Raw genomic sequence first — 97,972 nt, 5'->3', positions numbered from 1 at the left:
GTTGTAGTAGACATAGACAATAGTGATGAAATAATCGATTGCTGCTCTGTGTGACCGCAATTCACAAAATAATCTTTAAAATCTTCTGGGATCATAGCTGAAATTTAATAGTTCAAAGATAACACATATTTATTTTAGAACTTAGCCAAACAATTCAATTCAGTTAACGGTAAAATCATTTAAGAACTGGTATAAAATTCAAAAAGTGCAGCCTATTTATAAAATTAGTTTTTAATCTCATCAAATAGATTGCACGTACTTTTTTAAACTAAATTTAAAAAATATCCTATTCTCACAATTTGAGCCAAGGTATTCACTTCCATCTTTTTATAGATGTTTTTTTTATGTTGTTCTATCGTTCTGGTAGATCTTATTAAACTAGATGCTACTTCTTTAACAGAAAAACCCCTAATTAGAAAAGTAAATACTTCTTTCTCTCTTTTTGTTAAGGTTATATAACTATTAATGTACTTTTTGGTTTCATATTTTGTGTTTAAAGCATTACATATTTTCTTGGTAAAAACAGGTAACTGGTCCGTAGTATTACTCATACTGATAAACGCTTGTTGGGCTAAATCTAACTTTACACTTGTAATCACCAGAATATACCCTTCTTCACCTTCTTTTCTAAACTTAAGTCTGTGAAAATAGGTAAGTATTTCTGTTTCATTTTGTTTCTCTGCAAAATCAAAAAGTAATTTTCTTACTCTTTTTACATCATCTGGATGAGTGACGCTTTCCTGAAATTTGGCACCTATAGCTCTAATATCTTCCAAACTAGCATCAAATTCTTTACAAATTTCCTCATCAAAATAAATTACTGAATAATCCTTTATGCTGTGTATATGATAAAACCCAGGGTATTTTGGGTCTGAATATCCTATTCTTCTACCAAACAATTCTTGTGCTTGCGACGCATTAGGTACAAAATCGAGTATTTTGGCACTTACTTCTGTATATTCTAATTCCATAGATTTATTTTAATTAGTAATATCAAAAGCAGAAGCATACTCATGTAATTGATGAAATGTATGTATATCTAATTTTTTATAAATTTTCTTTTTATATGTTTTAACTGTTTGTTCTGTTAATCCTAATTTTTGAGCTATTTCTGTATTAGAAAAGTCCTGTATCCAAAACCTAATAAAACTTCTCTCTTTAACCGTTAATGCCCCAAATTTTATAAATCTTTTTTTTATAAACTCTGTTTCATAAATAATCTGATCCAATCCTTTCTCTTGTACCTCATGTCCTCCCAAATCCACACTAAAACTAACTAACCCCCCTAATTCTTCCATCAATAGAGTTGTAACAAAAATAGAGCGATACTCTTCTTCATTAAATTTAACACGCTGTACAAAACTAAATGTGCTAAACTCCTCGACGTGTTCTAAATAGTGAAGGCAGGAAGCTTTGCCCACCTCGAGGTCATCTGGATGCAAATGTATACGGGATAAAAACGTTTTATTTAATTCTTTTGTATCCGTAATTCCTAGTTTTTCTCTTGTATATGGGTCTAAGTATAGTACTCTGAAATCTTTAATTTCATTAATATGAAGTATACAAGGTATTTTTTTGGCAAAGCTATCCAGGTCATGCTTAGACCTTAATAATTCAGTAATCAAATCCATGGTTTAGTAGCATTTTAATACACACCCTTTATTTTTTGAGAGTGTAAAAACATTATTATTTACATTGAAAAAATGTAGTATAGCTGTATCTATAACTACAAATTTTTGGGATAGTATGTACTACACAGAAGGGTACTCTATGCATTACAAAATTGATTACGTAAGTTTTTAATAGGGGACGTAAATTTAAAAAAAATATCTTTTTACCATAAAAAAAATCAAGCATAAACTTATTGTTAAAACGATTGTTTTTTTATAGTTATCAATACTCTTACTTTCTCATTTTTGAATGTTCTCCTTCGGAGCCAAGGCTTTACACTACCATCCACATATAACACATTATTATAAACATCGTTGGTAGAATGACTTACTTGGGATGATTTAAAAAAGCTATTCCTTAAAGATAATTCATTTTGTGATTTAAGATTAACTGTTGTACGTAACTATACCCCTTTAGGCTAACAAGATTAAACGTTTTTTAACTTCTTCTTATACGCCCCATGAATGCTATCATCAAGATACCTTGAAAATACGAATCGCTTTAATAAAATATAAATCATTTATATACAAATAATTAAAAACAAAAAAGCAAAAAATACCAAATTAGGGGACTTGCTTGCACTGATTATATAGACTTAAATTTACCTCAGAATTTATTAAATCATAAATCTTATCTAATTATTAGATAAGATACGAATTGTGTTAAATATTCAATAAGTAAGGGACTCTTTAAGGTATCATTTGTAATCCAAATATTGAGTAAAAGGATATAAAAACACCATTTAAAGACTATGCATATCTCTAATATATATCAAGATTCCTAAAGAGGAAAAGAATGTTTACAATTTTGAATAGTAAAATCAAAATGCTCTGAAAAATAGATATAGTTGTTTTTAAAGATGACAATCTGGTTTCCAAAAGATATCAATTAAGTAAGATAAACAGATGATTAAAGATATTGATTGAATTAATCAATTGCGTAAACATATTATAAAGAATGATAAAAAATAAATACGGAATAGTCATTAATTCAATAGGTAAGGCTAATCCAGTACAGCTAAAACCTATTGCTGAAAAATTTGAAATTCCCTTCGAGGTGGTATTGAAGTTGATTTATAATGCTCCTATGATTTTTGCAAGAAACCTAACAAAGGATATTGCAGAAAAAGTGTTAACACTGCTAATTAAAATTGGGGTTGAAGCTTCTGTAGAGCAGGGTGAAATATTACAAAAAATTGAAGCCCCTATCACTTTTGATGTATGTGTATACATTAGAGAAACAGAAGACTTATCTAATACTATTGAGGCATTATCTATTTTTTTAGGAACTCATGAGCAAAAAACGCTGGAATTACTCAATAGTTATCCGTGTGTTATTTTAGGGGGTGTTTCTGAAGCTACAGTTACAGCACTTAAGAACAGGGTACCTAAAAATGTAGAAGTAAATTTTGCAAATCCATCCACATCTTTATACTGTCTAGAGCTTATTAACGATGATCAAATGGCACATCATCAAGTGCGACAATATTTGAAAACGATCTCTCGAAAAGAAAATAATAACGCTTCAAATAGTTATAGAAACCTTTCTTATAAAGATAGTCAAGTAATTTGGAGACAATTTCAGAGTACAGGAGCTATAAGACTTACCAATCAGTCTTTTGAGCGGTATGAAATTATATTAGAAAAACTCAATGAGGATACCCCATTAAATTCAATAAAGGAAGCGCTACACAATACTATAGATATGCCATATGAAATTATGGATGAAGTATTAGCGATACTCCCTGTTCAATTAGAAGATTCTATTAACGCCAGTGACGTCGAAAGTCGTATTGCAGCATACGAAAGTAACGGACTTATTTGTGATAAAAAGAAAGTTTCTAATGGATTTCGAAAATTGGTGATCGATGAAGTCGAAGATCAAAAAGAAACCTTAGAGCTATTGAGCCATTTTATCCCTAAAGAAAACGTTGCTTCACAAATTCAAATACCATGGTACGCACCAGTACCTCTTTCAGACTTAATGACCAGATATGCAATAGCAAAATTAGAATCTATAGGATGCGATGCATCTTTTGAAGAAATTGAACAATTCGTATGAAACAAACACCAAAGAAAAAACAATTACTACATGTAGGAATTGCAGAAAAAGGAAAGTTATACGCTTTAGAAGGAGAACATAAAAAAGCGCTCAAACATTACAGAGAAGCGTTAAGAATGGCACAGGTAAATAATGATCCAGAATTGTTTTCACAGCACTATATGCAATGTGTTGTAGAAAGTTTAGAAATTTCTGGTAACCACGATGAGGTAATCTCTTATGGGCTTCATGTAATTGAAATAATTGATAAACAAGAAGAGAAAACATTGTTTGTTAAGAAGAAATTAGTTTCAGAGTTAGAGCGATTAGCGATTCAGTATCTCTACAAAGGACAATTAGAAAAAGCTAAAGAAACATTAATTCGTATAAAAAAAACCTTACCTCAAAACCAACTACCTATGGCAAGAAAACTACTAGACTGGGTGTACAGAGGTTATGTGATATCGCCAAAACAACTTAGAGAATTACAAAATCAATATGAATACTTTATTGTTAGAAATGAGAATGTAAGAAAAGATTTAGCCATAGATATAGATCACATCTTACCAGAAGTATCATTTTAAACATTACAAAAATTACACTTAAATGAGCACAGAAAAATTATTAGAAGCTGCTACAGTATTACAAGAGGTAGATGTATCACAAATTATGTCTTCTATGGCATTAAGTATTGCCGATGCACAACAAAGATTAGACGATAATTCAGTAAACCAATTAATTACGCTAGCAGATGCAACCAATGGTATTAACGGAAAATCATTATTAGAACTAGGCTTTTCTCCAACTTTTTATCACTTTCAGCATGCAGATATTTCTGCTTCTATCTCCTTAAAAATGAAAGTAGCAGAATCAACAGAATTAGGAGTATCAGCAAGTTTAGAGTATAGTAGTAATGTTGAAAAAAACGATCAAATAAAATCATTCTTTGATCAAAAAGATGAGTTAGCAGAAACAGGAGAATATAAAGGACATAGAAAGTTTATTAAGTATGTTAATGCAACTTCTACTACTACTATTGGAAAAAAATCTGTAAAGATAGATCAAAGCAAAGAAATTTATACCAAAATAAATGACTTAACTCAACAAATAAGAGAAAGTGAACAAGTAGATAGATTAAAATTAAAAACTAAAGGAAAAAAGATCGATCTATCAATAAAAGCTAGCGATAATAATGCTTTTGAAAAGATAACTGAAGATGGTTTTTCTACGATTTATATTCCTAACACAGTAATAGGAGGAGAAGGAATTCTTAAAATAACAAATTATGTCGATAAGACGAATGTAACCTACGATAATAACAAGGATACAGATTTTGAAGTAACTTCTAATTTTTCTGATACTTTTAATGCCGCTGTAAATAGTGCTAGAACCAAAACTAGAGATGTAAAAATTACAGGCTTCACAAACGATACTGATCTCCGAAAAGGAATTAAAGTATATACACAAGGAGGTCCAATATTAGAAGTGAAGCACTACTTCGATTACGATTTAAATACTGTTTTGTTTAACTATGTAAGTGGTTCATATTCTAATCGAGGGACATTGCAATACTTTGAACTTTTAAGTAAAATTTTAAAAGAAGATTCTACTGCTTACATAGAAATTATAGGAACCACAGATAAGAGTGGAGGAAATGCTACAAATCTTAATTTATCTAATAGAAGAGCAGAAGCCATGAAGACTTGGTTTGAAAGAACGGGAGTACCATCAGGCCAAATAGCTATTTCAGGAAAAGGAGAGACTTGGGCTTCTGGACCAAACGGGGTAAGAAATCAAGAATTTCGTTATGTTATTGTTCGTTTTCATTCGAAAAATGGAAGTAAAATAAGTGATTACATTCACTTTTTAGGAAAAGATTTTGTCAACGATAAATGTAGTCCAACAAAAACATCTTCAGAACCTAATTTATTTATCTATCACACAGGAAATGGTAATGGAAAAACAGGAAAGCTTACTTTAGTTATTGGAAAACAAGAACAAACATTCGAAAGTGCAGGTTCTGCTAAAGATATGGCATTGAATATTTCAGGAAATGCCAAAATAAACAGCAGTAAAATAGCTACAGAATATGAAAATGCACTTTTATATATGTTGCATGAAGAATCACATTTAGAGTTTGATGTGTATTCAAAGGATGAAAGTAACATTGAAATAGATACTTCAAATACAACTAATATTTCGGAAGATACGAAAGATACTTATATCAAAAAAGTAGATAAGAATAAGGTTTTATCAAACCTTAAAGAGAGTTCCAAAAACAGAAATAGTCAACGCTATTTTGCGATTGGTGGAACTTTTGATTATAGAACGGCAAAAAAACATGAAATAGATGTAGAAGGAAATGCATCGATGTCGGTACGTTTGGTATCACTTCCTGCTCCTGCAGAATTATTAAATGAAGTAAAAAAAGCCTTATCTAAAGATTCATAAACATGTCTTCTAACACAACAAAAGTGGTAAACTCGTTACTAAATGCGCCTTTACCACAAATTGTAGAGCGATTAGGGTTTGCAATTGCCAATGCTCAAGCCGAATTAGACAAAAATTCTGCTGCGTTAATAGAAACGCTAGTTGACACTACAGTAAATTTAGATGGTGAAGATTATAGTCTGATTGCATTAGGTTTTACACCCACATTTTATGCATTTACTGAAGCCGTGATTGAAGCTAAAATGGATTTTTCTATAAAAGAAGAAACTAAATTCGAGGGTGAAGTGACTGCAGGAGTAAATCTCGCAATTTTTTCTGCATCTGTTACAGCTACTTATGCCAGAAAGTTTGGTATAGAGGCTAGTGGATCATCAGCAATTACTACCAAACTAGTTTCCTTACCACCTCCAGATGCTTTGAATAAGATTGTTAATGGAATTATTACTAAAAAATATAATGCAAGTGGAAAGGTTAAACCTTCAAAAGACCTTAAATAAAAAAAATAAAGAGATAAACCCAATAGATAAAATAAAAAAATGAGTTATAACACGCAAATAGGCCAAGATTTACTAAATGTTCCAATGGGAAAAATGATTAAAGACATGGCATTTGCCATTGCCGAAGCACAAACCCGATTGGATGAAAATTCCATTACTGTAGCGGAAATGATGGGAGGTTTAAAAACTATTTATAATAAAGAAGGGGAAACTACATTTGAAGATAGCCGTGTTTTTTTCGGTAGAGACCAAGTTCCTCTTAGTGTAGCAAAAGTACTTTATAGTAGTAGTGCAAATAAAGATGGAGAAAAATCATTAATTATTAATGAAATTAACAGGACTTCTTCCAAAGTTACAGTGAAATCTGATGCTTCAGGTAACAAACTTATAGTTGATTCAACTAATTCTACATTAGAACCAGGTGAAGACCCTTTGGTGTTTGTACCTGCTCGTTTATCGATGTTAGAGTTGGGTTTTACACCTAATTTCTATCAATTTGTAGATACAATAATTGAAGTGAAAATTAGCATTTCTTATAAAAAGGAAGATACACGTATAGATACGAGAAGAAATTCGTCATCACATGAAAATAAAAGTTTTGGAGGTTACTCCAATTGGTGGTATCGTAATTATCACTATAATCAAGGTAAAAGTGTTTCCGTATCTCAAGTTAATGCTAGTTATGCTACTAAATACAATTATTCGGCAGAAGGTGCTAGTTTGTTACGTACGAAATTAAGCCCTGTACCACCTCCGGCAATTTTAGAAGAACGTATTAGAAATATGATGCTTATCGAAAGAGAATTATTACAACAAGAGGTTGAGAAAAATGAAGGCCCTAAGTCTCTTAAAAAGAAATAATTATGAGTAGAAGTGTAGGAGCCGAATTATTAAACGCACCTTTCCCAGAATTTGTAGTACAATTAGGGAAAGGTATTGCAGAAGCACAGTACGAACTTGATAAAGTGTCTTTACGTATTACTCAGTTAATGGCTGGGTATGCAAATAATGCTACCGAAAATGACACCAGTGACGTTTTCAGTTTAAACAGTACAGACACAACAAATCCAAATGCGAATAAAGATCTTATTACATTAGATGACACAGGTAAAAGTTATACTCTCTTAGAGTTAGGTTTTACACCTACTTTCTATCAGTTTGTAGACACTGTATTAGAACTAAAAATGGCTGTTAGTATGTCGCAACAGTCTGTGTCTACTCGAAGTTCGAGTGAGAAAAAACTTAACTTTCGATTGTTTAGGGGGGCTAAAGTAGCATCCGTAAATGCCTCTTATTCTCAAAAATACCAATATTCTGTAGAAGGTAGCTCATTAATGAGAACAAAAATTGTAACAGTTCCACCACCAGCAAGACTGGAAGAAATTATTAGAGAAGTTGTTGCTTCAGAAGATCAAAATACTTCCACTTAAAACAAATAATAATGTTCCGTTTTAATTTATTTCGTTTACAAAGTATTAGTATGTGTAGAAGGTTGAAAAATAGTTAACAAAATACCATTTGTAATGGCCAAAAGTTGGAAAAAAATAGCCAGGCAAAAAGCAAAACAAGAAGAAAAGTTACCAAAGAATTCTTTGAACACGAATATCGATAAGGATAATGAAGAGGTAGCTACTATTCTAGATTCGCCTGCTACAACTCCAAAAGTAGATCCCTTAGCGTTAATGCAAGAGGTGTTACCTGAAAATGAGAAACTTCAACATTTATTAGAAGAAAGGAAATTATTAGAGCAAAAAATGATACAGCTCACACAGGGAGGAGGAAATGTTTTTGAAGGGTTGAGTAATCCAACAGTACCGTTACATAAAAACCAACGATATACAGGAGAGATTCCAAGCCATAATGAAAAGAAAAAACGGGAGCGTGTATGGGAATTGAAAAAAACAAAAGCTGTAGAAAAAAACAAAGAAAAAAAGAAAGCTCAACCTATAAATAAAGCTGTTAAACAGCATAAAAGGTTGCCTTTATCTATGCCAGAAAATATAGCTATAGATAAATCTTTATTTGATGTTTCGGCAGGAAAACCTACTTTAAATAAGAAGGTTTTAAATCCATTACAACTTATTAAGAAAGAAAAAGAAATGGTGGTAGAGTCCAACGAGAAAAGAAAGGCGGTTCCTAAAAAAGAAAAAGAAGAAGAGAAGAAAAAAATAAAATCAAAAAAATCGATAACGACCAAAGTTAAAAATAGAGAGATAGTACAAAAACCTTCACCAAAAAAAGAAGAATTTGTTACCAAGAAGATAGATAGATTTAGAGGTATAGGTACTGGGAAAACAGATGTTTCTAAGAAATTTAACGAACTGGTAAAGAAAAAGCTAAGAGTAGATGCGGGTAGTTTAGACGAATTGGAGAAGAAACAAGAACAATTACGAAAAATACTCAAGTTTAAACGATTAGAGAATATCAAAGAAGAACAGAAAGACGAAGCTAAAAGAAATAGGCTTCAGGAGAAAAGACGATCACAACGAAAAGATAACCGATTATTATGAGTAATACGATTTCAGAAAAAAATGCTTTTGCTCTAAAAGATATTTTAGTATCACTTGCCGACGGATTAAGTGATGCACAAGAAGAATTAAATAACCAGGCTCCCTTTGATGACTTAGGAAGACCTAATACCATCTATCAATTACCTTATTTAGATTTTAAATTGCAGGTAGTTACAGAGTTTGAACAAGAAGAGGTTATAGCAACAGAAAAAACGATGAAAGGAGCTTTACGTTTCACACCAGCGAAATCGATAAGCAATGATAGTGACAGAATAGGAATCTTTAGTACGATTTCAGGAAGATTTGTAGCTACCGTTCCTAACGAAGGGTTGCCAAAAACAGAATTAGAAGTAGATGTATCAGAAATTACCGGCACCGTGAATGGATTGTATTCTGTAAATGTAATTACAACTCTTCAAAATGCGGTTGGAGAACGTATAAGTAATAAAACAGTTTCTTTTAATGTAGATGAAACAGCAACACAGGAAATTAACGGAGATAAATTAGAAGCGATTTCTGAATTTTATTTTGATCCTGCTGAGATTAAAACCGATAAACAAGGAAATGCCAGCACAACCATAAAATTTTCTTTGGCACCAAAAACAGGAGTAGCAAATAACGATGATACAACTCAACCAGATAACTCTGACGATCCAACATCTAATGAGCAACCAAGTAATTCTTCTGATACGGCAGATACAAACAATATAACAGATAGTGCGTTAAGCGCACCACCAATACCAGTAACAAAACCATTACCTCAAAATGATAACGATGATACTTCTGAAATAGTTCCAATAAATGATACATTTGGAGCAAATTTTAGTAATGATAATTTAGATGAATTAATACTCCCAGAAGAAGATACTGATCATATCAATGTTTCAGAAAATGTAGTTCCTTTTTCAAGTACACCTGAATACGTTTTTATAGTATTCGAAGTAAGTTCTGATTTAGAATATAAAACCATTTCATTACAAATTCCCTTAACATAAAACGGTACAATAAGTATGAAACAAATTCATTTTAAGGGCAGTATCAGAAACCTTCAAAATCAGTTGATAAATTTAGAAGGTATAGCAATCGATTTTTTCGATAGTACTAAAAATAAATGGCTCCCAATTATAAAAGAAATTACTGTTACTAAAGGAGAAATAGAAGTCATATATAATATTTCTAAGAGAAGAACAGTCGATAAGAAAATTATAGAAGTCATAGAAAAAGGGCCTTTCCCTTCTTTTAGACTTTCATGGAATAAAAAACAAAAATTAACAAAAGTTTTTTGCGTTGGAGGAGCTGTAGAAATTAATTCAGAAAATGAAGCTACAGTTTATTTTGGAGAACTGTATCTTGTTGAGATACCTGGAAAACAAAAAAGTACTTCGGGAATAGATTTTCAGCAAGTAGCGATTCCAAAACTTGCAGCGTATGATGTTTTTTTCAAAGAGTTGATTTCCAAAACCAATACATCTGAAAGAGCACTAAATGTAAGACCTATTGAAGATGATAGTACAGATAACTTTGAAAGAAGATCTACAAGTTCAATCGGAGCTATACTTCCAGGTGGTGGTATTGGAGTTCCTGTTGACGATATAGGAGATGGCTCAGGAGGCGGAGGAGGAAATATTACAACGATTAATGCTTTAAATAAAATTATTGATGATTTAAGAAAGCAATTAAACACTAAGGATTTAGAAATAGGACGATTAAAACAAGATAATATAACGCTAAACAATCAAAATGATGCATTAGTTACTGAAAGGAATAACTTAGTTACACAGGGCACCCATTTAAGAAATGAGAAAATAAAGTTAGAGGCAGATGTTAAAAGATTGTATGAAGAGATAGCAAGAGTAGATAAAGTAATAGCGAAACTTAATGGAGAAATAAGTTCTAAAGATAGTCATATAAATAATCTTAATATTGAGATAAACAGTTTAAAAACGCAGATAGCTTCTAAAGATGTTCATATTGATAATCTTGATATTGAGATAGACAATTTAAACACACAGATAGCTTCTAAAGATATTCATATTGATAATCTTGATAAAGAAATTTTAGATCTCAAAAATGAAATCAAAACACTAGGTACAGAAAATAATGATTTAGAGCAAAAAACAGCCAACCTATCTCAGGAAAAAAATACTTTGATTATAGAAAAAGGAGTGTTAGAATCAGAACTAACTATCAAAGAACAGGAAATAGTAGTTTTAACTACAGAGAAGAATGAGCTGGAGTTAGAAATTGAACAATTAAATATCAGCCATCCAGGAGAAAGTAAAGCATTTAAAATAAATGATATTTATAGGCAGCTTGTAGAAGATGTAAATTTAGCATCTCTAGAATTAAAAGATGTTGGAAATTATCAATTAGGAAATGTTACGATAGACTTAAAAACACATATCCAAAACGACGATAAAGGATTAAAAGTCCAAACATTAGATAAAGATAGTGCGAAAGCTATCAATGAAGGAGCAGTAAGTAATGTAAAAATCAATATTGAGTCTACAAAAGCAATTCAAAACGTAGAGAAAGTATCTGTACCAGATTTTAGTGGATTAACAGAAAAGGCAGTGAAGAAAAAAGCATTACAATTTAATGTAAAGATTACCCCAATATATCAATACAATCAAACAGAGAGAATTGGAAGCGCTTTTATGCAGTTACCTAAACCAGGTGTAAGAGTATTACCATTAACCAAAGTGAAAGTATTTTTTGCTAAAAATTAAAAATAAATGTCCGATATAAAAACAAATTCAGATGTAAAAGAGCTCTTATCAGCTCCATTGGGAGAACTTATTTCTTCTATTGGACAAGGTGTTGCAGAAGCACAAAAAGCATTAGATGCAGCTTCACTATCACAAACTTTAGCGCTATATGATGAAGATAACCCTAATGAAGTATTAAAACAACTAAGAGAAATAGGGTATCAACCTACATTTTATACCATACCAGAAACAGAAGTTGAAGCAAAAGTTTCACTAGCGTTGTCCTCACAAAAAATCGATTATGAAAGTAGTAAAAATCATAATTCGTCACGTATGTATGCTACTCCAGTAAATGCTTCTTCCAGTAATAAATATAACATCAATGGTGTAGCAAGCGCTACACTTAAATTTAAAATCGTTCCTGTACCCCCCAATAGTGCGATCGAAGACTTAAGAGTAATACCTAATCTTATAGATAAACCTGCCCAGGAAGTATTAGAAATACTTAAACGACTGGATATTGCTTATAGAATTACCAATGATATTTCTGAAGAAAATTTAGATGGGTTTTTAGTAAAAAAACAAGATCCGATTCCTGGGTCGATCTCAAAAAAGTATGATATGGTTGATTTAGAGCTGTATAAATAAACAATACTAGTTCTTACTTAACTCGTGATAACTATTAAATGATAAAAGTCATCGAATTAAGTGATTTTTCCGAATGGAATAAAATAAAAATTGTGTTAAAATTATACTTTTAAGGACATTACCGACACCTCCCCTGCGCTAAAGTGCAGGGGGGTCTTTTAACAGGGACAATAGTCCATAAATCTATTGTTAAAACGCTACTCAAATCGCCAGGCAACAAATCTACTTTGTTTATTACCCCGTGCCATTTCAATAGTTTTATGTATCGCTTTTAACTTATCTAATTGTTTATAAATTTTGGTCAAATTTTCTTTTTTAGACACCAAAGAAGTAAACCAACCTACCTGACTCCTAAAAGCCACACTTTGCTTAATCATTCGTTTAATGAATAATGCTTCTCCCCCATTACACCATAATTCATTGGCCTGACCACCAAAATTAAGCTCTAATGATTCTGAAAGTTGAAGGTTTTTAAGTTTCCGCATAGTACCTTTAGAAGCAATTTCTTTTGAAGCATGAAACGGTGGATTACACATGGTAAAATTATAGTATTCTTGAGGAGTAATGATACCTTCAAAAATATTGGCATTATTCTTTTGTTCTCGAATCTCTATCTTAGTTTGTAAACTCTTTGTGGCTTTTACATTTGCTCGTGCAGAAGTAACCGCAGTGTTATTGATATCTGCTCCAACCATATCCCAACCATAAATTTGAGCCCCCAGGATTGGATAGATACAATTGGCACCTACCCCAATGTCTATACCTCGTATTTGGGAAGTATCTTTACTATTAATTAAATCGGCAATATGATGGATATAATCTGCCCGACCCGGAATTGGAGGGCATAAGTACCCTTTCGGAATATTCCAATCTTCCAATTTATAATGATACTTTAAAATTGCCTTATTTAATTGTAATACCGCATCTGTATTTGCAAAATCAATACTTTTTCTACCAATTGAGTTCTCTGTAACATACGTTGCCAATTCTGGATGGGTACTACTTAAAGCTTCAAAATTGTAAGGAGTATTATGAGTATTATTTGGATGCAAAATATAATCTAATTAGGTAATTCGATGGTAAAGATAAAGACACTTTTTGAGTTAACAATTCTTGAAAAGGTTTTCACCATACATTTGATGAATTTAAAGAAACATGAGTACGATCATGGTCTACTTTTCAAAGTTTAACGATCTATCAAAAAAGACCTCCTTTTCTAATTGTAAAAAAACCTGTTTATGAGAAATCGTTTTAAGGATTTTGATAGCTTAAAAAGTGTTATTTTTTTTCAAAAAAAAACCACTCTTAACAGATAAATCACAACTCATAACCTATTTAAAAATAAAACATTACCTCTTTACTCAATAGTTCTTCTTTTACTATATTACAAGTATTATTAGAAGTATTTAACATTTATTTATCACTAGGTACAAACATCTGATTCATAAATATTTTGTTACTTTTGTCTACTTTATCTGAACTATGAATTAGTGGTCATTTTATGAAGGGATAAAATACCATATAGATATACGTACTATGGGATATATAAAGGATTCTTCTTTTTACAAAGACGCCATACATGAATTAAACTATCCGTGTGGTAATTTTTATCTATTCGAATCTTTTGTCATAGGAGAGATTAACGAAGGAGTAGTGTATTCTTGGGATGATCACGCTAAGGAAATGGCAGAAGAAATATCGCATTTATACGATTATAATGGCGAAAATATTATGTACATATCTAACCGCGTAAATTCTTATTCTGTAAAACCTCTGGATTGGATTAAGTTTTTTAAAAACAATTACAAACTCAAAGGGTATTCTATTGTTAGTTACTCTCAAAAAGGACTTCTTACGTCTTTGGTTGAAAAACTCTTTTTTAAAGATAATTTTCAGAGTTTTGATAACCTGGAAGATGCTATTGCCTGGGCAAAATGGCTTGCAAAAGAAATTGACATCGATCAGGAAGAATTAGAAAACGTTTAGTTTCTGATTATAACCTCATCATCAGTATACAAATCCCTCTTTAGAAACTCTTTCTGATTCATCATTACATTTATATTTAGAATTTGGTCAACCCTCTTCGAATATATTGAAGTTAGAGAGTTATACAGTCCTAAGTAGCTCTAATTACATCATAAATTAGTTTAAGAAAGTATTTAATGGTCATGACCAATTTCTATAAACAGGCTTAGCACCGCGAGCTTAATCAAATGTATGTTTTCTAAAGAGGGATACTTAAAATCTTGTTTCACAAATAATTAACATTGACATCAATCTTTGTTACGCTGAAAAATGGTAGTCACAGTAGCAGATAAAAAAGCCAAGAATGCACCAAGAACAATATTAAATGATTGAGATGCCAGTCGTTGCATCTCATCTGCTTCGGCCTCTGCCTCATTAATCAAATCATTAATCGTAGCTCTAAGAATGTCTTCGTACAATACAACATCAACTCTATTCCCATATTTGTCAATTATTTTAAAATATTTTTCTACCGTTTGTTCAGGGTCATTAAAAGCCATAGGCCAAAAAGCAATATAACCGATATAACTAAATACCATAGTATATACAATCATGACAACAAACCATACCTTATAATTCCTAAATGTTCTTCTGTCATTTCTATCATTTACCCCGGCAGATCCCTTATCATGAATATCCCGATGCTCATGTTTATTAATTTCTTCTTGCATAACTACCTCAATATTGATAAATATTACAGTCTGTTTATCTTATAAAGTATAGACAACCTATAAAACTTGTTTAGTTACAATTGGTACTCTTCTACCAGAATTATGAAACAAATTAAAGTCACCCATATCATTGTCATAATCATATTTGCTAATCTTTGGTTTATTGTTCTGGAGTCTTTTCTTGATCCTCTTGTTGCGTGCCTTCCAATGTTTCTTGCTGAGCATCCTCGTTTTCTTCTTCCTGAGGCTCGTTTTCTTCTGTCAATACATCTTTATTTGGCTCTTCTTCTTTTTCCAGAGATTCTATTTTTGCGTTCTCTTCTGCATCCGGCTTCTGGTTTTGTTCTTGGGAGACTTCTTCACTAGGTTTCTCCGTTTCCACTACTTCTGAAGTTGCTACCTGAGTCCTTTCTTTTTCTTCTTTAGAATCCGCTTTCGCTATTGGTTTAGATATTTCCTCAGGAACCTCTTCTACTTCTAATGTTTTTAAGTAAAATATACCTAATAAGCTATGGGTTCTTTCTCGATTCGTTCCATACTGAAGGGCAAACAAAAATGTATTATGTTCGGCAGTAAAAACACCTTCTGTAGCAGTAATATTTCTCAAAGAAATAGTTCCTTCTACAAAACTTCCTGAACTATGAAGAAATTCTATGGTGCATTTTTCTTCATTAAAGGGATACACAGGGCTTTCTTTATCCGATTCACCTGTTTCCGAATTTACTACAACAATGCAACTAATATCTTTTTGGTCAACAATGGTAAACTCGAGTGCAAATAAATGTTTTTTCTCATCTGCTATTCCAGATGCTGTGAGGTACAATACTCTTTTTTCTTTTTTCATTATTCTTGGTTGTTTTGTTAATAATTCTGCTACTTGATAATTATTAGAATAAGGAAGTCAACCGCTTCCTTATTCCTCTAAATTAAGTTACCTTTTTATGCACTGTATCTATGGTTGACAGCATCAAAAGGGGAAAGAAAATCAGGGGCTTTGCCACTAAAAACCTTTAATGAGTTCGCACATCATATTCTATTCGTAAACAACATTTTCTAACGAAAACTGAAATTTGGTAGCATTTACTCCTGTACCTCCTCCTGTCATTACGATATCTGCCGATTTAAGGCCTAATAATCCTAATTCGGTATTAATATCAGACATTACCGCAGAATTCATGATCTCTCCTTCTTCTATTTGGGAAACTACACCAACCCACAGTGTAGGCTTAAATTGAAAAACAGCTTTCTGACTTGGAGACACTCCTGTTTTTACTGCTAATAATTTACCTGATTTGTAAATTTTGGCATCGATCGAACCTTTTATCAAATCGTTTCTAAGTTGTACTTCTTTTCTACTGGTCCCTGGAGAATCATACGATAATTGATTTCCAGATTGATCTTCATACACATGAAATAATTGACCATTATTGGCAACAATTGGTTTGCTAATTTCGTTACCCCATGAATCACTAGCCGACACCTTCATTTCCATAGGATATTCGAACGGATGATGCCAACCGGTAGCACAATTTTTAATCACTTTCCAGGCCACTGATAACTCATCAAAATTGGTACCTACATTTTTTTGAAAAAATACAACTTCAGAGTTGTTCAAATCATTCGATTCATTGATGAAATTTAATTTTATGCTCGACATAATCTTTTATTATTTAATGTTTTCCTACTCTATTAAAGGCTTTTCGGTTTTCGCCATACTAAGGATAAATACACTTACCGAATTATGAATCGTTCTATATCTGATCAACACAATTTCAGATTAGAAACCTGATATCGCTATGTTATTTTACGACCATCGATCAGCAAGTTTATCCCTCTTATACATATACAATATTGTCTAAGTGAAATTGAAATTTGGATGCAGAAGTTCCTATTCCACCACCTGTCATTACAATATCAGCAGAGGCCACTCCTAAAAGCCCTAACTCTGTATTTACATCAGACATTATTGCAGAATTCATAATTTCTCCTTCTTCTATTTGAGAAACCACTCCTACCCAAAGCGTTGGCTTGATCTGAAAAACTGCTTTTTGACTTGGTGATACGCCTGTCTTTAAGGCTAGAAGCTTTCCTGATTTATAGATTTTCGCATCTATAGATCCCGACAACAAATCATTACGTAACTGCACTTCTGTTCTGCTGGTACCAGGAGACATATAGGCCAACTCATCTCCAGAAGGACCTTTGGTTACATGATATAGTTGACCATTACTGGCATCTAATGGGTTAATAATTTCATTTCCCCATGAATCGCTAGCACTTAATTGCATTTGCATAGGTAAAGTGAATTCATGATGCCAACCTGTGGCACAGTTTTTTATCACTTTCCAAGCCACAGACAATTCATCAAAATTGGTTCCCACATTCTTTTGAAAAAACACCACTTCAGAGTTATTCTGATCATTGGATTCGTTTACAAAGTTTAATTTTACATCGGTTGTCATATTTAATTTGCTTTTTAAATAATGTTTATATTTTTCTTACTCTGTTTCAGGCTTTTCAGATTCCGCCTTAGAATGATTCCTTTGTTAATAAAGAGAGATCAGATTAGCACAGAAAACCTCTGTAGGGTTAAGTCTCTATTATAAATCAAGGATTCATTTTTATTTAAAAGAAAACAATACGTGTCCATGACCAAATACCTTATTAGGTATCTAATCTATCCACAAATTGATATTTACTTATTGAAATTTGGTTACCTCGAAATGGGTAAAATGATTCTCAAAAGAAAGTTGTTGGCTTAGGTTCGTCTTCTAAAGAATTATGATAATTGATAATCTTTTGTTATAGGTTTTAAGTGCACTATTGTATCACCTATGTAAAGACTTGGCCATCGCTACGATATCAGTTCCTAAATCCCATAGCTTTGCAAATTGCATATTATCTTGAGCAGCTTTTTCTAAGGTTTGCGTTAAATCGTTCAACTCTGAGTCTGATATAAAGGTTTCTTCTGGTAATCCCATGTGTTTTGGCATCTCCAAATTAAATGGGTTCGAAATGTCATCATTAAGCTCTTTTGCTGCTCTAAGCAGTTGCGTAAAAGCTTCTATATATTTTTGCTGTGGTGTTTTATCATTCATAATACAATTACAGTTTATTTGTTGTATTACCTTTTTTGGCAATTATATTCTTAGGTGAAGCTTTTTTTAAAGGAATTAAGGCATTAGTTTTTAATACTTCTCTATATAACCTTTTTTGAGCTTGATTAAGCTCTAATAATGATTTACTCATATTATAATTAGTGGCGCTTAGCTCCTTTAGTTTCTTCCAGTTTTTGGTATCGCTATAACGATCAATTAGGGATACTCGAATTTTGTCTATTATTTTTATAGCGCTATCAAATTGTGTTTCGATACGAATAAAATCTTCTTTTTTTAGCACTTGTATTGTATCCTTCGAATTAGTGAGTGTTCTAGCTGCCTTATTTATTTCGATCTCTTTGATATAGGTTAACTTTTCTAATCGCTCTGCGTGCCAGTTGCTTACCAACTCATTAACACTGCGTTGATGTCTTTTATGTAAAAAATCAATTCCCTCTTTCTCTTTTTCTATGGCTATTAAAAATTCTGTAGGAATCGTAGCACAACTTGTTACTGCAAGCAGGCTTATGGTTATTAGTTTTAGTTTCATACTTTTTGTTGTTAATTTCAATCCCAAATTATTTGGGTTATTGTTATGTCAAATAAGATGATTTATTAGTTATTTGTTTAAAGAGATTTTTAAGGTTTTCAAAATTATTTTTTATTCCTTCTTTTGTCTGTTTGAAATTATCATTAACCATAATATTTTTTTTTAATATCCAACTACAAATCAAATATATAAGCCTAACACTCTTGTTTCTTTACGTACTACTTGTACACCAAATTTCTATTGCATCGCAACATTACCCGCCCAATCTTCTCTTCTGGATATGGAGCATTTTGTATTGTATAGTGTTTGGACATCCGAACAATTTTCTACACAGGTATAACATACATCATCTATATCGACATGGTTGCAGGTTATAATGTTTTGACCTGTTACCAAATTCTTATAAAAACACACATTTGTTTGCTGTGGTTCATTGTCCTACTGCCCTATTCTTCTTCTTTAAGTATATTAGATTATCTTCTTTTATTACTTGTTCAATCAATTAATACTAGACCACCAGGCCTACCCTCCTGGTGGTCTTTGTTACTATACCCAACCCATGACAACTTGATATAGTAACGTCATTCATCACCCATTACTCATCTTTATTAAATTTCTGAGTATCCTGGTCCAGGGTCATTTGATAACTGATCAGCTTGATTGCTCATGCCTAATAAGTTTTGTGTTACAGGTGTTGGCCCCTCATAGTTTTGTGGCAAGCTATTATTGATATACTCTAGTGATCGTGCCAAGGCATCCTGATTAAATTGCTGGGAAACACCATGATCATGAGCTGAATATTGACGCTTGTACCTCTTTGACCAGTTGATTGCTCCATATGTAATTGTTACTCTACACCACATAGTTCTTAGTTTAAAATGGTTACTAATTATGACAAACATGTTTATATTGTTTATCACCAGCTGCTAAACCTTTTAGCAGTTTTTTTTATGAAATCACTATCAACATTTGATAGCTGTTGTTTTTTTTAATTAGTGAAGTCTTTTGTTACCAGGAAAGAGCGGAAATTTCTTTTTATGCTTTTTGTAGCGTTCCATTAATTGCTGAGCTTTTGCCCCCATCATATCAGCTTCAGCTTCCAATTCAATATCATCATTTATATGAAACTTTCCGTTAAGAATAAACAACGGAGCTACCCTTCCTTGCTTCTGTTGTACAATATGCCAGGCTTCATGAGGAAGGTATCTTTCTTGCCCCGGTGCCAGATATATTTCTGTACCTTGTGCATAGGCATGAGCCTGAATCAAAGCAGGTTTATCAGAATTATAATGTACGGTTACATCGTGCATGGACATTCCCGAAAGCTTTTCTATGCTTAACCTAAGTTCTCTTGGCAAACCTTTACTATCCGTTTTTCCTAACCATCTTTTTAGTTTGGCTCTGGAATCACTAACTATTTTTAGAATGCTACTTTTAATCTTCATATGCTTATTATTCTTTTACTAATTGTAATATTTTTCGATCATCAGGTTGCAATGCTATTGCCGATACATTAGTTAATTGGCCTCTTTTTAATCCGTACTCTAACCAAAAAACATTATCGGTATCAGGGTTTGCAGATGATAATAGGATATGATCAATTTTTGTGTTTTGTACCATCAGGATAAAAGCATCCATGAGAAGATTACCTAGTCCATTTTTGGTATAAGGTGGCAGTATGCTATTTTTGACCGTGATTACAGAACTATGTGTACCATCTAGTCTTTTTAAAGCAGCAAATTCATAGGTCAATGTACTGTTGATACTCTTATCTTTTATGTTACACAGGCTTATTGAGTTTTTATTGATCGCAAAACAATATCCAGACACTCCAATGGTAACTCCAGGAGTAATTACAGCTTTAAGAATATCCTCTTTACTAATTACAATTTCATATACCATTTCTGGTACCCGTTGGATAACCCAATGCGGCTCAAACTTTTTGAGAGTAGTTTTCTTACTCATTTTAATTTTTTCTTTTTTTATAAGCATTTGTAATCTTATTAAGTTGATTTATTAAATACACTACCTCATATTCAGGGGGCTAACAAAAACCGAACAACTACCTGTTTTTGAAATCATTAACATTGTTATCTGTAAAATCTGTTTCTTCTAATAGGGTGTAGGTAAAATTTTTGTAGCCCGATCTTTTACAGATAAGCATTAGAAAACTAAAATCTGATACCCTTTTAAATACCTGGCAACCTGCCGACCACTTTTCTACTATCGATGACTCTGTACGGGCATTACTACGATGAATATTAATTCCAAAAATTCCCTCGTATACCTTTCCTTCCTTATCCAATATGGTATCCCTTGTGTTATCTCTCCATACTTTTACCGGTTTGTGCTGTTTTAAAGCCTCATACTTACCCCGGTGCAATCCTATTCGATATGCATCCTTATATTGTCCTGGTACCAATATTGCAGTACCATTAATATTTGATGGGTTTTTTAGCCAGTAGGCGCCTGGATCTGTAGTAATAGGAAATTCATGAACCTCAGTATTTTGATTTTCATCCTTATAGATTAGGTATAACCAATCATCAAAAGAATTAGCAATTTCGTTAGTGCTTCGGATACCAATTATGTTTACAGCCCTATCATCATCCAAATACTGGTATTCTTTTTTTGCTAAAACGTCTCGTATCTGTTGTAATGTAAATTTCATTTATAGCCTTTATTTACTTGGTTTGTTGATCCAAATGTAGGCTAGGGTATACACGAAAATTGATAGAAATGACATAAGAAGCCTTATTGATGTCATAAGGCGTTATTTTGAGGTCATAAAGAATTGACAAAATCCATTAATGGTTCTCAAAAATTAATAATTCAAGTTTCCAACGTGTCAAAAAATGACAGTTATGAAAAAATAAAAGAATCCTTGTTTTTTATCCAAACCATTATATTTTCAATAATAAACATAACCAAATACATAATGTTAAATAATTACAAACGGGGAATTATACGCATGAATTCCCGTAATTATTTTCCTATTTTTGAGTAAGGAGTACTCGTACTACGATCAAAACCAACTTAAAAAAACGTAAAACACGACTAATAAATAACACTATTGAACAACTTTCCTGAAATCATATAAAGATTAAACTTCCTGCTAGTATTTGTTACTTGCCTTGTATTTAAATACTTAAACTTTGTTTAGAGCAATACTCTAAAAAAGTATAACACACTTATGGCAAGAAGGATAGAATGCATTATTGATTAATCATTCTACAAATTTTTGTAACTATCATATAATCATTGCAGATAAATTAAATAACCATGAAAATAAAACTCGACTTATAAAATGAGTAGTAAAAGATCTACTAGTAGAAAAACCAAAAGAAAACAAGAACATAAACGGAAGTGACCCCGGACAATAGTTCTTAGTCATATTCCATATAAAGTTAAAATGTGAGATTGTTTGGTATATGCATTTTTCACATTTTAAAGCTCTCATTTATAGAAAAATTAGGGTGCTCGAATACACTAGTATTCACCATCATATTTTTCTCTTTCATAACCATAGTAAACTTAATTTATCTACTCAACTTGTTAAAAAAAAATAAAACACTAACCAAAAAAAACAAACACCTACTGCAATCGAATCATACCAAAAATGAATTGCTGGCCATCGTTGCTCATGATCTTAGAACTCCTATGTATACTCTTAAAACCTTACATGAAGAACTCATCGAAACATTCTCTAAGGGGTATTTACAAAAATTGCAAAACCAACTTACAGGCGGTCTTTCAATTACTAGTAACACCTATCATTTTGTAAATAATTTACTGCATTGGGCATTGGCGCAAAATGATCAGTTTTTTTATACTTTAGAAAGCATTCATTTAAAATCTATTATTGATCAGGTAACCTACAATTTTGATGCTGCAACTCGGTTTAAAAACCTTACTCTTATCAATACTATACCCAAAGAAATTTTTGTAAAAGCCGACTTAAATACGCTTAAAATAATCTTTCACAATCTAATAGACAACGGTATAAAATACTCTCATACTATGGGAACAATAGATATTGCAGCTTTAATAAACAAAACATCCAACACTTGCGAACTAACGATAAAAGATCATGGAGTGGGTATGGATCAAGAAACCATACAGACAATTTTAAGTAGCGATAAAGTCGTAAAAGGAACACATAACAAAAAAAATAGTACCGGATTAGGATTACAGCTTTGTAAAAAGCTACTAGTCAAAAACAATGCTCAACTAACTATAGAAAGTAAAAAAAATCAAGGAACAATCATAAAAATTCACTTACCTATATACACCAATTAATATGTCAAAAATTCAAGTTTTAGTTATAGAAGATAATCACAACGAGGCTCAAAAAATAAAAACGTGTTTGGAAACAAACAACTTTGAAGTAACTGCGATTGCGCAGACCCTAAAAGAAGCTTTAGGGATCTATTATTCACAAAATATAGATATAGTAATCATTGATATTTTTTTGAATAATGTTCCCGATGGGATTGTATTCGCAGAAACAATTGTAAAGAATAAAACAACGCTTAGGCCTTTTCTTTTTCTTACTAGTTCGACCTCAAGAATTATTTTTGAGAATGCAAAAATTACAAATCCATACAGCTATCTGTTAAAACCATATAATGAGCTAGAGCTAAAATACGCCTTAGAGTTAGCTATAGAAAAATTTGCTGGCGAAGTAAATACTTTTGTAAAAGATGAGTATCCTTTTATTCACTATAATAAAAGCTTCTTTATCAAAAAAAACAATGTACTTGTTAAAGTTGAAGAAAGTGATATATTCTATATAACGGTAGAAGGAAGGTATTGTAATATTCATATCCAAAACGAAAATTTTACAGTACAGCTGTCTTTAAAACAAATGATGACAAAGATTTCATCTGCTAACTTCATAAGAGTACACAGAAATCATATTGTAAATCTTAAAAAAATACAACGCGTCTTTCTATCTGACAATCTTATTTTATTAGAAAACAACAAACATGTCAATATCAGTAAATCATATAAACAAGACCTTATAAATAATTATGAGATTTTGATCTAGGAATAGATATTCTAGAAGATAGCTATCAAAAAAACAGTTGCTACTATTTTAGCAAACAACTTTTAGTTCATCGTACATTGGGTCTTTTTCGATCATACTCAGTAATTGCCTTTTGGCTTCATACTTCTTTTTTCTTGCATAGTCTTCAGAATACCCTGTGATTTCTGAAATTTCTCTCATCGACCTTCCTTCAAAAAAAAGACCTAATATTCTTCTATTATTGGCACTAAGTTTCAGAAAATACTTTCGGTATAAGTGCTCTCGTTCCTGATTTTCGATCGTATTGATAACAGAATCATTGGCCTCTTCTTCAAAACGATGTTCTTTATCATCTAACAACAAATTTTTCTTTTTTCTTAATCGATTTCTCCAAAGATTTTTACAAATCCCATAAAAATACGTCCTTATCGGTACTCTTAGTTCTAAAATACCAGCTCTTAGTTTTTGATACAATACCACCAAAGCATCTTGAAAAATGTCTTCTACATCTTCTGAATTTCCATAATTACGAAGAATATACCCCTGTATATAACGTATGTTTTCCCTGTAAAAACAGGTTAGTATTCTTTCGTCTCCGTCAATGATTCCAGTTATGATGGTTTGATCGTCATGTATCATCTTAGCTCGCTAGTTAGTTTGTACCCTGTTCGTTTAATTTTTCGGTACAAACATATGCTGACTAAAACACATGTCCTTACAGATTTCTGTAATGAGCCTCTTTTTTTTCAAAAAAAATGTTAATCTCCCTCTTTTTACAGGAGTTATAGGATGAAATTATTTAAAAATAATGTTGAATTTACTAGTGAAAATAAATATTTGCAACACTATAATATCCCCAGGTCTTTTACGATGGCTACCAGATGTGTTGTATTTTTTGCCTTAAAACTATCAAAAAGCTTACTCACTCTTTTATCGATAGAGCTCTCACTGTTAGGCGTTATTTTTTGCTTTTTAAGTTTAGAACAAATTTCTTTTTTGGTAAACCCTTGCGCCAGTTCTTCTAACAAGATCATATCCAGATCGTCTAAATGGACCATCAAATTATCTGCCGAGGTATTGGTTAATTCTGGTGGGAAAACAGTATTGTTATTATACACCCCTTCTACACAAGCTATTAATTCTTTAACCGCATTCTGACCTTTACAGACATACCCATCTATTTTATGTTTGTCAAACAACATATTAATTTTATCGGGGCGGTTCTCTTGAGAATATACAATTACCTTGATATCTGTTTGTGTTTTTCTAACATCCTCTATCAATTCAATACCCGAAGTTCTGGTTTGCACTTTGTGATCTTCTCTAAAAGAAAGATCTGTTATTAATAATTGAAATGGCTGTTGCTCATTATATGCTTTTCTAAATTTTAAGTAAGCATCGTCACAATATTTTGCTTCATGAATGGTAGCTATACCTATCTCGTCGTTTAATATTCTGATAATACCTTGATTGGCAATTTCATAATCTTCTGCCACCAATACTTTCGTAAACATTTTACTAATTTTTTAATTAGGAATTTGTATCTCGGCTTTAAAACCTTTGTCTTTTTCTGCGTCAAAGATAAGGGTTCCTTCTATTGCCTGAATACGCTTTTCTGTATTGCGTAGTCCATTTTTTGATGTTATATGCTCCTTGACCATTCCTACCCCATTATCAGAATAGGTTATTTTTAAGGTATCTACTGCGTTCGAAAATACCAATTTTACCAAGCTAGCCTTGCTGTGTTTCTGCATATTGGTCATTAATTCTTGCAATACCCGATACACTGTAATTTTTACTGTTTTATCAAAATGGCTCCATGGTATATTCTTAAATCCAATTACGATTAATCGAATCCCATTTTTCGCATAATTTTCTAGCATATTATGCAGTTCTTCTGCATAAGTTTCTTCGGTATCAAACTCATTATTTTCTCGAGAAATGTCTCGTGCTTTGTTATAGGTACTATTTAGTTTTTCCTTAATATTTGGATCATGAGGATCATTTTGGTATTGCAACATTACCTGAAAAATGTCATTCCCTAATTCATCGTGCAAACGTTTAGAGATACGTGTTTCTGTTTCATAACTGGCCTGAAACTGTACTATTTTATTTTGCTGACTCAAATATTTGGTACGTTGTCTAAAAAAGTATACTGCAAAGCCAATACTAATAAGCAAGAGGAGTATCCCTAATAAGAAGATGGTATTTTGGTTACGTACTTTGGCAATTTTCCTGTTTTTTTCTTCGTTTTCTTTAAGCAGGTTTTCATTCTCGAAACGAGTGGGGGCATAAATCTCACGGGTCTTTTCTCTAAGTTGTATGAGTTTAAGACTCGCATCTTTAAAACATTGGTGATGCTCTAGAGATTCTGGGTCCAGTGCAGTGATATGGGTCAAGATCTCGATCAACGCCTCATAATCCCCCGAACCTTTTACATATTCATACGCTTCATAGGCGTGGTAGCGTGCTTTCTCAATATCTTTATATTTATAATAGCGAGAAATATCTACATTGGTTCGATAAATCCCAAACTCGTCTTCCTCCTCTTCACGAATGCGAAGCGCTTCTAAAAACATGTTTTCACTTTCTGGATTATCAGGGTTCTCTAGAAACTTGATATAGGCCAGATTACTAAGAATCATTGGATATCTTCTAGTATCTTCGGCAAATTCTTTATCGCTTAACACTGTTTTCAAGATAGCAATACTCTCTTGATACTTTTTTTGCTCTGATAAAATAGTTGCCCTGGTATTTTTAAAAATAGGAATGTTGGTAAGTCGAATATCATTTCTTGCAACAGAATCATTTAAAAGATGCATAATTTTATCATTCCACACCAACGCTTCTTTATAATTCTTAAGCTCATAAAAGGCAATAGAAATGTTTTGATATAAACCCGATATTAATCGATATTCTGATGAATTTTCGATATAGGTTAACCCATCGGTAGCGGTCGTTTTACTGGCGTTATAATCGCCTAAGATTCTTTGTACATTCGACATTGCCATCAAAGATTTGCCTGCATTGATGCTGTCTTTTATATTTCTACGAATTTTAAAAGACTGGTTTAAAAAATCAAATCCTTCTAAGGACTTATCTAAGCTTTTATTATAAATTCCCAACTTATAATATGCCCTACCTATAAGGATACTATCCTTATTTTTTGTAGCAATCTTCAATAAGATATTTGATTGTTCTATCGCTTTTTCTGTATCTCCATATTTATTGAGGAGTTTGGTTTGTAATATTAGCCCCTTGTATTGTAACGAATCTAAGCCCAACTCTTCAGAACCTTTTATAAATCTAGAAAGAGCTTCTAGTTTTTCCTCACTACCATTCGATTTATTAGAGGCAACATCATAATAAGTATTTAAAGAATCAAGGTGTTTTTGATGTTGTATAGAAAGATCATGACCATTATTATTTGTATCACAGGATACATAGATCAATAATATTATGAAAAGAGAGAGGGATGTAACAGTCCATTGTTTCATCCCTCAAAAGTACTAAATTAAACAGTTACTTTAGTCATCATCATCACCAACTCCATCCTGACCACCTCTACCAGCATGAATTTCGGTAGTAGGAGGGTCTGCGTCGGTAATATCATCGGGAGTACAAGCCGTGAAGTTGACAGATAAGAGTAGAACTAGTGCGAATATATATTTTAAGTTTTTCATTGTTGAATTGATTTTTTTGTTTTCCTTATTTGGGGTATGCCCATAGGTATCTAACCCCAGATCAGTATGTATCTACATACCAAGCACCTACGGGAAATGGTCCTTCAGTTTTTGGGAAAGTGTTATCCTATACAGTTTGTACTACCTTACTTTCCCCTTTGGGGTAGTGGCAAACTGTTGTTTGGATATATGGGATCGGTCTCCATATTTTCTACGCGAAGTCAGGTCAGTACCAACACTAGTAATTGGCACGAACGTATCCGGATTGTTGACCTATAGACTTCCTAGATTTCAAGAAAAAACACTCTTAAAAACCAAGTAGTTACCAAAAAGGCAGCTATCGATATAGAAAATATGAACTAGAGATGACCGTAATCATGTGATACCATTTATAATTTGAATTTATTGCAACAAAACACCCCTTTTTCCTTTCTATTTCATTATAAAATGAAACCGTAGCAAAGGCTATGCTTTAATTTTCGAATTCATATAAAGAAAAAAATCATCGCTTTCTTTTTAACAAATTCAAACAATAACTGGTATTACGATATCATAAAGGATTGTTAGATAGCGTAGTCTATCGTATATTCTTTGGTGTTTCTCTGATTTGTAGTATTACAAATTAGAATTTACGTATGCCCCAAGATATACAGTATAGTACCTTGCTATTTTACAGATCTAGCCCAAGAGCCAAACCTTGATCCTTTACGATCACTCTTCTAAAGCTTACGACATGCAAGACTTATGAACAGTGTGATCGAATTTAATTACAACATCAGTGGGCTTTTTAAAAATGAAACGAACCATCGGTTCAAGCTTTTTACGGCTTATAGTATTCGTTATCATTTTTGGGAGAGGGTTAACAACAAAAGTGTATAATCCCATACCAAGGATGCTTCCGAATAAATCGGCTAGCAGATCCCCTTTGGTCTCCTGCTCCTTGTTATATAAATTATAGTACTTCATTGTTAGTTTTTTTTGATTGTTAATTATGGTACAAATATGCGAATTTTTTCTGAATTACGCAAGTATTTTTTAATAATAATTTATTGATAATCAAATAGTTAAGTTAAAAATTAAGCATAGAAATCCCTGTCCGTTTTACTACGGATTTTGGGCATTTTGGCAATCAACTATTGCTCATATACTTAGCTTTCAAACTCTACCATTTTATGTACTTTAAACTTCTACTCATTTGATTAAAAAATTTTATATTTTTTTTCAGATTAACTGATTATACCTTTTCAATTTTGATGCTTTTTATAACAATTTATGATTTATACCATTTACACTTTAAATCTACCGGAATAAAATGTTCTTTTTTTACCTCAGTTTCATAATAAAAATAAACCGTAGCCCTGCTATGCTTGATTTTTCTTCTTCACTGAAACAAAAAAATCTTAATTTTCTTTTCCAGTAAATTCAAAATATAAATGGTATTACCATTACACTTTTTCGATTCATTTTTTATACTTATATAAGTAATGACCAAAAAAAAGCGTCCAATTTCTTGGACGCTCGCTTTATATCTTTGTTTCTAATTTTATCATTTCAAAAAATGATCAAAATAGTCACACAGCGCCCTTTTATGCATTACTAATTCAGTAATCCATCTATAATCGCACAGACCAAACAGTTGTGCTGGGGTGATATGTATACTATTGGGTTTCATTTTCTCTACAAATATTACTAATTTTAGTTATCATTTCCTAAAAAAATGATCAAATTCGTTATTAAATAGATTTAGTCTGAATAATATGGTCAGTTTTGACTAAAAACTATGCTATAAGGCCTTATTCAAGGGTTTGTATAATGCTTCCACACCTCAGCATGGCATCTCCATAATAGGGGTTACGTATTTCTTTTTTTGTACTTAACCAAACCGCTCCTTTATTATTATTTGCCATTGGGCATTGCTGAATGTAAATTTTACTTTTTAATGATCTTATATTAGATACAATAGCCACTATATTTTGATTAAATAGTACAAATTGTTCACGTTTTTGTGCAATATCACTGGTATTTGATATATTTTCTAGCAGCGTAATGGATTTTGTAATATAATCTACTTCTATTGTACCCAAACCGGTATGATCTATTTCTTTGAGTTGGTTTACTATATTTTTTGCTTTTTGAGCAACTAATACCGATGCTCCCGCAACAAAGGCATCTTTCATATCATAATAGGTTAGTAACATTTTTTCGAAATCGTTCTTAAAAACGGTAGTTAGTGTAGAGTTCTTCTCATGCTCTAATATCGCAGTGCTTTGAGTATGTTGCATTTTCATACTATTCTCATCATCCCTTCTTGTCATTGTGTCTGACATACTCATCATACTCTTTTTTCCCTGTAATTGTGCTGCAGCATCTACCGTAAAAGTACCATTTGTTACTATTTCTTCTCCCGGATTCAATCCAGAATGAATACCAATCATTTTACCTTTCCTATCACCTAATACCACTTCACGCATTTCAAAAATGGGTGCCGAAGCATTTATTTTGACATATACCAAAGAACGCTTACCGGTCCATAACACAGCGCTTTCTGGAACGACTAATTGTTCTTGTGTCATTATCTTATGATCGACGTCTATTTTTGCAGCAACAAACATTCCTGGTTTAAAAAGGTTTTGCTGATTGTTTAATGTAGCGCGTATTTCTACAATACGTTTGGTATCATTAAGAACTGGGTTAATAAATGAAATAACCGATGGAAACGTTTTATTGGGATAGGCATTGGTAGTAATGCTTAGTTTTTGTCCTTTTTTAAACTGAGACAATTGATTTTCGTAGGCATCAAACACAGCCCACACCGTTTTTAAATTACCTAGTTTTGCAATGGGTTGTCCTTTTTTTACATAATTGCCTTCGGCAGTCATTACTTCAGAAACGGTTCCCGAAACTGTTGCATACACCGGAAAATTTTCTGTAATTTTTCCTGAGTTTTCTATCGCACTTATTTGTTTTTCAGACAGTTTCCAAAGCTTTAATTTGGTACGTACGGCTTGATACAATTGTAGTTGTGATGTTTTTAAGGATGCAGCAGTTAGTAATTCTTGTTGCGCCGCTACCAATTCTGGTGAATAGATCGTTGCTATTAATTGTCCTTTTTGTATTTCTTGCCCCTGATAATTTACATTTAAGCGTTCTATACGTCCTTCAAAATAACTGGCTTGTACTGTCATTGCTTCTTGATTGGCAGTAATTTTACCTGAAAGAGAAATCTTATTTTCTAAATCTTTACCCATAGTACCTACCACGGTAGTTTGGATATTTGCCAATGCCATAGCATTTTCTGTCATTTTGAACTGTTTTGGAGATACCCCTTCTGTTATGGTTTCGGCAGGAATTAGATCCATACCACAAATAGGACAATCTCCAGATTCAGATTGCATAATCTGCGGATGCATTGAACAAGTCCATTTTTCATTCTCCACATCTCGAGAATGCTCATGAGTTACTGCTCCATCTGTATGATTAGTATTTTGCCCAAAGATCAAATATCCTATTAAGAGCCCTCCCAGAGCCGCAACAACGGTATAAATGCTATTTTTTTTCATCTGTTTGAATTTTTAATATTTTTCTTCCCGAATCGTTTCTTCATTTTTATCATAGAAGGAGAAGAAATGTACCATAATACAAAACCGCTTAACACGGTTATCAAACCTAAGAGCGAAAAGGCTCTTAAAATCGTGGTATTAAAATCATCACGAGTATTATAATCCATGGTATGAGTCATCCATAAAAAATCAAACCAACGCCAATTGCGATGTCGTACGGTTTGAAAAGCACCGTTTGCTATAGCCACATAAGCCTTTACATTTTCGTTGGTTGTATAACTTATTTCATAAGCGGGTAAGGGTCTGCCTCTATACTCATGATGATCTCCTACACTATCAATCTGCTTTATATGTTCTACCTTAAGTTCTGGCAACATATAACGAGCGGCCACCCCCAAAGCTTCTTCTTTAGAAATACCTGGTTTTCTTTTTCCTGTTTTAGCATTAAACAACTCGGTATCATTTATCCAATAATAAGGTTGCGTAGCAATTTCTAACAATTGTAAAGATGATATAGGTTCTTGTAACATAAGACTGTCTGTACCCAAAAGGTTAGAGAATTTTGCCTTAGACACTTCAGTTTTTTTGAAATGATCTCCATGAATTTCATCAATATCTGTCCAACTAAAATATAATCCGCTAACGGTCCACATTATAAATTGAATTCCTAGAAATACTCCTAAATACCGATGTGATTTTCTAATCCATTTTGCTGTATGTCTGTTTACCATTTTCTATTTTTTAAAAGTTTAGAAACATTACGATAGCCATTACTATCATAATTGCATTTTCTATAAATGTAGCTTCTGTCATAGGTAATTTTAACGCAGTCCCTAAACAGGCACATTGCATTGGTTTTTTATCTAATAATACTCTCACAACTCCAAAAGTAGTCGCTCCTAGTATAAAGAGGGTAATTATCAATGCAATCTGGATTTTAAATCGCATCAAAAACATCAATCCCAATGCTATTTCTATAAAAGGATATATCCATGCATATACAGGAACTACTCCAGCCAAAGGATCATACATTCTAAAACTCTTCGGAAACCCTTTTAAATCCAATAACTTAAAGAAACTAAAGACAATATAGAATAGTCCCATAAAATCCAACATCATTTCTGAAACATCAAAATCGTCCTTATGTAGTAAAATGCTTGCAACCGTTATATAAAACAGAATTAATGATAATGGTTTAAGCTGTTGTAATTTGGATTTTTGAGTCTCTGATTTTACCTTTTCGTATTGTCTTTTTTCTGTGATTCTATATTTATCGGATATAGCTTCTTGTAATGTCATTACAGGAATATGCCTTTCCATTTCGATAATAGCCTCTTCTTTTAATAAATCTACAGAAATACTCTTTACATTACTTAGTTTTGACAATGTATCTTCTACATGACTTCGACAACCATTACAGGTCATTCCCTGGATATGATATGTATGTTTCATCTCTTTTACTTTACTATGTTATCCTTTTATTTTAAACCTCTTTATACAATAGAAAATCCATTTTGGTTGGTATATAGCATACCTTCAGAATAAAATTCTAATCTACAAATAGAAATATCTAATATATCCGATTAGTGTTGGTGTTCATCTTTTATATAATCTTTATTAATTACATAGGTCATTTCACATTTGGGACATGTTCCTTCATGTTCACTACCACTACCTTGACAATGCATTGGACATACATAAGCAGAAGAATATTCTTTTCCTTGCTTTTTTACCGTTTCTGTCTGTTGGTTAGTATTATGCGTTTCTTTGTCTTTACAAGATATCACTAGTAATAGAGTTCCCATAAAGGCTATTGCTACTAAAGTTTTGATTTTTGTGTTCATTGATTTAAGTTTTACTTATTTATGATATAATTAATCATCGCAGATTGCATGTGGTATAGCTGCACTGATTGAATTTGATTAAGTTCAAATTTTAATTGTAATTCCTGAATGTCCAGCACATCATTAAAATCAATGGTGCCTGTTTCATAATTTTTAATTAGAATTTGTTCTGCATCTTTTGCTTGCTTTAAATTTTTTGTTTGAGAATTAAAAGTAATACGAGCTTTGTTGCGTTGCGAAACGGCTTTTGCAAGAGCAGATTTTAATCCATTGAGTCGCTCTTGCTTTTGTAAGTTTATTTCCTGTTTGCGAAGCTCATTTTGTTTGGTTCTAGAATTATATCTTTTGTTGAAAAGAGGAATCGAAAGCGAGACCATGGGCATTACAACATCTTTACCATTATCAGCAACGTTAGAATGATGTTGATGTTCTTGTTGAGAATGTGCTTGAACAGGTATATAATCCAATCCGACACCAAATACTGGTGCACTCTCTTTTTGGTTGAGTAACTCTGCTTGTATCACCGATTCATACATCTTATCATAACGAAGTAACTCTGGATTAAGTTGAAGACTATCCATAGTAATAAGGTCTGCGTTGGGCAACTCCATTTTTGGTATTTTAGGCAAGCTCAAATTAGTATCTCGATTTAATAAACTATTAAAATTAGCTTGCTCTGCTATGAACTGTTCTTGCAGTATTTCTTTTTGCTGTAGTAACTCATTTTGACGTATTTGCAGCCGCAATACATCTATGGCACTTGCTTTGGCTACTTCTATCGATTGTAATGCCAACTTTTCATAGGTCTTAAGTAATTGGATATTCTTATCCACTATGTTTTGTTTTTCCTGTAAACTGTGTAGCTTATAATAGGATTGTGCTACTATAAGGCCAAGCTTTCGTTTGGCAACCACATAATCTACATACTCAGTTTGAGCCATTGCTGTAGCATACTTTTGTCTTGCTGAAACGGTTCCAAACCAAGGTAACATCTGCTTTACCGAAAAACGTGCTACCTGTGCTCCCGTTCTTGTTTCGGGTTCACTTATAAAATATCCAACCCCAAACTCTGTATTAGGTATCCGATTACCTTCGCTTATCTTTTCCTGAGCAATATCATAGCGTAATTCATACGCCTTAATCTTCGGATTATTTGACTGGGCTTCCTGAATATAGGACTGTAGTTGTTGTCCTTTTGCAAAAAAAGAAACCAACAAAAAACCAATCATAATTTTTATATTCTTCACGTTTTCTATTTTTTTTAAAGACCGTTTCATTGGCTTACTTTTTTAAGTTGCACTTCTTTTTGCCACGCAAACAACACCGGTACTACAAATAAGGTAATCAGTGCGACAAGCATTCCTCCAAAACTTGGGATGGCCATCGGGATCATAATATCACTACCCCGACCTGTAGCAGTCAAAATTGGCAACAACGCCAAAATTGTGGTTGCTGTGGTCATCAAACAAGGGCGAATACGTTTTTCTCCTGCCTGAATCACAGCTTCACGAATTGCTTTTAAATCTGACGGTTTATTTCTATCAAAAGCCTGATTTAGGTAGGTTGCCATTACCACACCATCGTCTGTAGCAATCCCAAAAAGCGCTATAAAACCAACCCAAACGGCTACACTCAAATTGATCGTATGTATTTGAAATAAGTTTCTTAGGTTTTCACCAAAAAAATTGAAATTTAGAAACCAGTCCTGTCCATATAACCAAATCATTATAAAACCTCCCGCAAAAGCAACAGCTATTCCTGTAAATACCATAAGTGAGGTAGCCACACTTCTAAATTGAAAATACAGGATCAAAAAGATAATGATTAGCACCAGAGGGACTACTATAGATAAGGTTTTGTCTGCTCGTAATTGATTTTCATACGTTCCGGTAAAGGTATAATTAACCCCTTTGGGAACTACCAGTTCGCCACTATGCATCTTAGCTTCAATGACCGCCTGTGCATTTTCTACAACATCTACTTCTGCAAAACCATCTAACTTGTCAAACAATACATATCCTACCAGAAAAGTGTCTTCACTTTTAATGACTTGTGGGCCTTGTTCATAGCGAATATTCACCAATTCACTAAGTGGTACCTGGTTTCCTTTGGATACAGGTATATACATGTTTTTTAAATCATCTGGATTGTTCCTAAGTTCTCTTGGGTAGCGCACTCTAACTGCATATCGCTCACGACCTTCTATTGTTTGGGTTAATGGCATTCCGCCCACGGCAATAGCAATGACCTGCTGCACATCTTTAATCGTAATCCCGTAACGTGCTAGTTTTTCTCGATCGATATCGATTAACAAATATGGTTTCCCTACAATACGATCTGCAAAAACAGCCTGCTCTTTTACACCTTCTACAGTTTTTAAAACATTTTCTAGTTGCTTACCAAAGGCTTCTATTTCCTGAAGATTTTGCCCCTTTACTTTTATACCCATTGGAGCGCGCATTCCTGTTTGCAACATCACAAGACGAGTCTCTATGGGTTGTAATTTTGGTGCAGATGTTACTCCTGGTAACTTGGTAGCGCTTACAATTTCGTTCCAAATATCATCTGCAGATTGTATCTCGGGGCGCCAATTTCTAAAATAAACTCCATCTTCATCTTCAATTAATTGATTTCGATCTACACGATACGGGTCAAAAACACGTTTCTCTGCATAGTTGTTTTCATTTCTAAAATCGATATTGGGATTGGCAACCACTTTTCCGTTTTTCAATTCGAAAAAACCATCATCATTGATACGAAAACGTTGAGGTTTGCCACTAACTCCCAACTGGTATTCTGATCTGTATTGTATCACATTTTCATACATTGATAATGGTGCCGGGTCCAATGCCGATTCGGTTCTTCCAGCTTTTCCCACTACGGTTTCAACTTCTGGGATACTGGCGACGGCCATGTCCAATTGTTGCAATACACGTTTGTTTTCTTCTACCCCAGCATGAGGCATCGATGTCGGCATTAAAAGAAAGGAACCTTCATTAAGAGAGGGCATAAACTCTTTACCCGTATTGCGTAAAATAAGTATACCGCAAAAAATAATAATGGTAGGAATCGAGAGAAATAGCATCTTGTTTTGTAGTGCCCATCGCAAAATTTGGATATAGTACATTCTAAATCCCCAAAAAGTGCCTAAAAGTCCAAAGCAGATGATTCCCACAAAAGAGAGATTCATCAAAATATTACGATCAAAACCTAATGGCCTCCAATATATGGCCAGCAGAAAGACTATTGTGATAGTAGAAATCACGATGGCTGCGAGGTTGTATTCCTTTTGTAAAAGTGAGTCTCTTAATCGAAGGATGGCCAAAAAACCAAAACCAACTAGTACTAACCCCAGCCAATATCCTGTTATCACAGCCAAAAAACCTAAGATTATCAAGGCTACATTGATAACATATCTATATACCTTCTTTATATTTTGTTTTTTAAACAAGAAGGCAGCAAAGGGAGGTATCAAAAATAGAGCTACAATTATAGAAGCTGTAAGTGCCATTGTTTTGGTAAATGCCAACGGACGAAATAATTTTCCTTCGGCACCTATCATTGTAAAAACAGGTATAAAGCTAATAATCGTAGTAAGTACGGCGGTTAGTATCGCTCCAGAAACTTCGGTAGTAGCATGATATACGACATTATTAATAGGCAATTGTTTTTTGTTTTCATCCAAATGCCGAATAATATTCTCAGACAAAATCACTCCTACATCTACCATAGTACCTATAGCAATGGCAATACCAGATAACGCAACAATATTGGCATCAACCCCAAATAATTTCATAGCAATAAATACCATTAATACTGCTACAGGCAATAATCCAGAAATCAATATTGATGCTCGTAGATTGAATAACATGACAATAATAACCAATATGGTGATCAATATTTCGAGTGTAAGCGCTTCGTTAAGTGTCCCTAAGGTTTCTTGTATCAGCTCTGTTCGATCATAAAAAGGCACAATAGTAACTTTCGAAATACGACCATCTGCCAGTTGTTTTGTAGGCAGGCCAGATGAAAGTGCTGTTATCTGGTCTTTAACATTATTGATAACTTCTAAAGGATTTGCTCCATATCTGGCTACTACCACTCCTCCTACTACTTCTGCCCCTTCTTTATCCAGTATACCACGACGTGTAGCGGGTCCCAGACGCACACGAGCAACGTCTTTGATTCGAATAGCAGTATACTCTTCTGCCCTGACCACTGCGTTTTCTATATCAGCAATAGATTTTATATACCCCAGCCCTCTTACCAGGTATTCTGCCTGATTGATTTCTAAGGTCTGTGCTCCTATGTCCTGATTGGATTGCTTTACAGCTGTTACAATATCGCGCAAACTAATATTGTATTGTCGTATTAGTTCTGGATCGACATCAATTTGATATTCTTGTACATAACCTCCAATAGAGGCCACTTCTGAAACACCAGAGGCCGAAGAAAGTGTATACTTTACGTAATAATCTTGTATACTTCTTAGTTCGTGTAAGTCCCACCCCCCGGTAACGTTACCATTTTCATCACGTCCTTCTAATGTATACCAAAATATTTGTCCCAATCCTGTTGCATCAGGGCCAAGTGATGGGTTTACTCCCTGCGGAAGTAACCCTGTCGGAAGAGAATTTAACTTTTCTAAAATTCGGCTTCTTGACCAGTAGAATTCTACCCCTTCTTCAAAAATGATGTAAATACTAGAAAAGCCAAACATCGAAGAACTTCGAATGGTACGAACTCCCGAAATACCTAATAAAGAAGTTGTAAGTGGGTATGTAATTTGATCCTCGATATCCTGTGGGCTACGTCCTTCCCATTTTGTAAAAACAATTTGTTGGTTCTCACCAATATCAGGAATCGCATCTACGGCAACAGGATTTCTGGGCAATCCTCCTATTTCCCAATTAAATGGTGCATGAATGGTCCCCCATACTACAAAAAGCATTAGTAGTAGCATTGCTACCAACTTATTTTCTATCAGAAATTTTATTACTCTATTTATCACTTTGATCTGATTATTAAATAATTACAATAGTTAATACTCAAATTGAGTATAACATACCTTTCCCATGACAGCAAGCTGTTGGGTATTTGTACTATTTAAAAAATCAAATAAGAAAAGTCTCGTAAAGTACCTGAAAGTCTTTATCAGGTATGGGCGGTGAATGCCCAATAAATGAAGTTATCGAAGAAATTACATCGGGTGCAATATTTTGGTAAGTATATATATAACTTGTGGCAAAAACCTCTTGATCCAAGGTAAGCTTGGTAACTGTATCTTTTAAATCGTCTTGACCTTCAATTACAACTTGCTTGTCCTTGCAGCAAGATTTCTTTTTTACGGTATCTCCACAAGAAAGGAGCTTTTGCATTTGCTCCATCCCACAAGATTTAGCTTCTTTAAACAAAGCCACATCTACCAATCTTGATCCACAATAATGCATATCTACAGTAAATGACAATGTAGAAAACAACACTAAAGTCGCTAATAAAACCGATGCTATTTTATGAAATACCTTTTTCATACTTGATACAAAGGTATGGAATTTTAACAAATAAGGATTTTGTTTAACAGGAGTTTACATTTTTTAACCCATTTTTTGCAACCAAAACAGCTTCTGGATTGCCACCCCTCGAAGCGAGAAAATAGTCACTATTTTCTTCTCAAACAATATACGGTACGTCAACGTAAAAAACATAGAAGAAAAAACCTCTATAAACAAAAATAACCACTTCATAATGAAGTGGTTATCCTAGTATCGGGAACAGGACTCGAACCTGTGACCTTCGGGTTATGAGTCTAAAAAACCTCCCTACTACACCTCTATTTATTAGGGTTTTATGATTTTTGACGTACGCAAACACCGACAAATAGCGGCATTTCAGTACTTAAAAACAGTACGTCTGGTTGACGTACTGTTTTGTGGTTTTAAAGCCTTGGATCAACTGGTTCACTTTCCATTGCTAGAACTCAAAAACACATTCGTGAGTATCCCTTAATGGGGCTTTATTTACAAATCTATCGAGAGCTTCAAGACCCAAACTAAATTCTAGTATTGCCATAGAACGCTTTTTAGACAATCCTCTGTTACGAAGGTTTTTTAAATTTAACTCTGTATCATAATCTGTTCCATAAATGATTCGTAAGTATGAAGACGCCTAATGAACAGGAAGCAAATGAAAATAGCTGAGATTTTCTATTTATAATCTTTACCTAAGCATAGAAGGAAATCACTTACAATTCAGATATTCAATTCAAACCATAGAACTAGTAAAAATCCCTCTTTACTTTTTATAACAAATCTCATTACATCGTTTTAATCAACTTATACTAAATGATTTACATTGTGTTTTCCTAAATTATACTATTGATCAAATTTAAGAAAATCCTGTTTTTTAAGAATGTAATAAAATGTTTTACTTTGATTTTTTAAAAGTAATGTATCTCCTGGTATTCTTCTCATTAAAAGAGCGTCTTTTTGCCTTTCTGAATCTTGATTTTTAATTTGAAAATCGTCATTCTGCTTGAACTTTTTAAATTTTAAAAATGAATTAGTTGATGTAACAGAGGTATTACTAGAATTTTCAGAAGTTATACTATTTAAAACCTCGGTATGAACTATTTCTGGAATTTCAGCCTCATAGTATAATTCTTCTATATTTGTCAATTCAATAAAACTAGGGTCTATAAAATTAGGATCATTATTATTTGAAAGTAATGATATTTCCAAAGTACCACCAAAACTAGCATATAAATCAATTGTATTTTTATTGAAATATATAGGTATCTTTGGTTGTAATTTCATTTTTGGATTAATTACTATGCTTTCATCAGAAATAGTTGTAGTAAAATCAGATCTTAATTCATCTAACTGTTTCTTAACACTCCAAGAGCTACTTTTTTTTAATTCTTTTATTAAATATTTCTTAAGAGGCTTAAAATTAGCTAAGTTAAGTATCGGAGTATTTTTAATAAATAAATCGGGATCAATTAGTTTTACGGTATCATTAGCAAAGCCAAGTTTTGCAGTGATGTACGTTTTCCCTTTGACTGGTTTTTTCTTACCCTTCTTATTAACTCTGTACAATTTGAATTCAAACGCTAATCTTTCTCCATTCGGATATAATCTAGTCTTTTCGATAAAATATTTATTACCGGTAAGATTAGGTATTTGAGGGTCTTCGTTATAATAGTCTTTAAGTGAATTGTTTAAATCTTCAGTTAATCCAACACTAACGGTTTTGTAATTTAATCGAGCTATACTTTGAATCTTAAATTCATCCTTGAAATCACCATTCAGAAGAATTTCCGGTATTTTAAAATCTAAATCTGGTAAATCTGTTCCGTAATAAATTTCTGGTTGAATTTTAACATTCATTCTAAAAATAAGATTGTTGTTTTTAGCTTTGAGTTGATCGAGCTTAATACTTTCCAATTTGGTAGGTAAGATCCAAGTGTGTTTTTCTTTTTTGCCTAGTGGAATAGCTTTCAAGTTATCTTTAACAAGCTGTGTAAGTTCTTTTTGAAGGTCCAGTTCATTTACTTCTTCCGCAAGGCTTTCTTCAATAGTTTCATCTAGTTTATCTTCGATTAATTTGGAAATAGCAACGTCTAATACTTCAAAAGTTGGAATCAACATGGGTTGATAATCAAAAGAAGCAAATGGTAGATTCGAACAAGCATCTAAAAAAGTAATTTTAGCTTCATCATGAGATGCCTCAAGTTGAATATCTGAATTTAATTTAAAAGCCCCTTTAGATTCAATTTTTACTTTAATATTATCACAATTCAATAATCCCTTTATCTTAATATTCCCGGCAAGATCATCTAAAAAGGACTGTTTTACATCAACTTTCAAATTCATATTAACAATAGTTGTCACGGTAAAACCCACTCCATCTGAGGTTGAATTGAAATCTATATTTAACTTTTGCATTTGCCCTTTTACTCTAACTTTACCAGAAACTCCAAAGGTTTTGTCTATTAACTGAAGGACTTCCCTTGGCACATTTTCTTTTATAGGCTCAACCCATATTGTTGTTGGTACCAGAATGGTAACCCATTCCTTTTTAAGACACTTCCCCCACTTCCACGGACTCAATAAGCATCTGACAGTTCTTTCAACCTTTTTTCGAACTCTTTTCATTTCTGTTGTCCAATAACCAGGTCTTACTATTCGTTCCACAATTTCAGTAACAGTATTTGATTCTTCTGCTAATAATTGAAGATTTATATCAGGAGATACATAATCAATTATATCCCCAGATAAATCCTTTCGTAACTTATCGGTAAGGCTATATGTATCTAATTCTGCCCGTATAGTAATAGATGATGGTTCTAGTGGATTAATGGTAGGTGGAGCCACAAACTCTTCCGGAGCTCTACACGAAATGATACAAAAAAGTACTAAGCTTGGAATAAAGTATTTAATGAAATTCATTGTTTTTTTTTGGCAAAGTACTAACGCCCAATCAATATAAAAATACCCAATACCAGGTAAAATATTACTTGGTGAATCCTTATTGCGTCTAAAAAATTTGAAAAGTGAGGAAATTTTAAATTCTTTTATTTTCGGTTTCTGGTTTGAAATTCCTGGAGATGGCTTTGATGCTAATTTAGCAGTCTTACAACTTATAAAAATTAAAACAACTAAGCTCAAGTAAATAATCCCTTTCATGATAATAGTATTAATTGTTTATGATTAATCAAAACTATCTTTTAAAAGAGAGCAAAGAAATACCCAATCTTGAGTAAATATTAATTTCAAAAAACAATAAATAGCATCAAAATTCATAGCGTTTCTGGAGGCCATATCGAAGAAGCTCACCAGAACCACTTAATCCTAGTTTTCTAACCATATTTTTTCTATGGGTTTCAACTGTAGTTCTCTCAATAAATAAGATTTCTGCAATTTCAGGGTTCGATTTACCTTCTACAATGAGTTTAAGAATTTCCATTTGACGATTCGTTAGTTTACCCTTTAACTTATTTGTCTTTGGCTTTTCGGATAACACATTAGGGTCATAGAAGTTTTCTCCTTTATGAACGATTCTAATAGCAGAAAGAAGAACAGAAAGACTAGAATTTTTTAAAATGTATCCACTAACACCAGCATTTAACATTTCCGAAACCGCACCATCTTGATCAAACATTGTAAATGCAATTATTCTCATTTTAGGATATTCTGAAATAATCTTTTTTGCCACCTCAACTCCATCCATAATAGGCATTCTAATATCAGTAATTACTACATTAGGAGATTTTTTTCTTACAATATCAAGAAGCTCTCTTCCATTGTTCGCAATGCCCACAATAGTAATATCATCTTCGAACTCCAAAAATAGTTCGATGCCTTCAATAAATGAATTATGATCTTCTGCAATGGCTAATCGTATCATTCTAATGGAATATCTATTATGATTGTTGTTCCTTTTCCTGCATTCGTATCAATATTTAAACTCCCTTTAAGGTTCTCTATTCTCTTATTAATAGAAGACAATCCCATGCCTTTTTTCAATTTCATAGCTTTCATATCAAATCCACTTCCATCATCTTCAACCACGATATTTATAGAATCTTGATGATTAGTTATATCAATTGTTATTTCTTTAGCATTGGCATGTTTAATAACATTTGTAATCAATTCTTGTATAATTCTAAAAATTGTAATCTCCATAGAATTATTTAATCGTTGTTCCATACCATAATCTGAAACTTCTACAATAAGGCTATTTGATGCAGATATCTTAATAGCATAATTTTGAATAGTTGGAACTAAACCTTCAGAAGTAAGAACTCCAGCATTACGAGTTTGAGCTATGGAACGAACTTTTTGATATGCCTCCTCCAGTACTTCATCCGTATTTTTGATAATTAGATCATATTGTTCGTTTATCGCACTCTTTTTTACTTTTAAGTTCTGCACATATAGTTTAAGAGTTGCTAATAATCCTCCTAAATTATCGTGTAATTCATTTGCTATACGTTGTCGTTCTTTTTCTTGACCTTCAACCATAGCATCAATACTTGATAATTCTTGGTCTTTCAGTAATTTTTCAGCCTTTTGTTTTTGAATTTCTCTTTCACTCTCTATCAATTTTTGTTTTCTTTTCATATTTCTATAAATGAGTACAGATATTATAAGGAGAGCAGAAATTGAAATTAGAAGTATAACATAAATATTCTTATTAATAATTCGTTTCTTATCGGTTTCAAGTTGTTGTTTTTCTAAATCCAGTTTATCCTTTTGTAAAGATGCATTATTGAATTTTTCTGTTATTTCTTTAATAGCTATTGCTTGTTTTGTTTTAGCAAAAATATCTTTCAAAGAATCTTTTTTTAATAAGTATTGATAAGCCAGTTTCCGTTTGTCTGTTTTATCATAAAGTTTTGTAAAGCCATCAACAATTGCAATGTCATTATAAATTCGATCTTTTGCAGATTCTATTCGATAAGCTTCTTTTAGGTATAACTCAGCTTTCTGGAAATTTTCTTTTTTCAGATAAACTCTAGCTATATTACTTAATGTTCCTTTTTTATACTGAAGTAAATAATCAAAAGATTGATTCTGATTTATTAAACGAAGAGCTCTGTTATTATAAATGAGAGCACTATCTAGTTCCTCTTCTAATATGTTATAAGCAACAGCTATTCTTTGATAGTTTTGTATTAAACAAAAATCACAGTTCGAATCTTTAATTAATTCTAATTGATATTGAATAGAATCATTTTTTTCTAATGATTGAGAAAGGATATTTTTAAAGTAAAATGAGAAGTAATTGTAATAATACTTTTCTGTTTCATTATAGGCGTATCTTTTATACAACCGAATATAATTTTGGCTTTCTTTACTGTAATCTGATAATTTCGTTTTTGTAATCAGTAGATCATTTAGGGTATTACAAATTGTGAGTGAATCTTTAGTGGCAATAGCCTGCTCAACATTTTGTAGTAAATGTTCATGTGCCTCTTTCCATAAATTATTAAAAAGATAGTACTTTCCTAAATGAGAATTCTGCAATATCGAATCTTTAACTGAACTAAGAGAGTGTTTTTTTATTAACTTATGTAATATTGTATCATTTACACCTTTTTTAAGTACAATATATTCCCACTTCAGAACCTTAAACTCTAAAGAGTTTTCGTGTTTATTGAAGAATTTCTCCAAGGATTCAATATTTCTCTTTCTAAGTTGCTCATTTTCCTTTTTATATTGAAAATAATCTTCCGACTGTGCAAAAGAAGTATAGGCAAATAATGCAAAAAAAATTATATGTAGAATTTTATGTATCAATTTTTAGTATGAACACATTTTATATTACAAATACTACCTCCTTGATTTAAAGGAAATCCCCCACAATTTTCGTTGCAGATACATTCTGTGAGTTTTATTCTAAATTGATGAAAAGGACCATAGTTTGCTTTAGTATATATGTCAAAGGGTTCTTTTGAAGGCGCATTTATTATGTCCTGAATTCCTTGAGGTATACAACTTTTTGGAATGTTTTTTTTTGTAGGGCTAAAAAAACTAAGGTTAAAATAAAATTCTATCCCGTCTTCAGTTATTGATGGTATCATTTTGGATATACCGTGTGTTAACAATCCTGAATATTTGAGAACTTCAAATTCGATACTTTGAATTTCACTTTTTTCATTGAAACAAAATTTGGCATTTATTGATTCCGTAATTCCGTTTTGTTTTGTAATATAAATAGGTTGAAATTCATCATGGCTAAGATTAACTGTTAAATCTAGATTGCTTGAACAAGTTAAATGAAGTGGTGAATAAAAATTCCCAAGAACAGATATAGCAATTAAAGTATATAAGACCGAGCCAGGAATTGTTTGGTCAAAGGAATAGTAAGAAGTTAGTGGAATCGAAAAAACCCCAATAACAATTAGGAGTTTTATAATTATCACTTTAAAGTTGATTGTCTTTTTCATAATCATTAGGTTTTATATCTGATTTCAAAACTATTTATTTCTTCGATGGTATAACATACCCTAACTTGGGTATATAATAGATTTAAGTAATCTGTTTTAAACTTTTTTATTTATTATTTGATATTATTAATATAGTATTTAACTCGATTTAATAAATAACCCCTAACCTTGAATGCAAAGTTCAGGGTTAGGGGTTATGTATTTACTTTTTAAAGTTAATATTTATTACTGGATATAAAAAATGATATCTTAAACTCCCTATTTATAGTTATTAAAAAAGTCAATCAAATCTAATTTCGTTAACAAATCATTTTTTTGGGTAGAAAATATGCAGAGTGTAATCCATTTAAAAGTAATCACCCCATAAAACAATTACATTAATGAGTCCCTGTCAATACCTTTAAAAAGTTCATCATCTTTCTCTATAAGTGGGTCATACCAATCTGCTTTATCCTTCATCCATTGAAAATTCTTTTTAATCTCGTCGGTTAAAAGCCCTTTTTCAAAAGCATTTTTTTCTAATACTTCGATATAATTTTTGAGGTAAATAGATTTTTGCCATCTACTTGAACGGTTCAGTAAAGATCTGAAGGTGTCTAATTCTTTATTTTTCCTCCTGTTTATCTCTATTTCAATTTTTCTTTTACGTTCATTTTCTTGTTGTCTAATATTACTTTCAATCCTTTCTTTTTTTTCTCTTTGAGACCTTAGCTCTAAATAAGCAAGAATATCAGGTAATTTTTGTTCTATTTTTTTATTTACACCATCTTTCCATTCGTACGTATTAAAATTATCAATCTTCAACACTAATTTACCAGTAGGATAATATCTAGCTTCCATCCAATCATATTTATGGTGCTTTTCCATTACTCTTTTGTCAATCTCTCTTATTCTAATACTATAATATTCCCCATTGACTATAAGTTTTGTGCCATTATAGTTTGCATATTTATGATTAGTTATAACTACTGCTTTATGTCCTCTTTTCTCGAAAAGTTTAATTAATGAATTTGCAAATATTAAAGCTCTCCTTTCAAGAGCTTTTGAAACACTTATGCTAAAAACTCCATCATCAGGAACTTTTGTAATTCTAGGGTAACTATCCTTTTTTTTATTCTTAAAATAATCTCTGGTTCGAACTATTATTTTATCTGGTTTAGAAAGTTTTTCAGGAACCTCTATAGGTAAACTTTTATCATTCCTTATTTCCCTAATAAGTAGATTCAATTCTGATAATTTCTCCAAATTAATTTCGCCTTCTATTCGATACGGTAGTTTGATATTTTCATATACTTTTTTACGCAGCGATAAAGGTGTTTGAAATACTACCTTGTCAAACTTCAACTTTTGCCAATACCCTCTTTTTGGTAAAGGAATATCGTAATTCCTGCATATTTTTTTGAATGCCGAATTTGTCAAAGCATAATCTTGAATAACTTTTGAAATTGGTTTTGACCAAATTAACGTATAAAGCTCTTGCCTTGTATATTCCTTAAACGTTTTATCTTCTTTTAAACTCATTTTATAATTGTAAAATATTATCTATTAAAATATTTCAAAATCTATTAATATATTTTAACTTGTAAGGTCAATTTAAACAACTAACCAAAATTGACTAGTATTCACAACTATAACGTAGGAAATTTAGGCGTAGACAACGAAAAAAATAGCAATTAAAACTATTAAAGGTCCGTTGCTTATTATTATAGGTCCTAAAGGCTAGACCAGCTGAAACATAACCCACTGTTTATAAAATCTTTACATTTTACAGGGTATGCAAATCCACACATTTTAGTGCTTAAAATGATACCTCTTATTTAGGATTTATGTTTGCTTTTGATAGGGTTTTGTTTGACTTTGCATTTTCTAAATCTATTAATTCTGAAACCAATTTAGGAGATTCTGTTTTTAATAAATCTATTATATCTATTGCTCTTCTTATTTCTTTATTAGAAAAATCAGATTGTTTATCTATTTTTCGAGCAACCTTCCAAATGAAGTTAGATTGTAAAACATCCAGTTTGCCAGTAGATTTTCCCCAATTATTTATTTTAAGCCATCCATCTTCAGTTAGCTCAGTTATTTGTTTAACAAATTTTGATCTTTGATCTTCACTCATTTCTGTACTCTGAGAATATCTGTCTAATAAGTCTGATGGACTATATAGTTCAGAATCAATAACTGATAAGTCAATATCTAGAGTTTTAGTTTTTAGTTTTTTCCAGCATTCTTCTTTCTTAGCCCATTCTCCAATCAATCCACCAGGAGCAGTTTTCCTCATAAAAACGTCAACCTTTCTTAATGCAACATATAAAATAGTTTCTAAATCATCTGACATTACTTGATTTTTCCATATTTTAACTAGATTGATCTGACTATTAGTTACAAGATTTAACCATGCAACAGTATAGGGAACTACCATATACCTCAAATCCCCTATTGCTTTTGCTCCTCTACCATATAACCTCTCAGCTGTTCTAAAAACTATTGCTTTAGCAATCAAATCTTCATAAAATATAGAATCGGTATTTAAATTATCTACAAATTTCATAAACTCAACAAAATTTCTTTGCCTACCCTTAACCACCCACCATGGTTGTTGTTCCCAAGAATTATGAAATCTTGCCAAATCTTCTTTAGCAAACTTTTGATTTTTAGGATTTCTATCTGTCCATTTTTTTCTTTGACTTCTAGTATCCATCTTATATAATTCATCATTGTATTGACCTCTGGCTCTTTCGTAAAACCATCTTGTCTGTGTTTTTCCGGGAAGGGATGATGCCCATATTTTTCTAGATAATGCTTCTATATCGATATGAAATGGATGATTGGAAGTAAGATCAGCATCCGAAACTTTATTTTGAGTATTAGCATATTGCGAAATTCTAGAGACTATATCAGCTTTTTTTATTTGATCATGTATTACAGTTAGTTTTAGTTGAACAGATACTTTTTCAAGATTTGTTTCTTTGTGTTTCTTTCGTGTTTGAAAAATAGAAGCAGTAGTTTGTCCTCCATTAACTATCTGAAAATCTTTTATAGAGATTATTTCATTACCTCCTTTACTCATTGTAACGGATTCAGCTGTAGCTGCTATACCATTATTATAAGCCATAAACATATGCGGTTCTTTTAGAATAGTATCTCTAATTCCTTTATTAATTTTACCTCTAAATTGTAAAAATGTTCTAACATTTTGTTCCAGTAACCTTGAACCATAATCTCTATAAATATTTGCTAATATCTGTGCAGGGATAACTGCTAAATATGAATCATAATCTTGATTTTTTGTTGGAGTAGAAATACAAGGTAATTTTTGCTCAAAAGAATCTTCAAAATCTATTGTAATAGGTTCTTTCCCAGATCCAGAGGCATGAATTCTGTACAAATATTCTATATCCCGAATATGATAAAGAACAGGAATATCGTTTATATCCATTTTGTTAGGAGCTTCTATGGGTATTATAAAGTCTGAAAGAATATATACATTGATTCTAACAATATCCTTCTTTAATTTATTAATCGTATGTATAAAATCAAATACAGGAGCTGTCTCTTCAATTATACCCATTTTTTCATTTAGCAAATTTTGTATAAAACGAGTTGAAAGACTTAAACTACTTTTCAGTTCATCTGCATAAATACGTTTGAGTTCTGTATTACCTTTGAAATTTGTTATAAATATATCTATTGTTTCATAGCCTTCACTTAACGCATATCCGTTTATTTTATGTATTCTATTACCTATACTGTTTTCTCTAATCTCTCTACAGGATCTTGCTCCTTCTGTTTCACCAGATTCTTCAAGATACTCCAAAGCTATTTCAGTAAATTTCTCTTCTTTTATACCACCACTTTCATCTGCTCTTATATTATCAACAATATCTTGAAGCAATTCGGTGCGAAAACGGATTAAATCTATATTAGAATTCATTATCAAATATTATTAATTGCTTCAGATAATTTTGTCCCATCATCAAGGGTAAAGTCTGAATAAAGATCTTCAGATGCATCTGTTTTTAAAAAATGACATATCTTCTTATATAGAATATCGACTTTACCTGATTGACTCATTAAGCGAGGGGTATCAGCAATATCTAAAATTAAGGGAAGTAGTTCAAGTTTTGTTAAGTATCTACTATTATTAAATTCAATATGCTTTACAGCTGTAGCTACTTCAAACTCATACTTGTGTAAAACTCCAGTATCCTTGTGATTTTTCTCCAAAAAAACTCTTGTTCCAGTTTCCATTATTACTTTAGTTTTTAAAGTTTTAAGTAATTCAATCATTTTAAAAGAAACATCAAGTTCACGTCTAAAAATTTGACTATCAATATCATCATGTGAAAATGGATTAAAAACAACTCTCATACAAATTGGAAGGTCCTTTATAGGAGAAGTATCAATACCTACTTCCTTTAAATATTTAAATAACATGTCTGTCAATTCCCCGAGTTGATCACGTAATTTGATATCTCCATTGCTATCTAATTTATACTTTAAATTTTCAGGTAAAAAATCTTTAATTATTCGTTCACAAACTTTTCGTTGGTGGTTAGCACATGCAGGGTATTGTTTCGTTTTAAAATAATGTATAGCCTTCTTATAATTATCTTCTCCGGGTAATATTGCCGGTTGGTCAAACCCTTTAGAGTGTCTATCAATGAAGATTTCTTCATATGCCCAATTGCTTTGCCCTAAATAGTTTCTGGCGAGTTCATACCACTGACGATCATATGTTGTCAGAATTATTTGATGATTACTAAAGGTGTCAGTAGTTCCGGCAATTACATCCACAGTTAAAATTTCAAGTAGAGGCATCCGATTTGATGTATCTAAACCTGTAAAAATATCATCCAAAAATAATATAGTATAATTCTGTTGAGGAACCGATAAATGGGCTGCTAGAAAAATACAAATTGCTAGTGCGCTTAATCTAGCTTCATTTAGAAAATGATGGTATTCTTCTGTGTCATCATTTAACTCAATACCATAATAACTAACGATCATTTTAAGTTTGGGTTTTCCACTTTCTATCGTCTCTTTTGATAGAGAATCAAACCTTATCTCTAATGAATCATCAAAGTATTTAAAAAGAGCGTTTAATGACTGACTCACATCAGTTAGTATCTGGTTTACCCCATTACAAAAATCACTAACATTAGTTTCGTCAGGTTTGGAGTCAACATTATTCCATAAATCCTTCATTTTAAGATTTGTCTCAGTTTGAGAAGGCGATGGATTCGGAATTTCACCTAATAAAGAATCTTCTCCAGCGAATAAGAAATTAAATAAATTTACCTCAGGGTCTTCAACAAAATGAATTCGAAGTAAATCCCTATATGTCATAAAATTACGTGTTCGTGCTATTGCCTTTAAAAAAGTCTCATCTGTATTTGTTTTAGCTGGATCGGAAGAAAATCGATAAGATTTAGTTTCATCATCTGCCTTAAATAATAATTCTACAAATGGTTGGTCATCTAATTCTTCGTTTTTAGAAAAAACGTTTTCTATAAAACTAATATCAGGTTTTATTGAAGAGGTAAAAACATCTTTGACTCCCTTAAAAAGAGAGCTTTTACCACTTCCATTTTCGCCATAAATCAATAAGTTTTTTTTATTAGAAAAATCAATATGATATTTACTCGATTCTTCCCCTTTTTCATTATAAAACGCCCGATAATTATTTAATATAATCTCTGAAATCTTCATTCCTAGTTACTTTGTGTGAACACCGATTTTATTTTACTTACCAAATTATGATCGTCTAAATAGAAAAGAACTTTTCGAACAATATTTGATTTATCATACAGCTCGTTAAAAATATCTTTTGCTAGTTGCTTTCTTTCAATTTGTTTCGGTAACTCTTGTGGTATAATTTTATAAAGTTCAGAATGAAGTTTTTGGTTATCTGTTTTCAATGTATCATTAAAATAAATTGAAAAAATTAAGGCATCTAAAATGTTTGCATAATATGACTGCATTGTGCCACTCTTGATGTTATTCGTACAAACTAATAGATCATGAAGATTTTCAAACAACCATAAATCCTTTTCTAATGGCTCATGAATAGGAAAACTTTTAATTACCTTTTCCGTAATAAAATAAGAATCCTTTTTCTGTTGACCATTAACACGTACCCAAGCTCCGAATAAAGTGGAATTAAATAAAGAAACCATATACTTGGTATTATATCTTTTAGAGTTTAGAATCCATAATGCATCGGAAAATAAAGCTTTATTGTTATTATAACTAAAAATTACATATCTAGATTTTTTCATTCCAATAATGTATTCGCCACTAACAATATCATTTTCATAAGGATTTAATACAATATTTTCTGATTCTTCCTTCAAAAAATAGCGCTGTATCTCATTCTCTGAAAAATAAGGAATCGAATTAAAGTTCTTGTTGTATTTTTCAGTTCTTGATAATACAACATTAGATGAAGTTCTCAAATCTGTAATATCAGAATCTGCTTTATAGTAATTTGGAACTATTCCTGAGTGAAATTCGGTATCATCCAAATAAGAAGCTAAACTATTATCAGCTTCAATTAGATCTATGAAAGTATCATTGCTTAAATTCCTGAAAATGGAACCAGTGTTTTTGGAGTCATCAGCTTCATCTTCAATAAAATCTTCAGTATCGTACTCATCTGGATAATCGTATAATTCTTTTTGAAACACTTCATTAATTGCGTACACAACTTTTTCATCTTTATTGATATAAGGAAAACTTATTGCTAACCCAATAATTGGTACATTACTAAACGGTGATTCACTTTTTTCAGGATTTGGATCTAGAGGATATATAAGAAGAAGACCATTAGTATCTGGTCTATTTATTCTTATTCTTAAAGGACTTGGATGTATCACTTTATCTGGGTCTTTACCCTCGGACTCTTTATCAAGCTTAGTTTGTTCAAATGCTTTATATAATTGATCGTCTGTTAAGTCAATATACTCATGAAAATTTCCGATAATATGAGATTTAACTAATGCATAATTTCCAGAGATGTTTTCTGTATCATTTTTCCTAAATGACAAACCGACATCTAGGTTACCATAACCTTTGACTATTTTATCAGTTCTTGAATTGTTGATTAAAGCGATAGTCCAATTTATAAGTTTTTTCTTCTTAACTTGATTATTGATATAATCAATTAATAATCCAGTATGAAAAGATTGTTGCGTTGTTTTATATCTGTCCAAATAATTAATAACTGTTTGAAAGTTATTATCTCCTTGCCAAACAAAATTTTGTGTTCTCAAATGAGAGCTATTATTTTTAGGCCCTGTAGGTTCTCCTAAACTTTCAATTAAACTTTGAGTTAACAAATGATTGTCTTTGAACATATGTCTTCTCTTTTTGGAGATATCAAATTCCCATGTTTCTTCTAAACCTCCAGAAAAACTAAAAGACATCATTTTTCTATATCTAAACTTATTTGCAGCAGTGATAGAAAGTAGACCTGTATGTGAACGCACTTTCAGACCATAATCGATAGGTTGCTTATTTAAAAATACCATCCTATCAAATTCTGCACGCATTTCCTCTGTGGCAATTGAAATGTGTTTGTAGTTAGAAATCAGATCGTTACTCGTAAAAAGCCTGCATAAATCAAGATAACCTGGTCTATAACCAAACCAACGTCCCATTTGCATTAATGTGTCATACATTTTTGATGATCTTAAATAGTAGCTAACTGTCAACCCTTCAAGTGTTAGCCCACGAGATAGTTTATTCCCTCCTACAGCAATTACAGAAAGCCCTTTTTTATGATCATAATAGTCCAATGGTTCAATATTTTTAACTTCTAGGCCTCCTAAAAGTTTTGAACCATGAACTGCTCTCAATTGAATTTTTGTTACAGCAGGAAGTAATTGATTTTTAATTTCATTCCAATTAATGGGTTTTATATCCGGATCAGTATTTCCTTCAATTTCGAGATGTTTTATTATTTCATTTGTTTTAGGTAAAAATCTTTTTTCCCAAAGTTCTTTTAAACCTTCAATAAAATCAACTTGATTAAACTCTATTTGTCTTTTATATTTTGACAATTCTTCTCCAACTTTTAGAGCTATATGATTTTGCCAATCGACAAAACGGGTGACATGAATTAACATAGAATTATCTACATTTATTTGACCTCTAGTTCTTCTTGCAGCACACGATAGAATGAAATACTTGATAGCTTTTTTTAAGCTTTGAGGCAGCTCAACTGGTTTATCATCATCTTTTTTATGTTTATCAGGTATATAATTGTAGTTGTCTTTTCTCAATTTATTAACCAAATGTTTATTATCCAAGTATTCTTTAGGTTGGTAATCATCAATTTGTTCATAAAGATTTAATGGAGAGATAGTATCATTACTTGCCTCATCATTTTCATAAAGCACGTCCTCTCTAACAAGACCAAAAATTCGATCTGGACCAATATAATTAGAAGGAGGAGGGATATTTATGATAAAATTTCGAGGAAACAGGTCATTGCCTATTGTGTAATTTTGATTCCCAGCAATAATTTTAATACCTTTTCGTAATACCTCTTCTTTATTATCGGGAGTAGGGATAAATACATTGGCATAAGGAGTTGCTGTATATCCTACATAGGCACTTTTATCAAACAAATTGAGTACAGCTCTAATGGCTCCATTAATGGCAGAAACACTACTTTTACTAATATTTATTGAAGCATTATCAGCTTCGTCGTCAATAAGCAATAAAGGAATATTTTTAATAATACGCTCACCATCTCCATAATCTTCACCTTCTTTTCCCGATAACCATTCGATTAAATTTTTAAGTACTGAATTATTTTTCTTAATGACTAAGACAACAGGGTCACTCCCTTTTAAATTTATATTGACAGTTTCAGCAATATTTTTTCTAAAATCTCCATTTGGAGCATTACTTGTCAGCGAATGCGCTGCAACATATCTATCTATTTTTCCAACACCAATTCTATTACTACTTTGAGTAAAACTTCTACTCGTTTCTGTATCATAACCCAGAAAACCTTCATCTATTCGTAATTGTGTTTGACTACGCAGACTGTTATGAATTCCAGCAAGGACTATTATTAGTTTATATCCAGCATCTGCTGCTTTGTTAATCAAACCAATATAATTCGAGGTTTTTCCTGATTGTACATGCCCTACAATAAGTCCTCTTTTATCGAATTGGTCATAAACATTCGGGTCTGCTAATCTATCTAATATATTGTCAGTGAGCTCATCAAGTCGTGAAACAACTTTATGGGGGAACTTTTTTTCATCGGTTAAATAATCTCTATAGCGTCTCCAAAACTTTCTTTGAGTTGGATTTTCTGCCCATTTATCAAGAATCCAAGGTTCTGTTTTATTATCATCAAGAATTTTTGCAGCCTCTTGAGTTGTACCAGTAACAGCTATTAACCTCTCATGAAGTATTATTTCATCTGTATCATTAATTATGGGTAAAATCTGTCTAACCTTTTTAATGGCTTCACTAATTTTTTCTGAAGTAATTGGAAGATCTAATTCCAAAAGGTTTCTACAGATTTTCTGTGCTTGTTCTAGTATATTATCTTCACTCATCTCTTAATGCTTCAATATATTGAGGGTAATCGCTGAATGGTTCAGTGATTAATAATTTTTTACGTGCTTCTGCGTTTGAGGCTCCATTTTTAATCCAACCTTCAAATAACTCAATCATCACATTAGTCAACTCTTCTGAAGGAGTTTCCTCATAAGGACGCACCATACTGTCTGGATATTCATTTTCCTTAGTGATAATTGCCGGACCTGGAACAGTTTCTTCTATAATACGAAGTAATTTTTCTAATTCTCTTTTTTTACCTGATAGCTTTGCTATTTGTTGAGCAATAACGGGGTGACCTCTATTGATTCGAAAGAAATAACGGTCATTTTTCACTACTTCTGACCAAACAAAAGAAAATTCCCCAGGTAGAGATCTTTGCATTTCCTTACCTCTATGCCTGAATATTTGTTCAGCATGGGACATAGCTGTTAGAGCAATCGCTCTTAGGTCTTGTCGTAAGTATGCCGGAGGTCTAGCTCTGGATTTTTTAATATCGATCTGCCATTCATTATCCAAATGATTTGGTAGATTGATCATAATTCTTGTTAATTTATAATGAGACTTTTTTCGAGTAAAGCCTAACCAATCAGCTGCTAAAAGAAGCCTTTCATTTCTGTAGATATAAAACCCTTGTAAAGCATCCCAACCTCCTCTGTTTTCTCCATCTACCCAAACTTCAGGATCAATTTTTGATCTATGCGGAAGAATATAAGCTTTTACCACTACTTGACCTTCCGCAAGTGTTTCCTCGGGAAATGGCTGTGTTGCTGTTTCACCTCTTAAGAAAGGATCCCATGGCTTAACTTCATATCCATTAAATACGATTTTAAGTCTACCATTTTCTATATATTTATGAAATACCATTTCTATGTGTCGCTTTACTTTTTCAGCAACTGCGAAAAAATCATCTTCAGAATTTAATATATTAATAGCTCCTACTATTCTATCAAGGTTTTCCCAAACTATCATGGTTCCAGCTTTCATCTGATCCATGACTTTTATATCTTTTTCTTCAGCAAATTCCAAAATATTCCAACCACCGTTATCATTTACTATATAATCAAGATCCCATCTCCAGGTAGTTATTGGTGTATTTTCTTTTTTTGAAATAACTGTAAATACTCGACATTGAGAAAAAGAAGCTGTTTTAAGACCAAGACCAAAACGTCCTAAATCATTTGGAGCTCGTTCTTCATTTGGATTTTGGCTTCCTGGTCTCATCGCCTGAGCTAGTTCTTCTTCATTCATTCCACTTCCATCATCCCTAACTATTATTCTTGAATGAATACTATTCCATTCAAAATCAATCCAGACGTGTTTTGCTCCAGCAAATATTGCATTGTCTATAATATCAGATATTGCAGTCTCTGGTGTATATCCCAGGTCTCTTAAACTTTCAACCAGAGAAGAAGCTAAAGGAGCAGCTTCCCTTGTTCTTATATCTTTATATTTATCGTTACTGCTCATCTGTCTGCATTAAAATTTTATTTTTTAATTCTTCAAGGCTAAGAACTTTTTTTCTCTTCCGATGTACCATTCTATGACAATTTGCGCATAGTACTGTTAAATCAGTTTTTGGATTTGTATTACGCTCTTTACTTGCTTCCCCGCCTAAAGGAATTAAATGGTGGACCTCAATGTAATCTTTTCCCCATTCTCCATAAAATAAACCATAGTTAAACCCGCAAGCCTTACAGGATGTTCCATGTATGGCAATAGCTTTGTTTCTGATTCCAACATCCCTTTCAGCCTTTTGGGAAATGTATACTTTTTTCCCTCCTTCTGTATGGGTTTCAATTTCTCCATTAATTTCTACGGAATCATTGAATTCAAACTGATCTTTTATAAATCGAATATAATTTTGGAACGCGCTTCTTAAATCACGTCTTTTTTTACTATCACCTGAAGTTTTTAGCTTTTTTTCTATTGCAAGTAAACTTTCAATTTCAGTTACACCGTATAAGCCGCCTATTTCTTTAATTTCAAGTTGAAATTCATCTACAATAATGCTCTCAATTTGATTAGCATATGTTAAAATTGTTCTTTCCTGATAATCTGTACCATCTAACTTCCCAACCTTAGAAAGCCACCTTATGAATTGTTGCTTTTTATTTGAAACCGCAGATTCAATAATCTCATTTTTCAAATTACTAGCAACTTTTATCAACTTATTTTTATCGTTTACAAATTCGTTCCATATTTCTAGATCTAGTTTCCCACCAGATTTCATTCCTTTACCATCATAATTGGGGTCAAACCGTTTGAAGTTTGCAAGTTTTAGAGGAATACTGTTAACACTTCTTTCAAACCCGCCCTTAGTATTCATTAGCGTTAGTAAACTACTAAGCTCAAATACATCTATATTCTTTCCGTGCATCTGACCGTATTCTAGCTTAAAATATAAATCCAAGGCCAAAATCAATTCATGTCTATTCCACGGTGGATTTCTCATACTTTAGTGCTCTGAATTTTCGTTTTTACAAAAAGATAATGAAGTAAGGCATATGCTGTATTAACACTTAATGCATTTCCTGCTTGTTTATATAGTTGAGTATCACTGATTTCTGCTTTCATAGCATTAAGACAAAATTGATCGGTAAAACCTTGTAGTTTCATCGCTTCTTGTGGAGTTAATCTTCTAATAGGTTTCTCCATTAATATTTCTTTAGAAGTTGTTCTATTAGACTTATTAGACTTAATAAATTCTTCTGAATAATAATTATCCTGACAAGCTCTGTGCATTTTTGCCATTGTTGCGGTTAAGGTTCTTGCAATTGGTAGATCAATTTCTGATTTTGACCAGAAATTTTTAGATCCATTAGCTAATATTATTTTTTTTGTTTTGGGTCGGATTGTGTATTTATCATTGACATTTTTTTCCAGGATATCCAATACATCCTTATAAACACAAAGGCTATGATCTTTAATGTCTTCAAAATTTTCGACTACTAATTTTTCTGTAATTTCTGGTAATGGATTGTTTCTACTACAAACAAGAAAGATTCTAGTTCTTCTTTGCGGTAATCCAAAATTTTGAGTATCTAGCAAAACATGAACAACATGTTTATAACCATGTTCTTTGAAGAAATCTTTTATGTAATCAAGAGTTTTGCCTTTATTAACGACTGCTAGATTACGTACATTTTCAAGAATAATATACTCAGGTTTTTTTGCTGAGAGTATTTTATCAACGCTGAATAACACTTTACCTCTCTCGTCTTCTAAACCTTTACGTTTTCCCATTAGACTAAAGGTTTGACAAGGAAAACCACCTACTAAAAGTTTAAAATCTGGAACCTGTCTAACATTACTTAAATTTGAAGCAAAAGTATTGATATCACCCATACGGATTTCCCCATTGAGATTATAATTAGCTTCATAATTCTTTATCGCATAAGGGTCTATTTCCGAAAATGCCTTACAGTGAAATGATGTAGAAAAATCTTTGTTCAAGTGATCCAAAGCTTGTCTAAAACCTCCAATTCCAGAAAAAATTTCGATATAATTCATTTATAATACTTTATAATTTCTTTTCCTATTACTTCTGCTAATTTTACTGGTACTGCATTTCCAATTTGTTGGTACCATTCGTTTGGTCTACCCATAAAAATATAATCATCTGGAAAAGTCTGGATTCGTGCTGCCTCTCTCGGACTCAACCCTCTTGCTTGCCAAGGATGTATATACATATGACAATCAAACCTCATATGAGAAGTTATGGCTTTAGAAACCTTATTAGGAATTAAGCGATAGTATTTATCTGTGAAAATCTCATTTCGAGTTTTGTATTTCATGATATCTTGAATACTTTCATGTAATGAATTACCTCCTTGAGGCAATCGAGCAAAAATTTCCCTATCATTTTCATTATTGTATCTAGATTTGTGATTAAATACATATTCCTGTTTTCTTCCACGATTTATATAGCTTGAATAAGATGTTTCAGCGATATCAATTTTTTTGATTTTAAAGCCTACGTTTTCATTTTCCAAAAGAGGTTGATTAAATTTTGTTCCAGCCTGAATTGAAGGCAAACCTTCTAGTGCATGTTTAAGAAAATATTTTGTGCCATTTCCCTTTGATTTAATATTATACGCGAGGTCATTAGGGTTCACATTTATTCTATTTCCAATAATAAAAAAACGTTCTCGATTTTGTGGAATATTATAATCTTTTGCGTTTAGAATAAGAAAACAATAATCATAGTCTTTTCCTAGAATGTTTTTCATATCCTCTTCTATTTCTGCTTTCTTTTTTGCCATACCTCTAACATTTTCCAGAAGAAAAAATGGAGGTCTGATTTCTTTAAGTATTAGTAAGAAATCTTTATAAAGTTCATTTCTAGGGTCATTGAGCAATGGTTGGCGATTTGCCATTGAAAATCCTTGACAAGGAGGGCCTCCGGAAATCAAAAATACATCTGACAAGTTTTTCTTAAACTGCCCCATATCTTCAATAATATTCTTCATATCTCCCAGATAATATCTATTTAGGGGTAATTTTCTATTCAAATAATAAGACTGTAAAGCACTGTAATTATAGTCAGTAATAAATGATGGTTGAAAACCAGAATTTTCCAAACCTAATCCTAATCCCCCTGCTCCTGAGAAGAAATCTGCAAATTTTGGTTTCCTACCTCTGCCTCCAGTTTTATTCAATAAAAACTTCGTAACAACATTATTATTTTTTAGATCATCATTAGAGTAAATTGTTCCATATAAATCATTTATTTCTTTTCTTTTATCTTCTTTTAATTGATTGAGTAATTTTTCCGAAACCCAGTTATGTTCATTAAAATCTTGAACACTTGTTTTTTCAATTTGAAATAACCTATTCAAGTCCGAAAATAATTCAGCAACTTTAGCTTCTTTATTAGAAGCATTATTTTTTAGAATAAAATCAATCATTTTCTAATTTGATCCAATTAAATCTTTAACATTTACCTCAAGGATTTTCGCAATTTCATTTAAAACTTTAAGGCTTGGTTGGGTTCTATTCTGTACATAACTATTGACTGTATTAAAGCTTTTACCTAACTTACTAGCCAACCATGTCTGTTTTATGCCTTTAGCTTCCAAGACGTCTTTAATTCTATTCATAAGGGAGAGTAATTAAAACACTAAATTAGTATATACTTTATAAAAATACCCAGTTTTATATTATATATTTACAAAAAAAAATCTTCTTGTCAACACTTTCATTATTAAAAGTACAAAAACAGATAATAGTTAGTCTGTTCTTATTTTTAACAAATTACTAGCTATTACATTTAGCATATATGGCACCGGCACCTAGCTTCAAAAATCATAATCCACCTTACTTAATTGCTATAACATTTAAAAACTTATGTTGCTCATATAATTTCTCTGCTTTAATTCTTTCTTCTTCCTCCATTACAGATCCAAAGTCAACATAATTTGAGATTAATTTGGCTTCTTCTTCACTTAATCCAATAGACAAATATTTTCTGTATACATAAGCTCCTGGACAGCTACAACCTTCTGCGCCCCAGTATTCATGAGTTAGTTTACAATTAAAGAAATGTTTTTCAGAAGGTTCCTCATCTGGTAAACCCAAACCATCCAATAAAATATCATCAAGCTGATCTTGTTTAGGTAGTGGGATTAAAATACTTTCTAATTCTTTTTCTTCTTTTCCAAATAATTCTAAGATTTCTTCATAGGTATCTCTTTTTGATCTTAAATATCCTAAAGGATAATTTACCGCACTAGCAGCATCTAAAATATTCTCAATACCATATTCTATATTACCTGAATTTGAGTATTCATCAGCTGGGGTTTGAAGTATTTTTCCCAATTGCCTATTATATCTTGCGATTTTCTCCTCAAAGTCTAGAGTAGATAATTTATGCTCTAGCACTCTTTTAAGAGAAGTAAGTTTATCTGAGTTCATTTTTTATCTGTACATTTTCTAGAAAGGTATTAAAAACTATTTTAACATTAACTCTATCAAAATTAACCCTGATCCTTTTAAAGAACCAATCAACATATTCATCGACAGATTTTCTCCTTTCAGCTATATCTTAATTCCCCGTAGAAACATCAGGCTATCTTTAATATAATATTTTAAACTCCAAAATAAAAACTACCATAACTATGAAACGAAAAAAACTACCCCTGCAAAAACACAAAGGATTATTCATTTATTGCAATCATTGTAGAAAGGATTTTTCTTGGACACAAAAAAAAGTAACTCAAGAGTCAGGAAATACTATAAAAGAAGAGCCTTTATGTGGTGATAGCGAAAAAAAGTATTCCTCCTGTAAATTTTCCGCTAAACATAAATTTAGGTCACGTATTTATATCCCAGGAACACAGCGGATAGTTAGTAAGTCTTTTAATGTTAATAGTTATAATGATGCTGTTAAAAAAGCTATTGATTTTGAAAAGGAAATCAAGAATCCAGAATCAGAAAATCAACCTTATTTATTTGACTCTCAACTTCTTTATATAGAATTTTTAAAAAATATTGGAGTTCCTTTACATCAGCAAGTACAAAGAACATCAAAACATATAAAAGAAGTATATAAAGCATTAAAACAGTTTAACAAAACTCTTACTATAAATAGAGTTAATACTAGGATAATAACAATAAACCAGATAACAGATGATCATATAGGGTTCTTTCATGCGTATCTTATACAGACTAAAAAATATCAGAACAAAACATATAATAACAAAATGAGTGCTGTAAAAGGTTTCTTTAAATGGACTATAGAGAACTACGAGTTAAACAAATCTAATCCCTTTGACAAAGTTAGGAGAAGAAAAACGGTAATTAAAAAAGAAACGATTACAAGAGTTGAATTTCAAAATCTTCTCAAAATTATTAGTCCGGAAAGGGGAGTCATACAAATGAAAGGGAAAAGAAAACAAAAAAGAAATCTCTATAAGCCTTATTTAAAAGACGGAATTGAACTTGCTCTCTATACTGGTGGGCGGCGAGAAGAAATCGTAAGTCTAAAATGGAATATGATACATGAAAAAGATAATATTCCAATCTATATCGAAATGAGAAATTTAAAAGTTGAACGACAACTTGGAGATGGGTTTAATGAAGAGGTTACTCCCAAGATTATTCCTATCACCAAAGATTTAAGGGAATTACTTCATAGATTAGGCTACAATAAACATAAAGGAAAAAACAGATTTCTATTACATCCTAATCGTTCAAAATCATCTACAGCATATATGATGGATTCTCTTTCTAAAGGTTTTTCTCATTTTTATAACTTATTAGGAACAAATAGAAAACTACAATTAAAATCACTTAGAAAAACGTACTTAACCTACCTACATTCAACTATAGGCGCAGATACAAAATATCTATCTTCTCATACTTCTGATAATGTTTTGCAGAAACACTATATAGATGAAACTATTGTAAGTAAAGCTATTCTGAGGTTTGAAATATTTAACGAATAAACTGAAAAAACAGTACGTCAAAAGCACACAAAACAACACGTCTGCTATAAAAACAAATTTAAAAATTACAAATTACTGATTTTTAAATACTTATATGTTTTGTGATTTTGAATTCTCAAGAGTGACCTTCGGGTAGAATTTAACATTTTTTCATAAAAACAAAAAAGCTAAAACAATGATAATCATAGTTTTAGCTTTTCAAAAGTAGCGGGAACAGGACTCGAACCTGTGACCTTCGGGTTATGAGCCCGACGAGCTGCCTACTGCTCTATCCCGCGATATATATTTTATAAATCAGTAAACTGATTTTAAATTTCTTTTTAAGAACTTTCGCTTACTCAACAACAACTCCTTTCGTAAGCGGAGTGCAAATATACAACCTTTTTTCACTTATGAAAGCATATTTAAAGGAAAAATAAATATTTTTTTACCTAATTATCATTATCCACTGATTTTAAAACACATACTGCAAAAAAAATATTTTAATTCTTAAAATGGCCTTTTTTGTTATCAAATTATTCGAAAATCGCTGTATTACTGAAATATATTCAAAACTACATTTAACTTTATGATTTTATTAGTACTTATCTTCTATATCTCGTAAATTTGCTTCCTTTTTTAATACAATTAATAATATGATGTCTAGAATAGCATCAACAATATAGTAGTAAAGACCAAAGAAATGAGCAAGACATTATTTGACAAAGTGTGGGATTCTCACGTAATACGTAATATAGAAAATGGTCCCGATGTTTTTTTTATCGACAGACATTTTATTCATGAAGTTACAAGCCCTGTTGCCTTTTTAGGATTAAAAAGTCGAGGTAATACCGTATTGTACCCAGAACGCACTTTTGCAACTGCCGATCACAATACCCCTACCATAAATCAACACCTACCTGTTGAAGATCCTTTATCCGCTAATCAGTTAAAAGCTTTAGAAGAAAATGCTGCAGAATGGGGTATCTCTCACTGGGGGTTAGGTCATAAGAAAAACGGTATTGTACACGTAGTTGGGCCAGAAAACGGAATCACACTTCCTGGAGCCACTATTGTATGTGGTGATTCACATACTTCTACACATGGTGCTTTTGGTGCTATCGCTTTTGGTATTGGTACATCCGAAGTAGAAATGGTACTTTCTACACAATGTATCATGCAGCCTAAACCAAAAAAAATGAGAATTAATGTAAATGGAGAACTTGGTTTTGGTGTTACGCCTAAAGATGTTGCTCTTTATATTATTTCAAAATTAACTACCTCTGGTGCTACAGGATATTTTGTAGAATATGCTGGAGACGTGTTTAGAAATATGACTATGGAAGGTCGTATGACCGTATGTAACCTAAGTATCGAAATGGGTGCCCGTGGAGGTATGATCGCGCCTGATGAGAAAACATACGAATATATACAAGGAAAACCTCTTGCTCCTAAAGGAGAAGCATGGGATGCAGCCATGACCTATTGGAAAACGTTAAAAACAGACGATGATGCTGTTTTTGACAAAGAACTTACCTTTAATGGTGCCGACATCGAACCTATGATTACCTATGGTACCAATCCTGGTATGGGTATAGGAATCACTAATAATATTCCGAATGCAGATGCAGTAGAGGGTGGTGTTGCGACTTACAAAAAATCTTTGGGGTACATGGATTTTAGTGAAGGAGATAGTATGATCGGGAAAAAGGTAGACTTTGTCTTTTTAGGAAGTTGTACCAATGGTCGTATCGAAGATTTTAGAGCATTTGCTTCTATAGTAAAAGGAAAAAAGAAAGCCGACAATATTACTGCATGGTTAGTACCTGGATCTCACGAAGTAGAAGATCTTATCAAAGAAGAAGGATTATTAGACATAATTACAGAAGCAGGTTTTACGCTTAGAGAACCCGGTTGTTCTGCATGTTTAGCAATGAACGCTGATAAAATACCAGCAGGAAAACTAGCAGTAAGTACCTCTAATAGAAATTTTGAAGGAAGGCAAGGCCCTGGATCAAGAACGCTATTAGCTAGCCCACTTGTTGCCGCTGCTACTGCGGTTACCGGAGTTGTAACAGATCCAAGAACCCTTTTGTCTTAAGCTTTATAGTAAAAACAGTAATTTAAAAAGAAAAAAATGGCCTACGATAAATTCGATATATTAACAAGCACAGCCGTTCCTTTACCTATAGAAAATGTAGATACTGATCAGATTATTCCAGCACGTTTCCTTAAAGCTACAGAGCGAAAAGGATTTGGCGATAATCTTTTTAGAGATTGGAGATATAATAGTGATGACACCCCTAAAGAAGATTTTGTATTAAACAATCCAAAATATAGCGGGAAAATCTTAATTGGTGGAAAAAACTTTGGTTCTGGATCATCTAGAGAACATGCTGCATGGTCTGTATATGACTATGGTTTTAGATGCGTAGTTTCTAGTTTTTTTGCAGACATCTTTAGAAATAACTGCCTTAATGTTGGGGTGTTACCCGTACAAGTTAGCGCAGAATTTCTTGAAAAGATTTTTGCAGCCATCGAAGCTGATGCTAACAGTCAATTGGAAATTGATCTGCCTAAGCAAACAATCACTCTAAAAGCAACCGGCGAATCAGAATCTTTTGATATCAATAGTTACAAAAAAGAAAATATGCTAAATGGGTATGATGACATCGATTATCTTACCAAAATGAAATCAGAAATTCAGGAATTTGCAGCAAAACGTCCTTTTTAAAAATAATCGAGACGATTATGATAATACTCATCTTTTTGCCTTCCTAAAAAAACGTACTTAGGAAGGCAAAAGATACTTTTAATTAGTCATTAGCATTTCTAACCGTTCTTCTACATAAAACAACAAATACTCTTTAAGCCTAAATATTATACATATAATGAGTAAACGATCAATAGAAATAATGGATACTACCCTAAGGGATGGTGAACAAACCTCAGGAATATCTTTTTCTGCTTCAGAAAAATTAACCATAGCACGGCTTCTTATCGAAGAATTAGGAGTAGATCGCATCGAGGTTGCTTCGGCAAGAGTATCTGAAGGAGAATTTAGAGCTGTTAAGGATATCGTAGATTGGGCGAAGGAGAATGGATATATTGATCGTGTCGAAATCCTAACTTTTGTCGACGGTGGTAAATCTATCCAATGGATGAAGGACACAGGGGCTAAGGTTCAAAATTTGTTGACAAAAGGATCTCTAAACCACCTTACCTATCAATTAAAAAAAACACCCGGACAACATTTTAAGGATATCGCAGAAGTATTTTCTCTTGCACAACAAGAAGGCATTACTAATAGCGTATATCTCGAAGATTGGAGTAACGGAATGCGTAACTCTCCAGACTATGTATATGATTTTCTGGACTTCTTATCTGGCCAACCTGTAAAAAGAGTGTTACTTCCAGATACTCTGGGTATTTTAACTCCTTCTGAAACCTATAAATATTTGTCTGAATTACGAAACAAATACCCCAACCTTCATTTTGATTTTCATGCACACAATGATTATGATTTAGGGGTTGCCAATGCTATAGAAGGCGTAAAAGCCGGAATGAATGGATTGCACCTTACCATGAATGGGATGGGAGAACGTGCAGGGAATGCACCTTTGGCAAGCGTCATAGCCGTTATCAATGATTTTCTTCCAGAAATCACCACCAATGTAAAAGAAATAGCTTTATACAAAGTAAGCAAGCTTATAGAAACATTCTCTGGATTTAAAATACCAGACAACAAACCCGTTGTAGGAGACAATGTTTTTACACAAACTGCAGGAGTACATGCCGATGGAGATAGCAAACACAATCTTTATTTTAGTGACTTAATGCCAGAGCGTTTTGGCAGAAAACGCAAGTATGCCTTAGGAAAAACATCGGGAAAAGCTAATATCGAAAAAAACCTTGAAGAATTAGGTTTGAAACTTAGCTCTGAAGATGTTAAAAAAGTCACTCAAAAAATTATCAAACTCGGAGATAAAAAAGAAGTAGTAACTCAAGATGACCTACCTTATATTATCTCAGACGTATTAGATAGTAATTTGTACAAAAGTAATGTGAAAATTAAATCGTACTCGCTAAATCATGCCAAGGGCCTGAAACCTTCTGCAACCGTTGCCATAAAAGCAGGAGATGAAATCATAGAAGAGCATGCACAAGGAGATGGACAATACGATGCATTTATGAATGCACTTAGAAAAATATACGACCAAAAGGAGAGTGTCTTGCCGCAACTTATCGATTATGCGGTAAGAATACCTCCTGGTAGTAGCTCTGATGCGCTTTGTGAAACGGTTATAAAATGGAAAAATGGCGAAAAAGAATTTACAACCCGAGGTCTGGATTCTGATCAGACCGTATCAGCTATAAAAGCAACTCAAAAAATGCTAAATATTATTGAAGCATAGTTTTCGCAAATCAAAAAAAACAAATTACTTTGGCCTAGCTAAAACAAACAACAAACTAAACGATATAGAATATTTAAATAATGGAATTAAACATAGCACTATTACCAGGAGATGGTATCGGCCCCGAAGTCATTGACCAAGCTGTAAAGGTTTGTGACGCAATTGCAAAAAAATACGATCATAAAATAAATTGGACACCTGCTCTAACAGGTGCTGCAGCAATTGATGCGGTAGGAGAACCCTATCCAGACGAAACTCATGAGATTTGCGTGAATGCAGATGCTGTGTTATTTGGAGCTATTGGCCATCCAAGATTTGACAATGACCCTTCTGCAAAGGTACGTCCAGAGCAAGGATTATTAAAAATGAGACAAAAACTAGGGTTATTTGCTAATGTAAGACCTACTTTTACTTTTCCTTCATTAATTGACAAATCTCCTCTAAAACAAGAACGAATTGAAGGTACAGACCTGGTTTTCCTTAGAGAATTAACCAGTGGTATTTACTTTGGTAAAAGAGGAAGAGAAAATGATGGAAATACAGCATACGATACTTGTACCTATACTCGAGAAGAAGTTACTCGTCTTGCCAAAAAAGGTTTTGAAATGGCAATGGCTAGAAATAAAAAATTATGTTGTGTAGACAAAGCCAATGTATTAGAATCTTCTAGATTATGGAGAGAAACTGTACAAGGTATGGAAAAAGATTATCCAGAAGTTGAGGTAAGTTATGAATTTGTAGATGCGGTAGCAATGAGATTGGTACAATGGCCAAATTCTTACGACGTATTAATTACTGAAAATTTGTTTGGTGATATTCTTACCGATGAAGCATCTGTAATATCTGGATCTATGGGATTAATGCCTTCTGCTTCCTTGGGAGAAAAAACAGCATTGTTCGAGCCTATCCATGGTTCCTATCCACAAGCGGCAGGAAAAGATATTGCAAACCCTCTTGCTACGGTATTATCTGCCGCAATGATGTTCGAAACTGCTTTTGGACTTACTAAAGAAGCAAGTGACATTAGAGCAGTTGTAGATAAATCTTTGGATCAAGGTTTCGTTACCGAAGATCTTGCTGGTAATGCAAAAGCGTATAAAACAAGTGAAATAGGAGATTGGTTAGCACAAAATATCTAATCTTCAATCTCAATATATCACAAACCCCCGAAAATATATTTTCGGGGGTTTTGCTTTTCTAAAGGTTTATAAAATTGAAAAAACCAATATTTTTTCATATATTGTTGGTAATGGAAAACATCTAATACAAACAAACCTTTTTACTTCTTTCTCTTACCCTAGCCTTAAAAAAAGCAATTACAATAAATTTTAACATTTTTTTTAAAAAAAAGTAGGGGTTTTCTTAAATTAGATAGTCATATGATAGTAAAGTTTAATAACTGAATCTTGATTTTACATTTATCGTTAAACCCCTATTTTGCTAATGAAAACTATATTACAATTCTTCGTTTTATTTTTATGTGTAAATATTTATGCGCAAAACTCTAAAAATCCTAGAGACATAAAAGACATATTATCCAATCCATTTTATGAACAAAATGAAAGTTCTAAAAATGGGTACTCTCAAAAAAATGCTAAGCGATTAACTTTTCAGCAAATTGTTGAAGAGGCAGACGCTTATTTCAAAAACAAATATCCCGATCTAAACCCAAAAGACCTTTCACGCAGAGAGTTTAAAGATGATAACGATACCAAGTACCAAAGATGGAAAAGCTTTTGGAAAAAACATTTAAATAGTGACGGAACTTTGGCCGACTATACAAAACCAGCAGTCCTAAAAGCAAAGGCTGCAAAAAATAAAGGGACTTCGGCAAGGGCTACCTGCGCTGATTCTGAGTATACTGTAAATTGGTCAGAGGTTAATTATAATGGTAACTTTGGTTATCAAATTGACATGGGTCGTGTAAGTAGTATCGCGTTTCATCCCACAGATGTTAATACATTTTATGTAGGAGCAGCATTTGGTGGTCTTTGGAAAACTACCGATGGAGGTCAATCTTATACCAATATAAATGATGATTTACCACATACCGCAGTAGCCGATATCATTATAGATACTGCAAACTCTAATAGAATTTTTATTGCTTTAAGTGATATTACATGGTACGGCCCTAATGGTATCGGGATTTACGAATCTACCGATGGCGGGGTTACTTTTAGTCCTACAAATTTAACTTTCGATTTAATTGACGGAATTCGAATTTATGAAATGGATGTAAATCCTAACGATGCTTCAGAATTTCTTGTAGCAACCTCAGATGGATTATACAGAACCACGGATTATTTTTCTACCACTACCAAAATCATTAATCAACCTACAACAGCGGTTAAATATAATTTAAATTCGAATGATGCACATGCCGGAGGTAGTCAAGGAGAATATTATTTAAGCACCAATAATGGGCAAACATTTACACTTGATGAAGATTTTGGCAATGGTCAGGTAAGAATTTCGGTTTCTAACAAAGCTAATTCTGGTTATGTAGCTATCACTAGTTCTAATAACTTAAATGTTTCTACCGATTACGGCCGAAACTTTATTCGAAAATCATTACCCGAGCAGAATAGTGTTATTATGTTTGCGAATGGTTCTGACACCGACCTTATGGTAGGTAATTTCGAATGTTATCGTTCTACCAATACTGGTGATAGTTTTCAAGCTACCTCACAATGGTTAGGACAAAGTGGCCTTCCTTTTATTCACGTAGACCAAAGAAATATCTATAGAAACCCACTTGAAAATGATTATGTATACTATTGTAATGATGGAGGAGTATTTAAATATTCTGTATCTGGAAATAATTTCACCAACTTATCTTCAGACTTGTTTATTACACAATATTATGACATAGCTGTCTCTCAAACAGATGCCAACGTTCTTGGAGGAGGTTCTCAGGATAATGGAAATGTTACCCGAAATTCTAACGGACAATGGCAAAGTTATTATCCTACCGCAGATGGTATGGGACAAGAAATAGATTTTACTGACGCCAATACCAGATATTACGCCTGGCAAAATGGGAATGTATTTAGATGGGTAAATGGTGCAGTAACCAATATATCTCCACCGGGCAAAGGTGGTAGAGGAGCATGGGAAACTCCTTACAAACTAGACCCTAATAACGCTAGTAGAATAATTATTGGTTATGATAACGTTTATGCATCTGATAACAAAGGAAATACATGGACTAACATTGGAAACAATCTTGCCGGAGGAAGTAACTTAGAGCAAATAGCGATTGCCAAATCCAATTCTAATAAAATCTATGCATCTAGATGGAATGTGGTTTATGCTAAAAATGCAGCCAACAACAACTGGACCACATACACAACTCCTATAAACCAATATATCTCAGACCTAGAGATACACCCTACAGACGAAAGTACCGCATTTATATCCTATAGTGGTTTTACTGATAATGGTAAAGTTTACAAATCAACCAATGGAGGTTCTAGTTGGCAAAACATCTCTTATAACTTACCGAATTTACCAATACTATCACTCGAAACCTATGACACAAACCCGGGGGCTATATTCGTAGGAACTTACGGAGGTGTTTATTATCTTGAAGAAAATGGGACACAATGGTTAAAATATGGTTGTATACCTAATACAGCTGTAAATGATATCGAAATTCAATACTTAAACGGTGATAAAATATTTATAGGAACTCATGGTAGAGGAATATTCGAAGCTCCTCTTTCTCCTATACAATGTAGTACTAGTGTTGCGATAACTCCTTATGTAAATGATGGTACAGATTGGTTGCAACAAAGCAATCTTGAAGCCTGTGAAGGAGATAATGTATCCATAGGAATGCAAGATATAGGTACCGAAAATGTTGAATTAATACATCCAAATGGTTCTGTATTTATTCCAGATGCAGCCACCTCATGGCAAATTAACAATATACAATTAACCAGTTCAGGCACTTACACTATACGATATAATGACGTTACAGATGGATGTAGCGCAAGTACTAAAGAGATCAATATAAAAGTACTTCCATCAACAATAGATTTATCTAATCCCATTCAGGCAGTTATTGATGACGAAAATACTCTTGTAAATGAAGGAGATACCCTAACCGCAAAAGAAGGCTTGAGTTTAAAACTAGAGCTATCTTCAAATCTAAATAGCGGAACTATAGTATGGACAGGCCCAGACGGAACTAATTATGCTACAGATACCGTTTCTTTTTCTGAAGTAACAGAAAATGATCCAAGAGTAAAAGGTACGTGGTTAGCTCAAATAACACTTACTAGTAATAAATGTTTAGACGAAAAATTTACTACGCAACCGCAAGAAGTTTCTTTTAATATGGGTACTATCTCGAACACGGATCCTTCAGACGAAAATTCGTATACCATTTCACCTAACCCATTTGACAGCTCTTTCAAGCTTTCAGGAAATTTTGGAGACTATAACAATAGCTTTACTCTTTTTGACGTACGAAGAAGATTGGTTAAAAAATGGAACATAAAAACTATCGAAAACTCTAGAGAAATTGAAATAGACTTATCAAATATTAATAACGGTATGTATTTCTTTGTTATCGAAAACAAAAACATAAAACTGACAAAAAAAATAATAAAGATGTAGCTCCTTAAAAATTCAACACCTTTAATATAATAACCCCAAAAGATATTTTCTTTTGGGGTTATTCATTATTTATACAAAATTTTACTGTTCTATACTCAAAGCTTCGAAAGCGACCAAGGTTTGATCTTCAAATCTTGGATGTATTTCTATGGGATTACAACACACTTCACAATCTTCTACATATACTTGATAGGAAACAGAAGGATCTAATAACATTGATACTTCTTCCCAACAATAAGGACATTGAAAAAAATGTTCTAACATAATTACTTTAAATATCAATCAAGAGACATCATATCTATTTCTTCCTGCACAACTTCCCATTCTTCCATAAGTGCAGCCAATTGATCTTTTTTACCTTGGTACCTATCAAAAAAATCGGGTTGTGCAATCGTCTGATCATAGTTGACTGCTAATTCTACATCAATTTCCTTAATCTCTTTCTCCAACTTATTGATTTTTGACTCTACATTACTCAGTTTGTTGTTAAGCGACTTTATTTTTTTCTGATCTTGGTATGATTGTTTTGCTGTTTGTTTGGTTTCTGATGTTTCTTTAATCTCTTTATCCTTTTTTTCTATATCTCTTAAATCATTAACTTTTCGTTGCTCTAAATAGAAGTCAATATCACCAAGGTATTCTTTAATTTTCTTGTCTTTAAATTCATACACTGTTGTAGTAAGTCCTTGTAAAAAATCCCTGTCATGAGATACCAAAATCAAAGTGCCTTCAAAATTTCTCAATGCTTCTTTAAGCACATTTTTAGATTTAATATCCAGGTGATTAGTTGGCTCATCCATTATCAACACATTGAATGGCTCTAAAAGCATTTTACATAGCGCCAACCTATTGCGCTCTCCTCCAGATAAAACTTTTACTTTTTTATCTACTTCATCTCCTCTAAACAAAAATGACCCCAACATATCTCGTACCTTACTTCGGTTCTTCTCATTGGCCGCATTAACCATTGTTTCGTGTATAGTAAGCTCTCCATCCAAATATTCAGATTGATTCTGTGCAAAGTACCCAATTTCTACATTATGCCCTAACTTAAATCCTCCATCATAAGGTATTTCATTAATTATTATTTTGGCCAAAGTTGATTTTCCTTGCCCATTTTGACCTACAAAAGCAATTTTAGAACCTCGCTCTACTAACAAGTCAATTCCTTTAAGGATTTCTTTTTCTCCATATTTTTTCCCTACGTCTTCGGCTTCAATGACAACTTTACCAGGCTGTATGCTTATCGGAAAACTAATATTCATAACCGCATTATCATCTTCATCAACCTCTATACGATCTACTCTATCCAATTTTTTAATTAAGGATTGGGCCATTGAAGCTTTACTGGCCTTTGCTCTAAACTTTTCAATCAGTTTTTCTGTTTGCTCTATCTGTTTTGACTGATTTTTCTGGGCGGCAAGTTGTTGTTCTCGCATCTCTTTACGCAGCACCAAATACTTCGAGTAGGGTTTATTATAATCATAAATACGTCCCAAAGAAATCTCTATAGTCCTATTGGTAACATTATCCAAAAACATTTTATCGTGAGAAACAATTACCACGACACCATGGTAATTTTTAAGAAAGTTTTCTAACCAAATGATGGATTCTATATCCAAATGATTGGTGGGCTCATCCAACAATAAAATATCGTTGCTCTGCAATAAGAGTTTTGCCAGTTCGATACGCATTCGCCAGCCACCAGAAAAAGTATCGGTAAGTTTTTCAAAATCCTCTCTAACAAATCCAAGGCCTTGTAGCACCCTTTCTGTATCTCCTTGATAATTATACCCACCGATGAGTTCATACTGGTGTGTAAGATCACTTAAATCTGTTATTAGTTGATTATACCCTTCACTCTCATAATCTGTACGCTCTGCTAGCTGATTATTTATAGCACTTATCTCTCTTTCAATCTTTTTTATAGCTACAAAAGCCTCGTATGCTTCTTCTAATACTGTACGACCCAGCACAAAATCAATATCTTGTTTTAAAAACCCGATATTTACCTCTTTGTCCATCGCAATTTGTCCAGAGTCAGGTTCTTGCTCTTTTGACAAAATTTTGAGCATGGTCGACTTACCTGCTCCATTTTTTCCAATCAATCCTACTCTATCACCTGCACCCAATCTAAAGGTTATTTCTTCAAAAAGGTATTCTCCTCCAAACGAGATCGATAAGTTATGTATGTTTAACATCAGCTTTTGAATATTTTGTGCAAAGATGATTAATTTTGTGGTAGAATAAAAACGCTTATGAATTTCTTAAAAGGAACAAAAATATACAGTATCTTAACCGGAAGTTGTCCTGTTTGTCAAAATGAAAGTATGTATCAAGTTTCTAATCCTTACAAATTGACTCACACATTGCAAATGAATGAACAATGCAGCCATTGCAATACCAAATACAAAATTGAACCTTCTTTTTTTTATGGAGCAATGTATGTAAGTTATCCTGTCGGTATTGCTTTTGCCGTTGCCGCATTTGTTATTTCGTATCTAATATTAGAAATAAACTTATTGAAAACGTTTTTTGTTATCGTAGGCACCATGATCGTTTTCATGCCAATTATTATGCGCGTGTCACGAAATATCTGGATTAACTTTTTTATGCACTATAAAAAAGAGAAAACTTTATAGTAGGTTTTTAAATCGATCGATATTTATTTCCTCATCCAAAGGAACATGATTTTCGATATGGTCATATAGTTTTTTTGCTATGGTAGGCCCTATAAGAATCCCTCTGGTACCTAATCCATTTAAAACATGAATTTGGTTATAAGCATGGTGTGTACCTACCAAAGGTCTTCTGTCTCTTACTGTTGGTCGAATACCCGTTACCTGTCCTACAATCTGATAAGGAACTTTTATAAATTGATCTAGTTTTTTTTGTAATTCCTCTTTGGCCTTATCAGTTATTTCTGATGATTTATCCTCATGATTATAGGTAGCACCAACTTTATAAGTATCCTCTCCTAACGGAATAATAAAAATAGAAGATTTTATCACTTCTTTTAACTGAAGTTCTTTGGATTTGATAATTAGGTACTCGCCTTTATTTCCAACCAATGGCAAACCATTGAAAAAAGGGTTTTTCTTAATACCATACCCCTCTGCAAACACAACCTTTTTATAAGTAACATCGTTATAAACAACATAGTCCTTTTTTAGAATCAATTCATCATACTTAAAAGACTCTTTACGCAACACCCCTTTATCTACGAGATAATCCTCATAAGCAGAAAGCAATAAAGGAAGGTCTATTCTACCTGTGTGTCTTACTTTTCCGTAATGATAAGGGATATCCAACCCCTGATTGGCATTTTGAATTAACTCTGAATATAAAAAATCACAAAGTTTGGGTCTATCACATGCCTCGAACCAGGTATTTTGCTCTTCTACAGAATTAAACCTACGCAATACAGGTAATTCGGTTATTAACTTTCTTCCTAATCTTTTTTCTACATTTTTATAAAAAGAAATGGCTGTTCTAAGTTGTTGCGGAGCATCCCATGCCATGGTAAATCTTTTTAAAACAACAGGGTTATATAAACCTCCTGCTACTCTTGATGACTTTTGAGTAGCATTCTCAAACACTACATAAGATTTATTGTTCGTTTCTAATTGCTCTATATAAGATAAACCTGATAAGCCCAACCCAACTATAAGATAATCTACCATGATATCAACTTCTAACATTAAAATTACGTTTCTCTTTCATAAAACCGCAAATAACGATCATAAAAAAGCGACCAACAATAGTTGGTCGCTTTTTTAAATATCCTCGTAGAATACAGGAGTCATTAATAACTCCACATATCCATTTCAAAGTTTCTAATACTCTCTTTAATTCTTTCACTTTCTAGAAGTTGCATTAAAGCATTATCTACAATGTAATCCTTAATTTCACGGTCACCTTGTATGTTATCTTCTTTATAGATCACAGAATTAAAACGTCTTGCATTTAAGATATGATCATATGTAAATGGCATAGAAGTATTTTTTCTATTAAACGCCATTGTGTTATGCAACATTTCTCTTACATCGGGGTACCATACCCAGAATAATGCTACCATATCTGGCTCATCATCATCAAGAAAGTTAACATCTGGTGCAACTGGTGCAATACCTAATAATCTATATCTTAACTCTCCCTGACGTTTATCAAAATACCAATAACCACGAATCTTATATTCTGCTATATCGGCAGAAGTAATATCTCTTCTATCAATATATTGTGGATCCACTTCTTCTCCTGCATTATACTGCTCATAACCTAAGTCCAAAGTATCTATCTTTGTCATGGTAGTCTGCAATTCTTCAAATGTACGTGTCTCGGTAAAATATGAATCTGAATAAATATTCTTAATTTTTCCATTTTTAATATTCGATACTAGTACATCATACAAAGAACGACGGTTGGCTCCAATGTTATTGGTATCAATTGGGTAATACAAAGGAAAATTAATTCGTTCATCCAAATCAATAGTTTCCCAAGTAGTTTTTGCCCATAATATATCACGCTTACCTACATAACCATATTCTAATGGTTTATCATTATCATATAATATCTCTTCTTGCGTTTTCTTACCAATTTCATCAGGATTACTAGCATTTAATACATTTGCCTGTCCAACAGAAACATAAGAAACTAATAGACCAAAAACGGTTAATACAACATTTTTCAAATTCATAACTAGTTTATTGTTTAATTCGTTAACTCAACAATAACTGGAGATATTTTTTTCAATTTATATCCAGAATTTGTAGTTAACTGTGCTTTTATATCTATAATCTGTACAGAAGAACCTCTTTTCGCTTTACGTAAAGCAGATTTTGCCGGTGCGCTAAGTCTTCCTCCTCGAACACTAACAGTTGGCTGTCCCTCTACTTTAAATTTAAAACCAGTAACCTTCAGTTTGATATCAAAATCAAAATCTGGTAAGATAGCTCCAACAGATGATATTGATAACGCATTTCTTGCCATTTTTATTGCACCATCCTCTCCACGAACTGTTCCTACAGGTCTTGGAATTGGTTTGATTCTAAATTTCTTACTATCACTAACCGAGGCTCCGTTTGGTAATTTACCACTTACTTTGATACTTACCTCACGTGCTTTTACGTTCGTTACATTCATCATGTATTTTCCTGCACCACCTACTTTTTTAAGACCAGGGGCCGATGCATTTACAGCAGGCACACCAGGAATAGAGATAGTCATCGGGTTATTTACACCACGATATACCACGTTCATCTTATCTGCAGAAATTACAGCCGAGTTTGGCTTAGGAATTACTGCATACGAACTCTTGATTGGTATTTTTACAATAGAATCACCTTCCTTAAACTCAAGTTCTCCTTCTACATCTCTTTCTCCAACATTACCTGCCGGGAAATCTAACATGATCTGACCATTCAGAACTTCTGTCTGCTCTTTACCATTAACCACGACTTTGGTTGGTTTTAGTGTAGCATCAAAACGACCTAAAACGATTCTTCCTTTAAACTTTTCTCCACTAAAGAAAGCAGTCTTGTCTGGAACAACAATCGCTTCATAATTACTAAAAGAAAGTTCTGAAGCTTGCTGACCTGCTAATAATGCAGAAAGTACTTTGCTCTCTGTAGTTTTAACATCGGTTTGCATTTGAGTAAGCTTCGTTAAAGTAGCAACCATTGGGTATCCTTCGAAATTATAATTTAACCATTTCTTAGTTACACCTGATCTATCTTTTACATCATCTGTAGAGAATGTCTTTACAACATCATCAGCTACTGAAGCCTCAACTTCTTTTACAGACTTAATAGCTGTAGAAACACCATCTCTATATTTTGATACTTTATCTAAGAACTCTTGAGCAGCAGCAGTGGTTTTACCACCTTCAAAAAACTTTTGATCCAATGTAATCGACTTATCCATTGTTTCATAATCGGTTGGATCTCCTACTCCTTCTAATATCTCTGATTTTAATTGATCTATATATGCATTAAACTCATTAGACAAAGCACTAATTTGATCTGCTTTTTCTTTAAGTGGTGCATATTTTTCTGGCTGTTCTGAAACTTTTTCTGCCAATCCAGCCATAAATGCTGTATTACGCTCTGTAGCAATCGTATTAGACGATGCTAATTTTTCGTTCATCAGACCGAATGCCGATAATACTTCTTTTGACATGTTTAATGCCATCATTGCGATGAAAACCAAGTACATTAGGTTAATCATCTTCTGCCTTGGGGATAACTTTCCTCCTGCCATATTCTTTTTAGATTTTTGGTAGTTATTATAAAATAATTAAAAATAAATGCGATTAACTTCTGTTCATTGCATTTAACATACCACCATATACTCCATTAAGAGAAGCAAGGTTACTAGACAGACTTGACATTTGCTCTTGAAGTTTAGCTGCGTGCTCTGCCGTCTGCGCATTTGCTTCAGCTTGTTTAGCAGATGCCTCTAATTGTGCTTTATACAAACCATTTAAAGACTCCATTGAAGCTGCAGCTTTAGATATTTCTTCACTATATTTCTGTTGACCCGCAATAGAATCAGCAGTTGGCTTAATGCCTTGCGCAGCACCTTCGAAGTTACGGATACTATCACCTAAACTACTGATTAAGTTAGAGTCTACTCTAGCTTCTTTAAGCATTTCGTCTAATTTCTTAGACAATAATCCTTCTGGAGTTTCTTTTTCTTTTTTATCTCTTTTGCTACCTCCAGCTAATTCTGGATATACCAAAGACCAATCTAATTCGTCATCTACTGGTTCGAATGCAGAAACGGTAAATACGAATGCTTCTGTAATTAGACCAATAATAAGCATCTCGTTACCAAATGGCCAGTGCATAATCTTAAATAGTGCACCAAGGATTACAACGGCCGCTCCTAGACCGTATACCATGTTCATTAACTTTTTGCTTGCTTTTGAATTTGCCATAATAAAAATGTTTTTTTCTTTTTAAATCAATAGTTTTAAAAAAGGGTTAGTAATTTAGTTGATAGATAATTTTGGGACTTATTTCTGATTCTGAGTATTATTTTCTCCAGTCACGTCAGTACCCATATAGTCCTGAACGGTTCTAAATCCAATATAACTTCTTGCAGAATCGGCGTACTCATAATCTCTGGTGCTTACTTGTAGGAAATAAGCAACATCTTTCCAGGATCCTCCTCGAACCACTTTACGTTTATTCTCATCATCATTAACATTGGGGTTCATGGATGATACATATTCGTAAGCTGCCGGGTCGTAAGATGATTGTACCCATTCTGAAACATTACCTGCCATATTGTATAGGTTATAGTCATTAGGGTCAAATGTTTTTGCTTCTACAGTATACAAAAAGTTATCTGCTGCGTAGTTACCTCTAAGAGGCTTGAAGTTTGCCAAAAAGCAACCTCTATCGTTTAAGGCATAAGGTCCACCCCAAGGGTATGTAGCAGACTCTAATCCTCCTCTTGCAGCATATTCCCATTCTGCTTCTGTAGGAAGTCTAAAATAATTTACAAATTCTTTCTTTCTTTTTTTCTGATACGCGTTCTTTTCTATAGTTCTCCAACGGCAAAAGGCTTTTGCTTGTTCCCAAGAAACACCTACCACTGGATAATCGTCATACGCACTATGCCAGAAATAATCATTATGCATAGGTTCGTTATAAGAATAATTGAAATCCTTGATCCATACAGTGGTATCAGGGTATACCTCAATTACTTCTTCTTTCACAAAATCCTTTCTTCCTCCTTTTTTGGCTCTTGCCGCTGCTTGAATATCCATCCAAGTAAATCTAAATTTATATTTACTTACATCCAGCGTACGACGCCCATTATAGGATTCTTCTAATGGAATATACATAGTATCCATCACCTCAGCATAAAACTCATCCGGGTAATCTTCTACATTCCACTCGATATCAATATCTTTATTTAATTTTCTTCCTTCATATCCTGTTTCTCCTATACCACTATAATTGTCGTACATATATTTTTCGTAAACAGACATGTTTTCTGTATCGGCATCTAAAAAGGCATATTCACCTATACCGTCATCTCCAGGGGTTTTTCCTAGTTCATCGGCCATTATTGCCAATCTTACTCGAATTGTAGAATCGCGAACCCAATTTACAAATTGTCGGTATTCGCTATTAGTAATTTCGGTTTCATCCATGTAAAATGAACGAACCGTAACCATTTTGGTAGGGGCGTTAGCTATTGCAGCTTTGTCATCATCCGACTTACCCATAATGAATGATCCTCCGGGGATGAGGGCCATGCCATATGGCTTTTGAGGGTGCCATTTTTTTCCTTGTGCTCCTATTAGCTCTCCTCGGTTTCCGCCACCACAACTATAGAGCATTGCTAAAATAGCAAAGAGTGATACAAATTTCTTCATAACTTGTTTTAGGTTAAGATCTTCTAGATTTAAGGACGTAAACCTAATTATTTGTTTTCAGAAAAACAATTTTTTTCAAAAAAAAACCTTAAATCTACCCAATAAAAATGTTAAACTTCGTTTTTTTGTTTTGCTTTATACCATCTTTCTGGTATAACTTGATTACAAGCACTTTCATAATCATTGTACGTGCAAGGTAATAACGTATGTCTTTTCAATTTATTATTACCAGACAAAATAAAAGGTATTTCTATCCACCATCTTCCGGTTTTTGCACTCTTATAAAATGATAAAATTTCGTCTTCTACAGGAACACTATAATGCATCGTACTTTTTAGATTTCTGACATCAAGTTCGTTAGATCTGTAATTAATTCCTTCTATAAAATACCAAATAATCTGAGCTATTAACAAAGCAGCCATCTCCTCGTTCTTAAAATTTTTGAATTCGTAGATACCAAAGCTTTTTACTTTATCACTAATCCCCGCATACCTAGCAATAGCACATATTTCACGGCCATCAAAACCATTGGGAGAAGTCATAAGCCCATTTAAACTAACCGAATTCATGGCACCAAGATCTATCGCAACAATATCTGCATCTCTCATGATTGGTTCTACCACAGTCACATCTGAAATAACCTCGCCTAAGCGATATGCATCAAAATACAATTTTTCTATAAGATCTATTTCTTCTTGCGAATTAAAATACGTTTGATATCCTATATTACTATAATTAAACAAATTATAAGGCTCATCAACAATTATTTTACCAACAAAAGATCTATTATCGATTGGTTGAGAAGAATCTCCAAGGTCAAATCGACTATCTACGTTCACCAAATTCACCATACGCTCCAAAATATCAAATGAACGATACTGAGGGTAAACAATATCCTGGCTTCCGCCTAAAATAACAGGAATACAATTTTTTTGCAACAATGTGGAAAGCACCTCCTGAACCAGAAAATAGGTATCGCTAACTTCGCTCCCAGGTCTTATATCTCCCAAATCAACTATACTAGCACTCCAATTACCCGGATACAGCTCATATAGCGATTTACGTATGGCATCAAAACGTAAGCTTTCTCCCAGAAAATCTAAGTCATTTCTATTTTCGCAAACACCGATAATTACAATATCTGCTTTTTCTAGACCGGGCACTCCATCTTCTGCGGTATGAATTTTTATTTGTTTACCTAACGCATTATCAGATAGCAATTTTGCATGTGCCACCACAATATCGCTTACCGGGACAAGAAATTCAAAAGACATAGGTTATTTATTATTTCTTTTTGGCTGCTGTTTTAGTAGTTTTTTTCTTGGTTGCAGTTTTCTTTTTGGCTGCTGTTTTTTTCTTGGGAGCATTCTTTTCTATAATGTCTTTTACTTCTTCTAGCGTAAGTTTTTTTGCATCGACGGTTTTTGGCAGCTCAATTTTTACTTTACCTTTTATAACGTTACTACGCCCCCATCTTGCTTTTTCTACTCTAATTCCTTCTTCCTCCCAATTATGAATAACTTTATCTATTTCTTTTTGCTTCTTTTCTTCTATAAGTGTTACAATGTCCTGATCTGACAAGTTATCAAAATCATATTTCTTATTAACATTTATAAACATCCCGTTCCATTTTATAAATGGACCAAATCGACCTGTCCCTTTTTGAACAGGAAGATTCTCATAGGTATATATAGGAGCATCTGCTTTTTCTTTGGCATCGATAAGTTCTATTGCACGATCGAGTGTAGTATTAAAAGGATCTTCTCCTTTTTCTAAGGAAACATATTTTTCTCCAAATCGAACATATGGACCAAATCGACCGTTATTAACGATTACAGTCTGTTCTTTATATACTCCCAGCTCTTTTGGCAACTGAAATAGCTTCATCGCCTCTTCGAACGTAATATTACTTAGAGTTTGATTAGGCGGCAGGCTTGCAAACCGTGGTTTATCTTCATCATCTGCGGTTCCTATCTGCACCATTGGGCCAAATTTACCCAACCTTACACTAACTGGCTTACCTGTAGCCGGATCTTCTCCCAAAATACGTTCACCTACCTCTCGTTCTGCATTTTGAGACACATCTTCTACCCTTGGATGAAACTCCTGATAGAACTCCTTCATAATATGCGTCCAGTCCTCCTGACCTTCTGCAATCTCATCAAAATCCTGCTCTACTTTTGCAGTAAAGTTATAATCAAGAATCGTAGAAAAATGATTTACCAAGAAATCATTCACCACCATACCCACATCGGTAGGGATTAACTTACCTTTATCACTTCCTACTTTTTCTGATAGTTTCTTTTCTTTTACTTCGTTATCAGCAAGAATCATATATGCATAATCACGCTCTTCTCCTTCTTTTGCTCCTTTTTCTACATAGTTTCTATTTTGAATCGTAGAAATTGTAGGCGCATAGGTAGACGGGCGTCCTATACCCAGTTCTTCTAATTTCTTAACCAGTGATGCTTCTGTATATCGACTTGGCGGCCTTGTAAATCTTTCGGTAGCCGAAATATATTTATTAAACAGAGGTTCCTGAACTTTCATAGCAGGTAAAATTCCTTCTTGCTCTTCATCTTCATCATCATTTCCTTCTAAATACACTTTTAAAAATCCTTCGAATTTTATAACCTCTCCGTTTCCTGTAAACTGATTATTATGTGTATTAGCCTCTATCTTAACATTGGTTCTTTCTAGTCTCGCATCACTCATTTGCGAAGCAATTGCTCGTTTCCAAATCAATTCATATAATCGTTGCTGATCATAATCTCCCTGTATAGTATGCTTCGAAAAATCTGTAGGTCGTATTGCTTCGTGAGCTTCTTGCGCCCCTTTACTTTTTCCTTTATACTGTCTTGGATTACTATACTCGTTACCATATGCCGTATCGATCTCTGCTTTTGCTCCGTTTTGTGCTTCTTTAGACAAGTTTACACTATCGGTTCTCATATAGGTAATCAATCCAGCTTCATACAACCGTTGCGCCATCGTCATCGTCTTACTAACAGAAAAATACAGCTTTCTTGATGCTTCTTGTTGAAGTGTAGAAGTTGTAAATGGAGGAGCCGGAGACTTTTTTGCTGGTTTTACAGAAAGATCTGCTACTTTAAAAGAAGCATTCATATTCTGCTGCAAAAACGATTCTGCTTCTTTTTTGGTGCTAAAATTTTTAGGAAGCTTTGCCTTAAAAGATTTCCCTTTTTGATTAGAAAACTCTGCGTCTATTCTATAGGAAGCTTCTGGGGTAAACCCAAGGATATCTCGTTCTCTTTCTACAATCAATCTTACCGAAACTGACTGTACTCTTCCTGCAGACAAACCTCCCTTTACTTTACGCCATAATACCGGTGATAACTCATACCCCACCAAACGATCTAATACCCTTCTGGCTTGTTGCGCATTTACCAAATTATAATCAATGGCACGTGGGTTTTCTATTGCTTTTAGAATTGCATTCTTGGTAATCTCATGAAAGACAATCCTTTTCGTCCTTTTTTTATCTAATTTAAGTGTCTCTGCCAAATGCCATGCAATCGCCTCTCCTTCTCGATCCTCATCACTTGCTAACCAAACCATTTCTGCTTTACTAGAAAGATCTTTTAGTCTTTTTACAACATCCTTTTTATCCTTAGAGACAATATATTTGGGTTTAAAATCTCCATCTACATCTACACCCAATTCTTTCGAAGGCAAATCTGCAATGTGCCCAAAACTGGAAGCAACCACATAATCTTTTCCAAGAAATTTTTCTATTGTTTTAGCCTTAGCCGGTGACTCTACAATCACTAAATTCTTAGCCATAATCCTTATAATTTCAGAAAACAAAAGTATATCAATTTTTTGATATCAAGATTCTTTATCAAAAAATTAGTTAAAAAAACTGTCAATAATTATTCTTTCTAATTTATTTGACAAATAATGTATCTGTTGTTTCTGACAAATCTTCCTCAAAACCTACTGTTTCCTTATAGACAAAATAGACAGGTAAGTACACAAAAGAAGCTGTAAAGAAAATACCAACGAAACACAGGATCATACCCACAAACTGTGATAACATAGACCCTACAATGATCAACCCAAACAAAATAAGCCATTTTTTATTTCCTAACTTAAAACTTGCTTTTATAATATCAGAAGCACTTAAATCAGGGTTGAAAGCAAATATTACTCCAATCAATTGCAATGGAATCATCACATAAAAGATAGGAAGATAACATGCTAATATTGCCAACAACGAAATACCAAATATAGCTATCGATAATACAAATACTTTACCGAGGTATTTTCCTTTAAGAAACATAAAATAAGATGATGATTCTGACTGTTCTAAATCAACCTGCTTACAAACTCTATAGAAATGCGCGGTAATCGCCATTTGAATCGCGCCTGCTGCCATCGAAATTACCAATATCAAAACAAAAAACAATATAAGAAGTCCCACAGAAAACTCTTCAATAGGAAACTGATAATCATCTAATTGATTTTCTAACCCCGCCATTCCTGCAATAGCAAACATTGGGATATACATGATTACAATTAATGGAAGTATCACTAAAAAAGAAATTAATAAATGTACAAAACCTTGTAGCCATACTTTTTTAAAAAGTTCGATACTCTTATTAAAAATATCTCCAAAATCAAGCGGAGAAAGATGTTCCAGTTTTTCGAAGAGTTGATTTGACGTCATAGAAATGATTTTATTGATTGGATATCCTCAAATATAGATTTTTTTGGTTTAACACGATAAAGTTTATTCTGAAGCTCAAAAAATATAGAGTTAAGGAAAAAATCAAATCACCAGTATTTATCAACTTATATTTAAAGAGACCTCTCTAGTTTTAAACCTGAAAAATTATATATTAGTGGCTTGATTATCTAATAAACCATAAAGCATCAACCCTCTGCTATTTTAACAAATTGATTATGAATAATTATACTTGTACTAATTGTTCCAACGAGTTTTCAATAAGTCATATTGACGAAACCTCATATGCATTAGAATGCAAAACATGCCATACAATAGTCCCATCTTTAAATGGCATTATTTATTTTAATAAAATAGAAATAAACACTTTTAAAAATATAGAAAGCTATATAAATGAATGCAAAAGTAGCTTAGAAAAAAAAAGAGTAAAATATCAGGATTTTTTAGATTTAAAACTTCAAAAGTCTTCTTTAGATATTTATTCTGCCTTTCAACCTTTTAATGAATCCTCTAGAGCATTTTATCCGTTTATTCTTGAATTAAAAAAAGCCTTGAAACCTGGTGATGTAATTTTAGATACATGGTGCAGAACAGGGTTTAGCACTTATTTCCTTTCTGCCTTATTTCCTGACCAAAAAATTATTTCTGTTTGGGAAGGAGACAGGGATGTTCTTGGGCATGCCGGCTTTGATTATTGGCTATCTGGTTCGACCAGACCTGATAACGTAGAGATTATTTTTTCTGATCTAAATAGAAAAATACCTTTAAAAAATGATTCTGTTTCTCTTGTTTATGGCTTAGACACGTTACATAGATATGACCAAACTCGTATTGTCTCTGAATTAAATAGAATAACCAAGCATGATGGCTTTATTATTTTTCCTCATGTACATTTAAAAAACTCAGAACCAATTCCTTTTTTTGAAAGAGGAGAAAAGCAACTCTTCGGAAAAGACTATCATACATATTTCGAACGTTTTTTTAATGAGCGAGATCATCATTCTTATATTTTATCTGAACCTGAACTTTTTGAACTTACTAAAGAAACACACATTTCTAACAATCCCGAAAGCATCGATTACAATGCTTTGATTGCTCTTATTCCAAAAAAATATGAAAATTTCATACTTACACCTTTTGATTTTCTTGATTTTGACACAGAGCATTTACGAATTTTAACCAACCCTTTATTTAGTTTTGATTTAAGTACACAAACCGCTACTATCAACAAAGACGAAAGTAATGGAATGGTTGGTCATTTATTAGACAGACATCAAGTTTATCTTAATAAATTACTGCCATTGAAAACACACCATCTCACTACCAATCAAGCCTGTGCTATTTTTTTAGGAAATAAAGGAAATTCTTTAAAAGAAATCTCGGAAACACTCCAAGTTAACATAAATCAACTTATTCTTGAAATTAAAGAATTAGCAGCTCTTGAAATTATCCATGTACTACCCTTACATACAAACACAGTAAGACTACAGCAGTATCATTCTAACAATCCCTTTAATTTACCATTAGAAATTAAAGCAACTAAAGATTTACTCAAATTTGCAGAAAAAAAATACGTCAAAACTCCTATTATATATGATAGTACAGATCAAAAGAGCTTACAGATAGAAGAAATCAATTTCTTAATCGATGCATTACATAAAAAACTAATTAATGACTCGATTAGTACTACAGAAAATATAGTCATTTGTTCAAAAATACATTTTGAAGCCATTATATTGTATTGGGCAACCACCTCGTTAGGTATTCCTACTATTATTTTACATAATGATATGCCCACCCATGCTATACAGAACATTATAAATGATCATTCTCCTGAAATCATTTTTACTGATCAAGATACAGAAAAGAAGTTCTCTGAAAACTTCGAACAAAAAGTAGTTATTTTCGACCCGCAAAACGAATCTAATAAAGCGTTGACAGGGAATCAACTATTTTCGAATTGGATCTATGATCTTGACTCATCGAATATTATTTCTCATGAAATATTACACAAACCACAGGATGTATCAACCATCCTCTTTACTTCTGGAACCACAGGAAAGCCCAAAGGTGTTAAACTAAGCCATCAGGCTCTGATAAGCAGTGCGAAATGTATCAGTCAAACTTTTAAATGGAGTAGTAAGGATAGAATATTAATTACTTCTGGCATTGACACAATGAGTGGACTACGAAATATTTGCCTTGCCCCACTTTTCAGCGGAGTTTCGATAATAATCCCCAAAATCGATGATAACTTTAATATTTTTGGAATTATAAAAGAAATAGAAAGAAATAAAGTTTCTATCATTACAGCTACTCCTTCATTAATACATCAGTTTTTGGGTCTTGGAAAAAAAATTATTCCACAACTGGAGTCTTTAAAACAAGTTATTTGTACGGGAGCATTTCTCGAACATCAATATATTGAAAATTTTGAAAAGCTTTTTGACATAAGAATCCTAAATTATTATGGCCTTACAGAAACCTCTGGCATTTGTTTATCAGAGCCTATCGGTATCGCATCAAACAAAAAAGGATCTCTAGGTATCGCAATAGATTCAATAGTTCAGATTGTTGATGATAATGATAATTTAGTTGCTGCAGGTGAGGTTGGAAATTTGAGGGTTTTTAGCAATCGTAATTTTAGTGGATATTTAGATTCTGAAATTCACTCGGGAGTGAGATTCGAAAAAGGTTTTGTTTATACAAATGACTTAGCTTACAAAGACAATGATGATTATTTTTATTTAAAAGGAAGAAGAAAAAACTTTGTTAAAAACGGAAATGGAAATATCATATATAGTGAAAACATTAAAAATTGTATTCTAAAAAACAAAGCAGTTGAACACATTACCATTCATGAAATTATCGAAAACGGAATAGAACAATTTACCGTAAATCTACAAGTCAATGATATAGTTTCTAAAAATTCGCAATTAGAATTAGACATAAGAAAAAGTCTCAATACTACTTTTGGAAATGAAAATTTACCTAAAATTGTAATCTCAATTAAATAATCATTCAATATGGGAAAACACTACCCAAAAAGTTTTAAAGAAGCTTTTTCTATTGCCTCTCAAGGCGAAGTTAAAGGAAATACTTTTTTAACTACCGAGGACAAAAAATATCCCTTCACCAACTTAACGACAAAAGTAAATAAGATAAACACTCTTCTCAAATCTAAAGGATTAGAACGTGGAGACAACATACTTCTTTCTTTAAGTCATGATTTTGACATGTTTTGTATGTGTTTTGCAATGATTCTAAATGGTATTACCGTTATTCCCGTAGACCCTAACACAAAAAAAAATAAAGTAAAAGGGATTTTATCCAACGCCAGAATTGATGGTTGGATAATCGATAAAAAAAATGAAGAATACTGGAGTTTAGACTCTTCTAAAAAACATATTGTATTCGAAGCCTCAAAAGCCTCAGAAAACTCACTTATAAACCGATTATTAAAAAAAAACAACACACAAGAGAACACATTAGATAGCGCTATCGAAAACTGTGTCGAGGATAATAATTATGCAGATATATCTCCCGACACGGTATGTTTTTTAATCTATACATCAGGAACAACAAGTGACCCAAAAGGTGTTTTGTTAACACATAATAACATTATTTCTCATCTAGCTACGCTTTCAAAACAGTACCAATTAAATAAGGACTCTGTTTTATTAAATATCCTTCCTTGCTTTCATGTCGATGGACTTATACAAGGCCCTATTTTATCTTTGTTTAATTCGACACAACTCGTTAGACCTTTTCGATATCAAATTTCCAAAATTCCAGATTTATTAGATACCGTATATAAATATAAGATTTCGCATTTCTTTGTAGTGCCAACTATGCTCTATATGTTCGATCGTTTTTCTACAAACCCAAAAGAACATTTTAACACAAAAGAGTTTAAATATTTAATTTCTTCTGCAGGAAATTTAGAATCAAATTTCTGGGACAGATTTATGACCAAATTTGAAGTAAAACTAATTAATGTTTATGGTCTAACAGAAACGGTAGCTGGTGGTCTTTTCTGCGGCCCCGACGAAGAAACCTGGAAACTAGGATCTATCGGAAAACCTATTGACTGCGAAGCAAAAGTAATAGATGCCAATGGCAATACCATTCTTAACAATGAAGTTGGTGAATTAGCTCTTAGAGGAGAGCATATTATGAAATCATACCTGCATCCCAAAAGTAATCCAGATCAAAATGGATGGTTTTTTACAGGGGATTTGGTAGAAAGGGATAGCGAAGGGTTTTATTATATCAAGGGGAGAAAAAAGAATGTAATTATTGTTGGTGGTGTTAATATTTACCCTGAACAAATTATAGAAACTTTGAACCAAAGTTCCTTAATTCATGAATCATTTGTGTATGGAGAAATAAATGAGGTGGGGGGAGAAAAAATTATTGCTGCTATATGTGCAAATGATAACGTAGAAGTAGGAGATATTAAAGCTTTTTGTAACGAGAATCTTCTATGCAATCAGACACCATCAGAAATACATCTTCTCGACAAACTTCCTACCACTGCTTCAGGAAAAGTTAGCAAAGAACTGGTAATTGAAAAAATCAAAAAAGTAAAAGAACAATCAAACGAAAAACATTCTTCTGGAGATATTAAAGAGAAAATCATTTCGGTTGCCTCAGAATCTTTTAATTATAACTTTAAAGATTATGAAATCAACCTAGGTCCAAATGATATTGATGGCTGGAGTTCTATTGCTCATTTAGATTTCATAGTTCAAATTGAAAAAAAGTTTGGGTTAGAAATCTCTGTTAAAGAAATTATGGGAATTGATTCCATTTCAAAGTCCATAGAAATAGTTAACAAGAAGATATCCAGATGACAACATTGCCATTAAAAATATGGTTATGGGTATTTATCCTTTCGGTAGTTTTTATAGGGCTTATTTCTTTTTTTTCTAAAGATATAGGACGACATTTCTCTATTCGAGAAAAAATGTTTTTTCATAGTAATCTAAAAAAAGAAATCGCTCTCAAAAACCAATCTTTAAAAAAAAATATAAGAATACTAATCATAGGTTCATCTTTATCTAGAGACGCCATCCCCGAAGCACATGAGATCGATTCATTGCTCAAAAAAAAACATAAAATCAACACTTCAACTATTAAGTTTTTAGGTGCAATTAAAGGGATTGATCATTTAACCGATCAAGGTATTCTGGAAGATATTTCAGCTTTCAAACCTGATGTTTTAATCGTTCAGGAGAGTTCTTTTTTCAATGAGTTCAAAGCAAATGATAAACTTTATCAAAAGTATCATTTAAGAACCCATGTTGGGTTAACTGAAATCTTTTCGGCTCTATTAGGAAACAAAAAAAAACGAGATAGAAAAGGTGTTTTTACACCAAGTCAAGATCAGCTAGAAACACTTATTTCTAAAAGACTAGATCATTTACAGTCAAAACAACCTAAGAAAAAGACAATTCGTAACATTTCGAATATTTTAAATTCGCTTAATTCTAAATTAATCATCTTAAACATTCCTAGACCAAATCAGATAGAAAAAAGAATCTTAACAACTAAATCATCTATTAAATATTCTGGATATTGGAACTGGTGTAAAAACTTAACACATTTCGATTATTTTAATTTTGATTACTCTTTTACATATAATCATTTTTACGATGCACAACACATGAATAATGATGGAAAAAAACTATTTACTAATTGGTTTATAAACGAATTAGGAGCTCACATAACCAATAACCAAAATTAAATAAATGAAAGAGCTTGCGATACTATTTGCTTTTCTGGTCCCTTGTGTATTTTTTTCCTGGAAATTACCCAAAAAACTTCAACTGACTTCCATTTCTACTTTTACAATACTTTTTTTAGCTTATCAGGATTATCAATCATTATTCATTTTGGTTTTCAGTTCTTCAATAACTTATTTTCTATTAAAAAAAACCAACTCCTTTAAATATTCTATTTCCATCACATTAATACTTTTGGTAACATTATTTGTTATTTTCAAATGGCAATATTCTCTTAACCAAAGTAGTATATTACAAAAGGCGATTCCTTTAGGAATGTCATTTTACTTATTTAGACTTATTCACTATACCATCGAGATTTACAAAGGGAATTTACAAGAAATAGAATACCAAAGATTTATGGGGTATATGCTGTTTTTTCCGGTATTAGTAATAGGACCCATCATTCGATTATCAGACTGGAATAGAGAAGTCTACCGAAGAAGATGGGATGAAGAATTATTTTCTAAAGGCCTTGAGAGAATAGTATATGGACTCTTTAAAATTATAGTTTTAGGGAATTATTTTTTCTCATTTAAGATCATTTCTTATACCGATTCTTTGACCAATTCCTGGCTTAATACCTACTTAGAATATGTTAGTTATGTCGGTAACACCTACATGCAATTTGCAGGATACTCTGATATTGCTATAGGCTTTTCTCTGTTGCTTGGTATTAGAGTCAAGGAAAATTTTAATTACCCCTTCTTAGCAAAAAATCTTTCTGATTTCTGGAATAGGTGGCATATCTCATTATCCGAATGGTGTAAAGATTATATTTTCATGCCTATTTCTTCTTATTCACGTATGCCTTGGATTGCCGTTATAATATCCATGTTGGTACTAGGGTTATGGCACGAATTTTCTTTACGCTATATATTATGGGCAGTATTTCATGGTGTAGGAATAATTTTATGGGATAGTATACTTAGATTTTCTCCTATAAAAATGCCAAAACGAATGAATATGATATCAAGAATTTTTTCAACTTTCGTATGTATTCATTTTGTTATTTTTAGTTTTGTTTGGATCAAAGAGGACAATATCTACCAAGCCATTAATTCATTGTCCATATTAATAGGATTAGGATCTTAATTATGTATCAATTTTTATTAAAATATTTCAATAAAAAAACAGCCAACATTCTGATTGTTATCTGGTTTGTTTCATTGATCTTCTTGATTTATTATTTCATGCTTGAAGATACAGCAGAATTTCGTTACCTGAACTATTAAAAATTCTTGCATATTATTAAGAAATGAATTCTATTCAAACTTATTTTCACTTCTATTTAGATAGCTAAAAGTATTATCCTAATTATTCCTTATAGATTTTTTTAAAATAATCTTCTGCCACTTTGTCATAAATCGTTTTAAAAAGTATCTTTGCACACTATTTGACTTCAATTGACAAGGAAATATTTATATGGAGAAGATTATTGACGAAAGCATACAGGGGCAGCCGCTTGCACTCGAACAGAATAAAGAAAACGAGCGTAAACTATTTATAGAAAGCTATGGCTGTCAGATGAATTTTAGCGATAGTGAAATTGTCGCCTCTATCCTTTCTAAAGAAGGGTTTAACACTACTCAAAATCTTGAAGATGCAGATTTGGTACTGGTAAATACATGCTCTATTCGAGAGAAAGCAGAACAAACCGTTAGAAAAAGGCTAGAGAAATACAATGCTGTAAAAAGAATCAACCCAAAAATGAAAGTAGGTGTTTTGGGATGTATGGCAGAACGATTAAAAAGTAAGTTTCTTGAAGAAGAAAAAATAGTAGATCTCGTGGTTGGTCCAGATGCCTATAAAGATTTACCAAACCTGATTGAAGAAGTAGACGCAGGTCGTAATGCTGTTAATGTTATTCTTTCTAAAGAAGAAACTTATGGAGACATCTCTCCTGTGCGCCTGCAAAGCAATGGAGTATCGGCTTTTGTTTCGATTACAAGAGGATGTGATAATATGTGTACTTTTTGTGTGGTACCATTTACCAGAGGTAGAGAACGCAGTCGTGACCCACAGAGTATCCTTGAAGAAATTGAAGACCTAGCCAACAAAAACTTTAAAGAAATAACTTTATTAGGACAGAATGTAGATAGCTACCTTTGGTATGGAGGTGGATTAAAAAAAGATTTTGAAAAAGCCAGTGATTTTCAAAAAGCAACTGCTGTCAATTTTTCAAAATTGCTTGATATGGTTGCAGAAAAATACCCAAAAATACGCTTGCGTTTTACCACGTCAAATCCACAAGATATGACATTGGATGTCATTAATGTAATGGCCAGACACAAAAATATTTGCAAATACATCCACTTACCAATACAAAGTGGTAGTGATCGTATTCTAAAGGCTATGAACCGTTTACACACCCGTCAGGAGTATTTCGATTTGATCGACAATATCAAAAGAATTATTCCTGAGTGTGCTATTTCTCAAGATATTATCACAGGTTTTCCAACAGAGACCGAAGAAGATCACAAAGACACTCTTTCATTAATGGAATATGTAAAATATGAATACGGTTTTATGTTTGCTTATTCTGAAAGACCAGGAACACTTGCAGAACGAAAACTTGAAGATGATGTTCCTGAAGAAACAAAAAAAAGGAGACTTAACGAAATTATAATAGCGCAACGCAGTCATAGTGAATACAGACATCAAGCTTTTGTTGGACAAACAGTAGAAATATTGATTGAAAAGGAGTCTAAAAAATCAGACCAACACTGGAGTGGTAGAACCACTCAAAATATCGTGGCTGTTTTTCCTAAAGGAGATTATAAGATTGGAGATTTTGTCATGGTCCATATTAATGAATGTACCAGTGCAACTCTTTTGGGTGATGCTGTGGGATATTCTGATAATAATTAAATAAGCTGAAATGAATTTTTTAAAAATCTATATAGCAGGATGTATCATATGCCTTTTTATGGCCTGCTCATCTGACACCGACTCTGATACACCCGACGTTTCTGAAACAACAGACACAGAAGACGTAACAGACACTACCGACACAAATGATACTACCGATACAACACCTACGGTTATTGAAGAGGTAAAAAAAATTATTTCTATCGAATCTTCTTTTGACAACGGCACCTCTTTTTGGAAAACCAATTATGACGATAAGAATAGACCAACCGGATATTTTAATCCCGAAAACACCTTAGTCAATAAATACATTTATGAAAATGAGGACAACTTTACACCCTCTAAAAAAGAATTTTATACCGGTGGTAATCTAATAAGTACCGCAACTTATGAATATGATAGTTCGAAAAGATTAATCAAGTTCATAACGGGCACAACAGCTTCTAACAGAAGTTTCGAATATAGTGCCAATTCTATTATTATTCGATTTGATCTATTGCCAAGTAGTTACACCAAAATTATTCTGGATGATCAAAACAGACCGATCAAAATGGAAGATCACGACACAACGGGTGATACAGATGTAATTACTGATACTTTTGATTTTACCTACGAAAACGATAATTTGATACAACTAAACAAACAAGATATTTCGTTTGGTATCAACTCATATATTATTAACTATACTTTTGATGCTAAAAAGAATCCATTTTATAACCAATTTAAAGAAAATAATCTGAATTATATCTTAGAAAGCAGCTTTGATCTGGAAAAAAGAGTTTTAATGGTATTTAGTAAAAATAACTTTAATACCGAAAGTCTTGATCAAAACTCAAGAACATTTGAGTATAATAGTGACGATTATCCTGTAACGATTACTAATTCTTATGAAGAAGATAACAATCTGGTCGACCTCGAAAAAATCACTTATCAGGATTAAATTAAACTTATAACCAATGCGGGCATATAACCTGCTAAAAAGGTAAAGAATATATGGAATCAGTTCAAGCCACAAAACAGCGATTTGGAATTATAGGGAACGATCCTAAGCTAAATCGTGCTGTAGAAAAAGCCATACAAGTTGCTCCAACCGATATTTCGGTATTGGTTACAGGAGAAAGTGGTGTCGGCAAAGAAAGCATTCCTAAAATCATTCATTCACTATCACACAGAAAACACGGTAAATATATTGCAGTAAACTGTGGTGCTATCCCAGAAGGAACTATCGATAGTGAGTTATTTGGTCATGAAAAAGGAGCTTTTACAGGAGCAACTCAAACCAGAAACGGTTATTTTGAAGTAGCCGATGGAGGAACTATTTTTCTTGACGAAGTTGGAGAGTTACCTCTTACCACTCAGGTACGTTTACTACGTGTTTTAGAAAATGGAGAGTTTATAAAAGTAGGATCTTCAAAAGTGCAAAAAACCGATGTTCGCATTGTAGCAGCTACCAATGTAAACATGTTTGAAGCTATCAAAAAAGAAAAATTTAGAGAAGACCTTTATTATCGTTTAAGTACTGTAGAAATTTTGCTTCCGCCTCTTAGAGACAGGAAAGATGATATTCATTTATTGTTTAGGAAATTTGCTTCTGATTTTGCCACAAAATATAAAATGCCAACTATTCGGCTTAATGAGGAAGCTGTTTTATTGCTCGAAAAATACCATTGGAGCGGTAATATCAGACAATTGCGTAACATTGCTGAACAAATATCAGTCCTTGAACAAAACAGAACAATAAGTACCAGTACATTGCACAGTTATTTACCAAATATTGGCAGTAACTTACCTGCAGTCATCTCTAAAGACAAAAAAGAGAGTGATTTTAGCAGTGAAAGAGAGATTTTGTACAAAGTCCTTTTTGATATGAAAAGCGACCTTAATGATCTTAAAAAGCTAACATTAGAATTGATGCAAAGTGGCAACACGCAGCAGGTTCAAAAAGACAATGAGGGACTAATTCGAAAAATTTATCAAGAAAAAGAAAAAGAAGATACATTTGAAGAACCGACACAACCTGTAACTACAGAAGTTCTTACCATCCCGACACAAAATACTATCGCTGGTAAAGAAGAAGACAAATATCATTTTGCAGAAGAAATAGAAGAAGAAGAAACGTTATCACTGCATCATAAAGAGCTGGAGTTAATTAAAAAGTCATTAGAACGACACCGAGGAAAACGTAAAGCTGCTGCAGAGGAATTAGGAATTAGCGAACGAACATTGTATCGAAAAATAAAACAATACGATTTATAATAATTGATGAAAAATTTACTAAATATAGCGATCCTATTTACCATATCCATCATATTTCAAGGTTGTGGAGCATATTCTTTTAGTGGAATATCAATATCTCCGGAAACAAAAACATTTCAGGTAAATTTTTTCCAAAATCAGTCACCAAGAATTTTCCCTGGTACCGATCAAAATTTCACCAACCAACTACAAGATTTAATTCTTAATCAAACAAATCTTAGTTTAACCACCTCTGGAGGTGACATTACTTACGAAGGAGAGATAGTGCAGGATTATGTGTCTCCTAACACAGCAACTTCTGATATTACTGCTGCTCAAAACCGATTAACAATTGCAGTAAATATGCGATTTTATGATAAAAAAGATCCTACTCAAGATATGGAACAGCGTTTTTCATTTTTCTTTGATTATCCAGCAGCTACCTCAGAAAATACAATTAGAGATGAAGCATTACAAGTGATTTTTGAGAGAATAACACAAGATATGTTTAATGCCACACTTGCTAGATGGTAATAGAAATAAAGCGTTACTTTGATTAAAACAAAAGAGATTGAACACTAAAGAACTTTCATACCTGCTTCAACACCCAGAAAGCCTCGTTAAGGGCCATACAGATTCTCTTGAAAAAATTATCAAAGCTTTTCCCTATTTTCAATCAGTAAGGTTATTACATCTGAAATCATTAAAAAACCAAGACAGTTTCAGGTATAATCAAGCATTAAAGACCACTGCGGCCTACTCTACGGATCGAAGTGTTTTATTTGATTTTATAACTTCTGATCTTTTTAACAAAACTTCTTCAAACTCTTTACCTCTTAAAAAACAGAAAGTCGAAATAGAAGTCATTGATCCCGAAGAAATCAAAGTATCACCTAGAATGGATCTGGATGATGCAGTACACATGAAAATACAAGAGGCAGAAGATGTATTAGACCCTTCACTTTTTACAGAAAGAGAAAAAAATAGCACTTTAAAGCAGATTCAGATTGCAAAATCTATAGCCGATGAAGAAAAATCAAAAGAACAAAAAGATATTTCTCCAGAAGAAACACTACAAATAGACTCCCCACTAGAGTTTAGTAAAAAAGAGACTCATTCTTTTGCAGAATGGCTAAAACTAACTTCTTTACACCCAATAGAACGAAATTCTGATCACGCAGAAAACACTGACTCCCAGCAGAATAAAGAGCAGTCGACTTCAAAATCTTTAGAGAAGAAAGATAAATTTGATCTAATCGACGAGTTCATCCAAAACAACCCTAAAATACAACCTGTAGAAAAAAACGTACATACACGCAATTTAGCAAAGGAAAGTAGCGTTCATACAGATGAATTAATGACCGAAACTTTAGCCAAGGTATACCTTGCTCAAAAGAAGTATAAGAAAGCAATTCAAGCATATAACATATTAATTTTGAAAAATCCCGAAAAAAGTGGTTTCTTTGCAGACCAAATTCGGGCAATAAAGAAATTACAAGAAAATAAATAATATACAATGACAACGTTTTCAATATTTTTAATACTTATCGTTATTGTATCCTTTTTACTGGTAGTAGTAATTATGGTACAAAATCCAAAAGGTGGTGGTTTATCTTCTTCTTTTGGAGGAGGTGGAACCCAGCAACTAGGTGGCGTAAAGAAAACCTCAGACTTTTTAGACAAAAGTACTTGGACTTTAGCGACACTACTATTAGTACTTATTTTATTATCTAATATCGATTTAATGGGTGGAAACTCCATTCAGGATACCAAAGTAAATACTGAAGATGTTCAAGTTGATACACCTGTTACTCCTCCTGCCACTACAGATGATAACAAGGATAGCGAATAGCATTTTTTTTTAAAGAACAATTACAAAAATGTCGACTTGTCATACAGTCGACATTTTTTGTTTCAATTTGTCAGTTTATAGTCACTGGCATAGTTTCTGAAATAACAAGCATCGAAGATTTCATTTTAATAATAAAAAAACAAATCATAATGGGAGTAAACATTAAACCTCTTTCAGACCGCGTGGTTGTAGAGCCACTTCCTGCAGAGACGCAAACAGCATCGGGATTATTTATTCCTGACTCAGCCCAGGAAAAACAACAAAAAGGTAAAGTAGCTGCTGTAGGTAGCGGTAAAAAAGACCATGACATGACGGTAAAAGTTGGTGACACCGTTCTTTACGGTAAATATGCCGGTACCGAATTAAAACTGGATGGAAAAGATTTTTTAATCATGCGTGAGGAAGATATCCTTGCCATTGTCTAACTACTGTCTATTCTCAATCACAAATTAAGGATTCTGTTAGTATTTACAGAATCTAAAAAAAAATTAAAATAAACACATATTATGGCAAAAGATATAAAATTTGACATAGAAGCACGGGATGGCATCAAACGTGGTGTAGATGCATTAGCAAATGCTGTAAAAGTAACCCTAGGACCAAAAGGTCGTAATGTAATTATTAGTAAATCATTTGGAGCTCCTACAGTGACCAAAGATGGGGTTTCTGTTGCAAAAGAGGTTGAATTAGAAGATGCACTTGAAAACATGGGTGCACAAATGGTAAAAGAAGTTGCTTCAAAAACCAATGATCTTGCTGGTGATGGTACTACAACTGCAACAGTATTGGCACAGGCAATTGTAAAAGAAGGGCTTAAAAATGTAGCTGCTGGAGCCAATCCAATGGATCTTAAACGTGGGATTGACAAAGCAGTAGAAGCAATTACAGAAGACCTTGCCAAACAAACTAAAGAAGTTGGTGATTCTTCTGATAAAATTAAGCAAGTAGCTGCAATTTCTGCTAACAACGATGAAACCATCGGAGATTTAATCGCTCAGGCTTTTGAAAAAGTTGGTAAAGAAGGAGTAATCACTGTAGAAGAAGCAAAAGGAACAGATACTACCGTTGATATCGTAGAGGGAATGCAGTTTGACAGAGGATATCTTTCTCCATACTTTGTCACCAATAGTGAAAAAATGACAGCAGATC

81 protein-coding genes and 1 tRNA gene (1 of these 82 only partly in view) are annotated in these 97,972 nt (G+C 32.7%); 32 read left to right on the top strand and 50 right to left on the bottom strand.

Annotation, left to right across the window (positions count from 1 at the left end):
• Positions 1-263 precede the first annotated feature (263 nt).
• Together ABW636_RS04930 and ABW636_RS04925 are read right to left on the bottom strand one after the other, a co-directional pair.
• Positions 264-971, bottom strand: coding sequence for a LuxR C-terminal-related transcriptional regulator (locus ABW636_RS04930; RefSeq protein WP_367588835.1), 708 nt, complete (start codon positions 969-971; stop codon positions 264-266).
• A gap of 9 nt (positions 972-980) precedes the next feature.
• On the bottom strand, positions 981-1,631 hold the full coding sequence (locus ABW636_RS04925; RefSeq protein WP_367588834.1) for a LuxR C-terminal-related transcriptional regulator: 651 nt from the start codon (positions 1,629-1,631) through the stop codon (positions 981-983).
• A 997-nt stretch (positions 1,632-2,628) separates the two neighbouring features.
• Between ABW636_RS04925 and ABW636_RS04920 the strand changes: the two genes are divergently transcribed.
• From ABW636_RS04920 to ABW636_RS04875, 10 genes are all read left to right on the top strand, one after another.
• A complete protein-coding gene (locus ABW636_RS04920; protein ID WP_367588833.1) occupies positions 2,629-3,732 on the top strand; it encodes a hypothetical protein in 1,104 nt (367 codons plus the stop codon).
• Positions 3,729-4,295, top strand: coding sequence for a hypothetical protein (locus ABW636_RS04915; RefSeq protein ID WP_367588832.1), 567 nt, complete (start codon positions 3,729-3,731; stop codon positions 4,293-4,295). The genes ABW636_RS04920 and ABW636_RS04915 overlap by 4 nt, the downstream gene beginning before the upstream one ends.
• Positions 4,296-4,317: 22 nt before the next feature.
• Entirely contained in the window at positions 4,318-6,162 is a 1,845-nt protein-coding gene (locus tag ABW636_RS04910) for an OmpA family protein (protein WP_367588831.1), read from the top strand.
• A 2-nt stretch (positions 6,163-6,164) separates the two neighbouring features.
• Positions 6,165-6,659 (top strand): hypothetical protein, encoded by a 495-nt coding sequence (locus tag ABW636_RS04905; RefSeq protein WP_367588830.1) that lies wholly within the window; start codon positions 6,165-6,167, stop codon positions 6,657-6,659.
• Between the two features lie 39 nt (positions 6,660-6,698).
• Entirely contained in the window at positions 6,699-7,520 is an 822-nt protein-coding gene (locus ABW636_RS04900; RefSeq protein ID WP_367588829.1) for a hypothetical protein, read from the top strand.
• Between the two features lie 2 nt (positions 7,521-7,522).
• A complete protein-coding gene (locus ABW636_RS04895) occupies positions 7,523-8,089 on the top strand; it encodes a hypothetical protein (protein WP_367588828.1) in 567 nt (188 codons plus the stop codon).
• 93 nt (positions 8,090-8,182) lie between these two features.
• Positions 8,183-9,169, top strand: a complete 987-nt coding sequence (locus ABW636_RS04890; RefSeq protein ID WP_367588827.1) for a hypothetical protein — start codon at positions 8,183-8,185, stop codon at positions 9,167-9,169.
• Positions 9,166-10,164, top strand: coding sequence for a hypothetical protein (locus ABW636_RS04885; protein WP_367588826.1), 999 nt, complete (start codon positions 9,166-9,168; stop codon positions 10,162-10,164). Before ABW636_RS04890 ends, ABW636_RS04885 begins: the two co-directional genes overlap by 4 nt.
• 15 nt (positions 10,165-10,179) lie before the next feature.
• Positions 10,180-11,898 (top strand): PASTA domain-containing protein, encoded by a 1,719-nt coding sequence (locus tag ABW636_RS04880; RefSeq protein WP_367588825.1) that lies wholly within the window; start codon positions 10,180-10,182, stop codon positions 11,896-11,898.
• A gap of 6 nt (positions 11,899-11,904) precedes the next feature.
• Positions 11,905-12,525, top strand: coding sequence for a PASTA domain-containing protein (locus ABW636_RS04875; RefSeq protein ID WP_367588824.1), 621 nt, complete (start codon positions 11,905-11,907; stop codon positions 12,523-12,525).
• Positions 12,526-12,722: 197 nt separating this feature from the next.
• Here ABW636_RS04875 and rlmF read toward each other — a convergent pair whose 3' ends face one another.
• Entirely contained in the window at positions 12,723-13,577 is an 855-nt protein-coding gene (gene rlmF, locus ABW636_RS04870; RefSeq protein WP_367588823.1) for a 23S rRNA (adenine(1618)-N(6))-methyltransferase RlmF, read from the bottom strand.
• Between the two features lie 484 nt (positions 13,578-14,061).
• Between rlmF and ABW636_RS04865 the strand changes: the two genes are divergently transcribed.
• Entirely contained in the window at positions 14,062-14,511 is a 450-nt protein-coding gene (locus ABW636_RS04865; protein ID WP_367588822.1) for a hypothetical protein, read from the top strand.
• A gap of 287 nt (positions 14,512-14,798) precedes the next feature.
• Here the strand turns inward: ABW636_RS04865 and ABW636_RS04860 are convergent, their stop codons facing one another.
• From ABW636_RS04860 to ABW636_RS04815, 10 genes are all read right to left on the bottom strand, one after another.
• Positions 14,799-15,221 (bottom strand): hypothetical protein, encoded by a 423-nt coding sequence (locus ABW636_RS04860; protein ID WP_367588821.1) that lies wholly within the window; start codon positions 15,219-15,221, stop codon positions 14,799-14,801.
• A 160-nt stretch (positions 15,222-15,381) separates the two neighbouring features.
• Entirely contained in the window at positions 15,382-16,065 is a 684-nt protein-coding gene (locus ABW636_RS04855; RefSeq protein ID WP_367588820.1) for a hypothetical protein, read from the bottom strand.
• 189 nt (positions 16,066-16,254) lie between these two features.
• Positions 16,255-16,878 (bottom strand): hypothetical protein, encoded by a 624-nt coding sequence (locus ABW636_RS04850; RefSeq protein ID WP_367588819.1) that lies wholly within the window; start codon positions 16,876-16,878, stop codon positions 16,255-16,257.
• Positions 16,879-17,056: 178 nt separating this feature from the next.
• Positions 17,057-17,683 carry a hypothetical protein gene (locus ABW636_RS04845; RefSeq protein ID WP_367588818.1) on the bottom strand — a complete coding sequence of 209 codons (627 nt, stop codon included), beginning with the start codon at positions 17,681-17,683 and terminating at the stop codon, positions 17,057-17,059.
• A 366-nt stretch (positions 17,684-18,049) separates the two neighbouring features.
• Positions 18,050-18,319: a hypothetical protein gene (locus ABW636_RS04840; protein WP_367588817.1), complete on the bottom strand. Its 270-nt coding sequence runs from the start codon at positions 18,317-18,319 to the stop codon at positions 18,050-18,052.
• A gap of 7 nt (positions 18,320-18,326) precedes the next feature.
• Positions 18,327-18,869 (bottom strand): hypothetical protein, encoded by a 543-nt coding sequence (locus ABW636_RS04835; RefSeq protein ID WP_367588816.1) that lies wholly within the window; start codon positions 18,867-18,869, stop codon positions 18,327-18,329.
• A gap of 608 nt (positions 18,870-19,477) precedes the next feature.
• Positions 19,478-19,771, bottom strand: a complete 294-nt coding sequence (locus ABW636_RS04830) for a hypothetical protein (RefSeq protein ID WP_367588815.1) — start codon at positions 19,769-19,771, stop codon at positions 19,478-19,480.
• 90 nt (positions 19,772-19,861) lie between these two features.
• Positions 19,862-20,314 (bottom strand): eCIS core domain-containing protein, encoded by a 453-nt coding sequence (locus tag ABW636_RS04825; protein WP_367588814.1) that lies wholly within the window; start codon positions 20,312-20,314, stop codon positions 19,862-19,864.
• Between the two features lie 7 nt (positions 20,315-20,321).
• Positions 20,322-20,834, bottom strand: a complete 513-nt coding sequence (locus ABW636_RS04820; RefSeq protein WP_367588813.1) for a hypothetical protein — start codon at positions 20,832-20,834, stop codon at positions 20,322-20,324.
• 97 nt (positions 20,835-20,931) lie between these two features.
• Positions 20,932-21,540, bottom strand: a complete 609-nt coding sequence (locus ABW636_RS04815) for a hypothetical protein (RefSeq protein ID WP_367588812.1) — start codon at positions 21,538-21,540, stop codon at positions 20,932-20,934.
• 881 nt (positions 21,541-22,421) lie between these two features.
• Between ABW636_RS04815 and ABW636_RS04810 the strand changes: the two genes are divergently transcribed.
• Complete coding sequence (locus ABW636_RS04810) at positions 22,422-23,168, top strand: sensor histidine kinase (RefSeq protein ID WP_367588811.1); 747 nt, start codon at positions 22,422-22,424, stop codon at positions 23,166-23,168.
• 1 nt (position 23,169) lies between these two features.
• The gene (locus ABW636_RS04805) at positions 23,170-23,919 is read left to right on the top strand and encodes a LytR/AlgR family response regulator transcription factor (protein ID WP_367588810.1); all 750 of its coding nucleotides are present in this window, start codon (positions 23,170-23,172) and stop codon (positions 23,917-23,919) included.
• 48 nt (positions 23,920-23,967) lie between these two features.
• Here ABW636_RS04805 and ABW636_RS04800 read toward each other — a convergent pair whose 3' ends face one another.
• The 26 genes from ABW636_RS04800 to ABW636_RS04675 all read right to left on the bottom strand — a co-directional run bounded on the left by ABW636_RS04800 (position 23,968) and on the right by ABW636_RS04675 (position 60,433).
• Positions 23,968-24,537, bottom strand: coding sequence for an RNA polymerase sigma factor (locus ABW636_RS04800; RefSeq protein WP_367588809.1), 570 nt, complete (start codon positions 24,535-24,537; stop codon positions 23,968-23,970).
• Between the two features lie 206 nt (positions 24,538-24,743).
• Positions 24,744-25,412: a DNA-binding response regulator gene (locus tag ABW636_RS04795; protein ID WP_367588808.1), complete on the bottom strand. Its 669-nt coding sequence runs from the start codon at positions 25,410-25,412 to the stop codon at positions 24,744-24,746.
• 12 nt (positions 25,413-25,424) lie between these two features.
• On the bottom strand, positions 25,425-27,395 hold the full coding sequence (locus tag ABW636_RS04790; RefSeq protein ID WP_367588807.1) for a sensor histidine kinase: 1,971 nt from the start codon (positions 27,393-27,395) through the stop codon (positions 25,425-25,427).
• A 30-nt stretch (positions 27,396-27,425) separates the two neighbouring features.
• Positions 27,426-27,581 carry a hypothetical protein gene (locus ABW636_RS04785; RefSeq protein ID WP_367588806.1) on the bottom strand — a complete coding sequence of 52 codons (156 nt, stop codon included), beginning with the start codon at positions 27,579-27,581 and terminating at the stop codon, positions 27,426-27,428.
• 1,793 nt (positions 27,582-29,374) lie between these two features.
• Entirely contained in the window at positions 29,375-31,141 is a 1,767-nt protein-coding gene (locus ABW636_RS04780; RefSeq protein WP_367588805.1) for an efflux RND transporter periplasmic adaptor subunit, read from the bottom strand.
• Entirely contained in the window at positions 31,138-31,872 is a 735-nt protein-coding gene (locus ABW636_RS04775; RefSeq protein WP_367588804.1) for a PepSY-associated transmembrane domain-containing protein, read from the bottom strand. Before ABW636_RS04775 ends, ABW636_RS04780 begins: the two co-directional genes overlap by 4 nt.
• A 10-nt stretch (positions 31,873-31,882) precedes the next feature.
• Positions 31,883-32,593 (bottom strand): MauE/DoxX family redox-associated membrane protein, encoded by a 711-nt coding sequence (locus ABW636_RS04770; protein ID WP_367588803.1) that lies wholly within the window; start codon positions 32,591-32,593, stop codon positions 31,883-31,885.
• A gap of 131 nt (positions 32,594-32,724) precedes the next feature.
• Positions 32,725-32,985, bottom strand: coding sequence for a heavy metal-binding domain-containing protein (locus ABW636_RS04765; RefSeq protein WP_367588802.1), 261 nt, complete (start codon positions 32,983-32,985; stop codon positions 32,725-32,727).
• Between the two features lie 11 nt (positions 32,986-32,996).
• A complete protein-coding gene (locus ABW636_RS04760) occupies positions 32,997-34,262 on the bottom strand; it encodes a TolC family protein (RefSeq protein WP_445012677.1) in 1,266 nt (421 codons plus the stop codon).
• On the bottom strand, positions 34,259-37,996 hold the full coding sequence (locus ABW636_RS04755) for an efflux RND transporter permease subunit (protein WP_367588801.1): 3,738 nt from the start codon (positions 37,994-37,996) through the stop codon (positions 34,259-34,261). The genes ABW636_RS04760 and ABW636_RS04755 overlap by 4 nt, the downstream gene beginning before the upstream one ends.
• Positions 37,997-38,099: 103 nt before the next feature.
• A complete protein-coding gene (locus ABW636_RS04750; RefSeq protein WP_367588800.1) occupies positions 38,100-38,516 on the bottom strand; it encodes an HYC_CC_PP family protein in 417 nt (138 codons plus the stop codon).
• 439 nt (positions 38,517-38,955) lie between these two features.
• Positions 38,956-39,129: a hypothetical protein gene (locus ABW636_RS04745; RefSeq protein ID WP_367588841.1), complete on the bottom strand. Its 174-nt coding sequence runs from the start codon at positions 39,127-39,129 to the stop codon at positions 38,956-38,958.
• A 227-nt stretch (positions 39,130-39,356) separates the two neighbouring features.
• Positions 39,357-41,669, bottom strand: a complete 2,313-nt coding sequence (locus tag ABW636_RS04740) for a hypothetical protein (protein WP_367588799.1) — start codon at positions 41,667-41,669, stop codon at positions 39,357-39,359.
• Positions 41,670-41,775: 106 nt separating this feature from the next.
• Positions 41,776-42,390 carry a response regulator gene (locus tag ABW636_RS04735; protein ID WP_367588798.1) on the bottom strand — a complete coding sequence of 205 codons (615 nt, stop codon included), beginning with the start codon at positions 42,388-42,390 and terminating at the stop codon, positions 41,776-41,778.
• The gene (locus tag ABW636_RS04730) at positions 42,387-44,285 is read right to left on the bottom strand and encodes an ATP-binding protein (RefSeq protein WP_367588797.1); all 1,899 of its coding nucleotides are present in this window, start codon (positions 44,283-44,285) and stop codon (positions 42,387-42,389) included. Before ABW636_RS04730 ends, ABW636_RS04735 begins: the two co-directional genes overlap by 4 nt.
• A complete protein-coding gene (locus ABW636_RS04725) occupies positions 44,282-44,935 on the bottom strand; it encodes a hypothetical protein (RefSeq protein ID WP_367588796.1) in 654 nt (217 codons plus the stop codon). The genes ABW636_RS04730 and ABW636_RS04725 overlap by 4 nt, the downstream gene beginning before the upstream one ends.
• A gap of 372 nt (positions 44,936-45,307) precedes the next feature.
• A complete protein-coding gene (locus tag ABW636_RS04720) occupies positions 45,308-46,456 on the bottom strand; it encodes a hypothetical protein (protein ID WP_367588795.1) in 1,149 nt (382 codons plus the stop codon).
• A 292-nt stretch (positions 46,457-46,748) separates the two neighbouring features.
• A complete protein-coding gene (locus ABW636_RS04715) occupies positions 46,749-48,869 on the bottom strand; it encodes an AIPR family protein (RefSeq protein ID WP_367588794.1) in 2,121 nt (706 codons plus the stop codon).
• A 2-nt stretch (positions 48,870-48,871) separates the two neighbouring features.
• The gene (locus ABW636_RS04710) at positions 48,872-50,647 is read right to left on the bottom strand and encodes an AAA family ATPase (protein WP_367588793.1); all 1,776 of its coding nucleotides are present in this window, start codon (positions 50,645-50,647) and stop codon (positions 48,872-48,874) included.
• 2 nt (positions 50,648-50,649) lie between these two features.
• Positions 50,650-54,516: a Z1 domain-containing protein gene (locus ABW636_RS04705; protein WP_367588792.1), complete on the bottom strand. Its 3,867-nt coding sequence runs from the start codon at positions 54,514-54,516 to the stop codon at positions 50,650-50,652.
• A complete protein-coding gene (locus ABW636_RS04700) occupies positions 54,509-55,987 on the bottom strand; it encodes an ATP-binding protein (protein ID WP_367588791.1) in 1,479 nt (492 codons plus the stop codon). Before ABW636_RS04700 ends, ABW636_RS04705 begins: the two co-directional genes overlap by 8 nt.
• Positions 55,977-56,972: an HNH endonuclease gene (locus tag ABW636_RS04695; RefSeq protein WP_367588790.1), complete on the bottom strand. Its 996-nt coding sequence runs from the start codon at positions 56,970-56,972 to the stop codon at positions 55,977-55,979. Before ABW636_RS04695 ends, ABW636_RS04700 begins: the two co-directional genes overlap by 11 nt.
• Positions 56,969-58,030 carry a DNA cytosine methyltransferase gene (locus ABW636_RS04690; RefSeq protein WP_367588789.1) on the bottom strand — a complete coding sequence of 354 codons (1,062 nt, stop codon included), beginning with the start codon at positions 58,028-58,030 and terminating at the stop codon, positions 56,969-56,971. Before ABW636_RS04690 ends, ABW636_RS04695 begins: the two co-directional genes overlap by 4 nt.
• Positions 58,027-59,427: a DNA cytosine methyltransferase gene (locus ABW636_RS04685; RefSeq protein WP_367588788.1), complete on the bottom strand. Its 1,401-nt coding sequence runs from the start codon at positions 59,425-59,427 to the stop codon at positions 58,027-58,029. The genes ABW636_RS04690 and ABW636_RS04685 overlap by 4 nt, the downstream gene beginning before the upstream one ends.
• Before the next feature lie 3 nt (positions 59,428-59,430).
• On the bottom strand, positions 59,431-59,619 hold the full coding sequence (locus tag ABW636_RS04680) for a helix-turn-helix domain-containing protein (RefSeq protein ID WP_367588787.1): 189 nt from the start codon (positions 59,617-59,619) through the stop codon (positions 59,431-59,433).
• 217 nt (positions 59,620-59,836) lie between these two features.
• On the bottom strand, positions 59,837-60,433 hold the full coding sequence (locus ABW636_RS04675) for a hypothetical protein (RefSeq protein WP_367588786.1): 597 nt from the start codon (positions 60,431-60,433) through the stop codon (positions 59,837-59,839).
• Positions 60,434-60,636: 203 nt separating this feature from the next.
• Here ABW636_RS04675 and ABW636_RS04670 point away from each other — a divergent pair, with 203 nt between their 5' ends.
• Positions 60,637-61,965, top strand: coding sequence for a tyrosine-type recombinase/integrase (locus ABW636_RS04670; protein ID WP_367588785.1), 1,329 nt, complete (start codon positions 60,637-60,639; stop codon positions 61,963-61,965).
• 205 nt (positions 61,966-62,170) lie between these two features.
• Here the strand turns inward: ABW636_RS04670 and ABW636_RS04665 are convergent.
• Positions 62,171-62,243, bottom strand: a tRNA-Met gene (locus ABW636_RS04665).
• Between the two features lie 404 nt (positions 62,244-62,647).
• Between ABW636_RS04665 and leuC the strand changes: the two genes are divergently transcribed.
• The 5 genes from leuC to ABW636_RS04640 all read left to right on the top strand — a co-directional run bounded on the left by leuC (position 62,648) and on the right by ABW636_RS04640 (position 70,982).
• Complete coding sequence (leuC, locus tag ABW636_RS04660) at positions 62,648-64,045, top strand: 3-isopropylmalate dehydratase large subunit (protein WP_367588784.1); 1,398 nt, start codon at positions 62,648-62,650, stop codon at positions 64,043-64,045.
• Positions 64,046-64,081: 36 nt separating this feature from the next.
• A complete protein-coding gene (gene leuD / locus ABW636_RS04655; protein ID WP_367588783.1) occupies positions 64,082-64,678 on the top strand; it encodes a 3-isopropylmalate dehydratase small subunit in 597 nt (198 codons plus the stop codon).
• Between the two features lie 157 nt (positions 64,679-64,835).
• Positions 64,836-66,359: a hydroxymethylglutaryl-CoA lyase-like TIM-barrel protein gene (locus ABW636_RS04650; protein ID WP_367588782.1), complete on the top strand. Its 1,524-nt coding sequence runs from the start codon at positions 64,836-64,838 to the stop codon at positions 66,357-66,359.
• Positions 66,360-66,439: 80 nt separating this feature from the next.
• Positions 66,440-67,498 (top strand): 3-isopropylmalate dehydrogenase, encoded by a 1,059-nt coding sequence (gene leuB, locus ABW636_RS04645; RefSeq protein WP_367588781.1) that lies wholly within the window; start codon positions 66,440-66,442, stop codon positions 67,496-67,498.
• A 304-nt stretch (positions 67,499-67,802) separates the two neighbouring features.
• On the top strand, positions 67,803-70,982 hold the full coding sequence (locus ABW636_RS04640) for a VPS10 domain-containing protein (protein WP_367588780.1): 3,180 nt from the start codon (positions 67,803-67,805) through the stop codon (positions 70,980-70,982).
• Positions 70,983-71,063: 81 nt separating this feature from the next.
• Here ABW636_RS04640 and ABW636_RS04635 read toward each other — a convergent pair whose 3' ends face one another.
• Both ABW636_RS04635 and ABW636_RS04630 read right to left on the bottom strand, forming a co-directional pair.
• Positions 71,064-71,246, bottom strand: a complete 183-nt coding sequence (locus ABW636_RS04635; RefSeq protein WP_367588779.1) for a CPXCG motif-containing cysteine-rich protein — start codon at positions 71,244-71,246, stop codon at positions 71,064-71,066.
• Between the two features lie 14 nt (positions 71,247-71,260).
• Positions 71,261-73,183: an ABC-F family ATP-binding cassette domain-containing protein gene (locus ABW636_RS04630; RefSeq protein WP_367588778.1), complete on the bottom strand. Its 1,923-nt coding sequence runs from the start codon at positions 73,181-73,183 to the stop codon at positions 71,261-71,263.
• 57 nt (positions 73,184-73,240) lie between these two features.
• Here ABW636_RS04630 and ABW636_RS04625 point away from each other — a divergent pair, with 57 nt between their 5' ends.
• Entirely contained in the window at positions 73,241-73,624 is a 384-nt protein-coding gene (locus ABW636_RS04625; RefSeq protein ID WP_367588777.1) for a DUF983 domain-containing protein, read from the top strand.
• Here ABW636_RS04625 and ABW636_RS04620 read toward each other — a convergent pair.
• The 8 genes from ABW636_RS04620 to ABW636_RS04585 form a co-directional block, all read right to left on the bottom strand.
• On the bottom strand, positions 73,619-74,683 hold the full coding sequence (locus tag ABW636_RS04620) for an NAD(P)/FAD-dependent oxidoreductase (protein ID WP_367588776.1): 1,065 nt from the start codon (positions 74,681-74,683) through the stop codon (positions 73,619-73,621). The genes ABW636_RS04625 and ABW636_RS04620 overlap by 6 nt on opposite strands.
• Before the next feature lie 104 nt (positions 74,684-74,787).
• On the bottom strand, positions 74,788-75,678 hold the full coding sequence (gene porN, locus ABW636_RS04615) for a type IX secretion system ring subunit PorN/GldN (protein ID WP_367588775.1): 891 nt from the start codon (positions 75,676-75,678) through the stop codon (positions 74,788-74,790).
• A 14-nt stretch (positions 75,679-75,692) separates the two neighbouring features.
• Positions 75,693-77,240: a type IX secretion system motor protein PorM/GldM gene (gene porM, locus ABW636_RS04610; RefSeq protein WP_367588774.1), complete on the bottom strand. Its 1,548-nt coding sequence runs from the start codon at positions 77,238-77,240 to the stop codon at positions 75,693-75,695.
• Positions 77,241-77,292: 52 nt separating this feature from the next.
• Entirely contained in the window at positions 77,293-77,919 is a 627-nt protein-coding gene (gene porL / locus ABW636_RS04605; protein ID WP_367588773.1) for a type IX secretion system motor protein PorL/GldL, read from the bottom strand.
• A gap of 78 nt (positions 77,920-77,997) precedes the next feature.
• The gene (porK, locus tag ABW636_RS04600; RefSeq protein WP_367588772.1) at positions 77,998-79,371 is read right to left on the bottom strand and encodes a T9SS ring complex lipoprotein PorK/GldK; all 1,374 of its coding nucleotides are present in this window, start codon (positions 79,369-79,371) and stop codon (positions 77,998-78,000) included.
• 110 nt (positions 79,372-79,481) lie between these two features.
• Positions 79,482-80,645 (bottom strand): formimidoylglutamase, encoded by a 1,164-nt coding sequence (locus ABW636_RS04595; RefSeq protein ID WP_367588771.1) that lies wholly within the window; start codon positions 80,643-80,645, stop codon positions 79,482-79,484.
• Between the two features lie 10 nt (positions 80,646-80,655).
• Complete coding sequence (gene topA, locus ABW636_RS04590; RefSeq protein ID WP_367588770.1) at positions 80,656-83,175, bottom strand: type I DNA topoisomerase; 2,520 nt, start codon at positions 83,173-83,175, stop codon at positions 80,656-80,658.
• Between the two features lie 103 nt (positions 83,176-83,278).
• Positions 83,279-84,061: a hypothetical protein gene (locus ABW636_RS04585; RefSeq protein ID WP_367588769.1), complete on the bottom strand. Its 783-nt coding sequence runs from the start codon at positions 84,059-84,061 to the stop codon at positions 83,279-83,281.
• A 236-nt stretch (positions 84,062-84,297) separates the two neighbouring features.
• On the opposite strand from ABW636_RS04585, the gene ABW636_RS04580 reads away from it, so the two are divergent.
• The 12 genes from ABW636_RS04580 to groL all read left to right on the top strand — a co-directional run.
• A complete protein-coding gene (locus tag ABW636_RS04580) occupies positions 84,298-87,096 on the top strand; it encodes an AMP-binding protein (protein ID WP_367588768.1) in 2,799 nt (932 codons plus the stop codon).
• Positions 87,097-87,105: 9 nt separating this feature from the next.
• Positions 87,106-88,935: an AMP-binding protein gene (locus tag ABW636_RS04575; protein WP_367588767.1), complete on the top strand. Its 1,830-nt coding sequence runs from the start codon at positions 87,106-87,108 to the stop codon at positions 88,933-88,935.
• A complete protein-coding gene (locus tag ABW636_RS04570) occupies positions 88,932-89,828 on the top strand; it encodes a hypothetical protein (protein WP_367588766.1) in 897 nt (298 codons plus the stop codon). The genes ABW636_RS04575 and ABW636_RS04570 overlap by 4 nt, the downstream gene beginning before the upstream one ends.
• 4 nt (positions 89,829-89,832) lie before the next feature.
• Complete coding sequence (locus ABW636_RS04565) at positions 89,833-90,960, top strand: MBOAT family O-acyltransferase (protein WP_367588765.1); 1,128 nt, start codon at positions 89,833-89,835, stop codon at positions 90,958-90,960.
• Positions 90,961-91,290: 330 nt separating this feature from the next.
• Complete coding sequence (gene miaB / locus ABW636_RS04560) at positions 91,291-92,736, top strand: tRNA (N6-isopentenyl adenosine(37)-C2)-methylthiotransferase MiaB (RefSeq protein WP_367588764.1); 1,446 nt, start codon at positions 91,291-91,293, stop codon at positions 92,734-92,736.
• A gap of 10 nt (positions 92,737-92,746) precedes the next feature.
• Positions 92,747-93,676, top strand: coding sequence for a hypothetical protein (locus tag ABW636_RS04555; RefSeq protein WP_367588763.1), 930 nt, complete (start codon positions 92,747-92,749; stop codon positions 93,674-93,676).
• Positions 93,677-93,729: 53 nt separating this feature from the next.
• Entirely contained in the window at positions 93,730-94,992 is a 1,263-nt protein-coding gene (locus ABW636_RS04550) for a sigma-54 interaction domain-containing protein (protein WP_367588762.1), read from the top strand.
• 6 nt (positions 94,993-94,998) lie between these two features.
• Positions 94,999-95,505 carry an LPS assembly lipoprotein LptE gene (gene lptE / locus ABW636_RS04545; RefSeq protein ID WP_367588761.1) on the top strand — a complete coding sequence of 169 codons (507 nt, stop codon included), beginning with the start codon at positions 94,999-95,001 and terminating at the stop codon, positions 95,503-95,505.
• A gap of 37 nt (positions 95,506-95,542) precedes the next feature.
• On the top strand, positions 95,543-96,481 hold the full coding sequence (locus ABW636_RS04540; protein WP_367588760.1) for a DUF8458 domain-containing protein: 939 nt from the start codon (positions 95,543-95,545) through the stop codon (positions 96,479-96,481).
• A 6-nt stretch (positions 96,482-96,487) separates the two neighbouring features.
• A complete protein-coding gene (secG, locus tag ABW636_RS04535; RefSeq protein ID WP_367588759.1) occupies positions 96,488-96,823 on the top strand; it encodes a preprotein translocase subunit SecG in 336 nt (111 codons plus the stop codon).
• A 149-nt stretch (positions 96,824-96,972) separates the two neighbouring features.
• On the top strand, positions 96,973-97,248 hold the full coding sequence (locus ABW636_RS04530; protein ID WP_367588758.1) for a co-chaperone GroES: 276 nt from the start codon (positions 96,973-96,975) through the stop codon (positions 97,246-97,248).
• Between the two features lie 81 nt (positions 97,249-97,329).
• On the top strand, positions 97,330-97,972 hold the 5' portion of the coding sequence (groL, locus tag ABW636_RS04525; protein ID WP_367588757.1) for a chaperonin GroEL. It continues 992 nt past the right edge of the window; the window shows 643 of its 1,635 coding nt (coding positions 1-643); the start codon lies at positions 97,330-97,332; its stop codon lies beyond the right edge, outside the window.

Source organism: Aquimarina discodermiae (genome assembly GCF_040786235.1).
GTDB lineage: Bacteria > Bacteroidota > Bacteroidia > Flavobacteriales > Flavobacteriaceae > Aquimarina.
The sequence above is the reverse complement of the archived record's forward strand: the minus strand, read 5'-3'. Positions and strand labels throughout refer to the sequence as shown.

What these genes read in the sequence shown, in the direction of transcription:
- ABW636_RS04565 (WP_367588765.1), top strand. Translation starts at nt 89,833, where the DNA reads ATGAAAGAGCTTGCGATACTATTTGCTTTTCTGGTCCCTTGTGTATTT.
- ABW636_RS04715 (WP_367588794.1), bottom strand. Translation starts at nt 48,869, where the DNA reads ATGAATTCTAATATAGATTTAATCCGTTTTCGCACCGAATTGCTTCAA.
- ABW636_RS04720 (WP_367588795.1), bottom strand. Translation starts at nt 46,456, where the DNA reads ATGAGTTTAAAAGAAGATAAAACGTTTAAGGAATATACAAGGCAAGAG.
- ABW636_RS04685 (WP_367588788.1), bottom strand. Translation starts at nt 59,427, where the DNA reads ATGATTGATTTTATTCTAAAAAATAATGCTTCTAATAAAGAAGCTAAA.
- ABW636_RS04570 (WP_367588766.1), top strand. Translation starts at nt 88,932, where the DNA reads ATGACAACATTGCCATTAAAAATATGGTTATGGGTATTTATCCTTTCG.
- ABW636_RS04775 (WP_367588804.1), bottom strand. Translation starts at nt 31,872, where the DNA reads ATGGTAAACAGACATACAGCAAAATGGATTAGAAAATCACATCGGTAT.
- ABW636_RS04550 (WP_367588762.1), top strand. Translation starts at nt 93,730, where the DNA reads ATGGAATCAGTTCAAGCCACAAAACAGCGATTTGGAATTATAGGGAAC.
- ABW636_RS04820 (WP_367588813.1), bottom strand. Translation starts at nt 20,834, where the DNA reads ATGAGTAAGAAAACTACTCTCAAAAAGTTTGAGCCGCATTGGGTTATC.
- ABW636_RS04640 (WP_367588780.1), top strand. Translation starts at nt 67,803, where the DNA reads ATGAAAACTATATTACAATTCTTCGTTTTATTTTTATGTGTAAATATT.
- secG (WP_367588759.1), top strand. Translation starts at nt 96,488, where the DNA reads ATGACAACGTTTTCAATATTTTTAATACTTATCGTTATTGTATCCTTT.
- ABW636_RS04920 (WP_367588833.1), top strand. Translation starts at nt 2,629, where the DNA reads ATGATAAAAAATAAATACGGAATAGTCATTAATTCAATAGGTAAGGCT.
- leuD (WP_367588783.1), top strand. Translation starts at nt 64,082, where the DNA reads ATGGCCTACGATAAATTCGATATATTAACAAGCACAGCCGTTCCTTTA.
- topA (WP_367588770.1), bottom strand. Translation starts at nt 83,175, where the DNA reads ATGGCTAAGAATTTAGTGATTGTAGAGTCACCGGCTAAGGCTAAAACA.
- ABW636_RS04895 (WP_367588828.1), top strand. Translation starts at nt 7,523, where the DNA reads ATGAGTAGAAGTGTAGGAGCCGAATTATTAAACGCACCTTTCCCAGAA.
- ABW636_RS04575 (WP_367588767.1), top strand. Translation starts at nt 87,106, where the DNA reads ATGGGAAAACACTACCCAAAAAGTTTTAAAGAAGCTTTTTCTATTGCC.
- ABW636_RS04780 (WP_367588805.1), bottom strand. Translation starts at nt 31,141, where the DNA reads ATGAAAAAAAATAGCATTTATACCGTTGTTGCGGCTCTGGGAGGGCTC.
- porK (WP_367588772.1), bottom strand. Translation starts at nt 79,371, where the DNA reads ATGAAGAAATTTGTATCACTCTTTGCTATTTTAGCAATGCTCTATAGT.
- ABW636_RS04580 (WP_367588768.1), top strand. Translation starts at nt 84,298, where the DNA reads ATGAATAATTATACTTGTACTAATTGTTCCAACGAGTTTTCAATAAGT.
- ABW636_RS04750 (WP_367588800.1), bottom strand. Translation starts at nt 38,516, where the DNA reads ATGAAAAAGGTATTTCATAAAATAGCATCGGTTTTATTAGCGACTTTA.
- ABW636_RS04905 (WP_367588830.1), top strand. Translation starts at nt 6,165, where the DNA reads ATGTCTTCTAACACAACAAAAGTGGTAAACTCGTTACTAAATGCGCCT.
- ABW636_RS04620 (WP_367588776.1), bottom strand. Translation starts at nt 74,683, where the DNA reads ATGTTAGAAGTTGATATCATGGTAGATTATCTTATAGTTGGGTTGGGC.
- ABW636_RS04790 (WP_367588807.1), bottom strand. Translation starts at nt 27,395, where the DNA reads ATGAAACAATGGACTGTTACATCCCTCTCTCTTTTCATAATATTATTG.
- ABW636_RS04800 (WP_367588809.1), bottom strand. Translation starts at nt 24,537, where the DNA reads ATGATACATGACGATCAAACCATCATAACTGGAATCATTGACGGAGAC.
- ABW636_RS04555 (WP_367588763.1), top strand. Translation starts at nt 92,747, where the DNA reads ATGAATTTTTTAAAAATCTATATAGCAGGATGTATCATATGCCTTTTT.
- ABW636_RS04785 (WP_367588806.1), bottom strand. Translation starts at nt 27,581, where the DNA reads ATGAAAAACTTAAAATATATATTCGCACTAGTTCTACTCTTATCTGTC.
- ABW636_RS04760 (WP_445012677.1), bottom strand. Translation starts at nt 34,262, where the DNA reads ATGAAACGGTCTTTAAAAAAAATAGAAAACGTGAAGAATATAAAAATT.
- ABW636_RS04840 (WP_367588817.1), bottom strand. Translation starts at nt 18,319, where the DNA reads ATGAATGATAAAACACCACAGCAAAAATATATAGAAGCTTTTACGCAA.
- ABW636_RS04930 (WP_367588835.1), bottom strand. Translation starts at nt 971, where the DNA reads ATGGAATTAGAATATACAGAAGTAAGTGCCAAAATACTCGATTTTGTA.
- ABW636_RS04880 (WP_367588825.1), top strand. Translation starts at nt 10,180, where the DNA reads ATGAAACAAATTCATTTTAAGGGCAGTATCAGAAACCTTCAAAATCAG.
- ABW636_RS04795 (WP_367588808.1), bottom strand. Translation starts at nt 25,412, where the DNA reads ATGTTTACGAAAGTATTGGTGGCAGAAGATTATGAAATTGCCAATCAA.
- ABW636_RS04765 (WP_367588802.1), bottom strand. Translation starts at nt 32,985, where the DNA reads ATGAACACAAAAATCAAAACTTTAGTAGCAATAGCCTTTATGGGAACT.
- ABW636_RS04635 (WP_367588779.1), bottom strand. Translation starts at nt 71,246, where the DNA reads ATGTTAGAACATTTTTTTCAATGTCCTTATTGTTGGGAAGAAGTATCA.
- ABW636_RS04865 (WP_367588822.1), top strand. Translation starts at nt 14,062, where the DNA reads ATGGGATATATAAAGGATTCTTCTTTTTACAAAGACGCCATACATGAA.
- ABW636_RS04700 (WP_367588791.1), bottom strand. Translation starts at nt 55,987, where the DNA reads ATGAGCAGTAACGATAAATATAAAGATATAAGAACAAGGGAAGCTGCT.
- miaB (WP_367588764.1), top strand. Translation starts at nt 91,291, where the DNA reads ATGGAGAAGATTATTGACGAAAGCATACAGGGGCAGCCGCTTGCACTC.
- ABW636_RS04690 (WP_367588789.1), bottom strand. Translation starts at nt 58,030, where the DNA reads ATGAATTATATCGAAATTTTTTCTGGAATTGGAGGTTTTAGACAAGCT.
- leuB (WP_367588781.1), top strand. Translation starts at nt 66,440, where the DNA reads ATGGAATTAAACATAGCACTATTACCAGGAGATGGTATCGGCCCCGAA.
- ABW636_RS04915 (WP_367588832.1), top strand. Translation starts at nt 3,729, where the DNA reads ATGAAACAAACACCAAAGAAAAAACAATTACTACATGTAGGAATTGCA.
- ABW636_RS04710 (WP_367588793.1), bottom strand. Translation starts at nt 50,647, where the DNA reads ATGAAGATTTCAGAGATTATATTAAATAATTATCGGGCGTTTTATAAT.
- ABW636_RS04850 (WP_367588819.1), bottom strand. Translation starts at nt 16,878, where the DNA reads ATGTCGAGCATAAAATTAAATTTCATCAATGAATCGAATGATTTGAAC.
- porL (WP_367588773.1), bottom strand. Translation starts at nt 77,919, where the DNA reads ATGGCAAATTCAAAAGCAAGCAAAAAGTTAATGAACATGGTATACGGT.
- ABW636_RS04925 (WP_367588834.1), bottom strand. Translation starts at nt 1,631, where the DNA reads ATGGATTTGATTACTGAATTATTAAGGTCTAAGCATGACCTGGATAGC.
- ABW636_RS04670 (WP_367588785.1), top strand. Translation starts at nt 60,637, where the DNA reads ATGAAACGAAAAAAACTACCCCTGCAAAAACACAAAGGATTATTCATT.
- ABW636_RS04890 (WP_367588827.1), top strand. Translation starts at nt 8,183, where the DNA reads ATGGCCAAAAGTTGGAAAAAAATAGCCAGGCAAAAAGCAAAACAAGAA.
- ABW636_RS04830 (WP_367588815.1), bottom strand. Translation starts at nt 19,771, where the DNA reads ATGTTTGTCATAATTAGTAACCATTTTAAACTAAGAACTATGTGGTGT.
- ABW636_RS04585 (WP_367588769.1), bottom strand. Translation starts at nt 84,061, where the DNA reads ATGACGTCAAATCAACTCTTCGAAAAACTGGAACATCTTTCTCCGCTT.
- ABW636_RS04595 (WP_367588771.1), bottom strand. Translation starts at nt 80,645, where the DNA reads ATGTCTTTTGAATTTCTTGTCCCGGTAAGCGATATTGTGGTGGCACAT.
- ABW636_RS04530 (WP_367588758.1), top strand. Translation starts at nt 96,973, where the DNA reads ATGGGAGTAAACATTAAACCTCTTTCAGACCGCGTGGTTGTAGAGCCA.
- ABW636_RS04910 (WP_367588831.1), top strand. Translation starts at nt 4,318, where the DNA reads ATGAGCACAGAAAAATTATTAGAAGCTGCTACAGTATTACAAGAGGTA.
- ABW636_RS04860 (WP_367588821.1), bottom strand. Translation starts at nt 15,221, where the DNA reads ATGCAAGAAGAAATTAATAAACATGAGCATCGGGATATTCATGATAAG.
- ABW636_RS04735 (WP_367588798.1), bottom strand. Translation starts at nt 42,390, where the DNA reads ATGATACGATTAGCCATTGCAGAAGATCATAATTCATTTATTGAAGGC.
- ABW636_RS04845 (WP_367588818.1), bottom strand. Translation starts at nt 17,683, where the DNA reads ATGACAACCGATGTAAAATTAAACTTTGTAAACGAATCCAATGATCAG.
- ABW636_RS04725 (WP_367588796.1), bottom strand. Translation starts at nt 44,935, where the DNA reads ATGAAAAAGACAATCAACTTTAAAGTGATAATTATAAAACTCCTAATT.
- ABW636_RS04625 (WP_367588777.1), top strand. Translation starts at nt 73,241, where the DNA reads ATGAATTTCTTAAAAGGAACAAAAATATACAGTATCTTAACCGGAAGT.
- ABW636_RS04630 (WP_367588778.1), bottom strand. Translation starts at nt 73,183, where the DNA reads ATGTTAAACATACATAACTTATCGATCTCGTTTGGAGGAGAATACCTT.
- ABW636_RS04815 (WP_367588812.1), bottom strand. Translation starts at nt 21,540, where the DNA reads ATGAAATTTACATTACAACAGATACGAGACGTTTTAGCAAAAAAAGAA.
- porN (WP_367588775.1), bottom strand. Translation starts at nt 75,678, where the DNA reads ATGAATTTGAAAAATGTTGTATTAACCGTTTTTGGTCTATTAGTTTCT.
- ABW636_RS04900 (WP_367588829.1), top strand. Translation starts at nt 6,699, where the DNA reads ATGAGTTATAACACGCAAATAGGCCAAGATTTACTAAATGTTCCAATG.
- ABW636_RS04875 (WP_367588824.1), top strand. Translation starts at nt 11,905, where the DNA reads ATGTCCGATATAAAAACAAATTCAGATGTAAAAGAGCTCTTATCAGCT.
- leuC (WP_367588784.1), top strand. Translation starts at nt 62,648, where the DNA reads ATGAGCAAGACATTATTTGACAAAGTGTGGGATTCTCACGTAATACGT.
- ABW636_RS04740 (WP_367588799.1), bottom strand. Translation starts at nt 41,669, where the DNA reads ATGAAAGGGATTATTTACTTGAGCTTAGTTGTTTTAATTTTTATAAGT.
- ABW636_RS04825 (WP_367588814.1), bottom strand. Translation starts at nt 20,314, where the DNA reads ATGAAGATTAAAAGTAGCATTCTAAAAATAGTTAGTGATTCCAGAGCC.
- ABW636_RS04855 (WP_367588820.1), bottom strand. Translation starts at nt 16,065, where the DNA reads ATGAAAAAAGAAAAAAGAGTATTGTACCTCACAGCATCTGGAATAGCA.
- porM (WP_367588774.1), bottom strand. Translation starts at nt 77,240, where the DNA reads ATGGCAGGAGGAAAGTTATCCCCAAGGCAGAAGATGATTAACCTAATG.
- ABW636_RS04705 (WP_367588792.1), bottom strand. Translation starts at nt 54,516, where the DNA reads ATGAGTGAAGATAATATACTAGAACAAGCACAGAAAATCTGTAGAAAC.
- ABW636_RS04835 (WP_367588816.1), bottom strand. Translation starts at nt 18,869, where the DNA reads ATGAAACTAAAACTAATAACCATAAGCCTGCTTGCAGTAACAAGTTGT.
- ABW636_RS04770 (WP_367588803.1), bottom strand. Translation starts at nt 32,593, where the DNA reads ATGAAACATACATATCATATCCAGGGAATGACCTGTAATGGTTGTCGA.
- lptE (WP_367588761.1), top strand. Translation starts at nt 94,999, where the DNA reads ATGAAAAATTTACTAAATATAGCGATCCTATTTACCATATCCATCATA.
- ABW636_RS04650 (WP_367588782.1), top strand. Translation starts at nt 64,836, where the DNA reads ATGAGTAAACGATCAATAGAAATAATGGATACTACCCTAAGGGATGGT.
- ABW636_RS04675 (WP_367588786.1), bottom strand. Translation starts at nt 60,433, where the DNA reads ATGAACTCAGATAAACTTACTTCTCTTAAAAGAGTGCTAGAGCATAAA.
- ABW636_RS04695 (WP_367588790.1), bottom strand. Translation starts at nt 56,972, where the DNA reads ATGAGAAATCCACCGTGGAATAGACATGAATTGATTTTGGCCTTGGAT.
- ABW636_RS04805 (WP_367588810.1), top strand. Translation starts at nt 23,170, where the DNA reads ATGTCAAAAATTCAAGTTTTAGTTATAGAAGATAATCACAACGAGGCT.
- ABW636_RS04885 (WP_367588826.1), top strand. Translation starts at nt 9,166, where the DNA reads ATGAGTAATACGATTTCAGAAAAAAATGCTTTTGCTCTAAAAGATATT.
- ABW636_RS04680 (WP_367588787.1), bottom strand. Translation starts at nt 59,619, where the DNA reads ATGAATAGAATTAAAGACGTCTTGGAAGCTAAAGGCATAAAACAGACA.